Origin of the sequence: Actinomadura barringtoniae (assembly GCF_017573505.1) — a bacterium.
GTDB lineage: Bacteria > Actinomycetota > Actinomycetes > Streptosporangiales > Streptosporangiaceae > Spirillospora > Spirillospora barringtoniae.
This window is the reverse complement of record NZ_JAGEOJ010000010.1, coordinates 338263-437391: the sequence shown is the minus strand read 5'-3', so window position 1 is coordinate 437391 and position 99129 is coordinate 338263. Positions and strand designations below refer to the sequence as shown.

General features: G+C 71.4%; 85 protein-coding genes (1 of these 85 only partly in view). 37 read left to right on the top strand and 48 right to left on the bottom strand.

The features are described 5' to 3' along the window. Positions 1 to 66 precede the first annotated feature (66 nt). Genes J4573_RS26125 through J4573_RS26115 form a run of 3 tightly spaced genes read right to left on the bottom strand, consistent with a single transcriptional unit; the run spans position 67 to position 4105 of the window. Complete coding sequence (locus tag J4573_RS26125; RefSeq protein ID WP_208258454.1) at positions 67 to 2691, bottom strand: FtsX-like permease family protein; 2625 nt, start codon at positions 2689 to 2691, stop codon at positions 67 to 69. Then, entirely contained in the window at positions 2688 to 3404 is a 717-nt protein-coding gene (locus tag J4573_RS26120) for an ABC transporter ATP-binding protein (protein ID WP_208258453.1), read from the bottom strand. Before J4573_RS26120 ends, J4573_RS26125 begins: the two co-directional genes overlap by 4 nt. After that, positions 3401 to 4105 (bottom strand): PadR family transcriptional regulator, encoded by a 705-nt coding sequence (locus J4573_RS26115; RefSeq protein ID WP_208258452.1) that lies wholly within the window; start codon positions 4103 to 4105, stop codon positions 3401 to 3403. The genes J4573_RS26120 and J4573_RS26115 overlap by 4 nt, the downstream gene beginning before the upstream one ends. Positions 4106 to 4243: 138 nt before the next feature. On the opposite strand from J4573_RS26115, the gene J4573_RS26110 reads away from it, so the two are divergent. Beyond that, entirely contained in the window at positions 4244 to 5044 is an 801-nt protein-coding gene (locus J4573_RS26110) for a hypothetical protein (protein ID WP_307796890.1), read from the top strand. Between the two features lie 142 nt (positions 5045 to 5186). Here the strand turns inward: J4573_RS26110 and ilvC are convergent, their stop codons facing one another. From ilvC to J4573_RS26090, 4 genes are all read right to left on the bottom strand, one after another. Continuing rightward, positions 5187 to 6170, bottom strand: coding sequence for a ketol-acid reductoisomerase (ilvC, locus tag J4573_RS26105; RefSeq protein ID WP_208258451.1), 984 nt, complete (start codon positions 6168 to 6170; stop codon positions 5187 to 5189). Positions 6171 to 6213: 43 nt separating this feature from the next. Then, positions 6214 to 6738, bottom strand: coding sequence for an acetolactate synthase small subunit (gene ilvN / locus J4573_RS26100; protein ID WP_208258450.1), 525 nt, complete (start codon positions 6736 to 6738; stop codon positions 6214 to 6216). 5 nt (positions 6739 to 6743) lie between these two features. Then, positions 6744 to 8489: an acetolactate synthase large subunit gene (locus J4573_RS26095; protein WP_208258449.1), complete on the bottom strand. Its 1746-nt coding sequence runs from the start codon at positions 8487 to 8489 to the stop codon at positions 6744 to 6746. Between the two features lie 272 nt (positions 8490 to 8761). After that, the gene (locus J4573_RS26090) at positions 8762 to 11734 is read right to left on the bottom strand and encodes a putative bifunctional diguanylate cyclase/phosphodiesterase (protein WP_208258448.1); all 2973 of its coding nucleotides are present in this window, start codon (positions 11732 to 11734) and stop codon (positions 8762 to 8764) included. 392 nt (positions 11735 to 12126) lie between these two features. Between J4573_RS26090 and J4573_RS26085 the strand changes: the two genes are divergently transcribed. The 4 genes from J4573_RS26085 (at position 12127) to J4573_RS26070 (ending at position 18642) form a co-directional block, all read left to right on the top strand. Beyond that, on the top strand, positions 12127 to 13215 hold the full coding sequence (locus J4573_RS26085; RefSeq protein WP_208258447.1) for a PQQ-dependent sugar dehydrogenase: 1089 nt from the start codon (positions 12127 to 12129) through the stop codon (positions 13213 to 13215). A gap of 44 nt (positions 13216 to 13259) precedes the next feature. Further along, positions 13260 to 14378 carry a PQQ-dependent sugar dehydrogenase gene (locus J4573_RS26080; protein WP_208258446.1) on the top strand — a complete coding sequence of 373 codons (1119 nt, stop codon included), beginning with the start codon at positions 13260 to 13262 and terminating at the stop codon, positions 14376 to 14378. A gap of 323 nt (positions 14379 to 14701) precedes the next feature. Then, the gene (locus J4573_RS26075) at positions 14702 to 15271 is read left to right on the top strand and encodes a Uma2 family endonuclease (protein WP_208258445.1); all 570 of its coding nucleotides are present in this window, start codon (positions 14702 to 14704) and stop codon (positions 15269 to 15271) included. Positions 15272 to 15489: 218 nt separating this feature from the next. Further along, positions 15490 to 18642, top strand: coding sequence for an AfsR/SARP family transcriptional regulator (locus J4573_RS26070; RefSeq protein ID WP_307796888.1), 3153 nt, complete (start codon positions 15490 to 15492; stop codon positions 18640 to 18642). On the opposite strand, the gene J4573_RS26065 is transcribed toward J4573_RS26070, so the two are convergent. From J4573_RS26065 to gatC, 5 genes are all read right to left on the bottom strand, one after another. After that, a complete protein-coding gene (locus J4573_RS26065; RefSeq protein WP_208258444.1) occupies positions 18626 to 19387 on the bottom strand; it encodes an ABC transporter permease in 762 nt (253 codons plus the stop codon). The genes J4573_RS26070 and J4573_RS26065 overlap by 17 nt on opposite strands. After that, a complete protein-coding gene (locus tag J4573_RS26060; RefSeq protein WP_208258443.1) occupies positions 19387 to 20319 on the bottom strand; it encodes an ATP-binding cassette domain-containing protein in 933 nt (310 codons plus the stop codon). The genes J4573_RS26065 and J4573_RS26060 overlap by 1 nt, the downstream gene beginning before the upstream one ends. A gap of 165 nt (positions 20320 to 20484) precedes the next feature. Further along, complete coding sequence (gene gatB / locus J4573_RS26055; RefSeq protein WP_208258502.1) at positions 20485 to 21966, bottom strand: Asp-tRNA(Asn)/Glu-tRNA(Gln) amidotransferase subunit GatB; 1482 nt, start codon at positions 21964 to 21966, stop codon at positions 20485 to 20487. Positions 21967 to 21980: 14 nt separating this feature from the next. Continuing rightward, a complete protein-coding gene (gene gatA / locus J4573_RS26050; RefSeq protein ID WP_208258442.1) occupies positions 21981 to 23486 on the bottom strand; it encodes an Asp-tRNA(Asn)/Glu-tRNA(Gln) amidotransferase subunit GatA in 1506 nt (501 codons plus the stop codon). Beyond that, entirely contained in the window at positions 23486 to 23785 is a 300-nt protein-coding gene (gene gatC / locus J4573_RS26045; protein ID WP_208258441.1) for an Asp-tRNA(Asn)/Glu-tRNA(Gln) amidotransferase subunit GatC, read from the bottom strand. Before gatC ends, gatA begins: the two co-directional genes overlap by 1 nt. A 173-nt stretch (positions 23786 to 23958) precedes the next feature. Here gatC and J4573_RS26040 point away from each other — a divergent pair, with 173 nt between their 5' ends. Beyond that, positions 23959 to 24219 carry a DUF6458 family protein gene (locus tag J4573_RS26040; RefSeq protein ID WP_208258440.1) on the top strand — a complete coding sequence of 87 codons (261 nt, stop codon included), beginning with the start codon at positions 23959 to 23961 and terminating at the stop codon, positions 24217 to 24219. Between the two features lie 41 nt (positions 24220 to 24260). Here the strand turns inward: J4573_RS26040 and J4573_RS26035 are convergent, their stop codons facing one another. The 3 genes from J4573_RS26035 to ligA all read right to left on the bottom strand — a co-directional run bounded on the left by J4573_RS26035 (position 24261) and on the right by ligA (position 29338). After that, positions 24261 to 24647 carry a hypothetical protein gene (locus J4573_RS26035; protein ID WP_208258439.1) on the bottom strand — a complete coding sequence of 129 codons (387 nt, stop codon included), beginning with the start codon at positions 24645 to 24647 and terminating at the stop codon, positions 24261 to 24263. Between the two features lie 67 nt (positions 24648 to 24714). Further along, the gene (locus tag J4573_RS26030; protein ID WP_208258438.1) at positions 24715 to 26823 is read right to left on the bottom strand and encodes a putative bifunctional diguanylate cyclase/phosphodiesterase; all 2109 of its coding nucleotides are present in this window, start codon (positions 26821 to 26823) and stop codon (positions 24715 to 24717) included. A gap of 343 nt (positions 26824 to 27166) precedes the next feature. Then, the gene (ligA, locus tag J4573_RS26025) at positions 27167 to 29338 is read right to left on the bottom strand and encodes an NAD-dependent DNA ligase LigA (protein ID WP_208258437.1); all 2172 of its coding nucleotides are present in this window, start codon (positions 29336 to 29338) and stop codon (positions 27167 to 27169) included. A gap of 144 nt (positions 29339 to 29482) precedes the next feature. On the opposite strand from ligA, the gene J4573_RS26020 reads away from it, so the two are divergent. Beyond that, a complete protein-coding gene (locus tag J4573_RS26020) occupies positions 29483 to 30913 on the top strand; it encodes an RNA-guided endonuclease InsQ/TnpB family protein (RefSeq protein ID WP_307796887.1) in 1431 nt (476 codons plus the stop codon). Further along, positions 30820 to 31152: a serine hydrolase domain-containing protein gene (locus J4573_RS26015; protein ID WP_307796894.1), complete on the top strand. Its 333-nt coding sequence runs from the start codon at positions 30820 to 30822 to the stop codon at positions 31150 to 31152. Before J4573_RS26020 ends, J4573_RS26015 begins: the two co-directional genes overlap by 94 nt. 4 nt (positions 31153 to 31156) lie before the next feature. Here the strand turns inward: J4573_RS26015 and J4573_RS26010 are convergent, their stop codons facing one another. Beyond that, positions 31157 to 32158 (bottom strand): methionine synthase, encoded by a 1002-nt coding sequence (locus J4573_RS26010; RefSeq protein WP_208258435.1) that lies wholly within the window; start codon positions 32156 to 32158, stop codon positions 31157 to 31159. Positions 32159 to 32172: 14 nt separating this feature from the next. Beyond that, the gene (locus J4573_RS26005) at positions 32173 to 32994 is read right to left on the bottom strand and encodes an LLM class F420-dependent oxidoreductase (protein WP_208258434.1); all 822 of its coding nucleotides are present in this window, start codon (positions 32992 to 32994) and stop codon (positions 32173 to 32175) included. 138 nt (positions 32995 to 33132) lie between these two features. Here J4573_RS26005 and J4573_RS26000 point away from each other — a divergent pair, with 138 nt between their 5' ends. Together J4573_RS26000 and J4573_RS25995 are read left to right on the top strand one after the other, a co-directional pair. Further along, positions 33133 to 33597 carry a hypothetical protein gene (locus J4573_RS26000; RefSeq protein WP_208258433.1) on the top strand — a complete coding sequence of 155 codons (465 nt, stop codon included), beginning with the start codon at positions 33133 to 33135 and terminating at the stop codon, positions 33595 to 33597. Then, a complete protein-coding gene (locus J4573_RS25995) occupies positions 33597 to 33905 on the top strand; it encodes a winged helix-turn-helix domain-containing protein (RefSeq protein WP_208258432.1) in 309 nt (102 codons plus the stop codon). Before J4573_RS26000 ends, J4573_RS25995 begins: the two co-directional genes overlap by 1 nt. On the opposite strand, the gene mnmA is transcribed toward J4573_RS25995, so the two are convergent. After that, complete coding sequence (gene mnmA / locus J4573_RS25990) at positions 33902 to 34984, bottom strand: tRNA 2-thiouridine(34) synthase MnmA (protein WP_208258431.1); 1083 nt, start codon at positions 34982 to 34984, stop codon at positions 33902 to 33904. The two genes, J4573_RS25995 and mnmA, sit on opposite strands and share 4 nt — an antisense overlap. Before the next feature lie 72 nt (positions 34985 to 35056). On the opposite strand from mnmA, the gene J4573_RS25985 reads away from it, so the two are divergent. Continuing rightward, a complete protein-coding gene (locus tag J4573_RS25985; protein ID WP_208258430.1) occupies positions 35057 to 36097 on the top strand; it encodes a DUF695 domain-containing protein in 1041 nt (346 codons plus the stop codon). 13 nt (positions 36098 to 36110) lie between these two features. Here the strand turns inward: J4573_RS25985 and J4573_RS25980 are convergent, their stop codons facing one another. Together J4573_RS25980 and J4573_RS25975 are read right to left on the bottom strand one after the other, a co-directional pair. After that, positions 36111 to 36959 (bottom strand): DUF1206 domain-containing protein, encoded by an 849-nt coding sequence (locus J4573_RS25980; protein WP_208258429.1) that lies wholly within the window; start codon positions 36957 to 36959, stop codon positions 36111 to 36113. Between the two features lie 78 nt (positions 36960 to 37037). Beyond that, positions 37038 to 38204, bottom strand: coding sequence for a cysteine desulfurase family protein (locus tag J4573_RS25975; RefSeq protein WP_208258501.1), 1167 nt, complete (start codon positions 38202 to 38204; stop codon positions 37038 to 37040). A gap of 122 nt (positions 38205 to 38326) precedes the next feature. On the opposite strand from J4573_RS25975, the gene J4573_RS25970 reads away from it, so the two are divergent. The 3 genes from J4573_RS25970 (at position 38327) to J4573_RS25960 (ending at position 42119) form a co-directional block, all read left to right on the top strand. Then, positions 38327 to 38848: a TetR/AcrR family transcriptional regulator gene (locus J4573_RS25970; RefSeq protein WP_208258428.1), complete on the top strand. Its 522-nt coding sequence runs from the start codon at positions 38327 to 38329 to the stop codon at positions 38846 to 38848. Between the two features lie 222 nt (positions 38849 to 39070). Beyond that, positions 39071 to 40315, top strand: coding sequence for an MFS transporter (locus J4573_RS25965; RefSeq protein ID WP_208258427.1), 1245 nt, complete (start codon positions 39071 to 39073; stop codon positions 40313 to 40315). A 28-nt stretch (positions 40316 to 40343) separates the two neighbouring features. Beyond that, a complete protein-coding gene (locus tag J4573_RS25960) occupies positions 40344 to 42119 on the top strand; it encodes a serine/threonine-protein kinase (RefSeq protein WP_208258426.1) in 1776 nt (591 codons plus the stop codon). 14 nt (positions 42120 to 42133) lie between these two features. Here the strand turns inward: J4573_RS25960 and J4573_RS25955 are convergent, their stop codons facing one another. From J4573_RS25955 to J4573_RS25915, 9 genes are all read right to left on the bottom strand, one after another. Then, on the bottom strand, positions 42134 to 43798 hold the full coding sequence (locus J4573_RS25955) for a hypothetical protein (protein WP_208258425.1): 1665 nt from the start codon (positions 43796 to 43798) through the stop codon (positions 42134 to 42136). 144 nt (positions 43799 to 43942) lie between these two features. After that, entirely contained in the window at positions 43943 to 44893 is a 951-nt protein-coding gene (locus J4573_RS25950) for an electron transfer flavoprotein subunit alpha/FixB family protein (RefSeq protein ID WP_208258424.1), read from the bottom strand. Between the two features lie 22 nt (positions 44894 to 44915). After that, positions 44916 to 45695 (bottom strand): electron transfer flavoprotein subunit beta/FixA family protein, encoded by a 780-nt coding sequence (locus tag J4573_RS25945; RefSeq protein ID WP_208258423.1) that lies wholly within the window; start codon positions 45693 to 45695, stop codon positions 44916 to 44918. Positions 45696 to 45957: 262 nt separating this feature from the next. After that, positions 45958 to 47346: a protein kinase domain-containing protein gene (locus J4573_RS25940; RefSeq protein ID WP_208258422.1), complete on the bottom strand. Its 1389-nt coding sequence runs from the start codon at positions 47344 to 47346 to the stop codon at positions 45958 to 45960. 34 nt (positions 47347 to 47380) lie between these two features. Further along, on the bottom strand, positions 47381 to 49945 hold the full coding sequence (locus J4573_RS25935) for a protein kinase domain-containing protein (RefSeq protein ID WP_208258421.1): 2565 nt from the start codon (positions 49943 to 49945) through the stop codon (positions 47381 to 47383). Continuing rightward, entirely contained in the window at positions 49908 to 52088 is a 2181-nt protein-coding gene (locus tag J4573_RS25930; RefSeq protein WP_279575575.1) for a serine/threonine-protein kinase, read from the bottom strand. Before J4573_RS25930 ends, J4573_RS25935 begins: the two co-directional genes overlap by 38 nt. Positions 52089 to 52150: 62 nt before the next feature. Then, complete coding sequence (locus J4573_RS25925; protein ID WP_208258419.1) at positions 52151 to 53014, bottom strand: serine/threonine-protein kinase; 864 nt, start codon at positions 53012 to 53014, stop codon at positions 52151 to 52153. Positions 53015 to 53135: 121 nt separating this feature from the next. Next, complete coding sequence (locus J4573_RS25920) at positions 53136 to 54086, bottom strand: acyl-ACP desaturase (protein WP_208258418.1); 951 nt, start codon at positions 54084 to 54086, stop codon at positions 53136 to 53138. 167 nt (positions 54087 to 54253) lie between these two features. Next, positions 54254 to 55021, bottom strand: coding sequence for an SDR family NAD(P)-dependent oxidoreductase (locus J4573_RS25915; RefSeq protein ID WP_208258417.1), 768 nt, complete (start codon positions 55019 to 55021; stop codon positions 54254 to 54256). Positions 55022 to 55122: 101 nt separating this feature from the next. On the opposite strand from J4573_RS25915, the gene J4573_RS25910 reads away from it, so the two are divergent. Together J4573_RS25910 and J4573_RS25905 are read left to right on the top strand one after the other, a co-directional pair. Continuing rightward, on the top strand, positions 55123 to 56520 hold the full coding sequence (locus J4573_RS25910) for a sugar porter family MFS transporter (protein WP_208258416.1): 1398 nt from the start codon (positions 55123 to 55125) through the stop codon (positions 56518 to 56520). A gap of 132 nt (positions 56521 to 56652) precedes the next feature. Next, positions 56653 to 57564 (top strand): intradiol ring-cleavage dioxygenase, encoded by a 912-nt coding sequence (locus J4573_RS25905; RefSeq protein ID WP_208258415.1) that lies wholly within the window; start codon positions 56653 to 56655, stop codon positions 57562 to 57564. Between the two features lie 56 nt (positions 57565 to 57620). On the opposite strand, the gene J4573_RS25900 is transcribed toward J4573_RS25905, so the two are convergent. Next, on the bottom strand, positions 57621 to 58262 hold the full coding sequence (locus J4573_RS25900) for an NADPH-dependent F420 reductase (RefSeq protein WP_208258414.1): 642 nt from the start codon (positions 58260 to 58262) through the stop codon (positions 57621 to 57623). A gap of 84 nt (positions 58263 to 58346) precedes the next feature. Between J4573_RS25900 and J4573_RS25895 the strand changes: the two genes are divergently transcribed. Both J4573_RS25895 and J4573_RS25890 read left to right on the top strand, forming a co-directional pair. Next, a complete protein-coding gene (locus J4573_RS25895) occupies positions 58347 to 58715 on the top strand; it encodes a winged helix-turn-helix transcriptional regulator (RefSeq protein ID WP_243773536.1) in 369 nt (122 codons plus the stop codon). Positions 58716 to 58760: 45 nt separating this feature from the next. After that, the gene (locus J4573_RS25890; RefSeq protein ID WP_208258413.1) at positions 58761 to 60119 is read left to right on the top strand and encodes a serine/threonine-protein kinase; all 1359 of its coding nucleotides are present in this window, start codon (positions 58761 to 58763) and stop codon (positions 60117 to 60119) included. A gap of 14 nt (positions 60120 to 60133) precedes the next feature. Here J4573_RS25890 and J4573_RS25885 read toward each other — a convergent pair whose 3' ends face one another. After that, positions 60134 to 60916, bottom strand: coding sequence for an enoyl-CoA hydratase/isomerase family protein (locus J4573_RS25885; protein WP_208258499.1), 783 nt, complete (start codon positions 60914 to 60916; stop codon positions 60134 to 60136). Between the two features lie 99 nt (positions 60917 to 61015). On the opposite strand from J4573_RS25885, the gene J4573_RS25880 reads away from it, so the two are divergent. After that, on the top strand, positions 61016 to 61975 hold the full coding sequence (locus J4573_RS25880) for a LysR family transcriptional regulator (protein ID WP_208258412.1): 960 nt from the start codon (positions 61016 to 61018) through the stop codon (positions 61973 to 61975). Positions 61976 to 61999: 24 nt separating this feature from the next. Here the strand turns inward: J4573_RS25880 and J4573_RS25875 are convergent, their stop codons facing one another. From J4573_RS25875 to J4573_RS56195, 8 genes are read right to left on the bottom strand one after another with little or no spacing between them, the layout of a single operon-like run. Continuing rightward, positions 62000 to 63190: a vWA domain-containing protein gene (locus J4573_RS25875; RefSeq protein ID WP_208258411.1), complete on the bottom strand. Its 1191-nt coding sequence runs from the start codon at positions 63188 to 63190 to the stop codon at positions 62000 to 62002. Between the two features lies 1 nt (position 63191). Next, positions 63192 to 63929, bottom strand: a complete 738-nt coding sequence (locus J4573_RS25870; RefSeq protein WP_208258410.1) for an SRPBCC family protein — start codon at positions 63927 to 63929, stop codon at positions 63192 to 63194. Between the two features lie 7 nt (positions 63930 to 63936). After that, complete coding sequence (locus J4573_RS25865) at positions 63937 to 64812, bottom strand: AAA family ATPase (protein WP_208258409.1); 876 nt, start codon at positions 64810 to 64812, stop codon at positions 63937 to 63939. Beyond that, positions 64809 to 65393, bottom strand: coding sequence for a nucleotidyltransferase family protein (locus tag J4573_RS25860; protein ID WP_208258408.1), 585 nt, complete (start codon positions 65391 to 65393; stop codon positions 64809 to 64811). Before J4573_RS25860 ends, J4573_RS25865 begins: the two co-directional genes overlap by 4 nt. A 4-nt stretch (positions 65394 to 65397) precedes the next feature. After that, positions 65398 to 66327, bottom strand: a complete 930-nt coding sequence (locus J4573_RS25855; protein ID WP_307796885.1) for an XdhC family protein — start codon at positions 66325 to 66327, stop codon at positions 65398 to 65400. Next, entirely contained in the window at positions 66288 to 68663 is a 2376-nt protein-coding gene (locus J4573_RS25850) for an aerobic carbon-monoxide dehydrogenase large subunit (protein ID WP_208258407.1), read from the bottom strand. The genes J4573_RS25855 and J4573_RS25850 overlap by 40 nt, the downstream gene beginning before the upstream one ends. Beyond that, the gene (locus J4573_RS25845; protein ID WP_208258406.1) at positions 68660 to 69172 is read right to left on the bottom strand and encodes a (2Fe-2S)-binding protein; all 513 of its coding nucleotides are present in this window, start codon (positions 69170 to 69172) and stop codon (positions 68660 to 68662) included. Before J4573_RS25845 ends, J4573_RS25850 begins: the two co-directional genes overlap by 4 nt. 2 nt (positions 69173 to 69174) lie before the next feature. Further along, entirely contained in the window at positions 69175 to 70056 is an 882-nt protein-coding gene (locus J4573_RS56195) for an FAD binding domain-containing protein (RefSeq protein WP_208258405.1), read from the bottom strand. Positions 70057 to 70213: 157 nt separating this feature from the next. On the opposite strand from J4573_RS56195, the gene J4573_RS25835 reads away from it, so the two are divergent. The 7 genes from J4573_RS25835 (at position 70214) to J4573_RS25805 (ending at position 77810) form a co-directional block, all read left to right on the top strand. Continuing rightward, complete coding sequence (locus J4573_RS25835; protein ID WP_208258404.1) at positions 70214 to 73243, top strand: DEAD/DEAH box helicase; 3030 nt, start codon at positions 70214 to 70216, stop codon at positions 73241 to 73243. Continuing rightward, positions 73243 to 74049: an SWIM zinc finger family protein gene (locus J4573_RS25830; RefSeq protein ID WP_208258403.1), complete on the top strand. Its 807-nt coding sequence runs from the start codon at positions 73243 to 73245 to the stop codon at positions 74047 to 74049. The genes J4573_RS25835 and J4573_RS25830 overlap by 1 nt, the downstream gene beginning before the upstream one ends. 3 nt (positions 74050 to 74052) lie before the next feature. After that, the gene (locus tag J4573_RS25825; protein WP_208258402.1) at positions 74053 to 74592 is read left to right on the top strand and encodes a GNAT family N-acetyltransferase; all 540 of its coding nucleotides are present in this window, start codon (positions 74053 to 74055) and stop codon (positions 74590 to 74592) included. 13 nt (positions 74593 to 74605) lie between these two features. Next, complete coding sequence (locus tag J4573_RS25820; RefSeq protein WP_208258401.1) at positions 74606 to 75139, top strand: P-loop NTPase family protein; 534 nt, start codon at positions 74606 to 74608, stop codon at positions 75137 to 75139. Positions 75140 to 75217: 78 nt separating this feature from the next. Next, positions 75218 to 75715, top strand: coding sequence for a SigE family RNA polymerase sigma factor (locus J4573_RS25815; protein ID WP_208258400.1), 498 nt, complete (start codon positions 75218 to 75220; stop codon positions 75713 to 75715). 5 nt (positions 75716 to 75720) lie between these two features. Further along, entirely contained in the window at positions 75721 to 76608 is an 888-nt protein-coding gene (locus tag J4573_RS25810; protein ID WP_208258399.1) for a MarP family serine protease, read from the top strand. A gap of 62 nt (positions 76609 to 76670) precedes the next feature. Then, complete coding sequence (locus J4573_RS25805; RefSeq protein WP_307796882.1) at positions 76671 to 77810, top strand: alpha/beta hydrolase family protein; 1140 nt, start codon at positions 76671 to 76673, stop codon at positions 77808 to 77810. Positions 77811 to 77833: 23 nt separating this feature from the next. Here J4573_RS25805 and J4573_RS25800 read toward each other — a convergent pair whose 3' ends face one another. The 3 genes from J4573_RS25800 to J4573_RS25790 all read right to left on the bottom strand — a co-directional run bounded on the left by J4573_RS25800 (position 77834) and on the right by J4573_RS25790 (position 79979). Further along, a complete protein-coding gene (locus tag J4573_RS25800) occupies positions 77834 to 78037 on the bottom strand; it encodes a DUF5957 family protein (RefSeq protein ID WP_208258398.1) in 204 nt (67 codons plus the stop codon). A gap of 116 nt (positions 78038 to 78153) precedes the next feature. Continuing rightward, positions 78154 to 79095: an RNA polymerase subunit sigma-70 gene (locus J4573_RS25795; protein ID WP_208258397.1), complete on the bottom strand. Its 942-nt coding sequence runs from the start codon at positions 79093 to 79095 to the stop codon at positions 78154 to 78156. Next, positions 79095 to 79979: an alpha/beta hydrolase gene (locus tag J4573_RS25790; protein WP_208258396.1), complete on the bottom strand. Its 885-nt coding sequence runs from the start codon at positions 79977 to 79979 to the stop codon at positions 79095 to 79097. The genes J4573_RS25795 and J4573_RS25790 overlap by 1 nt, the downstream gene beginning before the upstream one ends. A gap of 200 nt (positions 79980 to 80179) precedes the next feature. On the opposite strand from J4573_RS25790, the gene J4573_RS25785 reads away from it, so the two are divergent. Then, complete coding sequence (locus tag J4573_RS25785) at positions 80180 to 80731, top strand: dihydrofolate reductase family protein (RefSeq protein ID WP_208258395.1); 552 nt, start codon at positions 80180 to 80182, stop codon at positions 80729 to 80731. A gap of 51 nt (positions 80732 to 80782) precedes the next feature. Here J4573_RS25785 and J4573_RS25780 read toward each other — a convergent pair whose 3' ends face one another. Beyond that, positions 80783 to 81943 carry a sensor histidine kinase gene (locus J4573_RS25780; protein ID WP_243773535.1) on the bottom strand — a complete coding sequence of 387 codons (1161 nt, stop codon included), beginning with the start codon at positions 81941 to 81943 and terminating at the stop codon, positions 80783 to 80785. A gap of 110 nt (positions 81944 to 82053) precedes the next feature. Here J4573_RS25780 and J4573_RS25775 point away from each other — a divergent pair, with 110 nt between their 5' ends. Together J4573_RS25775 and J4573_RS25770 are read left to right on the top strand one after the other, a co-directional pair. Then, positions 82054 to 82293: a helix-turn-helix transcriptional regulator gene (locus J4573_RS25775; RefSeq protein WP_208258394.1), complete on the top strand. Its 240-nt coding sequence runs from the start codon at positions 82054 to 82056 to the stop codon at positions 82291 to 82293. Beyond that, positions 82290 to 82838 (top strand): hypothetical protein, encoded by a 549-nt coding sequence (locus J4573_RS25770; protein ID WP_208258393.1) that lies wholly within the window; start codon positions 82290 to 82292, stop codon positions 82836 to 82838. Before J4573_RS25775 ends, J4573_RS25770 begins: the two co-directional genes overlap by 4 nt. Here the strand turns inward: J4573_RS25770 and J4573_RS25765 are convergent. The 4 genes from J4573_RS25765 to J4573_RS56190 all read right to left on the bottom strand — a co-directional run bounded on the left by J4573_RS25765 (position 82835) and on the right by J4573_RS56190 (position 87253). Then, a complete protein-coding gene (locus J4573_RS25765; RefSeq protein ID WP_208258392.1) occupies positions 82835 to 83401 on the bottom strand; it encodes a hypothetical protein in 567 nt (188 codons plus the stop codon). The genes J4573_RS25770 and J4573_RS25765 overlap by 4 nt on opposite strands. Positions 83402 to 83430: 29 nt before the next feature. Continuing rightward, complete coding sequence (locus J4573_RS25760; protein WP_208258391.1) at positions 83431 to 84039, bottom strand: hypothetical protein; 609 nt, start codon at positions 84037 to 84039, stop codon at positions 83431 to 83433. 122 nt (positions 84040 to 84161) lie between these two features. Continuing rightward, on the bottom strand, positions 84162 to 86762 hold the full coding sequence (glgP, locus tag J4573_RS25755; protein ID WP_208258390.1) for an alpha-glucan family phosphorylase: 2601 nt from the start codon (positions 86760 to 86762) through the stop codon (positions 84162 to 84164). A 59-nt stretch (positions 86763 to 86821) separates the two neighbouring features. After that, the gene (locus tag J4573_RS56190) at positions 86822 to 87253 is read right to left on the bottom strand and encodes a VanZ family protein (RefSeq protein WP_208258389.1); all 432 of its coding nucleotides are present in this window, start codon (positions 87251 to 87253) and stop codon (positions 86822 to 86824) included. A gap of 327 nt (positions 87254 to 87580) precedes the next feature. Here J4573_RS56190 and J4573_RS25745 point away from each other — a divergent pair, with 327 nt between their 5' ends. The 5 genes from J4573_RS25745 to J4573_RS25725 all read left to right on the top strand — a co-directional run bounded on the left by J4573_RS25745 (position 87581) and on the right by J4573_RS25725 (position 95206). Beyond that, a complete protein-coding gene (locus tag J4573_RS25745; RefSeq protein WP_243773533.1) occupies positions 87581 to 89695 on the top strand; it encodes an alpha-1,4-glucan--maltose-1-phosphate maltosyltransferase in 2115 nt (704 codons plus the stop codon). Positions 89696 to 90000: 305 nt separating this feature from the next. Then, on the top strand, positions 90001 to 91734 hold the full coding sequence (treS, locus tag J4573_RS25740; protein ID WP_307796893.1) for a maltose alpha-D-glucosyltransferase: 1734 nt from the start codon (positions 90001 to 90003) through the stop codon (positions 91732 to 91734). Between the two features lie 3 nt (positions 91735 to 91737). Then, complete coding sequence (locus J4573_RS25735) at positions 91738 to 93057, top strand: maltokinase N-terminal cap-like domain-containing protein (protein ID WP_307796881.1); 1320 nt, start codon at positions 91738 to 91740, stop codon at positions 93055 to 93057. 111 nt (positions 93058 to 93168) lie between these two features. Further along, the gene (locus J4573_RS25730) at positions 93169 to 93573 is read left to right on the top strand and encodes a hypothetical protein (RefSeq protein WP_208258388.1); all 405 of its coding nucleotides are present in this window, start codon (positions 93169 to 93171) and stop codon (positions 93571 to 93573) included. 22 nt (positions 93574 to 93595) lie between these two features. After that, positions 93596 to 95206 carry a multicopper oxidase family protein gene (locus J4573_RS25725; RefSeq protein WP_208258387.1) on the top strand — a complete coding sequence of 537 codons (1611 nt, stop codon included), beginning with the start codon at positions 93596 to 93598 and terminating at the stop codon, positions 95204 to 95206. A 16-nt stretch (positions 95207 to 95222) separates the two neighbouring features. On the opposite strand, the gene J4573_RS25720 is transcribed toward J4573_RS25725, so the two are convergent. Further along, the gene (locus J4573_RS25720) at positions 95223 to 96374 is read right to left on the bottom strand and encodes a DUF1444 domain-containing protein (protein ID WP_208258386.1); all 1152 of its coding nucleotides are present in this window, start codon (positions 96372 to 96374) and stop codon (positions 95223 to 95225) included. A 347-nt stretch (positions 96375 to 96721) separates the two neighbouring features. On the opposite strand from J4573_RS25720, the gene J4573_RS25715 reads away from it, so the two are divergent. The 3 genes in view from J4573_RS25715 to J4573_RS25705 are tightly spaced (each overlapping or abutting the next) and all read left to right on the top strand, a layout consistent with a single transcriptional unit that may run on beyond the window. Continuing rightward, positions 96722 to 97591: a glycosyltransferase family 2 protein gene (locus J4573_RS25715; RefSeq protein ID WP_208258385.1), complete on the top strand. Its 870-nt coding sequence runs from the start codon at positions 96722 to 96724 to the stop codon at positions 97589 to 97591. Beyond that, positions 97591 to 98661 (top strand): GNAT family N-acetyltransferase, encoded by a 1071-nt coding sequence (locus J4573_RS25710; RefSeq protein ID WP_208258384.1) that lies wholly within the window; start codon positions 97591 to 97593, stop codon positions 98659 to 98661. Before J4573_RS25715 ends, J4573_RS25710 begins: the two co-directional genes overlap by 1 nt. After that, positions 98658 to 99129, top strand: partial view of a glycosyltransferase family 2 protein gene (locus tag J4573_RS25705; protein WP_208258383.1) — the 5' portion only. 677 nt of this gene lie beyond the right edge of the window; 472 of the gene's 1149 nt are visible here — the first part of the coding sequence; the start codon lies at positions 98658 to 98660; the stop codon falls past the right edge of the window. The genes J4573_RS25710 and J4573_RS25705 overlap by 4 nt, the downstream gene beginning before the upstream one ends.

Genomic DNA, 99129 nt, shown 5'->3' with positions numbered 1-99129 from the left:
CCGCCGCGCGATGGTACGGGCGGGTCGGCAGACGGCGCGCCATCACGTGGTCGTGGTACCGCCGGGTCAGGTGGTCAGGCGGCGGATGGTGGGGAGGCGGGCTCGGGTGAAGAGGGCGGCGCCGATCATGGCGATCAGGGGGACGGCGAGGCCGATGGCGCCGATGAGCTGCCAGGGGATGTCGACGATCACGCCGTGGTGCGGGACGAGGGCGGGGTCGGCCGTGCCCTCGTAGTCGATGGTCAGCGGGCGGGCGACGGCGATGCCCGGGACCAGGCCGACCAGGATGCCGAGCCAGCTGCCCAGCACGGCGACGAAGCCCGCCTGGCTCATCATCAGCAGTCGTCGGGTCCGGGGGCGGGCCCCGACGGCGCTGAGGGTGGCGAGGTCGGGCAGGGCGTCGGCGGCGGCCAGGCCGGTGGCGATCAGCGAGCCGCCGACGACCAGCACGGCGCCCGCGACGGCGAGGATCAGGAGTGGGAGGGCGAACGACTCCTGGAAGCCGCGTTCCACGTACACCAGCTGCGGCTCGTCGGTGGTGCCGAGGCGCTTGGCCAGGCGGTGCTGCTCGTCGCGGGTCACCCGGTGGTCGGCGCGGTCGATGCCGATCGCCTCGGTGGTGATGGGCAGGCCGAACCGGGCGGCGACGTGCGGCGGGACGATCGCCGCGACCGAGGCGATCGTGGAGGTCCGGAGGGCGGGGAGGCCGCCGACCGTACGGAGGACCCGCGCCTGCGGCTGGTCGCCGTCCCAGATCTGCACCGAGCCGTTGATCGTGACGGCCCCGGGCTCCGGGTCGCTGAACAGAACGATCTTGTCGGCGGCCAGGGCGGCGGTGACGGCGGGGTCGTCGCGGCCGAGGAGCAGCCGTGCTTCGCGGGCGCCGCCCACCACGTTGTCGACGAACCGGTCGCCGGCCATCTCGGGGGACGCGAGCTCGAGGAACGGGCAGGTGTCCTTGGGGCAGGGAGAGCTCTGCCCAGGCAGCGCCTGGATCGGGATGTCCGGCACGCCGGGCAACTGGCGTTCGACGTCCGCGCGGAACGTCATCGACTTGCCGCCCGGCGGGGTGATCATCGTCGAGCCCATCGGCAGCTTCGGCACGTACTCGGTGCGGCTCTGGGCGAAGTCGCTGGCGCCCCCGATGGCGAGCGCGGTGAGCCCGGCGACGGCGGCCATGATGGCGGCCACGGCGGGCGCGGCGCGGCCCCGGTTGCGCGCCCCGTCGCGTACGGCCAGCCGGAGCGGGAGCGGCAGCCACCGGGCGGTGCGCGCGGCCGTGCCGACCACCCACGGTCCGATCATCACGCAGCCGACCACGATCGCGATCGCGCCGAACGCGGCCCCGATCTCGTGCCACAGCCGCGCGCCGGCCAGGCAGAGGCCCGCCCCGGCCACCATCAGCACGGCCCCGAGGACTGGCCAGCCGCGGCGCCCGCGGGCCTGGTCGCGCCGGCCGGTGAGCGCCGCCACGACGTTCATCCGGGCGGCCTGCAGCGCCGGCGCGTACGCGGCGAGCACCCCGCTGACCAGGCCGAGGACGACCGGCGCCGCGACCAGCGCCCACGGCACCTCGTACGGCCCGAACGCGACGCCCCAGATGTCCAGCACGGCGGGCTTGATGAGCGCGGCGGCGAACAGGCCCGCGGCCGCCCCGACCAGGGACGCGGCGCCGCCGAGCACCAGCCCGCCCGCCAGCACGACGGCCTTCAGGTGGTTCGGGCTGCCGCCGCTGGCCGCCAGCAGCGCGAGCTGGCGGCGCTGCCGCTTGATCCCGACGGCGAACGCGGGCCCGGCGAGCAGCACGACCTCCATCACGATCATCGCGACGGCCATGGCGACGACGACCGGCCCGCCCGCCTGGTCCATGGTGAACGCCGAACCCGTCGGGACGTCCGAGTGCGGCGGCGGGTGCTTCACGACCTGCCGCGACAGCACGCCGAGGCCGGTCTTGTTGAGCGCGAGGACGTCCTGCCAGGTGACCGGCCGCGGCGAGCCGACCAGGTACTCGTCGTCGCCCGCGGCGGCGGACTTGGGCAGTGAGCCGGGCAGCGCCACCGCCTTGTTGACGCGGGGCGCGCGCGGGTCCTCGACGAACCCGGACACGCGCTTGGTCATCCCCTGGTCGTCGATCCGAACGGTCGAGCCGATGCCGATCCCGCGCTTGCGCATGCTCGGCGCGACCGCGATCTCGTCCGGGCTCGCCGGGGCCCTCCCCTGGGTGATCCTCATCAGCCGCCCGGCGAGCGGGTCCCGCAGGTCGACCTCGACGGTCGCCAGCATCCGCGGGCCCTTGGCCGTCGCGAGCGTCACCACGGCGGTGTCGTTGATCGGGATGGCCCGCGTGCCGGGCCCGAGCCGGGCGGCCAGGCCGGCGGTGATCTCCTGGGTGGTCCAGGGGCGGCCGGAGTCGGGCGGGCTCTGGCCCGGCACGTCGACCATCGCGTTGTACTCCAGCGGGGAGGCCTGCGCGATGGCCTGGTGGGCCTGGCCGATGACGCGGGCGTCGGCGTGCCCGAGCGTGTACGGCAGCGCCTCGCGGTCGGACCACTGGGAGGTCTTCAGCAGCACCGCCATCGCCACGATCGTCATGACCGGCAGGCCGATCATGCACAGCACCAGCGCCGTCCTGCCCTTGGCGCGCAACGCGTCGCGCCGCGCGAGGCGCAGCGCGACGGCGAGACCTCTCACCGCGCTTCCTGGAGCAGGGACTCGGGTCCGGGCCGGGGGCCGGTGGCGTCCACGACGCTGCCGTCCCGCAGGAAGATCACCCGGTCCGCCCAGGCGGCGTGCCGCGACTCGTGCGTGACCATGAGGCAGGCGGCCCCGGCGTCGCAGCGCAGCCGCAGGATGCGCATGATGTCCTCGCCGGACTGGCTGTCCAGCGCGCCGGTCGGCTCGTCCGCCAGTACGAGGCGGCGGTCGCCGACGAGCGCGCGGGCGATCGCCACCCGCTGCTGCTGGCCGCCCGACATCTCGTCGGGGAACCGGTCGGCCACCTCGCTGATGCCGACCTCGCGCAGCGCGATCGCGGCCTCGCGGCGGGCCTGCCGGGCCCGCACGCCGTCGAGCTCGCGGGGCAGCATGACGTTCTCGGACGCGGTGAGGCTCGGGATGAGGTTGAGGTCCTGGAACACATAGCCGACGCTGCGCCGCCGCACGGCCGACAGCGCGGCCTTGTCGAGCGTGCTGAGGTCGGTCCCCTCGACCAGGACCTCGCCGCCGGTCGGGGCGTCCAGTCCCCCGGCGAGCGTCAGCAGGGTCGACTTGCCCGAGCCGGACGGGCCCATCACCGCGACGAACTCGCCGGCGTCGACGTTCAGCGTCACCTCGCGCAGCGCGTGCACCAGAACGGGCTCGGCGCCGTGGTCGCGCGACACGTTCCGCAGGGACAGGACGCTCATCTGCGCCCCTCCTTCACCGGATAGGAGGACGAGTCCGGCCGGGCGCCCGTCCCTCCGTCCGGCCGACCATCCGGCCGTGCCCCCGGCCCACCGCCCGGGCGACCGTCCGGCCGGGCGTCCGCGCGCGCGGCCGCCGCCTCGGCCGACGCGGCCACCTCGGCCGACGCGGCGGCCGCGTCGGCGCGGGCCACGAAGGCCTCGCAGTGGTCGAGCCAGCGCACCTCGGCCTCCGCCTGGAAGATCATCGATTCGAGCACCAGCCGCCACGCGCGGTCGCCCTGCTCGACCGGCACCGCGGGCGCGTCGGCCTTCAGCCGCGTCAGGTCCTGGAGCGAGCGGAGCGTCGCCGTCCGCTGCGTCTGAACGACCTGGCGCACGTCCACGCCGGGCATCGTGACCGCCATCGCGAGCTTGATGGCCAGCTCGTCGCGGGGCCGGTCGGCGCGCGCGAGCGGGGTGGCGAACCACTGCCGCACGTCGTCCTCCCCCGCCGGGGTGATCCGGTAGACGAAGCGGCCCTCGTCGTCGGCGCCCACCCGGGTGACCAGCTCGTCGCGCTCCAGGCGCGACAGCGTGGAGTAGACCTGCCCGATGTTGAGCGGCCACGTCGACCCGGTGGAGGACTCGAACTCGGCGCGGAGCTGGTAGCCGTAGCGGGGCCCCTGCGCCAGGAGTGCCAGAATGCCATGACGGATCGACATGCCTACCAAGTATGCATACCTGGTATTGGCACCGCAATACCGAGTATGCATCGGACGACACGCTGAACCGATTTCACTGTGGGTGATCTGTGCGGCCCGTAACGTGACCGATGTCCCCGGCCCACCCTGGAGTACCCCGTGACCTCGGATTCAGCGGATTCAGCGGATTCCGCCATCAGCGTCCTGCACGACATGCTGCGCGTGTACGACCACCGCTTCCTGGCGATGGACGGCGCGCAGCGCGGCCGCCTCATGAGCGGCACGCGCCAGGTGCTCGGCGAGGACGGGCTGAACGACGCCGCCAGAGCCGTCCTGCCGGTCCGGTACCGGCTCCGGGCGTTCTGCATCCAGCACGGCCTCCAGGACGAGCTGGAGCGCCTCATCCGCGAGGAGCTCGACGGCCATGAGGTCGGTGCGGTCGTGGTCGGAGGGCGCGTCTACGCCGTCTACCCGTACCTGCGCGGCGTCCCCCGCCAGGACGCCGACGTCACCTCCGAGGTGGGCCTGCGGCACCGCCTGGACGAGGCGAGCTGGCAGGGCAAGCGGGTGCGCGTGCGCGGCGTGGCGGCGATCGAACGGATCGAGGCGCGCGAGACCAAGGTCGAGCTGATCCTGCGCGAACGCCGCTCCCGCGTGGAGCACCGCTTCCCCGCCGACGCGAGCGCGAGCGGCGGCTTCGAGGTCGAGGCCGACATGGCGCTGCCCGGCCCCGGCCGCTGGGACGCCCGCGTCGCCGCCTCCGCGCTCGGCGTCACCCGCGAGGCCCGCTTCGGGACCGTACGCGCGGACAGGCTGGACACCGAGTCGCAGCGCCGGGCCCTCACCTCGAACCTGGCCTCGACCATCTACTTCACCAAGGGCGGCTACCTGGCCGTCGTCGTGCGCAACCAGAAGCCCGCGCCGCTGCGCGCCAAGCTCCGCCGCCGCCTCCTCCGCTGACGCACAGATACGCCGATCTTGCTCTCAGCGCCCTGAAAGGGCCTGCGAAAGGGCGCTGAGAGCAAGATCGGCGTGTTGACCTGGCGTGGGTGCTAGCGGGTGCTAGCGGGTGCTAGCTGGTGCTAGCGGGTGCTAGCGGGTGCTAGTCGTTCAGCCAGCTCATCATCGGGCGGAGCTTGCCGCCGGTCACCTCGATCGGGTGCTCGGCGTGCTCCTTGCGGTACTTGGCCATCTGCTCCTGGCCGCCCTCGAACTCGGCCACCAGCTCCTTGGCGAACTCGCCGGACTGGATCTCGCCGAGGATCTTCTTCATCTCGGCCTTGGTCTGGTCGTTCACCAGGCGCGGGCCGCGGCTGTAGCCGCCGTACTCGGCGGTGTCGGACACCGACCAGTACATCTTGGAGATGCCGCCCTCGTACATCAGGTCGACGATCAGCTTCACCTCGTGCAGGCACTCGAAGTAGGCGACCTCGGGCTGGTAGCCGGCCTCGATCAGGGTCTCGAAGCCCGCCTTGATGAGCTCGGAGAGCCCGCCGCACAGCACGGCCTGCTCGCCGAACAGGTCGGTCTCGGTCTCCTCGGTGAAGGTGGTCTTGATACCGCCCGCGCGCAGGCCGCCGATGGCCTTGGCGTACGAGAGGGCCAGCGGCCACGCGTTGCCGGACGGGTCCTGCTCGACGGCCACGATCACCGGGACGCCGCGGCCGGCGGTGTACTGGCGGCGGACCAGGTGGCCCGGGCCCTTCGGCGCGACCATGCAGACGTCCACGCCCGCCGGCGGCTCGATGAGGCCGTAGCGGATGTTCAGGCCGTGGCCGAAGAACAGCGCGTCGCCCTCGACCAGGTTGGGCTTGATGTCGGCCTCGTAGATGCCGCGCTGGAGGTGGTCCGGCGCGAGGATCATGATGAGGTCGGCCTCCTCGACCGCCTCGGCGACCGGCAGCACCCGCAGGCCCTCGGACTCGGCGAGCTCCTTGCTCTTGGAGTCGGGGCGCAGGCCGACGCGGACGTCCACGCCGGAGTCCCGCAGGGAGAGCGCGTGCGCGTGCCCCTGGCTGCCGTACCCGATCACGGCGACGTGCCGGCCCTGGATGATGCTCAGGTCGGCATCGTTGTCGTAGAACATCTCAGCCACTGTGCTGCTGCCTTTCCTAGTTTTCAGATGAGGGCTACGCGCTGCGCTCGATGGCGCGCAGCGAACGGTCGGTGATGGACCGGGCGCCGCGGCCGATGGCCACCATGCCCGACTGCACCAGTTCCTTGATGCCGAACGGCTCCAGCACGCGGATGAAGGCGTCCAGCTTGTCGCGGTTGCCGGTGGCCTCGATCGTGACGGCGTCCGGGGCGACGTCGACGACCTTCGCCCGGAAGAGGGTCACGGTCTCCAGCACCTGCGACCGGGTCTCGGCGTCGGCGCGCACCTTGACCAGCACGAGCTCGCGCTGGACCGACGCCGACTGGTCGAGCTCCACGATCTTCAGGACATTGATCAGCTTGTTGAGCTGCTTGGTGACCTGCTCGAGCGGCAGGCCCTCGACGTTCACCACGATCGTCATCCGGGAGATCTCCGGGTGCTCGGTGGTGCCGACCGCGAGCGACTCGATGTTGAACCCGCGCCGGGAGAACAGCGCCGCGACCCGGGCCAGGATGCCGGGCTTGTTCTCGACCAGAACCGAGAGCGTGTGCAGGCTCATCTCGGTCACTCTCCGTTCTCGAAGTCGGGGGCCAGGTCCCGCGCGATCTTGATGTCGTCGTTGGTGGTGCCGGCGGCGACCATCGGCCAGACCATCGCGTCCTGGTGGACCACGAAGTCGATCACGACCGGGGCGTCGTTGATCTCCATCGCCTTGGCGATGGTGGCGTCGACGTCCTCGGGCTTGTCGCAGCGCAGCCCGACGCAACCGTACGCCTCGGCGAGCTTCACGAAGTCGGGGATCCGCCGGGAGTGCAGGTTGGTGTTGGAGTAGCGCCCGTCGTAGAAGAGGGTCTGCCACTGCCGGACCATGCCGAGGTTGCCGTTGTTGATGACCGCGATCTTGACCGGGATGCCCTCGATCGCGCAGGTGGCGAGCTCCTGGTTGGTCATCTGGAAGCAGCCGTCACCGTCGATCGCCCACACCTGAGTGTCGGGCGCGCCGACCTTGGCGCCCATCGCGGCGGGAACGGCGTAACCCATCGTGCCGGCGCCGCCGGAGTTGAGGAACGCGCCGGGCCGCTCGTACTTGATGAACTGCGCGGCCCACATCTGGTGCTGGCCGACGCCCGCGACGTAGTAGGCGTCGGGCCCGACGAGCTGACCGATCCGCTCGATGACGAACTGCGGCGACAGCGACCCGTCCTCGGGCTGGTCGTAGCCGAGGGGGTAGGTGTCGCGCCAGGCGTTCAGCTGCCGCCACCAGTCCTCGTAGTCGCCCTTGTGCCCGGCGTCGTGCTCGGTCTGGACGGCGACGATCAGGTCCGCGATGACCTCGCGGGCGTCGCCGACGATCGGGACGTCGGCGTGCCGGTTCTTGGAGATCTCGGCGGGGTCGATGTCGGCGTGCACGACCTTGGCGTGCGGGGCGAAGCCGTCCAGCTTGCCGGTGACGCGGTCGTCGAACCGGGCGCCGAGCGCGACCAGCAGGTCGGCCTTCTGCAGCGCGCCGACCGCGCCGACGCCGCCGTGCATGCCGGGCATGCCCATGTGCAGCGGGTGGCTGTCGGGCAGCGCGCCCTTGGCCATCAGGGTGGTGACGACCGGGGCGCCGGTGAGCTCGGCGAGCACCTTCAGCTCGGCCGCCGCCTGGGCCTTGATGACGCCGCCGCCGACGTACAGCACGGGGCGCTCGGACTGGGTGATGAGCCGTGCCGCCTCGCGCACCTGCTTGGAGTGCGGCCGGGTGACGGGCCGGTAGCCCGGGAGCTGCATCTGGACGGGCCACTCGAAGCCGAACGTGGCCTGCAGCGCGTCCTTGGAGATGTCGACCAGGACCGGTCCGGGACGGCCGGTGCCCGCGATGTGGAACGCCTCGACGATCGTGCGGGCGATGTCCGCCGGGTCGGTGATCAGGAAGTTGTGCTTGGTGATCGGCATCGTGATGCCGGCGATGTCCGCCTCCTGGAAGGCGTCGGTCCCGATGGACGGGCCGGGGACCTGGCCGGTGATCGCGACCATCGGCACCGAGTCCATGTACGCGTCGGAGATCGGCGTGACGAGGTTGGTCGCGCCCGGCCCGCTGGTCGCCATGCAGACGCCCACCTTGCCGGTCACCATGGCGTACCCCTGCGCGGCGTGGCCCGCTCCCTGCTCATGCCGGACCAGGATGTGGCGCAGCTTCTGGGAGTCGAAGATCGGGTCGTACGCCGGGAGGATCGCCCCGCCCGGGATGCCGAACACCGTATCGACGCCGACGTTCTCCAGCGCGCGGACCAGCGCCTGGGCTCCCGTCATCTGTTCGGTCGTCATGTTCCTTGTTCCTTGGGGAGAGTCGAACGGAGAAGCTTTCGGCCAACAAAAAACCCCCGCCGCCGGTTGGCGGTCGAGGGGCGCGCGCAGGTCGAAGTGCTCGGTCAGCCTGCGCGCCGACCAAGTACTACGAGAATGATGGAAGTGCTCTGCACGATGCCCACTTTCGCCGACTTCCGGTCGCTGGTCAAATCCTTGGACATATTGTCTCACCAGGTGAGACGAGTGGGCGTCCGGCCGGACGCCCCGACGATCTTGCTTGATCCGGTCATTCAACCAGGTGAGAGGGCGGTTCCTTCGAGCGGAAGGCCGCTGGTGCCCGGCAGACCGCCGCCCTTGAGGTTGGTCCGCACCAGGGATTCCACCCGTCCGGCCGCCATCGGCCGCGCCACCAGGAAACCCTGCCCGCGCGGGCAGTCCATCTCGCGCAGCAGCTCCAGCTGCTCGGGCCGTTCGATGCCCTCGGCGACCACGGTCAACCCCAGGTCACGGCCGAGCCGCACGATCGTCCGGGTCAGCAAAGTGAGCGTCTCGTCCGAGCCGAGACCGGCCACGAACGACGGGTCGATCTTGATGATGTCGACCGGGAGCTGGCCCAGGTAGGCCAGCGAGGCGTAGCCGGTGCCGAAGTCGTCGATCGCCAGCCGTACGCCAAGATCGCGCAACGCCGACAGGCGTTCCACGCTCTGCCCGGCGTCCTCGACCAGCACCTCCTCCTTCACCTCGACGGTGAGCGCCTGCGGCGGCAGGCCGGTCTGCTCCAGCGCCGCCGCGACCGACTCGACGAAGCGCGGCGCGGCGATCTGGCGGGCGGTGAAGTTGACCGACAGGCCCACGTTCCACGACTCGCCGCGCCAGCGGGACACCTCGCGGCAGGCCTCGCGCAGCACCCAGTCGCCCAGCGGGATCATGAGGCCGGACTCCTCGGCGGGGCCGATGAAGTCCTCCGGCGGCACCGACTCGTTCCCGCGCCACCAGCGCACGAGGGCCTCGACGCCGGTCACCCGGGAGGTCGCCAGCTCCACGACCGGCTGGAACTCGACGGTGAACTCCTCCTCGGCGAGCGCCCGCTGCAGGTCGCTGCCGAGCTCCAGCCGCCGTACGACGTCGGCGTGCATGTGCGGGGCGAACACCTCGACCCGGCCGCCGCCGAGCTCCTTGGCCCGCGCCATCGCCAGGTCGCCGTTGCGGATCAGGTCGGCGGCGTCGCGGCGCAGCCGCCGGCCCGCCTCGGCACGGGCCACGGCGGGCGGCCGGGCCGCGTCGGAGGCCTGCGGCTCGGCGGTGTCGTCGACGAACGCGATCCCGACGCTCGCGGTGAGCACGATCGCCTTGCCGCCGATGGTGTACGGCTCGACCGACAGCACGCGCAGCAGCCGTTCGGCGAGCTCGACGGCCGTCTGCGTCTCGGCGGGGTTCTCCACCAGGACGGCGAACTCGTCGCCGCCCCAGCGCGCCACGGTGTCGTCGGCCTGGACGGTCGCGCGCAGCCGCCGCGCGGCCTGGGCCAGCACCTGGTCGCCCGCCGCGTGCCCGGCCGAGTCGTTCACCGCCGTGAAGCCGTCGAGGTCGGCGAAGACCACGGCGACCTTGCCGCCGCACTCCTGCCGCGACAGCACGTCGCGGGTGCGCTCCTCGAAGTAGGCGCGGTTCGGCAGGCCGGTCAGGCCGTCGTGGAAGGTCAGGTGGGCGACCTGCCGCTGCAGCGCCGCCTGCTCGCTGAGGTCGCGGGTGGTCACCAGGACGCGGGCGGGGGCATCGCCGATGCCGCTGTAGCGGGAGATCGTCGACTCGGTCGGCAGCCAGGTGCCGTCGGCGGCCCGTACGCGGCACGAGACCCGCAGCGTGTCGGCGGAGAGCCGCAGCGTGTCGGGGTGGTCGTCCTCGCCGGACCCGGATCCGTCGCCGCCCTCACCGCCGTCGCTGCCGCCGTCGCCGCCGCCGCCCTCGCCTCCGTCGGCGAGGAACTCGGCGAAGACCTCCTGGACGCGCGGCAGGTCCTCAGGGTGGATGATCTCGCCGAGCGGCCGGCCGAGCAGCTCGTCGGCGGTGTAGCGGTAGGTACGCAGCGCGCCCGCGCTCGCGTACTGGACGACGGCGTCCAGGTCGCAGATCAGCACGGCGTCGTTGATGCTCTCCGACAGCGCCCGGAAGTGCTCCTCGCCGGTGTCGACCGCGTGCCGGAGCCGGTCGTTCTCACGCAGCAGCGCGGCCAGCCGGATCAGCAGCACCATCGTGGCCGAGCCCGCGATCACGGACACGACCGGCTCGATGCCGTGCGTCCCGGTCAGCGAGTGGCCCGCGACGAAGAGGGTGGCGGCGGCCGCGACGGCGGCGGGTGCGAGGCCGGGGCCGATCATCCGGCCCTGCTCCTCGGGCTCGACCGTGCCGTCGTCGACAGCGAGGTCAGATGGCCCCTCAAGCGCCCTGGTCTCAGAACCCTGCCCGGTCCACGGCACCAGGAACAGCAGCAACAGCGCGCCCAGCCGGAAGATGTCGGAGGGGTCGTCGGAGGCGGGCCCGCCGCGCAGCCGTACGACCAGGCTGACGACGTCGGCCGCGGCGAACGCGACCAGTGCCACGTACCCCATCCAGGCCGACCGCCGGTGCCCGCGCGCCGCGCCCAGCACGAATGACAGCGCGCCGCACACCAGGATCGCGTCGATCAGCGGGTAGAGCAGTTCGAGCGTGAACTCCGAGGGCGTCTCACCGGACTGGTGGTAGAGCCCACCGAAGATCACCACCCAGCCCAGCACGAACAGCGCGCACACGCAGACATAGGTGTCCGCCGCGTACCGCAGCCAGGTACGGGCGTCCCGGGGCAGCCTGATCGGCACGATGAGGCCGGTGACCAGCGCCAGCGACGCCGCGAGGTAGAAGAGGTCGAAGACCGACAGCGACAGGGCGCTGCGCCCGGCCGACTCCGAGGTGGCCGCCGAGCCGACGGCGCCCACGAACCAGCAGGCCGCGGCTATCCCGTACCAGCGCCAGGACGCCCGCCACAGGTTGCGGTGCCCGCCCCGGCCGGGGCGGGAGGCCGACAGCAGGGAGCCCGCCGCCGCGGCGGCCGCGGCCACCTCCGCCCAGTCGGTGAAGGCCGAACCGCCCCATCCGAGCAGCGAGCCGGTGATGTAGGCCACGCCGAGCAGCGCGACCACACCGATCAGCAGTGCCGAGGGCGTTACTCGGCGAGCCGGCCGTCGGGCATCGCCCCCGCGGTCGTCCCCCCGAGGAGCGTCGCTCATCGCGCCGTGTCCCTTCCTGCCTTCTGGAGGCGCCGGCCTCCAGCAGCCCCTTCGCTGCGCCTGATGGAATGTTCGTCGGTATACCTCGCCCGGTCGCCTCGGTTAACGTCCCGTACGCGGTGGATCGTGCCCCGCGCAGGTGAGCACCGGGCGACGCGGCGAGCGCATCGGCCGCCACGCTCTCGGTCAGCGACGTTGCTGCAGTGCGGGATCACCGTGATGCTCAATGTACGTTCTGTAGGTCACGGAGCGATTGAGGCTCAGCGTCCACCCGGCGACAAACCCCCAAGTGGACCGGCCATCCATCCCGGGATCACCCATAAAACGGCAAGTTGTCCCACGTCACGCTCGGTGGCGTTGTGCCACGGCCCCCGCTGTGACTTCAATGGCCTATGCGCCGGATCGCCGTCCTCGCGACGACTGTGACCCTTCTGACATCGGCCGCCTTCGTGGCCGGCTGCACGTCGGAGCGTGCCGAGCCCGCCACGTCGGGTGAGCCCGCTCCCGCCTCGCCGCAGCCCGCCGTCACCGCCACGGCCGAGCCCGGCAAGCCGCGGGTCCTCGTCAAGGGCCGCAAGCTCACCTGGGGCCTGGCGTTCCTACCGGACGGCGCGGCGCTGATGACCGAACGTGAGAGCGCCAAGGTCCTGCGCGTCACGACAGAGGGCAAGGTCACCGAGATCGGCAAGGTCCCCGGCGTGAAGCCCTCCGGCGAGGGCGGCCTGCTCGGGATCGCCGTCTCCCCCGGCTTCCAGAACGACAAGTACGTCTACGTCTACTTCACCGCGTCCAAGGACAACCGGGTGGCGCGCTTCCGCTACGACGGGACGATCGGCAAGCCGCAGATCCTGGTCACCGGCATCCCCAAGGGCGGCAACCACAACGGCGGGCGGCTGGCGTTCGGCCCGGACGGGATGCTGTACGCCTCTACCGGCGAGACGGGCCACGGGGACCTCTCCCAGGACAAGAAGTCACTGGGAGGCAAAATCCTGCGGATGACGCCCGAGGGCAAGCCCGCCCCCGGAAACCCGTTCGACTCCCTGGTCTGGACCTACGGGCACCGCAACGTTCAGGGCCTGGCATGGGACCCCTCTGGGCGGATGTTCGCCACCGAGTTCGGCCAGGACCGCTTCGACGAGATCAACCAGATCGTCAAGGGGCGCAACTACGGGTGGCCCGACGTGGAGGGCGACGACGGCGACCCCACCAAGTACAAGCGCCCGCTGCTCACCTGGATGCCGTCCGAGGCGTCACCCTCCGGCCTGGCCTACGCCCAAGGCTCGCTATGGGCCGCCGCCCTGCGCGGCGAACGCCTCTGGCAGGTCCCGCTGACCAGAACGGGCGTGTCCCGGCCGATCGCCCATTTCAAGGGCGAGTACGGCCGGATTCGCTCGGTCACTCCTGCCCCTGACGGCAAGTCGCTCTGGCTCACCACCGATAACGACGACAACGATGGGATCATCGTCGTCCCGCTCAGCTAGGGAACGGTTCGGCGGTCGCGTCCGTACTACCAGCGGAGGCCCGCATGAAGCTGCGCCGAACAGTCCCCACCGTCCTCATACCTCTGCTGAGCCTGACGGCTTGCTCGTCCGGCAACGCCACCGGCACAGCGAGCACGCCACCTCCGCTCCCCTCCCCGAGCACCGGGAGCAGCACTCCGCCCGCCTCGTCCAACGCGGTCAGCCCAGGCCAGCCCCGCGTGCTCGCCACAGGCCTCTCCGTGCCATGGGCCATAGCGTTCCTCCCCCAGGGCGACGCCATGGTTACCGAACGCAACACAGCCCGCCTCCTGCGCGTAACTCCCCAGGGCCGGGTAACCGAGGTCGGCAAGATTCCAGACGTCGAGCCTGCAGGTGAGGGCGGACTCCTGGGTGTGACGGTCTCCCCCGACTACCCCAAGGACCACTTCATCTACGTGTACTACAGCGCGGCCAAGGACAACCGCGTGGTGCGCTTCACCTACGAAAACGGCCTCACCAACCCCCACCCCATAGTCACGGGCATCCCCGTGGGCTCGAACCACAACGGCGGCCGCCTCGCGTTCGGCCCGGACCGGATGCTCTACATCACCACCGGCGAGACGTACCGAACCCAGCTGGCCCAGGACAAGAACTCCCTGGGCGGCAAAATCCTCCGCGTCACCCCCGACGGCCGCCCCGCCCCCGGCAACCCGTTCGGCAACCGCGTCTGGACCTGGGGCCACCGCAACGTGCAGGGCCTGGCATGGGACGACCACGAGCGCCTCTACGCCACCGAGTTCGGCCAGGACACCTATGACGAGATCAACCTCATCCAGAAGGGCCACAACTACGGCTGGCCCAAGGTAGAAGGCGTAGGCAGCGACCCCAAGTACACCAACCCCCTCCTCACCTGGTCCACCGACGAGGCCTCCCCGTCCGGCCTGGCCTACGCCCGCGGCTCCCTATGGGCCGCCGCCCTGCGCGGCAAGCGCCTCTGGCAGATCCCCCTGTCCGACGACGGCAAGGTAGGCCGCCCCATCCCCCGCTTCGAGGGCCGCTACGGCCGCCTAAGAGCCGCCGTACGGGCCCCCGACGGCTCCCTCTGGATCACCACCAGCAACAAGGACGGCCGAGGCAACCCCCAGCCCGGCGACGACAAGATCCTCGTCATCCCGCTCTCCTAAAGCTGGCCGTCCTCAAGTCCGCGCTTCGCCGCCTGAGCGCCGGGAACGGTCGAGGGCCGAAGCACGCATGTGCCAGAAGGCGCCGGCTACCAGCGACTCCGAGGCTGATCATCGCTCACTCGCTAGGACGGGCAGCGGTTGGGAACACAGGCACGGTCCTGCGAGCCGCACACGAGCTCAGCCCGTGTGCGTGATCCTCCGCGGATGAACGGCCGGGCCATAAGCTGGGCTCGTCGGTCAGGGCGCGATCCCGAGGAGTAGGGCTAATGACGGCATTGCCGGAGGACAGTTGGCTGTTGAGCCTTCGTCCACAGCCTGCGCCGGTGACTGCGGAGGAGTACGAGGCTCTCCCAGAGGACATCTCGAAAACGATCGAGATCGTGGACGGCCAGGTCATCTATTGCGATTCGCCCACGCCGGAGCACCAGAGAGCGTGTCGTCGGCTCGCCAACCTTCTTGAGGGCCACGCGCGAGCCGCGATGCGAAGCGGTCATGACCGTCTCGCCGTCGACATCGATGTTGACCTGCGGCTTCGTGACCTTCCGCTGCTGAACCGGAGACCTGACGTCATCCTCTATCGGTGTCTTGATCGAGAGAACAAAGAACGTCTCACGGGCGAGCACGCGCTTCTCGTCGTCGAGGTCGTGTCTCCAGGCTCCGAGACCCAGGACACCAACGACAAGTTCACCGAATACGCCCGGGCAGGGATTCCGCACTACTGGATCGTGCGGCTCGACAGCGCTGGCGTGTCCGTCATCGAGAGGTACCAGCTCGACAAAGCGGCCATGCTCTTCAAGCACGTCAACACCCTGATGAAGGATGAGGCCGGGGCGCCGCCAGAGGTCGGCAATCCCATCCCGATCACGGTCACCTGGGACGACCTGGAGTTCTAGGCGGTTTGGCCAGGCGGTGCGATTCCTTGGGTTGGGGTGGCTCACGGAAGGGCCGCACCACTTCAAGGGGTGGGGGTCTGGGGGCTTGCCCCGAGCCTGGGGTCTGGGGCGGGAGCCCCGGTGAGGCTGTCCGAGCGGAGTGAGGGCCTTGCTCCTCGGCCCAGCCGACAAGATCCTCGGGATGCCGCTCTGCTGAGTGGGCGTGACAAAATCGGCGGGTGCGGATCGGGATGCTGGGCCCTTTTGAGGTCCGGACTGATGACGGCGGCCTGGCGGATGTGCCGGGCGCGCGGCTGCGCGGGCTGCTGGTCGCGCTCGCGCTTCGGCCGGGTCAGGTCGTCCCGAAGGCGTCGCTCGTCGACTGGATCTGGGGCGAGCAGACGCCTGCGGACGCGACGAACGCCCTGCAGCGGCTGGTCTCGCGGCTCCGGAAGGTGCTTCCGGACGGCGTGATCGAGGGTCATACGGACGGTTACCTGCTGAAGGTGGAGCCGGACGGCGTCGACGCGGTGCGGTTCGAACGGCTCGTCGCTGCGAGTCAGGTGCGTTCTGACGACAGCTCGCGGCGGGCGCGGCTGTTGCGTGAGGCGGTCGAGTTGTGGCGCGGTGCGCCCTTGCAGGATGTCGGCTTGCAGGAGAGCGCGGCGTTCGACGCCGTTGTGGTGCGGCTTGAGGGGTTGCGTCTGGCCGCTGTGGAGGAACGGGCGGACGCGGAGATCACCCTTGGGCGGGGTGCGGAGATGGTGACGGAGCTGTCTGATCTGGTCGCCGCGCATCCGTTGCGGGAACGGCTGGTGGCCGCGTTGATGCGCGCTCTGGTCGCCGGTGGGCGCGACAGCGAGGCGCTGCAGGTCTATCAGCGCGCGAGGGAGGGGCTGGCCGGGGCGCTGGGGGTTGATCCCTCGCCTGAGCTGGCCGCGTTGCACGTTTCGCTGTTGAGGGGAGAGCTGGGGCGGCGCGAGGAGACCCGTAAGACCAATCTGCGCGCGGAGCTGACCGCGTTCGTCGGCAAGGACGCCGATGTGGCGGCGGTGTGTGAGCTGCTCAGCGAGCATCGGTTGACGACGGTGATCGGGCCGGGCGGGGCGGGCAAGACCAGGCTGGCCACCGAGACGGCGCGGACGATGCTCGACGACCTGCCGGACGGGGCATGGCTGGTGGAGCTCGCCGCCATCGGCGCGGACGGCGACGTTGCCGACGTGGCGCAGGCGACGCTCGGGGGGCTCGGGCTGCGGGACGCCCTGCTCGGCGGGGCTCAGAACGCCGACCTGACGGAGCGGTTGATCGCTGCGATCCGCGAGCGCGAGATGCTGGTGGTCCTGGACAACTGCGAGCACGTGATCGAGGCGGTGGCGGTGTTCGCGCACCGGCTGCTCGGCGAGTGCCGGCGGTTGCGGATCCTGGCGACCAGCCGGGAGCCGCTCGGCATCACGGGCGAGGCGTTGTGGCCGGTCAAGCCGCTCGCGCTGCCGGAGGAGGACGCGGATCCGGGCGAGATCGAGGCCTCTCCCGCCGTTCGGCTGCTGCGGGACCGGGCCGGGGCGGTGCGCCGGGATCTGGGGGGCGACGCCGCGGCGCTGGCGACGATGGTGCGGGTCTGCCGGGCGCTGGACGGGATGCCGCTGGCGATCGAGCTGGCCGCGGCCCGGCTCCGGACCATGTCGCTTGATCAGTTGGCGAACGGGCTCGACGACCGGTTCCGCCTGCTGACCGGCGGCAGCCGGACCGCGCTGCCGCATCACAAGACGTTGCGGGCGGCGGTCGACTGGAGCTGGGAGCTGCTCAGCGCCGCCGAACGGACCGTCCTGCGCCGGCTCTCGGTCTTCTCCGGCGGGGCGAGCCTCAAGGCGGCCGAACGGGTCTGCGCGGAGGGCACGGATGATGTGCTGGAACTGCTCACCGCGCTGACCGAGAAGTCGCTGCTGGTCGCCGAGGGCGACGGCGTTCCGCGGTACCGCATGATCGGCACGATCAAGGAGTACGCCGCGCAGCGGCTCGCGGAGGCCGGGGAGTCGGAGACCACGCGCCGGGCGCACCGCGACTATTTCACCGAGCTCGCCGAGACCGCCGAGCCGCTCCTGCGCCGCTCCCAGCAGTTGACCTGGCTGGCAGTCCTGGAGGCCGAGCACGACAACATCGGCGCGGCGATGCGCGGGGCGCTGGCGGCGGGCGAGGCGCAGGCGGCGATGCGGCTCGCGGTGGGCGCGGGCTGGTACTGGTGGCTGGCCGGGCACAAGACCGAGGGCCTTGAGCTGATCATCGCGGCGAGCAAGACGCCCGGCGAGGTGACCGACGAGGTCCGGGCCGTGGTGTACGCGCTGATCTCGATGTTCGTGACCGCCGGTCCGGGCGACGAGCACACCGCCGAGGTGTGGATCCGCGAGGCGCACCGGTACAAGGAACGCGGGCCCGACAATCCGCACAGCCACCCGGCGCTGCGGCTCATCTCCCCGGTCGTGCACATGCTGCGGGACCCGAACGCGGTGCTGCACGCGTGGGAACCGCTGCTGGACGACGAGGATCCCTGGGTTCGCGCGCTGGCCAGGCTGCACCAGGGCAAGATGCGGATCGTGCTCGGTCATGGAGGACGGGACGCGGACGAGTACCTGGAGCAGGCGCTCACCCGGTTCCGTGCGCTGGGCGAACGGTTCGGGATCCAGTTCGCCCTGGCCGAGCTCGCGGACCGCATCGCCATGCGCGGCGAGTTCGCCGCCGCGTGCGACCTCTACGAGCAGGCGGTCGTGGCCGCCGCCCCGTTCGGCGCCACCGAGGACCTCATACGGATGCGGTCGCAGCAGGCGCAGCTGTACTGGCTGCTCGGCGATCCTGACGCCGGCGCGGCCGTCATGGCCGAGGCGGAGCAGTACGCGGAACGGGTCACCTGGCCGGGCGCGCTCGCCATGCTGGCCCTGAACAAGGCCGGCCTCGCCCGGTGGAGCGGCGACGCCGACGAGGCCCATGCACAGCTCGCCGTGGCGACGGCCCTCCTGGGCGAGGAGGCGGAACGGGCGCACATCCGCGCGTTCACCCGCAACCTGCTCGGCTACCTCGCCGACGACCTGGAGGAGGCCAGGGCGCACTGCGCGGCCGCCTGCGAGGCCGCGGCCGAGGCGACGTACGCGATGGCCATCGCGCCGGTGCTCGTCGGGGTCGCGAACCTGGCGCTGCGCGACGACGAGCCCGAGCAGGCCGCGCGGCTCCTCGGAGCGAGCGAGGATGTGCTCGGGCTGGCCGACCGCACCAACCCGGACCTGGCCCGGATCGAGCGGGCGGCACGAAGCCGCCTCGGCGACGCACGGTTCGCCGAGGCGGCTCAGGAGGGGGCGGACGCCGACTGGACGCGGCTGGTCGAGGTCACGCTCGCTTCTTGAACGTCGAGAGCGCCCACACGTAACCGACGAGCGCGAGCCCGGCGCACCACGCGACGGCCTGGAACGCGTCGCCGCCGTCCACGTGACCCGCGAGCAGCCCGCGCAGCGTCTCGATGATCGGGGTGAAGGGCTGGTACTCGACGAACTGCTTGACGCCGGTCTTCATCGTCTCGGCGGGCACGAACGCGCTGCTCAGGAACGGCAGCATGATCAGCGGCACGGTGGCGAACGCCGCCGACTCCGCGGACTTGGCGGCCAGGCCGAGGGCGACGACGAGCCAGCTGGTCCCGAAGGTGAGCAGCAGGAGCATCCCGAACACGCCGAGCCAGTCCAGGGCGCTCGCGTGCGGACGGAACCCGATCAGGAAGGCCACCGCGAGGATCGCCGCGTCGGCCACCAGGCAGCGCACCACGGTGACGACGACCTGCCCGGTCAGCACGGCGCCGCGGGAGACGTCCATGGTCTTGAACCGGCTGATCACGCCCTTGGCCATGTCGGAGTTCACCGCCGCCGAGGTGGCTCCGAGCCCGTAGGCGACGGCCATCACCAGCAGGCCCGGCGTCGCGTAGTCGACGTAGTCGCCCTGGACCTTGAACGCGTCACCGAAGACATAGACGAAGATCAGCATCATCACGATCGGGAACAGGATCGCGTTGAACATCGTGGTCGGGTTCCGCAGGCTGTGCTTCACGTTGCGGCGCAACATGATCATCGAGTCGCCCATCGACTTGGTGGCGGCGCTCATCACACGTTCTCCTTCTCGCTCGTACGCCCGGTGAGGGCGAGGAAGACGTCGTCGAGGTCCGGTGAGTGCACGGAGAACTCCTCGGCGTTGATCAGGTTCTGGTCCATCCGGTCCAGCAGGTCCCGCAGCGACCGCGAGCCGCCGTCGCTCGGCACCCGCAGCGCCAGCTCCTCGTCGTCCCGCGTGGACCCCTCCAGCAGCCGCGCCGCCGCGTCCAGCTCGTCGAGACTGGTGAAGCGGAGCCGCACGTGCGTGCCGGGGATCCGGCGCTTCAGCTCCTCGGGCGTGCCCTGCGCGACCAGGCGCCCGTGGTCGAGCACCGCGACCTGGTCGGCGAGCTGGTCGGCCTCGTCGAGGTACTGGGTGGTGAGGAAGATGCTGGTGCCGCCCGCGACCAGCTCGCGGACGATCTGCCACATCGTGCGCCGGCTCCGCGGGTCCAGGCCCGTCGTCGGCTCGTCCAGGAAGATGATCTGCGGGGCGGCGACCAGCGTCATCGCCAGGTCGAGCTTGCGCCGCATGCCGCCGGAGTAGGTGGAGGCCAGCTTGTCCGCCGAATCGGCCAGGTCGAACCGTTCCAGCAGCTCGGTGACGCGGTCACCGGCGCGCACCCGCTTCAGGTCCGCGATCAGCTGCAGGTTCTCCCGGCCCGACAGCAGCTCGTCCACGGCGGCGAACTGCCCGGTCACGCCGATGGCCGCCCGCACCTCCTTGGTGTTGGCCGCCACGTCGTATCCGGCGACGGTCACCGACCCGGCGTCCGCCTTCTGCAACGTCGTCAGGACGTTCACCGTCGTGGTCTTGCCCGCGCCGTTCGGCCCGAGCATGGAGAAGATCGATCCCGTGGGGACCTCGAAGTCGATGCCGTCGAGCACGACCTTGTCCCCGTACGCCTTGCGCAGTCCCGAGACTGCGATCGCTGAACTCGTCATGTCCCCAACAGTGCTCAGCGCCCCAGTCACGCCCCTGTCACGCCTCTGACACGGCCACTGTCACGGCGTTCTCCCAGGTAGAAAGCACAAAGCGAGGGCCGCGCCGGTCGGCGCGGCCCTCGCTCTCGCTCGGTCTTACGTACGGACCTCGGTCTTACGTACGGGCTAGGAGACGCCCAGCCTCTCCAGGATCAGCTCGCGGGCGCGGCCCGCGTCGGCCTGGCCCCGGCTGGCCTTCATGACGGCGCCCACCAGGGCTCCGGCGGCGGCCACCTTGCCGCCGCGGATCTTGTCGGCCACGTCGGCGTTGTCGGCGATCACCTGGTCGATGATCGCCACGAGGGCGCCGTCGTCGCTGACGACCTTGAGGCCGCGGGCGGCGACCACCTCGTCGGGGGTGCCCTCCCCCGCCAGGACGCCCTCGAAGACCTTGCGGGCCAGCTTGTCGTTCAGCTCACCGGCGCCGACCATCGCCTGGATGCGGGCCACCTGGTCGGGCGTGATGGGCAGCTCGGCGAGCTCGACACCCTGCTCGGTGGCGCGGCGGGACAGCTCGTTCATCCACCACTTGCGCGCGGACGCCGCGTCGGCGCCGGAGGAGATGGTGGACTCGATCAGGTCCAGGGCGCCGGCGTTGACGACGTCGCGCAGCTCCAGCTCGGAGATGCCCCACTCCTGCTGGACCCGCCTGCGGCGGGCGGCGGGAAGCTCGGGCAGCGTCGCGCGCAGCTCCTCGACCCAGTCGCGGGACGGGGCCATGGGGACCAGGTCGGGGTCGGGGAAGTAGCGGTAGTCCTGCGCCTCTTCCTTGCTCCGGCCGCTGGTGGTGGCGCCGGTCTCCTCGCTGAAGTGGCGGGTCTCCTGGGTGACCTTGCCACCGGAGTCCAGGACGGCGCCCTGGCGCTCGATCTCGGAGCGGACGGCCCGCTCGACCGAACGCAGCGAGTTGACGTTCTTGGTCTCGGTGCGCTTGCCCCACTCGGAGGCGCCGCGCGGCATGAGCGAGACGTTGACGTCGCAGCGCATGGAGCCCTCCTCCATGCGGACGTCCGAGACGCCGACGGAACGGACCAGCTCGCGGAGCTCGGTGGCGTACGCGCGGGCGACCAGGGGCGCCTTGTCGCCGGTGCCGGGGATCGGCTTGGTGACGATCTCGACCAGCGGGATGCCGGCACGGTTGTAGTCGACCAGCGAGTAGTCGGCGCCCTGGATCCGGCCGCTGCCGCCCACGTGGAGGGACTTGCCGGTGTCCTCCTCCATGTGGACGCGCTCGATCTCGATGCGGTACGTCTCGCCGTCCACCTCGACGTCCAGGTGACCGTCGATGCACAGCGGCTCGTCGTACTGCGAGATCTGGTAGTCCTTCGGCATGTCCGGATAGAAGTAGTTCTTCCGGGCGAACCGGCACCACTCGACGATGTCGCAGTTGAGCGCCAGGCCGATCTTGATGATGCCCTCGATGGCCGCGTGGTTGGTGACCGGCAGCGAGCCGGGCAGGCCGAGGCACACCGGGCAGACCTGCGTGTTCGGCTCGGCGCCGAACGTCGTCGGGCAGCCGCAGAACATCTTGGACGTCGTGCCGAGCTCGATGTGCGTCTCGAGGCCGAGGACCGGCTCGAACTTGGCCAAAGCCTCTTCGTACTTCATGACGGTCGGGGTGCTCACTTGCCCTCCCCCAGCTCAGGAGCCTTGGCCAGCAGCGGGCCGCCCCAGCGGTCCTCCAGGGCCTTCTCTACGGCGGCGCCGACCCGGTAGACGCGGTCGTCGGCGAGGACGGGGGCCATCACCTGGAGGCCGACCGGCAGGCCGTCCTCGTCGGCGAGGCCGCACGGGACCGAGATCGCCGGGTTGCCGGTGAGGTTGGCCGGGATCGTCCACAGGTCGGCCAGGTACATCGCCATCGGGTCGTCGGCGCGTTCGCCGATCGGGAAGGCGGTGGTCGGCGTGGTCGGCGAGACCAGCACGTCGACCTGCTCGAAGGCGCGGTCGAAGTCGCGCTTGATCAGCGTGCGGACCTGCTGCGCCTTGCCGTAGTAGGCGTCGTAGTAGCCCGAGGAGAGGGCGTAGGTGCCGAGCATGATGCGCCGCTTGACCTCGGGGCCGAAGCCCTCCGCCCTGGTCAGCGCCATGACCTCCTCGGCGCTGCGGGTGCCGTCGTCGCCGACGCGCAGCCCGTACCGCATGGCGTCGAAGCGGGCCAGGTTGGACGAGGCCTCCGACGGCGCGATCAGGTAGTAGGCGTGCAGCGCGTACTCGAAGTTGGGGCAGGAGACCTCGACGACCTTGGCGCCGAGCGACTCCAGCAGCTCGACGGTCTCGTTGAAGCGGGCGTGCACGCCCGCCTGGCCGCCCTCGCCCGCGAACTCCTTGACGACGCCGACGCGCAGGCCGTTGACGTCGGCGCGGCGGGCCGCCTCGACGACCGGCGGGACCGCCTCGGGAACCGAGGTGGAGTCCATCGGGTCGTGGCCGCTGAACGCCTCGTGCAGCAGGGCCGCGTCCAGCACGTTGCGCGCGAACGGGCCGGGCGTGTCCAGCGAGGACGCGAAGGCGATCACGCCGTAGCGGGACGAGCCGCCGTAGGTCGGCTTGGCGCCGACGATGCCGGTCACCGAGGCGGGCTGCCGGATGGAGCCGCCGGTGTCGGTGCCGGTGGACAGCGGCGCCTCGTAGCCCGCGACCGCGGCCGAGGAGCCGCCGGACGAGCCGCCGGGGATCCGGCCGAGGTCCCACGGGTTGTGGGACGGGCCGAACGCGCTGTTCTCGGTGGAGGAGCCCATCGCGAACTCGTCCATGTTGGTCTTGCCGAGGATGACCAGCCCGGCCTCGCGCAGCCGCCTGGTGATCGTGGCGTCGTACGGGGGCCGCCAGCCCTCCAGGATCTTCGATCCCGCGGTGGTCGGCATGTCCGTGGTGGTGAACACGTCCTTGTGCGCGACCGGCACGCCCGCCAGCGGCCCGAGCTTCTCGCCCGCCGCCCGGCGCTCGTCGATGGAGCGCGCCTGGGCCAGTACGGCGTCGCGGTCGATGTGCAGGAACGCCTTGAGCTGCCCGTCGACCGCGGCCACCCGGTCCAGGTGGGCCTCGGCGACCTCGGCCGCGGAGGTCTCGCCGGAGGCGATGAGCGCGCCGAGCTCGGCGGCGCCCTTCTTGATCAGGTCCGCCATCACGCCTCCTCGTCCAGGATCCGCGGTACCCGGAAGCGCTGCTCCTCCGCCGCCGGAGCGCCCGACAGGGCCTGCTCGGGCGTCAGGCAGGGCACGTTCTGGTCGGCCCGGTAGACGTTGGTCAGCGGCAGGGCGTGCGAGGTCGGCGGGATGTCCTCCGCGGTGACCTCCTGCACCCGCGCGACCGCGGAGATGATCTGGTCGAGCTGGGCCGCGAGATGATCGAGCTCATCGTCGCCGAGCGCCAGCCGGGACAGCCGGGCGAGATGCGCGACCTCGTCACGGGTGATGGCGGACATATGAAACCGTTCCTGAGATCGATTCGGGGTCGCCGCCATCCTATTGGCCCGGCGAGCCTCCGACCGACTGGTTTACGGCGCGTCCCTGGACGGCTGCGGAGCGGTTCGTTTCAGACCCGCAGGCGGGGAACTGTAACCACTCGTACGTCCAAGGACGACGAGAGGAGCCCACCGTGACGATCGGTGCGAGCATCGCCCTGATCATCATCGGCGCGATCTTGACCTATGCCGTCGACTTCACCCTGAGCGGCGTGGACATCCACGTGGTCGGCATCATCCTCATGGTCGGCGGCCTGGCCGGGCTGCTGATCGGCATCGCCAGGATCGCGGCCGCACGCCGGCGACCCGCGCCCGTGGTGCGCGAGGAGCGCTACTACGACGAGGCCCCGCCCGTCTACGACGAGCGCCCGCCCGCCCCGCGCCGCCGCTACTGATCACCGCGACATCACCGCGACATCACCGCGACGGCTGCTGATCACTGGGGCGGCTGCTGGCCCTGCTGCTGGCCGGGCTGGGGCTGCTGGCCCTGGTGAGGCTGCTGGTACTGGGCCTGAGGCTGGGGGTACGGGCCGCTCTGGCCGACCTGCTGCTGTTGCGGCGGGTACGGCTGGGCAGCGGCCTGGTACTGCGGCTGTGGCTGCGGCACCTGGAACTGGCCTTGGCGGTCAGGCTTGGAGCCTCCACCTGCGATGACGCCTGCTCCAAGGATGGCGCTGGCGATGCCGCCGTACTCCAGGACCTGGTTCGCACGCTGGGCCGAGGCCTTGTCCTTGTCCAGCCCGAAAAGGATGACGAAGAGGAAGAGCAGGACGGAAGCACCTGCGAAGACGAAGAAAAGGGCCATGCGGGCCTGATGAGTCATGCGCGGCATGGTAGCGGCCTGCTGATCCCCTATGACCCGAATCGGGCAACAAGGATTCGACAGCGAGTCAGGCGGCCGGTTCGGGGGCGCGTTCCATGCGCCGGCGCAGCCAGTCGGTGGCGGTGGCGGCGTCCATCGGGCGGCCGAAGTGCCAGCCCTGGGCGGCGTCGCAGCCCATCTCGCGCAGCATCCGGGCGGTCTTGGGGTCTTCGACGCCCTCGGCGACCGAACGCAGGCCGAGGTTGCGGACCAGGTCCACGATCGAGCGGACGATGACGGTGTCGTCGCCCGTGCTGGACAGCCGCTGGACGAACGAGGCGTCGATCTTGATCTCCTCGACCGGGAGGCGCTTCAGGCGCACCAGGGAGGAGTAGCCGGTCCCGAAGTCGTCCAGGCTGAGCGGGATGCCGAGCTCGGCGAGCGCCTTCACGGTGTCGGAGGCGTAGGCCGGCTCGTTCATCAGGATCCGCTCGGTGATCTCCAGCTGGAGCGCGGCGGCGGGCAGCCCGCGGGCCAGCAGGCCCTCCTCGATCGTCTCGGTCAGGCCGGTGTCGAGCAGGTCGCGCCCGGAGGCGTTCACCGACACCTGGACGGTGAGGTCGTCCTTCCACCAGGAGGCGGCCTGCGCGAGCGCGTCGTCGACGACCAGGCGGGTGATCGACCGCATCAGGTAGGTCTGCTCGGCGATCGGCAGGAAGTGCTGGGGCTCCAGCAGGCCCTGCTCGGGGTGGCGCCAGCGCAGCAGCGCCTCCATGCCGACCAGCTGGCCGTCCCGCAGCGCGACCTTGGGCTGGTAGAACAGCTCGAGCTCGTGCCGGTCGATGGCGCGCCGCAGGTCGCCGAGCATGCCGAGGCGGGCCGGCGAGTTGCGGTCCTTGCCGGGCGCGTAGACCTCGACGCCGGTGCGGTTCTCCTTGGCGGAGTACATCGCGACGTCGGCGCGCTGGAGCAGCAGCTCGAAGTCGGGCGCGTGGTCGGGGAACAGCGCGATGCCGACGCTGCCCTCCAGGTCGAACGACAGGCCGTCCAGCCGCACCGGCTCGCTCAGCGCAGCGCGCAGCCGGGCGGCGACCTCGCGGGCGGCCTGCGCGTCCCGGACGGTCGGCAGCAGCACGGCGAACTCGTCGCCGCCGAGCCGCGAGACCAGGTCGCCGGGGCGGACGCTGTGGGTGAGGCGGTGCGCGACCAGCTGGAGCAGCCGGTCACCGGTGGCGTGGCCGAGGGTGTCGTTCACCTCCTTGAACCGGTCGAGGTCCAGCAGGAACAGGCCGACGCGCTGGGCGGGGGCGCCCTCCACCTGGCGCCGGCGGGCCGCGCCGACCATGGTGGACAGGCGGCGAGCCTCGCTGCCGCGCATCTCAGCGAGCGCTTCCTCGGACCGGACGATCAGCATCTTGCGGTTCGGCAGGCCGGTCAGGCCGTCGTGCAGGGCCTGGTGCTCGCGGCGCACCGAGACCGAGGCGTTCAGGTAGACCGCGATGAACGGCAGCACGATCAGCGGCACGAACGCGGCCGAGCGGTCCATCGCCACCACCATCAGCGGTGCGAGGCCGAGCAGCGCCAGGTGGACCAGCACCTGGTAGCCGAGGTCCCAGCGCAGCGCCTTGATCAGCGACACTCGCTCGTGGAGGGCGATCGCGGCGGCGACGAGGGTGTCGTTGCAGATGAAGTAGACGGCGCCGGCGAACGCGATCGCGCCCAGGTCCGACCCCTCGGGCACCCACAGCGAGGTGGGGTTGGCGTTCACGCCGAAGGCCAGCAGGACCAGGTGGGCGGCGCCCAGGCTGAGCGTGTACTGGGCGGCGTTGAAGGCGATCCGGTGCGGGGTGCGGGAGCGGAAGACGCCGCAGGTGATCACTGCGACGGCCTGCAGCACGGCGGCGATCGGCAGCCCGGCGTACAGCAGCGAGGCGAACGCGAACGTGGTGGAGGTCGTGGCGCCGTTGTTCTCGGTGGAGCCGGGCGTGATGATCGGCCGGAGCTCGCCGAACACGATGAACGCGGCGAGGATCCAGAAGACGGGGTTGCGGACCAGCGCGTGCACGTCGGGTCCGGACAGGCGGGCGAGGGCGACGGCGAAGACGGCCACCCCGAGCGTGATCACGACGACGAAGAAGATCCACAGGGGGGAGCCCCGGCGCGGCATGGTGTTCCGCGTGTTGTTCGGGTCCTTCATCACTTCCTCGGGGGGTTAGGGGACCACCGTCTCCCGTCCAGCACCGCGGGGAGCCGGGCCGTCCACTTGCCGCTCCCCGCTGAGAACCGGCGGAGGGTTCCCGGAGATCTTCCGGGTCCCGGGAGGTCCTTCCGGAGGGCGCTCGCCGGGGGTTCGGGGAGTCGGACTCGGGCCTGAGGTTTGAAGTCGTGCTGAGTGGGAGAGTACGGCCTTTGCAGCACTTCGCGAAGCCGATTGCGTACGTTCCGTTATGCCCATTCCGTGCTGATACACCACCTCCGAGTAGCGATACCGTACCGTAGGGTAACAATCACCTGGTTAGCGGCGCAACGAATACGAGGCGTTATTCGTCCACGCTCTGGGTTACGGCCTTGGCCGCATCTGGCCCATCGGCGAGCAGGACGGCGAAGCCGGCCTCATCGAGGACCGGTACGCCCAGCTTGACAGCTTTGTCGTATTTGGAACCCGGACTGTCCCCGACGACCACGAAGCCCGTCTTCTTCGACACCGAGCTGGTGACCTTCCCCCCTCGACTCTGGATCGCCTCGGTGGCCGAGTCCCGGCTATACCCCTCCAGCGATCCGGTGACCACGACCGTCACACCTTCCAACGGCCGGGGGCCCTCGTCCGCTCCCTCGTCGGCCATCCGCACCCCGGCCGCGCGCCACTTCTCGACGATCTCGCGGTGCCAGTCGACCTCGAACCATGCCTTGATCGACGCCGCGATCGTCGGGCCCACGCCGTCGACGGCCGCGAGCTCCTCCTCGGTCGCCTCGGCGATCGCGTCCAGGGAACGCAGCTCGCGCGCGAGGTCCTGGGCGGCCGACGGCCCGACGTGCCGGATCGACAGCGCCACCAGCACCCGCCACAGCGGCTGCTGCTTGGCCTTCTCCAGTTCCTCGAAGAGCTTGTCGACCGTCTTCTTCGGCTCGCCCTCCTTGTTGGCGAAGAAGGTGACGACCTTGTCCTCGCCCGTCTTCGGGTCGATCTTGGCCGTGCCGGTCTGCTGGTCGAGCACCAGGCTCTTGATCGGCAGCAGCTGCTCGACGGTCAGGTGGAACAGGTCGCCCTCGTTCTTGACCGGCGGGTCCTTGGGCTCCAGCGGGTGGGTCAGCGCCGTCGCCGCCACGTAGCCGAGCGCCTCGATGTCGAGCGCGTTGCGGCTGGCCACGAAGAACAGGCGCTCGCGCAGCTGCGCGGGGCAGCGCGCCGCGTTCGGGCAGCGGATGTCGGCGTCGCCCTCCTTCTCGTACGCCAGCTTCGTGCCGCACTCGGGGCAGTGCTCGGGCATCTCGAACTCGCGCTCGGACCCGTCCCGCAGCCCGGTCACCGGCGCGACGATCTCGGGGATGACGTCACCGGCCTTGCGCAGCACGACCGTGTCGCCGATCAGCACGCCCTTGCGCTTGACCTCGCTCGCGTTGTGGAGCGTCGCCCGTTCGACCGTGGAGCCCGCCACCTTGACCGGCGCCATCACCCCGTACGGCGTGACCCGGCCGGTCCGGCCGACGCCGACCTTGATGTCCAGGAGCTTGGTGTTGACCTCCTCCGGCGGGTACTTCCAGGCGATCGCCCAGCGCGGCGCGCGCGAGGTCGAGCCGAGCCGCCGCTGCAGCGAGAACTGGTCGACCTTGACCACGACGCCGTCGATCTCGTACGCCGGGTCGTGCCGGTGCTCGCCGTAGTAGTCGATGTACTCGCGCACCGCGTCCAGCCCGCCGACCACCTTGAAGCGGTCGCTGACCGGCAGCCCCCAGCCGCCCATCAGCTCGTACGCCTCGGACTGGCTCTCGGGCCGCTTGCCGCCCTCCCACGCGCCGAAGCCGTGCACGAGGATGCCCAGCGGGCGCTTGGCGGTGACGCGCGGATCCTTCTGCCGCAGCGAACCGGCCGCCGCGTTGCGCGGGTTGGCGAACGGCTCCTTGCCCGCGTCCGCGAGCACCGCGTTGACCTGCTCGAACCCCTCGACCGGCAGGAAGACCTCGCCGCGGACCTCCAGCGTGTCCGGCCAGCCCTCGCCCGCCAGCTGCATCGGGATGTCGGCGATCGTGCGGACGTTGTTGGTGACGTCCTCGCCGGTACGGCCGTCGCCGCGGGTCACGCCCCGGATCAGGCGGCCCTTCTCGTAGACCAGCGCGATCGCCAGGCCGTCGATCTTGAGCTCGCACAGGTAGCCGGCGACCTCGCCGACCTCCTTGACGACCCGCTCGTCCCAGGCGAGCAGCTCGTCGGCGTTCATCGCGTTGTCGAGACTCTGCATCCGCTCCAGATGCTCGACGGTGGCGAAGTCGGTGATGATCGGCGCGCCGACCCGCTGCGACGGCGACTGCGGCGTGACCAGCGGCGGGTGCTCGGCCTCCAGCGCCTGCAGCTCGCGCATCGCCTTGTCGTACTGCGCGTCCGTCCACGTCGGGTTGTCGAGGACGTAGTAGCGGTAGTTGGCCTCGTCGATCTCCTGGCTCAGCTCCGCGTGCCGCCGCGCCGCCTCTGCCGGAACGCCTTCGCTCAAGGTCATGCGCCTATTCTCACCCCCACCACTGACACTTTGACCAGCGGCGCGGCCGTCTTTGCGAACGATCAGTCGGCGCCGGAGACGCGGCTGGCCCGCAGCTCCACCCGCGTCCCGGGGTTGTCACCCCCCGGGGACTACGGTGACCGCGTGCTGCTTCAATATCGCTACAGGCTGTACCCAACGCCGGGACACGAACAGGCTTTGGCCCGGGCGTTCGGATGCGCACGAGTCGTCTTCAATGACGCGTTGCGTGTCAGGGAAACGGCCTTCCGCGAAGGTCTGCCGTACCTCACGGATACTGAACTGTCCAAACTGGTGATCACACAGGCCAAGAAGAACTCCGAACGGGCGTGGCTGGGCGAGGTGTCCACGGCGATGCTCCAGCAGGCGCTGGGCGATCTCAACACGGCCTACCGCAACTTCTTTGCCTCGGCATGCGGTCAGCGCCGAGGAAGACGGATGGAAGCGCCGCGTCCCCGATCCAGAAAAGACGGCCGACAAGCGATTCGGTTTGCACGGAATGCCAAATTCAAGATCACCGAGGCCGGCCGTCTCCGATTGCCGAAGATCGGTGACGTGCCCGTTCGCTGGTCCCGGCCCCTCCCGGCGGAGCCCTCAAGCGTCTCAATCATCAAGGACGGGGCCGGGCGATACTTCGCCTCGTTCGTAGTGGAGGCGTCTCAACAGCCCCTACCGACTGTGGGCGCCGACGTCGGTATCGATCTCGGTCTCAATCATTTCGCCGTCCTGTCGGATGGGCGCAAGATCTCGAATCCACGATGGCTGCGTAAGGCCGAGCGCAAGCTGAGGCGGGCGCAGCAGGATCTTGCCCGGAAGCAGAAGGGCTCCAGCAACCACAACCAAGCCGTGCGGCGGGTCACACGGCTTCACGCCAAGGTCGCCGACGCGCGCCGCGAGTTCCATCACCAGCTGTCCACGTGGCTCATCCGCGAGAACCAAGCGGTGTACGTGGAGGACCTGGCCGTCGACCGGCTCAGCCGTACCTGGCTGGCCAAGAGCGTGCACGACGCCGGGTGGGCGTCCTTTGTGGCGATGCTCGAGTACAAGGCCCGTAAGAACGGGCGCACGTTCACCAAGGTCAGTCGTACGTTTCCGTCATCGCAGCTGTGTTCGATCTGCGGGCACCAGGACGGGCCCAAGCCACTGGCCGTGCGCAGCTGGGTCTGCGCCGCGTGCAATGCGCTACATGACCGCGACCACAATGCGGCCCTCAACGTGCGTAATGAGGGGCGTCGCATCGTCGCCGCCGGACGACAAGCCGCGCCTGAGATGGTGCGGGGGGCGGAGACGCTAAACGCCTGTGGAGACCGGGTAAGACCGCCGTTCGCGGTGGCACGGGTCGTCGAACCAGGAACCCACCAGAAGCCTGAGGGCGTGCGGTGCACGGCAACGGGCAGGCTGGAATCCCCACCTCAGGAGGGTGGGGAGGGCGTCAATGCTGCTACCACGTCACCAGCAGGGACCTGGCCCGCTTCGGCCTGCTCTACCTCAACCAGGGCAAGGCGAACGGCCGCCAGGTCGTTCCGGCGGGCTGGGTCCGGGACTCCACGCGCGTGACCACGCCCTACACGCGGCCGGAGGCGATCGACCAGGACGGCTGGGGCTACGGCCGCCAGTGGTGGACCGGGTTCGACGGCGACTACTCGGCGATCGGCGTCTTCGGGCAGTACGTGTACGTCAGCCCGCGCAACAAGGTCGTCATCGTCAAGACCTCGCAGGACATCAACAGCGAGGAGAACTTCGCCGAGGTGCCGTACGCCTTCCACGCCGTCGCCGACGCGGCGGGGAAGGGCTAGCCGGTCAGGGAGCCTCGTGCAGCGTGCGCGCCGTCTCGCGGCACCGCTTCAGGGCGGCGCGCACGTACGCCGGGGACGCCCCGGCCAGGCCGCAGGCGGGCGTGATCACGACCTGCTCGCCGATCGTGGACTCCGGGAAGCCGAGCCGCCGCCACAGGTCCCGTACGGGCCCGGCGGTGGCCTGCAGCGCGGGCAGCGGCTTGTCGTGGCCGGGGACGGCGCCGAGCAGCAGGCCGATCCCGGCGTCGATCGTCTCCCCCACCGCGTCGTCGGCGCGGCGCGGCACCAGGCTCAGGTCGACCGACAGCGCCTTGGCGCCGGCCTCGCGCAGCAGCCGGTACGGCACGTTCGGCGCGCAGCAGTGCACGATCGGGAACGCGCCGCTCGCCTCGATCACGGTCTTGAGCGCCTCCGCGACCACCGGTGGGTCCACGGGGCGCAGCCGGGAGAAGCCGCTGGCCGTCGGCACGGTCCCCGCGAGCACGGCGGGCAGCGCGGGCTCGTCGATCTGGATCAGCAGGTCAGCGTTCGGCAACCGCCGCCGCACGTCCGCCACGTGCAGCGCGACGCCCTCGGCGAGCGAGCCGGTGAGGTCGCGTACGGCGCCCGGGTCCTTCAGCATGCGGTCGCCGTACTTGAGCTCGATGGCGGCGGCGAGCGTCCACGGCCCGCACACCTGGAGCTTGAACGGCCCGTCGTGCTCGCCGGCAAGCTCCTCCAGCACGTCCAGGTCGCGGGCCAGGTGGTCCAGCGAACGCTGGGTGTCCAGGCCCGGCCGGTCGGAGATCCGCCAGCCGGACGGCTCGACGTGCACGGCGAGGTCGATCAGGAGCCCGGCACTGCGGCCGATCATGTCGGCGCCGGGCCCCCGGTCGGGCAGCTCGGGCAGGTGCGGCAGGTCGGGCAGCTCGCCGAGCACGATCCGCAACGCCTCGGCCGGGTCCGTGCCCGGATACGAGCCGACACCGGTCGCACTCGCCGTCCCCCAGGGAAACCTGTCGCCCACGCCCGCAACCCTAGCTATTTGATGAGGGTGGCGATGCCGTCCAGACGCGTGAGCGTCTCGGCCTCGGGCTCGGTCGGAAGGTTGAACAGGACGTGGTCCGCCCCGGCCGCCTCCAGGTCAGCGACGATCTCCGGCTTGGGCACGGCGCCGAACACCGTGACCGGCACCCGCCGCCCGGCCCGTTCGCGCAGCTCGGCGACCTGCTCGGGGAAGTTGTCGGTGCCGCGCCCGAGGATCGGCATCCAGCCGTCGCCGAACTCCACCACCCGGTCGAACGTGGTCGGACCCGATCCGCCGATGTAGACGGGCGGGTTCGGCTGCTGCACCGGCTTCGGATACGAGAAGACCGGGTCGAAGTCGACGAACTCGCCGTGGAACTCGGCCTCCTCCTCGGTCCACAGCTGCTTGATCGCCAGCACGCGCTCGCGCAGGAGCCGCATCCGGGTCTTCGGCTCGGTGCCGTGGTTGCGCATCTCCTCGCGGTTCCAGCCCGCGCCGACGCCCAGGATTGCCCGGCCGCCCGAGACCAGGTCGAGCGAGGCGACCTCCTTGGCCAGGTGGATCGGGTCGCGCTGGATGATCAGGGCGATGCCGGTGCCGACGAGCAGCCGCTCGGTGACGGTCGCGGCGGCCGCCAGGGCGACGAACGGGTCGAGCGTCCGGTAGTAGTGCCGCGGCAGCTCCGGGCCGCCGGGCCACGGGGACTCGCGGCTGACCGGGATGTGGGAGTGCTCGGCCAGGAAGAGCGAGTCGAACCCGCGCTCCTCCAGCGCCCTGCCAAGCGCCGCCGGCCCGATCCCGTCATCGGTCACGAACGTCGATACACCGAACTTCACTGGTAGTCCTCCTCGCCGGAACGCGTACGGAGGTTACCTGCGCCCGATCGGGCCGGATTATTCCCACCCCTACTTTCCCCACAGGAAAATAGCCGCTAGAACTAGTTTCCTGATAGGAAAGTAGTAGGAGGAGGATCCATGGACCCCGATCATGACGCGCGGGCCTCGCTGGAGGAGATCCGGCGCCGCCAGGGTCAGACCCGCGAGGCCGCCGCGCGGCGGCGGCTGTCCACGCCGTACGTCCTGGCGACGGGCGCCGCGCTGTTCGTCTTCGTCCTGGGCACGGACGCCGAAGGCGTGGCAGGGGTGGCGATCTGCGCGGTGGCGATGGCGGCGTTCGGATTGCTGATGTGGCGGGGTCTGGGTCGCGCACCGGTGCGGTTGCGCCGCCGGAACTGGTCGCGTCGTGAGTGGGTGTTCTTCGCGGCCGGGACCTTCGCGGTCTGGGCGCTGATCGCAGTGATCGGGCTCATCGTGGGGCTGGTCTACCTCCCCGCGCAGACCGCGACCCTCGCGGTGGTCGCCACGGGCGCGTACGTCGTCCTGACCTTGGTGGGGCAGCGGGTCTCGGCGTCGGCCGTGCGCTCGGGTGCGCGGGGCTGATGGACGCGGGATTCGACGAGTTCCTGCACGTTCCGGCGCGGCTGTCGATCGTGGCGCTGCTCGCGCCAGCGGCCACCGTGGAGTTCGGCTTCCTGCGCGACTCGCTCGGGACCAGCGACTCGGCGCTGTCCAAGCAGCTCTCGGCGCTGGCCAAGGCGGGCTACGTGACGGTCGACCGGCAGGCCAAGGGCGCCGCGCGCCGGACGTCGGTGGCGCTCACCCCCGAGGGGCGGCGGGCCTTCGAACGGCACGCGGCGGCGCTGGAGCAGATCGTCGCCGCCGCCCGTACGCCGCTCGAAGAGGCCTAGGCGGGGACGCGGGCGGTCTCGGCGATGGTGGCGGAGGCCAGGACGCGGTCGGCCTCGTAGAGGACGGCCGCCTGGCCGGACGCGACGCCTCGGGCGGGCGTGGCCAGGCGGATCACCAGGCGGTCTCTCGCGGTTTCGAGCTCGGCGGTGCAGTCGTAGACCTCGCCGTGCGCGCGGAGTTGGACCTGGCAGCCGAACGCCCCGGCGGGGACCTCGGAGAGCCAGACCGGACGTTCGGCGACGATCTCGGAGACGTCGAGGGCCTCGCGCGGGCCGACCGTGACGGTGTTGGTGACCGGCGAGATGTCCAGGACGTAGCGCGGCTTGCCGTCCGGCGCGGGCGTGCCGAGCCGCAGGCCCTTGCGCTGGCCGATCGTGTAGCCGTACGAGCCCTCGTGCTCGCCGACCTGGTTGCCGTCGGTGTCCATGATCGGGCCGGGCGCGGCGCCGAGGCGGTCGGCCAGGAACGCCTTGGTGTCGCCGTCGGCGATGAAGCAGATGTCGTGGCTGTCGGGCTTGTCGGCGACCTGGAGCCCGCGCCGCTCGGCCTCGGCGCGGATGTCGGCCTTGGTGGTGTCGCCCAGCGGGAACAGCGCGTGGGAGAGCTGCTCGGGCGTGCAGACGGCAAGGACGTAGGACTGGTCCTTGCCCTCGTCGACGCCGCGCCGCAGCACGCCGTCGTCCAGGCGCGCGTAGTGGCCCGTGCAGACGGCGTCGAAGCCGAGCGCGAGCGCCTTGTCCAGGAGGGCCTCGAACTTGATCTTCTCGTTGCAGCGCAGGCACGGGTTGGGCGTACGGCCCGCCGCGTACTCGGCCACGAAGTCCTCGACCACGTCGTGATGGAACCGCTCGGCCAGATCCCAGACGTAGAACGGGATGCCGATCACGTCGGCGGCGCGGCGGGCGTCCCGGGAGTCCTCCAGCGTGCAGCAACCGCGCGCCCCGGTGCGGTAGGACTGGGGGTTGCTGGACAGGGCCATGTGCACGCCGGTGACGTCGTGTCCGGCCTCGGCGGCGCGGGCCGCGGCCACCGCGGAGTCGACGCCGCCCGACATGGCGGCCAGTACGCGCAAAGTCATAGTCCCTCAAGGCTACGCGAGCCCCCGGGGCCCGGCGTAAACGCTTCGATTCCGCGTACGATGAGCCCCGCCATGGGTATTTTCCGCCGTCCTCGCGACACCTCATCCACGACCTCCATCCCGGCGATCATCGATTTCTGGGAGTGGTGGGCACAGGCCCGCGCCGAGCTCGACGCGGCCCTCGCGGCCGACGAGGGGCTGCCGGCCGAACTGGTCGAGGAGCTCTCCCGCCGCGTTCACAAGATCGATCCCGAGCTCCAGTGGGAGATCGGCGGCTCGGACGAGGAGGGCCCGTCGCTGACCGTGACCGGCGGCGGCGACCCGGAGCTGCGCGGCCTGTCCGAACGCTGGTACCGGACCGCGCCGACCGGCTCGATCTGGCGGTTCTTCCCGGCCCGCCAGCCCGACCACTCGCTGCTCGGCGAGCAGCTGGCGATCGGCGACCACGAGTTCGACCTCGACTACGTCAAGCTCGGCATGCGCGTCGACCAGCTGCGCGGGCGGGTCGGCATCACCGCCTACCACCCCGACTTCCTCTTCGTGTCCGAGGAGCACCAGGTGCAGGTGACCCTGCACATCCTGGTGTGGGCCCTCGGCGAGGACGACGTGGCGCGCTGGATCGGCGACGTCACGATCGCCACCGAGGAGCCGATGGACGCGCTGCCCCCGGCGATGCTGCCGTCGGTGGTCGAGCAGGTCACCGAGGACTTCCGCGCGCCGACCTGGCTGAGCGGCGAGGGCCGTACGCCGCGCGGGCACCCGTCCCAGATCAGCGCGCGCTTCCCGCTGCACCGCCAGGACTACCCGCTGTGCGACCTGCACGTGGCGATCTCGGTGCCGTACGCCAACTCCGGGCCGGACCGGCTGCCGGTCGAGCCGTCCTCGGGCGCGCTGCGCAAGTTCGAGAAGAAGCTCTCGGGCCTCGGCGACCGGGCGGTGCTGGCGGTCCGCGAGACCGGCGACGGGCTGCGCGTCTTCCACCTGTACGCCGACCCCGACTCGGGCGTGCTGGCCGAGCTCGACCAGCTCACCACGGGCTGGTCGGAGGGCAAGGCCAAGCTGTCGTCGACCACCGATCCCGGGTGGCGCGCGATGGCCCCGTTCCAGCCCTGAGCCTTACGGACGCCTAGGAACGGACGGGTTCGACCTTGCGCCAGCGGGCCTCGCAGAGCGAGTAGAGGCCGTAGACGACCAGACCGGCCGCGACGGCGATCAGCAGCCAGGGGCCCGCGGGCGTGTCGGCGAACTCGCGCAGCGTGCCGTCCAGGCCCTTGGCCTTGTTCGGGTCGAACGTGATGGCCGCGTGCGCCAGGAACGCGCCGACCGCGCCGAACACCAGCCCGCGGGCGATGTGCCCGACCACGCCGAGCGTCTTGACCACGGGCCGCACGCGCGGGCCCATCTTCTCGGTGTGCAGCTCCTTCTGGAACTTGCGCCGGACGGCCGTGACGAGGTTGGCGACGCCCACCGCGAGGAAGCCGATGCCGACCGCCAGCACCAGCCAGCGTCCCCCGGGCTCGGTCATGGCCCTGGCGGTGAAGGTCTTGGACTGGCTGTCGCTGGAACCGCCCCTGCTGCCCAGAGCGAAGGTCAGCGCGCCGGCGAAGCCGACGGTGTAGACGAGCCCGCGCCCCAGCGAGGCCAGGCGCTTGGTGGCCTTGCGCCCGTCCGGCACCGGCTGCCCGTAGACCGCCTCGTAGAACCACAGCAGCGCGAGGCCGGCGAATCCGACCGCCAGCGCCCAGACCAGGAACATCCCGCCCGGGCTCTCCGCGACGGTCCGCAGGGCGCCCTTGTTGTCGGCCTCTTTGCCGCCGCCGTTGCCGAACCCCACCTGCACGGCGAGCCAGCCGATGAGCAGGTAGATCACCCCGCGGGTCGCCAGGCCCGCACGGACCAGCCCCAGGAACACCGGGTTGTCCGCGGCCTTCCGGCCGGCCCGCCGCACGGCCCGCCCAGCCGTGTTCGCCGTCATCTGATCGTCCTCCCTGTTCAGGTCGGACGGCTTCTGCCCCACAGCAAAAGGGTCAAACGCGGCGAATGCCGACCAAGGTCAGGTCAGACCTGCTCGGCGGGCCCGTTCGACGGCCGGGCCGATGGCCTCGGCCAGGGCGGTGACATCGGCGTCGGTGGAGGTGTGGCCGAGCGTGAAGCGCAGTGAGCCGCGGGCCCGGTCGGGGTCGGCTCCCATGGCCAGCAGCACGTGGCTGGGCTGGGAGACTCCCGCGGAGCAGGCCGAGCCGGTCGAGCACTCTATGCCCCGGGCGTCCAGGAGCATGAGCAGCGCGTCGCCCTCGCAGCCGGGGAACGAGAAATGGGCGTTGCCCGGCAGGCGGTCGGCGGGGTCGCCGTTCAGCTGGGCGTCCGGGACGGCCGTGCGGACCGCGTGGATCAGGCTGTCGCGCAGGGTGGCCAGGCGGGCAGCATCCTGTTCCAGGTGGGCCTTGGCGGCCTGGACGGCGGCGGCGAACCCGGCGATGGCCGGGGTGTCGAGCGTTCCGGAGCGCACGTCGCGTTCCTGGCCCCCGCCGTGCAGCACCGGGACCGGGTCCAGGCCCTTGGCCAGCAGCAGCGCGCCGACGCCGATCGGGCCGCCGAGCTTGTGGCCGGTGATCGTCAGCGCGTGCGCGCCGCTCGCGGCGAACGCGACGGGCAGCTGGGCGGCGGCCTGGACGGCGTCGGTGTGGAACGGGATGCCCTGCGCGCGGGCGATCGCGGCGAGCTCGGCGACGGGCTGGACGGTGCCCACCTCGTTGTTGGCCCACATGACGGTGATCAGCGCGACGTCCGCGCCGCCGTCGGGGCCGAGCGCCTTCTCCAGGGTCTCGGGGCGGACCCGGCCGACCTCGTCGGCCTCCAGCCACTCGACCTTGGCGCCCTCGTGCTCGCCGAGCCACTCGACGGCGTCCAGGACGGCGTGGTGCTCGGTGGAGCCGGCCAGCACCCGCGTACGGGCTGGATCGGCGGCGCGGCGGGCCCAGAAGACGCCCTTGACCGCGAGGTTGTCGGCCTCGGTGCCGCCCGAGGTGAACACGACCTCGCTGGGGCGGGCGTCGAAGGCCTCCGCGATGATCTCGCGGGACTCCTCCACGACCCGGCGCGCGCGGCGGCCGACCGCGTGCAGTGAGGACGGGTTGCCGAGCTCGCCGAGCTCGGCCGTCATCGCCTCGATGGCCTCGGGGCGCATGGGGGTCGTCGCCGCATGGTCGAGGTAGGTCACCACGGCGTCAACATTATCCGGACGCCCCCGATTCCCCGGGCGGGGGAACGGTACGGCTGTGACGAACCGGACATGAGGGGAAGTTGCCGACTGTACCGTCCGGTCGGTACAGTAAAGAAGTCATGAAGAAAGACGCTCTCCTGGACGCCGCCGAGGCCGTGCTCTCCGAGCAGGGCACTCAGGCGCTCACGCTCAACGCGGTCGCGGACCGCGCCGGCGTGAGCAAGGGAGGGCTGCTCTACCACTTCCCCACCAAGGAAGCCCTGGTCCAGGCGCTGGTGGCACGGGTCATCGAGGAGTTCGACGACCTGATCGCCTCCTACGACGACGGCTCCCCCGGCTCCTACACGCGGGCCTACGTGGAGGCCACGTTCGCGGTCCTCACCGACGGCTCGCGCACCTACCGACGATGGTCGGCCATCACGGCCGCCGCGACGGATCCGGAGCTGGCCGAGCCCCTGAACGAGGCCATGAGGCGCTGGCACGGCAGGGACCCCGGCCAGGATTCCGACCCGGTGACCGCGATGGCCGTGCGGCTGGCAGCCGAGGGCCTGTGGGAAGTGGTGAGCCACGCGCCCGAGCTGTACGGGGACGCACAGCTCGCCGCGTTGCGCGAGAAGCTGCTCAGCCTTCTCCAACGGTAGGGGCCGGGCGCGCTTCGAGCCGTCCCGCCCGCGACGTCCACCCGACGTCCCGCCCCTTCGTGACGCCCTTTCTGGCCGTCCGCGCCAGAACGCAGTAACCACCACCGAAGTAACCCCAGACGACGCCGTTCGCGCGGTGGCGGCGGCAGCCGCGCGCGCTCACGGCTCGCTCCCCTGTGAACGGGGCCCGCGTGCCCCACCAAGTCTCGAAAGAGGTGAACCATGCTGTTCCGCGCTCGCCTTGGAACGTTCCTGACCTTTGCACTCGCAGGTCTGCTCTGTGGCGTGTGGGTGGCCCGTATGCCCGCCCTGGCAGCCAAGTTCGGCACCAGCGAGAGCGAGATCGGCATAGTCGTCCTCATCTGGGGGCTCGGCGCCATCGTGGCCATGCAGGGGCTGCGGGCGATCATCTCCCGGGCCGGCAGCCGCGCGGTCCTGCGGGTCGCGCTGCCGCTCACCGCCGTGTCGTACGTGCTGGTGGCGCTCGCGCCCACCTACGGGGTGCTGCTGGTCGCCGTCGCGCTGTTCGGCATGGCGTTCGGCATCACCGACATCGCGATGAACGCGCAGGGCACCGTCGTCGAGCAGGCGTACCGCCGCCCGATCATGAGCGGCATGCACGCCGGCTGGTGCGTCGGCGCGATGAGCGGCGGGCTGTTCGGCGTCGCCACCGCGGCGGCCGGGCTCGGCTTCACCGAGACCGTGCTCACCGCCGCCCTGCTGTCGCTCCCGGCAGGCCTGGCACTCGGCCGCACCTACCTGGCCGACCCGGCGGCGCCCGTCATCCGCGGCGCGAACGGGCGGCGCGCCCGGATGCCGCTGGCCGTCTACCTGATCGGCGCGCTGGCCTTCATCGCCTTCATGGCCGAGGGGTCGATCGCCGACTGGAGCGGGCTGCTGCTGCACGACGAGATGAACGCCACGCAGGCCGTGGCCGCGCTCGGCTACCCGATGTTCGAGCTCGCGATGCTGTTCGGGCGGCTGGCGGGCGACCGCGTGCGGACCCGGATCGGCACCCGGCGGCTGCTGTTCTCCGCCGGGATCGGCACCGCGCTGGCGATGACCGTCGTCGTCTTCGCGCCGTCGGCGCCGTTCGCGATCGCCGGGTTCTTCCTCACCGGCCTGGTGGTCTGCACGGTCGTCCCGACGACGATCTCGCTGGCGGGCTCGGCCGCGCCGGACCAGCCGGCCGCCGCGGTCGCGCAGGTCGGCGCGATGGGCTACGGCGGGCTGCTGCTCGGCCCGGTCGTGGTCGGCTTCCTGTCGGACGCGACCTCGCTGCGCGTCGGCGTCGGCATCACGGTCGTGCTCGCGCTGCTGATCGCGTTCGGCGCCCGGCGCGTGCCGCTCGGCTCGGGCGACATCGCGGGCGGCCTGGGCCACGCGGTCGACCCGGCGGACGCGGCCGGCGAGACCGCCGCCGCACCCGTGGCGGCGGACGCCGAACGGGAGCCCGTCGCCGCCTGAATTCGAGGCGATCCGATATAACGCCCACATGGGTCAGTGGCAGGTACCGGGCTATACGGAACTGCGCGTGCTGGGCGAAGGGGCGCAGGGACGCGTCGTGCTCGCGCGGCACGACGCGTCCGGCCGTCCGGCGGCGATCAAGTATCTGTCCGAGCGGTTGTGCGAGGACGAGACGTTCCGCGAACGCTTCCGGGACGAGGCCGACCTGCTGCGACGCGTCCAGAACCCCTACATCGCGCGGCTGTTCGGGCTGGTCGAGGTCCCCGAGGGCGCCGCGATCGTCATGGAGGCGGTCGACGGCGTCCCGCTGAAGGCCGTGCTGGCCGAGCAGGGCACGCTGGCCCCCGAGGCGTCGCTGGCGGTCCTGAAGGGCTCGCTGCTCGGCCTGGCCGCCGCGCACGGCGCCGGGGTCGTTCATCGCGATTACAAGCCCGCGAACGTGATCGTCCGGCCGGACGGGCTGAGCAAGCTGATCGACTTCGGCATCGCGGTGGACGCGGGCGAGGCCGGGCGGTCGGGCACGCCGGTCTACATGGCCCCCGAGCAGTGGCGGGACGAGCCCGCCTCCCCCGCCACCGACGTGTACGCGGCGACGTGCGTGTTCTACGAGTGCGTCACCGGCCGCCGCCCGTTCACCGCCGACGACCAGGTCGCGCTCATGGGCAAGCACCTCACCGGGCCCATCCCGGTGGAGGAGGTCCCCGCGGCACTGCGGCCGATCATCGAACGCGGGATGGCCAAGGACGCCTGGGGCAGGCCTCCGGGCGCTGCGGCGTTCGTGAACGAGCTGGAGCAGGCCGCGACCGCCGCGTACGGCTCGGACTGGGAGCAGAGCGGCGTGCGGGCGCTGGCGGGAGCGGCGGTCGCGCTCGCGGCGCTCTTCCCGCTGACCGCACTGGGCCTGGCCCCGGCGGGCGCGGGAGCCGCGGGAACCGCCGGAGCGGCGGGCGCAGCGGGCGCGAGCGGCGCGACGGGTGCTTCCAGCGCGACGAGCACCGGTGTGCTGGGCGCGCTCGGCGCCAAGGGCGCGGCCGGGATCGCCGCCGCCGTGGTGGTCGGGGCCGTCGGCGTCGGCGGCGCGGTCTACTACGCGAGCGCCGATGACAAGCCCAAGCCGAAACCCACACCCACGGCGGCCGCGCAGCCGATGTCGTTCGACCTCAAGCCGCTGGCGGCGCAGTCGCAGACGGTCACGGGCGGCGGCCGGTGGCAGGCGCGCGGGCAGGTCGTCACCGTGTCCGGGGGCCCGAACCCGGCGGTCGGGCAGAAGATCGACCAGGCCCTGCGGGCGCCGCTCGACGCCTACTTCGTCGCGGCCCGCAGGATCCTCGGCAGCCAGAGCTCGGGCACCTACACCACCACCGTGAAGCCCGTGATCCGCCTGCGCGGTCCGAAGCTGATCTCGGTGATGTACGACACCGACATGCTCGGGCAGGTCGGCACCGGCTGGGGCCAGTCGCGTGGCGTCACGGTGAACCTCACGACGGGCGCCGCGTACGGCGCCGCGGACCTGTTCCAGGCGCCGGTGACCGCGCGTCTGGCCGCGTTCAACAAGGCCGTGCTGAACCACCTGCCGGGCAAGAGGTGGTGCCGCGAGGAGCCCGACCACGGCGGGATCACGACCAAGGAGCTGAACAGCGGGGACGCCGCCATCGCGCTCGGCAGGACCGACCTCCAGTTGAAGATCGTGACGGCCGCGATGGGCTACCTGGGCGCGTGCGGCGGGGTCGCGGCGAAGGTCCCCTACAGCGAGATCAAGGATCTGCTGAAGCCCGAGATCCTCGCCGCGATCCCCTACCCGTAGGCGCCTGTGGGCGGCTACTTCTTGATCGCGTAGGCCCGGATGACGGTCTGGTCGACGCCCGGCGCCAAGGCCCGCAGCGAGACGAAGCCCTGCTGCGGGTTGGTGAGGGTCGCCGTCCACTTCTTGCCGCTGCCGGTCACCGCAAGGGGCTTCCAGGTCTTGCCGTCGTCGCTCGACACCCACAGCTTGGGCTTGGCGGCGGCGGTGATGGTGAGCCGCTGGGGCTTGCCGGCCTGCGCCCGCGAGCGTGCGTCCAGCGGGGTGCCCCAGACGATCGACGGCAACGGAATGACCTTGCCGTTCTTCACGGTGAAGCGCCAGACGGCGTGCTGCCGGATCGCCAGGGGCGCGGCGCGCTTCTCGTCGACCGTCAGCGTGTAGACGCCCGGCTTGGGGACGGGCCACTTCCACGCGGCGCCCGGCTGGTCGTAGCTGTAGACGACCTTCCCCTTCGCGTCACGCAGGATCGACTGGCCGGTCGCACCCGGATAGGGCGCCATCATGCTCGTGCCGGACCCGGTGGAGTGCATCGGGATGAACAGCGCCGGCTCACCGCCGTCGTGCTCGCCCCAGATGACGACGCCGCCGCGCGGGCCGAACGGCGCGGGCGTGAGAGAACGCCGGTAGGAGCCCGCCTTCGGGAAGCTCACCGTGCCGTTCCAGACCTCGGTCGTATCGAAGTCGAACTGGCAGTCGGGCTTGCCGTTCATCCAGTCGAGACTCCACTTGAAGCCGGGCGTGTAGTACTCGGTGCGGACGGCCGGGGCCGCGCCGATGCCGGTGAAGAAGCCGATCGCCCCGGCATTGTCGGCCCAGGCGACGCCCGAGTGGGCGCCCGCGCACGCCGCGCGGCCGTCGGTCCCGTACGTGGTCCGCACGGCGGCGAGGTTCTTGGTCTTGGCGTTCAGCGCGGGCCTGTGCGGGATGCCGCCCTTGAACTCGCGCGCCACGTTGTAGAGGTACGGGCTGCCCGACTCGGCGCCGTTCCGCGTGAAGAGCGCCTGGATGCCGAGGATCAGGCCGGGCGCGGCCCCGGTCGGTGTGATGTAGGCGTTCTTGAGGCCCATGAAGTACGAGGTGGCGACCCGCTTCCCGGCGATCAGCTGGGAGACGCGCAGCTCGCCCTCTCCGAGCTTGGCGTCCGCGCGGTCCACGCTGACGGCGACCGGCTCGGCCTTGCGCGCGTCGAGCATGATCTTCGTGCCCGCGGCCACCTTGACCTGCGGCAGGTAGACCAGGGCTGCGGAGGTCGTGCCGTTCGGCTCCTTGGTGTTGACGTGGGTCAGCACCGCGTAGCGCCCGGCGGGAAGGTCGCCCTGCACGTGACCGCCCTTGACCTCGGCGTAGAGCGAGTCGCCGCCGGCCAGCGGGTAGAGCTCCACCATCGCGTCCACGGCCTTGCCGGTACGGTCGAGCACGTCGAGCGTGACCTTGACCCCCGCCCGGGTGGCCGACAGCGCCTGCGCCTTCGCGGGCTTCTGCCGTACGCCCGTCACCGCTTCGCCGCGCAGCCCGTGCGGGTAACGGTCGCGGGCGGCGGACGGCGCCTGCTGGGCCTGCGCCGCGGCGACCCCACGGGCGTTCGCCTGGTCAGGCCCGTCCAGTGCCACCACGCACGCCGAACCGGCGGCCACCGCCGCCACCGCCGTCGCGGCGACGAAGCTCTTCTTCCCGGCCAAGGGATCTCCCTCCAAAGGAACAGGCCCGCACGAACGCACGGGCCTCGGGGAGAGTCATGTCCGGACGACGGAGATCATTTCAACGCGAACGCCCCGTTCCCAAAAAGCGGGAACGGGGCGTCGCCGAGCGGAACGACAGCGCGCTCACTTGCGCTTGTTGATCTCCTCGGTGAGCTGCGGGGCCACCTGGAACAGGTCGCCCACGATGCCGTAGTCCACGAGCTCGAAGATCGGAGCCTCGGGGTCCTTGTTGATCGCGATGATCGTCTTCGAGGTCTGCATGCCGGCCCGGTGCTGGATGGCGCCGGAGATGCCGACCGCGACGTACAGCTGCGGCGACACCGTCTTGCCGGTCTGGCCGACCTGGAAGGAGTGCGGGTACCAGCCGGCGTCGGTCGCGGCGCGGGAGGCGCCGACGGCCGCGCCGAGCGAGTCGGCCAGCGCCTCGATGATCGTGAAGTTCTCCGCGCCGCCGACGCCGCGGCCACCGGAGACGACGATCGCGGCCTCGGTGAGGTCGGGGCGCTCGCCCTTCTCCTGCACGACCTTCTCGACGATCTTGGCGCCCTTGTCGGCGTCCGACAGGGTCACCGAGACGGCCTCCTCCGCGCCGGCGGCCGGGGCGGCCTCGGGCGCGATGGAGTTCGGGCGGACGGCGATGATCGGCGTGCCGGCCTTCACCTTGGCGTGCGCGATGATGCCGCCGCCGAAGATGGAGTGCTCGGCGACGCCGGCGTCGGAGACGTCCACGACGTCGGTGAGGACACCGGAGCCGATCTTGATCGCCAGGCGGCCCGCCACCTCCTTGCCCTCGGCGGTCGCCGAGACCAGCACCGCGCCCGCGGACTTGTCGGCGACCAGCTGCGCCAGCACGGCGGCCTTGGGGGCGACGACGTAGGAGGTCAGCTCCTCGTCGGCGGCCACGTAGATCTTGGCGGCGCCGTACTCGGCCAGCTTGTCCTTGGCGCCTTCGGCGCCAGGACCGATCCAGACGGCCGCGAGCTCGCCCAGACGGCGGGCGGCCGTCAGGAGCTCCAGCGACACCTTCTTCACTTCACCGTCGACGTGGTCGACGAGGACGAGAATCTCAGCCATTGTTCCTAATCCCCTTCCTCGCTCAGACGAACTTCTTCGACGCGAGGAACTCGGCGATCTTCGCGCCGCCGTCGCCCTCGTCGGTGACGATCTGACCCTGAGCGCGCGGCGGGGCCTCGGCGAAGTCGACGACCTCGGTGGCCGCGTTCGCCAGGCCCACCTGGGACCCGTCGATGCCCGCGTCCGCGATGCCGATCGTGTCGACCGGCTTCTTCTTGGCCGCCATGATCCCCTTGAACGAGGGGTAGCGCGGCTCGTTGATCTTCTCGACGACGCTCACGACCGCGGGCAGGCTCGCCTCGACCTTGTCGAAGCCGTAGTCGGTCTGCCGCTGGATCTTGATGGACGTGCCGTCGATGTCGACCTTGTTGGCCAGCGACAGCTGCGGTACGCCGAGGCGCTCGGCGAGCATCGCGGCGAGCACGCCGGTCCGCGCGTCGGTGGACTCCGAGCCCAGCACCACCAGGTCGAAGCCGGTACGGCCGAGGGCCTGCTGGATGGCGTAGGAGGTCTGCAGCGCGTCCGACCCGGCGAGGCCGTCGTCGATCAGGTGCACGGCCTTGTCGGCGCCCATGGCGAGGGCCTTGCGGATCGAGTCGGTGGCCTTGTCCGGGCCCATGGACAGAACGGTCACCTCGCCGCCGTGGGCCTCCTTGATGCGCAGCCCCTCTTCGATGGCGTACTCATCGAGCTCGTTGATGACACCGTCCGCGGCCGCACGGTCGAGCGTGCTGTCATCGGACTTCAGCTTGCGCGGGCTCTCCGTATCGGGAACCTGCTTCACCAGGACGACGATGTTCATGGCCGGTGGCCGACCTCCCTGCACTCAGTTGGCCGCTGGGGAAAGCGGACAGTGGGCGCCGCCCAGGGCGGGTCGACGCGAGTCTGATCTGCACAGCCTGCCAAACACCCGAACGTGCTTCGGCTCCGGGTCCCCGCTTGGGCCGTACGGTATCAATATTACCGATGAGTAACCTGCTGGCAAATCCCAGCTCGTGAGACCTTACCCACGCTCGGCGGACACCGCCCGTCCCGTTCGCGCTCCGCGATGCCGGTGACGCAGATCACCCCAGAGTGCTCTGCCAGCGCGCGATCGCGCTCTCCACCGAGCTCTGCAGCCCGTACATCGGGGCGAAGCTCGGCGTCAGCGAGATCGCTCCGACGACCGCCATGAACGCCAGCAGCCCGAGCACGACTCCGGCCACCGCGATCCCGCGCGGCGCGACCGGCGCGAGAAGGCGCTGCATGCCGAGGCGCGGCCCGCGAACGCCGGGCGCGGCCCACAGGGCGGCGACGCCCGCCGCGGCCCCCAGGCCGGCAGCGGCCAGCGGGTCGACCTCGAAGCCGAAGAGCGACAGCGCGACCAGCCCCAGCGTCACGACCGCGCCGCACGCCGCCGCGTACGGAAGGGTGACCAGCGTCCGCCCGACCGACAGCGCGCGCTCGCGTCCCGTAGGGGCCACCAGCATCCGCAGCAGCACGACCGCGGCGACCGACAGCACGATCCCGAGCACGGGCATCATCATCGCCACGGCCGCCACGATCACCACGACCATGGCCGACAGCAGCCGGGCCCAGGCCTCGGCCACCAGCTGCACGCGCGACACGGCGGGCCGGGGGCTCGCCGCCACCGGCTCGTTCACCGGCTCGGCCACCGGCTCCTCACGGGCGGCGGGAACCTCGACGGCGGGCGCCCGGGGCACCGCGGCCGCCGCGACCACCACCGACGTGTCCCCCGCGCCCGAAGCCGCCCGGCGCGTGGACGTGCCGGGCTCGCTGGAAGCGGGCGCGGGCGCTGCCGCGGGCTTGGGCTTGGGTGGGGCGGGTGCCGTAGCGGGCTGGAGGTCCAGCGCGGCGACGGCGGTGATGAGGTCGGCGGGGCTGGGACGTGCGGCCGGGTCCTCGTCGGTGGCGGACCACAGCAACGGCTCGAGAACGGAGGGGATCGCGGCGTCCGGGCCGCCGGTCGCGGCGAACGCGACGACCTCGGCCCAGGCCCGGACGTCCTCGGACTCGTGGGCGGGCTCGGCGATGGCGAAGTCGATGACGACGGGCGAGCCGTCGACGACCAGGATGTCGCGGGGCCGGAGGGCACGGTGCGAGAGGCCGGTCTCGTGGATGGCGGCGAGGGCCTTGGCCAGCCCGACGGCGAGGCGCCCGAGGTCGGCGCCGGTGAGGGCGCCCTGCTCGGCGACGTGCTCGTCCAGCGGGCGGCCGGGCACGAACCGGGAGACGAGGTAGGGCCGGTCGGCGTCGGGATCGGCGTCCAGGACGTCGACCACGTACGGGCTTCGAACGTTCCGCATGGCCTTCAGGTCGGCGCGCAGGCGGTCGCGGGTCTCCGGCGGGAGCAGCCTGATCGCCACGTCGCGGCCGTCGGGGCCGGCGGCTCGGTGGACGCCGGCGCCCTGCTGTGCGAGCAGCCGGTAGGGGCCGATGTGTTCGTGGCTCATAGCGGGATCCACCCTAGGGGCGGTCGGGTATGGATCATGAATAGCCGAGACGGCGGAGTTCGGTCTCCAGCATGGCCAGGTGGCGGTCCACCTCGTCGCGGTCGTAGGTCTCGCGGAGGCGGCGCAGGGTGAACTCCTTGTCGCGGATCTCGTCGGCGCCGATCACCTGGGCCAGGTTGCGGCGGTCGCCGTCCAGCCAGACCCGGGCGGAGGCGAGGAAGGCGTCCACCTCGGCCGGGTCGTAGCCCTCCTTGAAGCGGGCCTTGGTGAAGCGGGCCGCCTGGACGATCGCCACGGCCTGGCGTACGTCCACGAACTGGCCGGGGAAGATCGAACGGTTCGCGAGCAGGGCCTGGGCATGCGCGGCGTAGGTCTTGGCGGCACGGACGATCTCGGCGAGGCGCGGGCCGTTGGCGGGCACGCCGGTGCCGGTCTCGGCGTCCCGTACGGCCTGGGCGGCGGCGGCAAGGGCGCGCCGGGCGTAACCGGCGGTGTGCTCGGCCCATGTGCCGCCGATCGCGCGGCAGCGTTCACCGGCGGCCAGCTCGCGCTTGCACTCGGTCAGCGACACCTCGATCACCGACAGGGTGAGCGCCAGCCCGGTGCGGGAGAACGTGGCGCGGCCGGTCACTGGCGGCTGCGGCTTGGGCCTGGCCGCCGGGCGCTGTGCGGCGGGCTGCCTGCGGGGCCGGAGGCGCGGCGCGATCGAGCCGGGGTTGACGAACCGTGCCGCCAGCTCGGACGCGGTCGGGCGCAGGTCCGGATCCTTGTCCAGCGCCTCGTCCAGGACCTCGCGCAGGTCGCCGGTGATGCCGTCCAGGTCCGGCGTGCCCGACAGGACGCGGCGGACGAACGCGGCGGGGCTGGTCGCCTCGTAGGCGCGGCGGCCGGTCGCCGCGTACGCCACCGTCGCCGCCCACGCGAAGACGTCGGCGGGCGGGCCGACCTGGCGGCCCTCCAGCACTTCGGGCGCGACGTAGCCGGGGGTGCCGATCGGGCCGCGGGTGAGCGGCGTCGCGTCGGCCAGGAACGCGATCCCGAAGTCGATGACGATCGGTTCGCCGCCGACCAGCATCACGTTGCCGGGGTTGATGTCGCGGTGCACGCTCTCGGCCTTGTGCACGGCGGCGAGCGCGTCGGCGACGCCGCCCGCCACCCGCAGCAGGCCGTTGCGTTCGAGGGGGCCGCGGCTGCGGACGGTGTCGAGCAGCGAGGTGCCCTCGACGTAGCGGGTGACGATGTAGGGCGGGTCGTGGTCGAGCCCCTGGTCCATCAGCTCCACGACGTGCGCGCTGCTGATCCGCCGCATCGCCTCGACCTCGCGCCGGAGCCGGTCCTTGGCCTTGAACTCCTCGGGCAGGAACGGGTGCAGCGTCTTGATCGCGACCATCAGGCCCTCGTCCGTACGGGCGAGGAACACGTCCCCCATCCCGCCGCGGCCGAGCTGCTGGAGCGGCTGGTACGGGCCGATCGGGTCGAGGGGCCGGGCGCGGCCCGCAGGCCGGGACCCGCCCGTGCCGGTACCGCCCGTGCCCCCGGTACCGCCCGTGCCGTAGGTGCCGCCGGTCCCGCCCGTTCCGCCGCCGGTGCCGCCCTTGGAGCGCAGAACGATCGACTCCGGCCGCAGTGCGCGCAGGCGCCCGATCAGGTCGGCGGCGGAGGGACGCGCCCTCGGGTCGTAGGCGAGCGCGTCCTCGAGCATCCCGCGCAGCTCTTCGGGGACGTCGCCCAGGTCATGGTCGCCCCGGATGATCCGCAGGCAGACGGCGGCGTCGTTGGGCGCGTCGTAGAGGTCGCGGCCGGTCGCCGCGTAGCCGACCATCGCGGCCCAGGCGAAGATGTCGGCCGCCTCGGCGGCGTCCTCGCCCTCCAGCAGCTCGGGCGCCAGGTAGCGCCAGGTGCCCGAGCGCCCGCCTGTCTTGGTCAGCCGGGTGTCCTCGATGCCGTGCGAGATGCCGAAGTCGATGACGACGGGCTCGCCGCCCTCCAGCAGCACGTTCCCCGGCTTGATGTCGCGGTGCACGATCCCGGCCTTGTGGATCGCGTCGAGGGCCTCGGCGGTCCCGAGCGCCACCCGCCACAGCGCCGTGCCCGACAGCGGCCCGGCCACCCTGACCTGGTCGATCAGCGCCGGGCCCGGCACGAACCGCGTCACGACGTACGGCACATGCGCCTCGACGTCGAAGCTCAGGACCTGGGCGACGCGCGGCGTGGCGACGCGGCGCATGGTCTCGACCTCGCGGCGCAGCCGGGTGCGGGCACCGCCCTCGCCGACCAGGTGCGGGTGCAGGGTCTTGACCGCGACCATCGCGCCGCGCGGGTCCTGGGCGCGGAAGACCTGGCCCATGCCGCCCGAGCCGATCAGCTCGACCGGACGGTACGGGCCGATCGAGGGCGGGAGCGTGCCGCCCGACGGCGGGCTCGCGGGAGGCGGGTTCGGTGGAGGCTGGCTCGCGGGAGGCGGGTTCGCGGGAGGCGGGTTCGCAGGGGGCGGGGAACTGGCGGCTGGGGGGCTCACCGCGGGCGGGAGGTCGCCGGTGACCGGTCCCGCCCAGGTGCCGTCACCGGCCCGGGATCCGGTCGACGAGGTCTCGGACATCGTTCCGGAGGCCGTCCAGGTTCTGGCTCATCCCGTTCACCGGGGTGGTGTCGGGCGGTTGCTTCTGCGACAGCACGACCAGCACGCCCGCGAAGACGCCCAGCACGATCGCACCGGCCAGGGCGACCTCGGCGCGGGGCAGTACGGCGCCCCACAGCCGCGCCAGCTGGCGGCGCGGCGCCCCGCTGCCCGGGGCCAGGCAGAGCAGGCCGATCACCACCATCGCGCTGTAGGAGATGGCGCGCGAGGCGTTCATGTCGGGGTAGGCGAACATCAGCACGCCGAGCACGATCAGGCCCGCGAACAGCGACAGGCCGCCGAGCAGCGCGGTGACGATGATCGCGCCGGGCAGGTGCAGCGGCGACTTCAGCGTCGCGGCGACGGCGTCGCCCGAACGCGGGCCGCGCCGCGTGCGCTTGCCCTCCATTCCCTTGGCCGCCTTGTCGCCCGCCCGCAGGATCAGCACGCCGACACCGGTCACGGCGACGGCGAGCAGCGGCGCGATGTTCGCGAACGCGAGCAGCGCGACGAGGACGATCAGGCTGAGCACGCGGTACCAGCCGTACGGCTTGGGCCGCTCGGCGTCGCCGGGCTTCCGGTCGGGCTTGGCGCGCCCGTCCTGGCGGGCCGGCGGCGGGCCGTCGGGGCGCTGCTGCCGCGACTCGGGGCGCTGCTGGGCGCCCGCGCCGTACGGGTCGTACGGTGCGCGCTGGTCGTAGGGGCCGGGCGCGGGCGGACCGGGCGGCGGCTGCTGCTGGGGCGGGAGCCCGCCACGGCGCGGCCGGGCGTTCGTCTGGCGCTGGTAGGGCTGCGCGTAGGCGTCCTGGTCGTAGGTGCCGGACTCGTACGCGCCGTGGCCGGGAGGCGGTCCGGGCGGAGGCGCGGCGGGCGGCAGCAGCCCCTTGAAGTCCTTCGGCTGCGACGGGACGGGAGCCGCCATCGGCGCGGGCGAGGCCGTCGACGAGGGCGGCGGGCCCGGCGCCGGAACGGAGTTGGAGGTGGACGACGGGCGCGAGCCCGACTCGGGCATGGTCACCTCGGGGTCGCCGGTCGTCCCGTCGGCGGCGGTGGCCTCGGCGTCGTAGTCCGAATAGTCGGCCGAGGTCTGCGGCGACGGCTGGGACGGCATGGCGAACTGCCGGGCGTGGTCGGTGGGCGCCTCCGAGCCCATGGAGGACGCGGCGGCCGCCCCGGCGGCTCCGGCGGCTCCGGCCGCACCCGCGGCACCGGCCGCACCGAAGACTCCGGCCGCTCCGGCGGCGCTGGTGGACGGCAGCGACGAGCCGCTGTCGGGCCGGGTGTAGTGCTCGTCGATCCGGGTCTGGTCGGTGATCGTCGCCTCGAGCTGCAGGCGCCGGGTCAGCTGGACCAGGCTCACCGCGGTGGGCCGTTCGGCCGGATGGCGAGCCATCGCCGACCGGATGACCGGCAGGATCGCCTCCGGCATCCCGCTCAGGTCGGGGGTGCCCTGCATGATCTTGTAGAAGATCGACTCGAACGTGCCGGAGCCGAACGGCGGCCGTCCGGTGGCGGCGTAGGCGACCGTGCCCGCCCAGGCGTGCACGTCGGAGGCGGGCCCCGCGTCCTCGCCCTCGATGATCTCGGGGGCCAGGTAGCCGGGCGTGCCGATGACCATGCCGGTCGCGGTCAGCCGGGTCGCGTCGGCGGCCTGCGCGATGCCGAAGTCGATGATGACCGGCTCGCTGTCGACCAGCATGACGTTGCCGGGCTTCAGGTCGCGGTGCACGATGCTGGCGCCGTGGATCGCCGACAGGCCCTTGGCGAGGCCGGTCGCGAGGCGCTGCAGCGCCTGGCCGTAGATCGGGCCGGACTCCTCGACGATCTCCTCGAGGGTGCGGCCCGGCACGTACTGGGTGACGATGTAGGGCTGATCGGCGGTGACGTCGGCGTCAAGGATCTCGGCCACGTGCGGGCTGTGCACCCGCCGGTTCGAGTCGACCTCGCGGGCCAGGCGGCGGCGCGCGGTCGCGTCACCGGCGACCTGCGGGCGCAGCACCTTGATGGCCACGTTGCGGCCTTCGGGGTCGGCGCCCAGATACACGACACCCATGCCGCCTTCCCCGAGAGTCTGGAGAACGCGGTAGTGGCCGATTCGGTCCCCGGACGTGACAACCCCCTTCATCGTTTCCGAAACCCTACCCTCGCCCAAGACGCAAAGAGGATCTAACCGGCGTCACGCGGCCCTCACGCGGCCACCTGCTGCCGCTGGGTGATCCCGCCGCTGCGCTGCGCGTCCGGAGTGCTCGTCCACTGCGCGTCGGCGGCCCACTCCGCGAGGCTCCCGGCGAACCAGCGCGCCGACGGGCGGGTGGCCGGGTCGCGGCGCAGGCCGAGCCGCAGCAGCGAGGCGAGCGGCTCCCCGACGCCCTCCAGGTCGACCTGGCCGCGCAGGATCCGGAAGCAGACCCCGTGCAGCGAGCCCCGCCCGAACGGGTGCCGTCCGGTGGCGGCGTAGGCCATCGTCGCGGCCCAGGCGTACACGTCGGAGGCGGTGGTCGCCCGCTCGCCCTCGATCAGCTCGGGCGCGAGGTAGGCGGGGGTGCCGATGACCATGCCGCGGCGGGTGAGCTGCTCCGCGCCGGTCTCCTGGGCGATGCCGAAGTCGATCAGCGTGGGCCGGTCGCCGAGCACCATCACGTTCCCCGGCGCCACGTCGCGGTGCAGGACGCCCGCGTCGTGCACCGCCGCCAGGCCGAGCGCCAGGCCGCGGGCCAGCCGCAGCAGCCGCGCGCCGCGCATCGCCCCGTAGGCCTCGATCAGGTCGGCCAGCGGAGTGCCCGGCACGTACTGCATGACCACGTACGGCTGCTCGCCGCCCACGCGCCCGCCGAGCAGCCGCGCCACGTACGGGCTGGCCACCCTGCTCTGCGCGGCGATCTCGCGCGCCAGCCGGCCGCGCCCCTCCGCGTCGCCCGCGAAGTCGGCGGTCAGCTCCTTGAGCGCCACCTCGCGGCCGAACGGGTCCACCGCGAGGTGGACGACCGCCGTGCTCCCCCGGCCGAGCTCCGCCAGCAACCGATGTCCGTCCAGCCGCCGATGCTTCCCCATACACCCTTTGACGCCAAGAACAGGGCATCCGTTCCTACCGAAACCGATTCGTGATCATGAACGTCGGGCGAACGGAAGGTGTGCGGGGCTCGCCGCCGGATTCCGTCCGACCTGGAGGGCGTCAGCCCTTGCGGGCGGCCTGCCGGGCGCGGCGCTCCTCGCGGCGGGTCTCGAACTTGGTCGCGGCCGCGTCGAGCTGGCCCATGAACTCGCCGAGCTCCTCGCGCGCCTTCTCGCCGTCGCCGGTGAGGCCCTCCAGGTCGAAGACGCCCCACTTGCGCAGGATCGGGCTGATCACGTCGTCGTGGTGCAGCCGCAGGTCGTAGATCCCCGCGTTGGCGATGATCACGGACTTGCGGAGGAACCCGTCGATGCTGTGGCCGGGCATCTGGAAGCCCTTGACCACGTCGGTGATCGCCCGCATCGTCTGGTCCGGCGCGACCTGCAGGCACGCCGAGAGCAGGTTGCGGTAGAAGATCATGTGGAGGTTCTCGTCGGCGGCCACGCGGGTGAGCATCTGCTCACAGATCGGGTCGTTGGAGACCTTGCCGGTGTTGCGGTGCGCCACGCGGGTCGCCAGCTCCTGGAACGAGACGTAGGCGGCGCCGTGCAGGAACGAGTCGCCGTGGTCGGCGTCGTAGCCCTCCTGCATGTGCTTCATCCGGGCGCGGTCCAGCGCGATCGGGTCCACCGCGCGCGTCACCGTGAGGTAGTCACGGATCACGATGCCGTGCCGGTTCTCCTCGGCGGTCCACCGGTTGACCCAGTAGCCCCACGCGCCCTCCTTGCCGAAGACGGTGGCGATGGCGTTGTGGTAGCCGGGCAGGTTGTCCTCGGTCAGGAGGTTGACGATCAGCGACTCGCGGGCCTCGACGCTCAGCGTGGAGTCCTCGGGCGTCCAGCCGTCGCCGCCCATCGGCCCGTCGAAGTCGCGGCCCTGGCTCCAGGGCACGTACTGGTGCGGGAACCATTCCTTGGCCATGGACAGGTGGCGGTCGACCTCCTTGGCCACCACGGGCTCCAGCTCGAGCATCAGGTCGGTCTGGGTCTTGGCTTCGGGCGACACGGACATGCGTGAGAATCCTTCGCTATACGCGTATACGCAACCTACTAAAGCGTAGGTTACGAGTCTTCGCGATCTGCGCGAGAGGCGTCAAGTCACCTCAGTCACAATCAACTCAGGCGATTTTTTGTCGAGCCCCTTGCAACCGACTCCCTGGTCACTCGCTTGGTGAGCACTTATTGGGAGTCGGCCGCCTGCTTCCACATGAGGGTAGCGGCAGCCCTGAGCAGGGGCCTCGGCACCAGCTTCAACGCGGGCATGGCGGCCTTGTACTGAAGGCCCGGCACGCAGAGTGCACGGCCCGTCGTGACGGCCGCGAGACCGGCCCTGGCCACGTCCTCGCGCCGCAGCCACAGCAGATTCGGCTCCGACTCCTCGTCCGTACGGGTGAATCCGGGACAGAGGGCGGTCACGTGGACGCCCTGCCCCGCCACCTCCGCGTGCAGGCTCTCGGAGAACGACGCGACGAAGGACTTGGTCGCCCCGTACACCGCGCTCCCCGGGGACGGCGCGAACCCGGCCATCGAGGCGACGTTCAGGATCCCGCCCCGGCCGCGTTCGATCATGCCGGGCAGGGCCGCGTGGGTGAGGCGCATCAGCGCCGCCACGTTGAGGTCGACCTCCTTGAGCTGATCATCGAGGTCCGACTCGGCGTACGGCCCGAACGCGCCGTACCCGGCGTTGTTGACCAGCAACTCGACCGGCTCCGAACGCAACCGCTGTTCCACCGCGCCGCGCTCGCCCGGATCGGTGAGGTCGGCCGCCATCACCTCGACGCCCACCCTGTAGCGCTCCACCAGGTCACGGGCCAGCTCGTCCAGCAGGTCCGCCCGCCGGGCGACGATCACAAGGTCGGTCCCGCGCATGGCGAGAAGCCGGGCGAAACTCTCACCGATCCCGCTGGAGGCGCCCGTCACGAGCGCGGTTCGGTAGGCCTGTCGCATGGCGGGCGATCGTATCGGTTGACGTGCTGTTTGACCGGCATCTTCCCGGGTAGCGGCCGACACGTCGCAGATTTGGCTCTGTAGTCACGAGTGAGGCCGACATGTCCGGCTACGTCAGGGAAGCCGCGCGCAACCCGTTCGTCCTGAAGATCTCGATGCTGGCGGCCCTCGGCGGCCTGCTGTTCGGGTACGACACGGGGGTCATCTCCGGCGCTCTGCTCTACATCAAGAAGGACCTGGACGCGGGCTCGCTCGCCCAGTCGTGGATCGTGGCGGGCCTGCTGGCGGGCGCGGTCGCTGGAGCCCTGGCCGGGGGCCGCCTCGCCGACTGGATCAGCCGCCGATGGACGCTGCTGATCTCCGGGGTCATCTACGTCGTCGCCGCGATCGCCTCCGGGCTCGCGCAGACGTCCGGCCAGCTGGTCGCCGCGCGGGTCGTCCTCGGGCTCGCGGTCGGCGCGGCCTCGGCGGTGGTGCCGCTCTACATCGCCGAGCACACCCCGCCGAAGATCCGCGGCGGCACGGTCTCCTACAACCAGCTGATGATCACCATCGGGATCCTGGTGGCGTACCTGGTCAACTTCGCCCTCCGGAACGTGGCGGACGGCTGGCGCTGGATGCTCGCGCTCGGCGCGGTCCCCGGGGTGGTCCTGGTGCTGAGCATGCTCGTCGTCCCGTACTCGCCCCGCTGGCTCATGCAGCGCGGCCGCCGCGAGGAGGCCCGCGGCGTCCTGGCGCGCACCCGGCGGGCGGACGAGGTGGACGCCGAGCTCGACGGCATCGAGACCGTCGTCCGGCAGGAGCGCCGCAGGGGCTTCCGCGAACTGTTCGGGACGCGGCTGCGGCCCCTCATGATCATCGGCATCGGGCTGGCGGTCGTCCAGCAGGCCGTCGGGGTCAACACCGTCGTCTACTTCTCGCCGACGATCCTCACCTACACCGGGCTCAAGGCCAACGACGCGATCGCGCAGGCGGTCACCGTGGGGATCACCAACGTGGTGTTCACCGTCGTCGCGATCGTGCTGCTCGACCGGATCGGGCGCCGCACGCTGCTGATCGTCGGAACCGTCGGCCTCACGATCGGGCTGGCTCTGCTGGCGACGTTCTTCGGCCTGGGCTGGCAGGGCGAGGCGCCGTGGGTGGCGCTGGTCGCCCTGCTTCTCTACATCGCCTCGTTCGCGGTCGGGCTCGGGCCGGTCTTCTGGCTGATGATCTCCGAGATCTTCCCGCAGACGCTGCGCGGCCGGGCCATGGCGGTCTGCACGCTCTTCAACTGGGCGGCCAACTTCGTGGTGTCGTACTACTTCTTGCAGCTCATCGACGCCATCGGCCGGGCCTGGACGTTCTGGCTGTACGCGGGGCTGGCGGTCGCGGGCATCGTCTTCTTCGTCGTCCGCGTCCCCGAGACGCGAGGCCGCAGTCTGGAGCAGATCGAGCACGAGCTCGGCGGCTCGGGCGCCTCCGGGCGGCCTGCAGGGGCCGTTCAATTCCACTCTTGATTTCTGCGCCGCCAGAAAGTCCCCTCGTCAGCCGGGGTCGTTCATGGATCTCTCATATTCGACCCAGCCGATTCTCAGAATCCGCCGTTTGGCTTCCGCATCACCACCCCCTCATGAAGGGACTCCAAGCCAATGACGGATCCAGAGTCACAGCGGACCGGCGCGGTCAGCAGGCGCGCCGCGCTGGCGGCGGCGGGCGGTACGGGCCTCGGCGCGCTCGGCATCGCCGCGGCGGGCTCGGCGCTCGCGAGCCCGGACACGCGCGCCGCCCCGGCCGTCCAGGCCGCCGCCACGGGCGGGCACGGCCATGCGCCCGCGTGCGTGCTGTCGCCGGAGGTCACCGAGGGCCCGTACTACCTGGACTACGAGATGGTCCGGCGCGACATCACCGAGGACCGCCCCGGCGTGCCGCTGCTCCTGCGCACCACCGTCGTCGACTCGCGCACCTGCCGTCCGCTCCCGCGCGCGGCGCTCGACATCTGGCACTGCGACGCGGTCGGCGTCTACTCCGGCTACAGCTCCGGTCCGCCCGGCGGCCCGGGCGGACCTGGCCCGGCTCCGACCGGCACTCCGACGGGGACCCCGACGGGCATGCCGACCGGCGGCCCGCCCCCGGGCGGCGGTCACCAGGATCCCGACAACGACCTGACCTACCTGCGCGGCGTGCAGCTCACGAACGGGCACGGGACCGCCGAGCTCCGCACGATCTTCCCCGGCTGGTATCAGGGGCGCGCGCTGCACATCCATCTGAAGGTGCACGTCGGCGGCAGGATCGACCGTAAGAAGAAGACCTATGAGGGCGGCCACGTCAGCCACACCGGCCAGTTCTTCTTCGCCGAGGACGTCGCCACGCAGATCGAGAAGCTCGACCCTTACAAGTCCAACACCGCAAAGCGCGTCCTGCTGAACGAGGACGGCATCTACAAGCAGGCGAACTCGGGCCTGCTCACGATCCGCCCCCTCTTCCGCGGGAATCCCGCCCGGGGCCTGCTCGCCACGATCACCGTCGGCGTCGACCCGGCCGCCACGCCCGCGGGAGTCTGAGCCCCTCCGACCGGCCGGCCGGCCGTCGCTCACCCGGCGGCCGGCCGGTCTCCCGTTCAGGCGGCGGGCCGGGGCTCGCCGCCCGCGTGCTCCAGGGGCGGGAACATCCCGGCCGGGTCGCCGCCCGTGACGTACAGGCCGACGATGAACGCGGCGGTCGCCTCCAGCTGGGCGGCGCGGTCGAGGCCGCCGCCGTACAGCGGCTCGCAGCCCAGATCGCGCACCAGCCGTTCGGCCCTCTCCAGGCCGCCGTCGGCGCAGATCGGCACGCCGAGCGGGCGGCCGTCGAACTCCACCGGCGTGCGCCGCCAGACGCTCTCGTGGCACAGGTTGAACGCCTTGACCACGTGCGCGCCGGGCGCGGCGTCGGCGATCGTTTGCGCCGCGCTGGGGACCGCCTGGGCGAACGCCGGCGGCTCGAAGGTGTTGGTGCAGTCGATCACCACCCGGCCCGCCAGCGCGCCAGCGACCTGATCAAGGACGTCGCGTACGGCGGGGAAGGCGACCGCCATCAGGACCGCCTCGCCGAACTCGGCCGCCTCGCGCAGTGTCCCGCCGCCCACCGCGCCGATCTTGTCGGCCAGCGCCGCCGCCTTGGCCTCCGTACGGGCGCCGACGAACACCTCGTGGCCCGCCCGCACCCACTGGCCGCCCAGCGCCTCGGCCATGTTCCCCGAGCCCAGAATCCCGATCCGCATGTTCGCCTCCCGGTCGATTACCGTGTCGATCAGGACGTTAGGCAGGCCGATAGGCACCATCTGGTGCGCAACGGAGGGGGCAGCATGGAGCGCGTGAAGTCGATGGAACTGCTCGCCGACTGCCAGACGCGCCTCGGCATCGACCTGCTGTCGGGCACGTGGACCGGCGTGGTGCTGTGGTCGCTGCGCGACGGGCCGCTGCGCCCCGGCGAGATGCGCGACAGCATCGGCGGCATCAGCCAGAAGGTGCTGACCGAGACGCTGCGCCGCCTGGAGTTCAACGGGCTGGTCGACAGGCGCCGCTACGCCGAGGCTCCCCCGCGCGTGGAGTACGAGCTGACCGAGGCCGGCCGGGGCCTTCTGGGGCCGCTGCGAGCCCTCGGCGAATGGTCCGCGCGCTACGCCGACGACGTCATGGAGGCACAGTCGTCGCGCCTCACCGATTTCGTCTGACGGAGCCTTTACGATCTCCGGGAACTTCCCCCCTGGAGTATCGCCGTGCGTACGGAAGAACGGATCGGCCCCTACCGCGTTCTCGAAGAGATCGGGGTCGGCGGCATGGGCGAGGTCAGCCTCGCGCGCGATGCCGAGGGCCGTGCCGTGGCGGTCAAGGTGCTCCATCCGGCGATCGCGCGCGACGAGATCTGCCGGCGGCGGATGGAACGCGAGGTCTCGACCATGCGGCGGGTGCGCAGCCCGTACATCGCCGAGGTCGTCGACGCCGACTTCAGCGGGCGCCGCCCCTACATCGTGACCCGCTACGTGCAGGGCCGGACGCTGGAGGAGGTCGTCCGTGACAACGGCCCGCTGCGCGGCGCGGCGCTGACCCGCGTGGTCACCGGGCTGGCGCGGGCGCTGGCGGCGGTCCACACCGCCGGGGTGGTGCACCGCGACGTCAAGCCGGCGAACGTGGTGCTCGCGGACGGCGACCCGGTGGTGATCGACTTCGGGCTGGCGCACGTGCTGGACGCGACCCGGCTGACCCTGACCGGCACGGCGATCGGCACGCCCGGCTACCTGGCCCCCGAGATCCTGGACGGCGAACGCGCCGAGCCCGCCGCCGACGTCTTCTCCTGGGCCGCGACCGTCGTCTTCGCGGCGACCGGCCGTTCGCCTTACGGGAGCGGGCCGCCGGAGGCCGTCTTCTCACGGGTGCTGCGCGGGCGCCACGATCTGAGCGGCCTTCCCCGCTCGCTCGTTCCGCACGTTCAGGCGGGGCTGGCGCTCAGCCCTGAGCGCCGTCCGTCGTCGCCGGAGCTGCTGGAACGCCTGGCCAGGAGCGCTACCTCCCTGGTCACGCCGCCCGCTCCGCCGAGCTCGCCCCGGGTTTCCGCCTCGCCGGAACGGGCCGCCCCTGCGGCGCCGCGTCGCGGGGCACATCCGCTGCGGGCCCCTGCGCTGGCCGTGCTGCCCGCGTTGAGCCAGGTCGCGCCCACGCTGGCCGCGGCCCTGGCGCTGGTCGGCTTCCTCTCGCTGTACGTGCGCGACGCGGGCAAGCGGATGCGGAATCGGATCACGGCGGCGGACGGCACCTGGTTCGGGCGCGTGCGGGCCCGGCTCGCCGCGCTGGTGGCGTTGCCGCTGGAGCTGTCGCTGCGTACGGCGATCCTGTCGGCGGCGGGCGCGCTCGCCTACCTGGCGATCTTCCTGCCGCTGCACGCGCTGTGGCCGGATCCGCGCGCGGTGACGCTGCCGTTCGGGGCACTGGCCGTGCTGCCGGTGCTGCTGCGCGGACGGCGTGGGCGGCGCGGACGGCACGCGATGTGGCTGGCGCTGGCGGCCGTGCTGCTGGCCAGCGCCGTGCTGGCGGCGCCGGCCCCGCTGTGGTGGCCGCTCCCCACGATCAGCGGCCCTTGATCAGCGGCCCGTGATCAGCGGCCCGTGAACTTGGCCTTGCCGGGGCCTTCCTCGACGAAGCTCTTCATGCCGTCGCGCTGGTCGTCGGTGGCCCACAGCGCCGAGAACTGCAGGCGCTCGATCTCCAGGCCGGCGTCCAGGTCGACCTCCAGGCCGCTGTCGATGGCGCGCTTGGCGGCGCGCAGGGCCAGGGCCGGTCCGCCGACGAACGTCGCGGCCCACTCGCGCGCGGCCGTGTAGACGTCCTCATCGGGGACTACGCGGTCGACCAGGCCCATCGCCAGCGCCTCGTCGGCCTTCACGTGCCGCCCGGAGAAGATCAGGTCCTTGGCCTTGGACGGCCCGACCAGGCGGCTGAGCCGCTGGGTGCCGCCCGCGCCCGGGATGATGCCGAGCTGGATCTCGGGCTGGCCGACCTTGGCGCCCGCGCCCGCCACCCGGAAGTCGGCGGTGAGGGCGACCTCCAGGCCGCCGCCGAGCGCGTAACCGGTGATCGCGGCGATGACCGGCTTGGTGATCGCCGCCAGCTCCCTGGTGAACTCCTGCAGCAGCCGCGAGGGCCGCCCCGACATCCCGGCGAACGTCAGCTCGGCCATCTCCTTGATGTCGGCGCCCGCCGCGAAGACCTTCTCGCCGCCGTAAATGATCACCGCGGCGACGGCGTCGTCCTCGGTGACCTGTCGCGCCGCCTCGATCAGCTCGCGCTGCATCCGCGCGTTGAGGGCGTTCATCTTCGGCCGGTCCAGCCGGATCGTCCCGATCCCGTCCTCGACCTCGACCCGTACGAACTCGCCCACACCGACCTCCGAATTGACGCTCGTCACGCTCACCTGCCTGGCCGCATCGAGCCTAACCCGCTCTTGGTTCCGGGCCTCCCGGTGGCTAGCGTTTCCGCCATGACCCCGGCCCAGCTGCGCGCGTACGCCGCGGTGGTGCGGCTGGGCTCGGTCAGGAAGGCGGCGGCCGAGCTGGAGGTGACCGAGGCGGCGGTGTCGCTGCACATCCGGCAGCTGCGGCGCGAGCTCGGCGACCGGCTGTTCACGCGGACCGCGTCCGGGCTGGCGTTCACGCCCGGCGGGCTGCGGCTGGCCAGCCGCGCCACCGAGCTGCTGAACCTCCAGGAACGCACGATCGTCGAGGTGAGCCAGGCCGGGTCGGGGCGGCGGCTGCTGCGGATCGCCGCCTCCAGCCTGTTCGCGGAGTACGCGGCGCCGGGCCTGATCGAGCTGTTCGCGGGGCGGGCCGCCGATCTCGACGTGGAGCTGAGCGTTCAGGATCCGCGACGGTTCGGCGCGCTGCTGCGCAACCGGGCCGTGGACGTGGCGATCGGGCCGCCGCCGCAGGGACCGGCGGACGAGGCGCTGGCGGTCAAGCAGTTCGTCGCCTACCAGGTGGTCCTGGTCGCCGGGCCGGAGCATCCGCTGGCCGGGCACCAGGGCGACGCGGCCCGGCTGCGCGAGCAGACCTGGCTGCTCGGCCCGTCGGCGGCGGGCGGGAACGGCGCGGTCCAGTCGTTCGTGCAGCGGATCCGGGTGCCGGAGGCCCGGCAGCGGATCTTCCAGAGCCACTCGGCGGCGCTGGAGGAGGCCATGCGCAACAACGGCGTCGCACCGGCCGTGCGTTTCGCGGTGAACGGCGACCTGTCCAAGGGGCGCCTGGTCCGGATCGCGGGGCCGGGTCTGCAGGCCGATGGCGCGTGGACCACGATGACGATGGCCGGCCAGGCCGCTCCGCCTGCGGCCTCGGAACTGGTCCGCTTCGCGACGACGCCCCGCGCCATCCAGGCGATGCTGCGAGGAACGGGCGTGGGCGCCGGCCGGTTCCGTCCCGCCATCCACGTCACCCTGTGGAGCTGACCCCCAACCACGCCGATCTTGCTCTCAGCGCCCTTCCACGCCCGATTTGGGGGCGCTGAGAGCAAGATCGGCGAACGTGAGCGCCTCGCGGAGGGCGGCGAAGGTGTGCGCGGGGAGCATGAGGTCGCAGTACGGCAGGGCCGCGGCCATCGTGGAGACACGGGGTTCGTAGCCGGGGGCGGCCGCCCTCGGGTTGAGCCAGACGATGGTGTGGGCGCGGCGCTGGAGCGCGGCCATCGCGGCGGCCAGGGCCTCGGGCGGGTCGCCGTCCCAGCCGTCGGAGGCGATGAGCACGATCGCGCCGCGCACCGTACCGCCGTGATGGGAGGCCAGCAGGGTCGTGACGGCGGTGGCGATGCGGGTGCCGCCGAACCGGTCGGTGACCTTCTCGGTGGCCTGCGCGACGGCGGTCTCGGCCGACTGCCGGGTCAGCACGGCGGTGAGCCTGGTCAGCGTGGTGGCGAACGCGAAGACCTCCGCGTCCGCGACCACCGCGAGGGCGCGCATGAGGTGCAGGTAGGCGGCGGCCTGCGCCTGCATCGAACGGCTGACGTCGCACAGCATCACCACGCGGCGCGGGCGGTCGCGCGGGCTCTCCCGGACGAGGTCGAGCGGCTCGAAGCCGGTGCGGCGGGCACGGCGGAGGGTGGCGCGCAGCGCGACGCGGCGGCCGTGCGGCTGAACGACGCGGCGGCGGCCCCGGCGGACCGGCCAGTCGGCGCGTACCTCGGCCAGCCACTGGCCGAGGCGGTCCAGCTCGGCCGGATCGAGCTCCTCGAACGGGGTGTCCGGGTCGCCGTGCCGCGCGGTCGGCAGGTGGAGGGGTGTCGTGCGTTCGGCGGCTGAGGCGGGCGCCTGTGTCGAGCCGGAGGGGACGGCGAGCGTCGCCCACGGCAGGCCGTTCACCTCGGCCGGGCCCTTCGCGGTCCCTGCTGAGCGGCCGGAACGGCGCGCCCGCAGGGCATGTTTGCGGTCGGGGTGGCGCGGGTCGGGTGCCAGGTCCCCGAAGACCTCCGCGAAGACCTGGTCAAAGGCGGCGAGCTCGCCGTGCCGCCTGACCAGGGTGATCCGCGCGGCCCAGTAGAGCCGCTGCCGCGTCTCGGGCGGGCAGGCGCGCAGCGCGCCCGTGAAGTCGGCCATCGCGGTCATGCCGACCGGGACCCCGCGTTCGCGGAGCCTGCGGACGAGCGCGGTGGCGAACTCGGCGCGGTCCATGTCACATGGCGACGAAGATCACGATCAGCACGATGACCACCACCAGCACGATCGCCGGCGGGATCAGCCGCTTGACGATCGGCCAGCGCGCCACGCCGAGGAGGTTCACCGGCTCCTGCTCCGGTTCGGGCTCGGCCTCGGGCAGGGCGTGCGTGGGCTTGTAGGCCGGCGCGGCCGCGCCGGCGTCCGCCGAGGCGTGCGCGGGGGTGTACGCGGGCTCTTCGGGCGAGGGAGCCGGAGCCGGGACCTGGGCTTGGGCGGGCTCGGATTCGGGCTGGGGCCCGGGTTCGGGCTCGGCGGCCAGCCGCTTCTCCAGGCAGTCGACGAACTGGCCGAGGAGCTTGGCCGAGACCTCCTTCATCATCCCGCTGCCGAACTGGGCGACCTTGCCGGAGATCTTCAGCTCGGTCTCGACGGTGACCACCGTACGGTCGCCGTCCTCGCGCATGGACGCGGTGATGAGGGCGCTCGCCGCGCCCGCCCCGCGCGAGTCGCGGCCGCCCGCGTCGATCACCGCGCGGTGCGCCTTCTCATCCTTCTCGGCGAAGCGGGCGGTGCCGCGGTAGACCGCGACGATGGGGCCGATCTTGACCTTGATGGTGCCGGAGTGCACGCCCTCCCCGTCCACGCCGGTCAGCTGCGCGCCGGGCATGCAGGGCGCGATGGCCTCGAGGTCGGTCAGCTCCGCCCAGGCTCGTTCCAGCGGGACGGTGACGGCGAACTCCTGGTCGATGCGCATGGTCACATCACCTCCGTGGCAGGTCGGCCAGGGCTCGGCCGATCAGGTCGCGGTCGTCGGGGGTCTTGGCGATGGCGCCGATCGTGGTGGCGGCGCCGGGGTGGGTCAGGTCGGCCGCGCCGAGGGCCGACAGCGCCGCCACCCAGTCGATGGCCTCGGCGAGGCCCGGCGCCTTGTCGAGGTCGAGTCCGCGCACGCGGCCGACGAAGCCGGTCGCGGCCTCGATCAGCGGCTCGTGCGCGGCCGGAACGAGCCGCCGCAGGATCTCGGCGGCGCGGGCGGCGTGCGGGAAGTCGATCCAGTGGTAGAGGCAGCGGCGGCGCAGCGCGTCGTGCAGGTCGCGGCTGCGGTTGGAGGTCAGGACGACGTACGGGGGCCGGGACGCGGTGAACGTGCCGATCTCGGGAACGGTCACCGCCGCCTCCCCGAGGAACTCCAGCAGCAGCGCCTCGAACTCGTCGTCGGCCCGGTCGATCTCGTCGATCAGCAGTACGGGCGGGCGTGGTCCGTCGTGCCGCACGGCGGCGAGGATCGGCCGTTCCTGGAGGAACTCTGCGGTGAAGAGGTCGGCGTCGGTGAGCGAGACGTGGCGGGACTCGGCGAGCCGGATGGCGAGCAGCTGCCGCTGGTAGTTCCACTCGTACAGGGCCTCGCTCGCCGTCAGGCCCTCGTAGCACTGCAGGCGGATCAGGGGCGTGCCGAGCGCGGCGGCCAGTGCCTTGGCCGCCGTCGTCTTGCCGACGCCGGGCTCGCCCTCCAGCAGCAGCGGCCGTCCGAGCGCGAGCGCGAAGTACAGCGCCGCCGCCATCCCCTCGTCGACGAGGTAGTCGCACGCGTCGAGGCGTTCGCGCACGTCGTCCGGATCGGTGAACGGCGGCTTCATCGCGGCCGGCCGGACAGCAGGGCCTGGTAGTCCTGGTCGGTGTCGACGTCACGCGGCACCGGCCCGTCGACCGGCGTCTCGTTCACCGCGTACCGCCCCGAATGCAGCAGCTTCCAGACGGCCTTGTCGCCGTGCAGCACGCGCAGGTCGCCGAAGATCTCCCGGTCGAAGCGGAACGGATGGCCCAGCTCATCGCCCGAGTAGCGGCAGACACCGATCGGGCCGCGCAGCCGCCGCACGTCCTCCGGATCGATCCCGGGCTGGTCTCCGAGCAGCAGCACGACCGCGTCGGCTCGCGGATCGACGGCGTCCATCGCGTGGGCGATCGACGATCCACAGCCCGTTCCGTAGTCGGGGACGTCCACCGGCTCGCAGCCGGAGAGGTCGACCACTTCCCTGACCTGCGTCGCCGCCCCGCCGAGCGTCACCAGCAGCTGGTCGAAGCCGCAGGACCGCGCCATCGTCAGCGTCGCGTCCAGGAGCGTGCGTCCGCCGTACGGCAGCAGTTGCTTGGGCCGCCCGAGCCGCCGGGACGCGCCCGCCGCGAGGACCAGGCCGGTGACGAACACGCCCTCACTCATGCCCTCACCGCCGCCCGGCATGTGCGCGCAGGCAGCCCGGTCCGCAGAACCAGACGTCCCGCCCGCCCTCGGCCGTCAGATGCGGGGTGCCGGGCCCGATCGTGACCGTCATCCCGCACACCGGATCGACCGCCGTGCGCGGCTCGGCCACCGGCTCGGCCTCCGGCTCCGTCACGGGCTCGGAGACGAGTTCGCCGGAACGGAGCGCGGCGACGATCTCGGCGAGGATCGACAGCGCGATCTCCGGGGCCGTACGGGCGCCGATCGCGAGCCCCGCCGGAGTGTGGATGCGGCGGCGTTCCTCCTCGGTCAGGTCCAGCTCCGCGAGCACGGCCGCGCCGCGCCGACGGCTCGCGACCAGGCCGATGTAGCGGGCCCCGGCGTCGAGCGCGGCCCGTACGGCCTCCGGCTCGTCGCCGCGCCCGTGCGAGGCGATCACCACGGCGGCGGCCCCGGCCGGTCCGTCCGTACGCGCCGTGAAGTCGATCGACCCGGCCAGCTCGGCGACCGCGACGGCGATCGGCGAGTCGCCCGCCACGTACAGCACGGGCGGCGGCAGCAGCGGCTTCAGGAAGATCTCCAGCGCGCCGCCGGACAGACAGGGGTTGACCACGACCTGCGCGCCCGGCGAGTCCGGGAACGCCATCGCGTCCTCGGGCAGCACGCGCAGCAGCACGGCCTCGCCGTTCCGCAGCGCGCCGAGCGCGGCCGTCCGCACCGAGCTCTCCGCGCAACGCCCGCCGACGAACCCCTCGATCGACCCGTCCGGCAGCACGATCGCGTCGTCGCCCGGGCACACGGACGCGGGAACCTGCGTGCGGACGACGACCGCGTGCACGAACGGCACCCGTTCACCGGTCAGCTCCCGCATCCGCGCGGTGAGGTCGGCGGGCATCAGATCGGCGGGGTGGGACGGCCCTGCATGGCGTCCCACACGCGTGACGGGGTGAGCGGCATGTCGGCGTGCCGGATGCCGAACGGCTTGAGCGCGTCCACGACGGCGTTCACGATCGCGGGCGGCGAGCCGACCGTCGCCGACTCCCCCACGCCCTTGGCGCCGATCGGATGGTGCGGCGACGGCGTGACGGTGAAGCCGGTCTCCCAGTCCGGCACCTCCAGCGCGGTCGGGATCAGGTAGTCCATCAGCGAGCCGCCGAGGCAGTTGCCCTCCTCGTCGAACGCGATGATCTCCATCAGCGCCATCCCGACGCCGTCGGTGAGCCCGCCGTGCACCTGCCCCTCGATGATCATCGGGTTGATGCGGGTGCCGCAGTCGTCCACCGCGACGAACCGCCGCACCTTCACCTGCGCGGTGCCCGGGTCGATGTCGACGACGCAGATGTAGGCGCCGTGCGGGTAGGTCAGGTTGGACGGGTTGTAGCAGATCTGCGCCTCAAGGCCGCCCTCGATGCCCTCCGGCAGATCGCCCGCGCCGTGCGCGCGCATCGCGATCTCCTGGATCGTGACCGCCTTCTCCGGGTCGCCCGCCACGTGGAAGGAGCCCTTCTCCCACTCCAGGTCGGCGACCGACACCTCCAGCATCCCGGACGCGATGATCCGCGCCTTGTCCCGTACCTTCCGGGTGACCAGCGCGACCGCCGCGCCCGACACCGGCGTCGAACGGCTGCCATAGGTGCCGAGGCCGAACGGCGTCTGGTCGGTGTCGCCGTGCACCACCTCGATGTCGGCGGGCGGGATCCCGATCTCCTCGGCGACGATCTGCGCGAACGTCGTCTCGTGGCCCTGCCCCTGGGACTGGACCGACAGCCGGACGACGGCCTTGCCGGTCGGATGGACGCGCAGTTCGGCGCCGTCGGCCATGCCGAGCCCGAGGATGTCCATGTCCTTGCGCGGACCGGCGCCGACCGCCTCGGTGAAGAACGAGACGCCGATGCCCATCAGCTCGCCGTTCTCGCGCTTCTGCTTCTGCTCGCGGCGCAGCTCGTCGTAGCCAGCGATGCGCATGGCCTCGCGCAGCGTCGGCTCGTAGTCGCCCGAGTCGTAGACCCAGCCGGTCTTGGTCGTGTACGGGAACTGCTCGGGCCTGATGAGGTTGCGCAGCCGCAGCTCGACCGGGTCCATGCCGAGCGCGTCGGCGAGGCAGTCCACGATCCGTTCGACCAGGTAGACGGCCTCGGTGATGCGGAACGAGCAGGCGTAGGCGACGCCGCCGGGCGCCTTGTTGGTGTAGACGGCGGTCATCTTGCAGTACGCCGCCTCCAGGTCGTAGCTGCCGGTGAAGACGCCGAAGAAGCCCGCCGGGTACTTGACCGGCGCGGCCGTTCCGTTGAACGCGCCGTGGTCGGCCAGCACGTTCGTGCGGATCGCCAGGATCCGGCCGTCCTGGGTGGCGGCGATCTCGCCGCGCATCACGTAGTCGCGGGCGAAGCCGGTGCTGATGAGGTTCTCCGAACGGTCCTCCATCCACTTCACCGGCTTGCCGGTGACCAGCGACGCGACGATCGAGCAGACGTATCCCGGGTAGATCGGCACCTTGTTGCCGAAGCCGCCGCCGATGTCGGGCGACACGACGCGGATCTTGTGCTCGGGCAGGCCGGAGACCAGGGCGTAGACGGTGCGGTGCGCGTGCGGGGCCTGGCTGGTGGACCAGAGCGTGAGCTTGCCGTCGATGCGGTCGTAGTCGGCGACGCAGCCGCAGGTCTCCATCGGCGCCGGGTGCACGCGCGGGTAGACGATGTCCTGGCTGACCACGACGTCGGCCTCGTCGAAGACCCGGTCGGTCTCGGCCTCGTCGCCGGTCTCCCAGTCGAAGCAGTGGTTGTCGGCCTTGCCGTCCAGGTCGTCGCGGATCACCGGCGCGTTCGGGTCCAGCGCCTTGCGCACGTCGATCACCGGGTCGAGCGGCTCGTACTCGACGTCGATCAGCTCCAGCGCGTCGCGCGCCGCGTAGCGGTCCTCGGCCACCACGAAGGCGACCTCCTGGCCCTGGAAGCGGACCTTGTCGGTCGCCAGCACGGCCTGCACGTCGTTCGACAGCGTCGGCATCCAGGCCAGGTTCTGTTCGGCCAGCATCGCGCCCGTGACGACCGCCTTCACCTTCGGGTACGCCTCGGCGGCGGTGGTGTCGACGCTCAGGATGCGGGCGTGCGCGAACGGCGAGCGCAGGATCGCCAGGTGCAGCATGCCGGGCAGCTGCAGGTCGTCCACGAAACGTCCGCGGCCCCGGATGAAGCGGGGGTCCTCCTTGCGGAGCATGCGGCCGTGGCCGACCGGCTTCTGGTCGTTGTTCTCGGGGAGGGTCGCGGTCATGACACGGCCTCCTGCTGCTCCTGCTGGGCTTGCTGCTCTTGCTGGGCTTGCTGCTCTTGCTGCGCGGCCCGGCGTACGGAGCGGACGATCGTGGCGTAGCCCGTGCAGCGGCAGATCTGCCCCGAGATCGCCTCGCGGATCTCGCCGTCGGACGGGTCGGGATTGCGGTCCAGCAGGGCCCGGGTGGTCATCATCATCCCCGGCGTGCAGAAGCCGCACTGGAGCCCGTGGCAGGCCATGAAGCCCTCCTGGATCGGATCCAGGACCCCGTCGCGTTCCAGGTCCTCCACGGTGCGGACGTCGTGCCCGCCCGCCATCGCGGCCAGCACGGTGCACGACTTGACCGGCTCGCCGTCCATCCACACCACGCACGTGCCGCAGTTGCTGGTGTCGCAGCCCCAGTGGGTGCCGGTCAGCGCCAGATGGTCGCGCAGGAAGTGCACCAGCAGCAGCCGGGCCTCGATCTCCCTGGTGACCGATTCGCCGTTGACGGTCATCGTGACCTGCATCGTCAGCGCCCTTCCGCTCGTACGGCCCGTTCGACGGCCCGGCGCAGTGCCCGCCGGGTGAGCTCCTTGGCCAGGTGCAGCTTGTAGTCGCGGCTGCCGCGCATGTCGGTGACCGGGTCGCAGCCCCGCGCCGCCAGGTCCCCGGCCCGTTCGAACAGCTCGTCCGAGGGCGCCTGGCCGCGCAGCTCGGCGGAGATCGCCGGGATGCCGGTCGCGTTCGGGCCCGCGGCGGCCAGCCCGACCCGCGCGTCCTCGATCAGGCCGCCGTTCAGCCAGACCGCCGCGCCGGCCGACAGGATCGCCCAGTCCCCCGCGCGGCGCTCGACCTTCTCGTACGCGCTGGACCCGCCCGGCCGCACCGGGATCCTGACCTCGACCAGCATCTCCCCCTCGCCGACGGCCGTCTCGTACGGGCCGCGGTAGAACTCGGCCATCGTCACGACCCGCTCGCCGCCGCTGCCCCGGATCACGCACGAGGCGTCCACCGCGCTGCAGACGGCCGACAGGTCCTCCGACGGGTCGGCCTGGCAGAGCGAACCGCCCAGCGTGCCGCGGTTGCGCACCACCGGGTCGGCGATCACCCGCTCGGCGTCCCTGAAGATCGGGAAGAGCTCGTTCAGCGGATCGGACTCCAGCAGCTCCCGGTGCCGCGTGAGCGCCCCGATCCGCACCTCCGACGCGCCGGTACGGACGTAGCCGAGCACGCCGTACAGGTCGTTGATGTCGATCAGGTACTCGGGGTTGGCCAGGCGGAGCTTCATCATCGGCAGCAGGCTGTGACCGCCCGCGAGCAGCCGGGCTTCACCGCCCAGCCGTTCCAGAAGGCCGATCGCGTGCTCGACGCTGGTGGCGCGCTCGTACTCGAACGGGGCTGGTACCTGCACGTGAGACCCCTTTCCGGCCGGCGGAGGGTACCTCGCAGTGCACGCCCGGTCCGGCGGGGTGTCAACGGCAACCTAAGCAAACGCTTAACCCCGGGTTGTCCGACCGCGCTGGTAACTTCGGTGGCCGGTTCATCGCAGCACTCCGGGGATCTCGTTCATGCTCGTCTCGCACGCCACCTGGCACGGCGGTGCCCTCTGCCTCTGGGCCGAGCGCACCGGCCGCTACGAGCCCGACCCGGACGTCCATCCGTACGCGACCCGCGACTTCACCGGGACCTCCTACGAGCCGCTGACCAGGGGCGCGTTCCGCATCGAGCTCACGATGGCGCTGCCCACCCACGACGACCACCCGGCCCCGTCCGCCGAGCTGGGACCCGAGCCGTACGAGGGCGACCCGGAGCTCCGCGAGTGGCGCATCCCCGCCCTGGTCCTGGAGCCGCTCGCCGCCATGGCCCTGCTCCAGGCCGCCGAGGACAGCGGCGACGTCATCCCCGGCACCGACCTGCGCTACCTGTGCCTGCTCGCCGACGAGGCCGCCCACCTCACCGCCCGCGGCCTGGTCCTGCCCTCCCTCCTGCGCGAGGACGGCGACCTGATGGCCCGCTGGCGCCCGGTCATCGACGACACCGCCCGCTTCCGCGCCCTGGTCGAGGCCATGCCCGCCGCCTGCCGCGCCGCGGACGGCGGACGCCCCGCCGCCGAGGTCCTGCGCGAGGCGCTGTCCGGTCTGGTCGACACCATCGTCCGAGGCACCGTTCCGCACCCTCTCCTGCCGCCCCGCCGCGGCAAGGTCCCCGACCGCGTCCCCCTGTCCGAACGCTGGTTCGAGGCGCTGACGGGCCCCAACCCCGCCATCGCCCGCGAGCCCCACGACAACCCCGACGAGCTGATCGCCGAGCTGGACGCCTGGGCCGCCGCGGCCCGCCGCCCCTCCGGCCCGCTCCGCGTCTGCTTCCGCCTGGCCGAGCCCGGCGCCGAAGAGTTCACGACCGAGGAACAAGAGCTCTTCCCCGACGAGAAACCTGAGCCGGCAGAGCCCGACGGCTGGCGAGTCGAGTTCGCCCTCCAAGGCACTGAGGACCCGAGCCTCTACGTCCCCGCCGCCATGGTCTGGTCGGGCGACGCCACCTCCGTCGCCGGCGCCGAGGAGACCCTCCTCGCGGGCCTGGGCCGCGCCCTGCGCCTCTTCCCCGACATGGCCCCCGCCCTCGACTCCCCCATCCCGGCCGAGGTCACCCTCGACACCGCCGGGGCGTTCCGCTTCCTCCGCCAGGCCGCCCCCATGCTCGCCGCCGCGGGCTTCGGCGTCCTGCTCCCCCAATGGGCGGGCAAGGCCAAGCTCGGCATGAAGCTCACCACCCGTACCGACGAGCCGGCCGAGGGCTCGGGCGCCGCCGCCTCCTCCGGCTTCGACCTGCGCGGCCTGGTCGGCTTCCGCTGGGACCTGGCGATCGGCGAGGAGACCATCGACGAGGCCGAGCTCGAGGAGCTGGCCCGCCTCAAGACCCCCCTCGTCCGCCTGCGCGGCCAATGGGTCGAGCTCGACGAGGAGCAGCTCGAGGCCGCCCTCGACTTCCTGCGCCACCCCCGTACCGGCAAGATGACCGCCGCCCAGGCCATGCAGGCCGTCATCCACGCCGGCGAGGAGCACCTCCCCCTCACGCAGGTCGACGCCGACGGCACCTTCGGCGACCTCCTCTCCGGCGAGGCCGACCGCCGCCTCCAGCCGATGCCCTCTCCCGAGGACCTCAACGCGACGCTCCGCCCCTACCAGGAACGCGGCCTGTCCTGGCTCACGTTCATGAACGACCTTGGCCTCGGCGCCCTCCTCGCCGACGATATGGGGCTCGGTAAGACCGCCCAGACCCTCGCGTTGCTGGCGCACGAGCGCGAGAACGGCAAGCAGCCCGCGCCGACGTTGCTCGTCGGGCCGATGTCGCTGGTGGGGAACTGGCAGCGGGAGGCGGCCAAGTTCACGCCGAAGCTGCGGGTGTACGTGCATCACGGGACGGGGCGGCATCGGGGCGAGGACCTCGTCGAGGCGGTGCGGCGGGTGGATCTGGTGCTGACGACGTACGGGACGGCGGCGCGGGACGCGGAGATGCTCGCCGAGATCGAGTGGGAGCGGGTCGTCTGCGACGAGGCGCAGGCGCTGAAGAACAGCGGGACGCGGCAGGCCAAGGCGGTGCGGTCGATTCCGGCGCGGAGCCGGATCGCGCTGACGGGCACGCCGGTCGAGAATCACCTGACCGAGCTGTGGTCGATCATGGAGTTCGCCAACCCGGGGCTGCTCGGGCCCCGGGCCGTGTTCCGGGAGCGGTTCGCGGTGCCGGTGGAACGGGACGGGGACGAGCGGGCGGCCCTCGCCTTGAAGCGGGCGACGCAGCCGTTCATCCTGCGGAGACTGAAGACCGACAAGTCGATCATCTCGGACCTGCCGGAGAAGCAGGAGATCAAGGTCTACTGCAACCTGACGACCGAGCAGGCCTCGCTCTACCAGGCGACCGTGGACGACATGCTCGCGCAGATCGCCGAGGCGGACGAGAAGCAGCGGCGCGGGCTGGTGCTGGCGACGATGGCCAAGCTCAAGCAGGTCTGCAACCATCCGGCGCATCTGCTGAAGGACGGCTCGCGGTTGCAGGGGCGGTCGGGGAAGCTGGAACGGCTGGAGGAGATCTGCGAGGAGGTCACCGAGCAGGGCGAGAAGGCTCTGGTGTTCACGCAGTACGCCGAGTTCGGGTCGATGCTCCAGCCCTATCTCGCGTCGCGGCTGGACCGGCCGGTGCGGTGGCTGCACGGCGGGACGTCCAAGCAGCAGCGGGACGAGCTCGTTCAGCACTTCCAGGAGGACCCCGAGCCGGGGATCTTCCTGTTGTCGCTCAAGGCGGCCGGGACCGGGCTGACGCTGACGGCGGCCAACCATGTGGTGCACGTGGACCGGTGGTGGAATCCGGCCGTCGAGGATCAGGCGACCGACCGGGCGTTCCGCATCGGGCAGACCAAGAACGTGCAGGTCCGCAAGTTCATCTGCGTCGGCACGATGGAGGAGCGGATCGACGAGATGATCGAGCGCAAGAAGGCGCTCGCCGAGTCGATCGTGGGCACCGGTGAGGACTGGCTGACCGAGCTGTCGGTCGCCGAGCTGCGCGACGTGCTGCGGCTGTCGCCCGAGGCGGTGAGCGACTGATGGCCGACTTCTCCGAATACGGCCCGCCGCGGCCGGTCGAGGACGGGCTCAAGGCGATGTCGCGGCGCGGGTCGATCGGCGCCGAGTGGTGGTCGCGGCGGTTCATCGACCTCGTCGAGTCGTTCGCCGACACCGGGCGGCTGCAGCGGGGCCGGGCGTACGCGCGCAAGGGCCAGGTGATCAACCTGCGCGTGCATCCGTACGAGGTGACCGCGCGGGTGCAGGGGTCGCGGGAGGAGCCGTACGAGGTCGCGCTCGGCATCGACGCGATCGAGGAGCGGGACTGGCGCGACATCGAGGCGGCGCTGGCCTCGCGCGCGGTGTTCCGGGCGCGGCTGCTGGCGGGCGAGATGCCGCCGGAGATCGAGGAGGTCTTCGCCGAGTTCGGCCTGTCGCTGTTCCCCGAGGCGGCCGCCGACCTGCACCTGATGTGCAGCTGCCCGGACTGGGGCGACCCGTGCAAGCACTCGGCCGCCGTCCTTTACCTGCTGGCCGAGCAGTTCGACCGCGACCCGTTCCTGATCATGGAGTGGAACGGGCGCACCAAGGAGCAGCTGCTGACCGCGCTGCGGCGGCGCCCGGCGGGCGAGCCCGACCCGTTCGAGATGGACGAGGCGCCGCTCACCGCCGAGGGCTTCTGGACACCGCCGTCGGGACTCGCGCGGCTGCGGGAGAGGCCGCCCGCACCTCCCGTTCCACCTGGATTTATCCTTCAGGTGGCAACACCGCCGCCGATCCGGATCCGCCGCCGCGATCTCACCGATGTGCTCGCTCCCGCCTACGAGGCGCTCGCTCCCGAGGAATAGCCCTTGCCTCAGCTCGTCCCGCCGACCCCTGACGTGCACGCCTCGTTCATCGCCGCGATGGACGAGTTCGCCGAAGAGGGGCGCGGCGATCCCGCCGACGCCAGCGTCCTGGGCCGCGAACTGCGCCTGAACGGGCCGACCTGGCGCGAGCCCGGCGCGTTCGAGCAGTTCGTCGAGGGCCTGATCGCGCAGGAACGGGAGGAGACGCCCCGCCCCGACGGCTTCGTGCCGAGCACGACGCTGTGGTGGGTGGAGGGCGACGCCTTCATCGGCCGCATCGTGGTGCGCCACCGCCTGACCCAATGGCTGCTCGACGTCGGCGGCCACATCGGCTACGACGTGCGCCCGTCCGCACGTGGCCAGGGCCACGCCACCCGCATCCTGAACGCCGCGCTCCCCACCGCCCGCCGCCTGGGCGTCGACCCGGCCCTGCTGACCTGCGACGATGACAACATCGCGTCCCGGAAGGTGATCGAGGCCAACGGCGGCGTCTTCGAGGACCAGCGCGGTGTCAAGCTGCGCTACTGGGTCCCGACGTCCTGATAGACCGGTCCTGATGGACAGAATCCTCATCGCGGGGATCTCTGGCGCCGGGAAGACGACGTTCGCGCGCACCCTCTCGGCCCGGCTCGATCTCCCGCGCTACGAACTGGACGCCCTGCACCACGGCCCCGGCTGGGTGAAGCGCCCCGAGTTCGAGGCCGACGTCGAGGCGTTCAGCTCCGGCCCGCGCTGGGTGACCGAGGACCAGTACAGCCGCTTCCTGGGCGACCTGCTGTGGGACCGCGCCGACACGGTCGTCTGGCTGGATCTGCCGCGCCGCACGGTGATGTGGCGCGTCATCCGCCGTTCCGTCGTACGCGCCGTGACGCGGAGCGAGCTGTGGAACGGCAACCGCGAGAACTGGCGCGACTGGCTGGACCCCGAGCACCCCATCCGCTGGGCCTGGTCCGGCCACGCCGCCAAGCGCGAGGCCGTCGCCGCCCGCATCGCCCGCCACCCGAACATCAAGGTCATCCGCCTCCGTACGCCCCACCAGGCCCGCCGCGCCCGCCGCCACCTCCCCGCCCAGGCCGCGACTCGGCGTTGAATCAATCTCCGTCCCCCGCGCAACATTGCGGTGCGCCTCGGCAGTAGTACGGGCGAGGACGAGGGCCGAGGAGAGCGGATGGAGTTCCGGGAGTACGTGGCGCAGCGGTCGTCGCGGTTGCGGCGCACCGCCTACCTGCTGTGCAGGGACTGGGCGACCGCCGAGGACCTGGTGCAGAGCGCCCTGACCAAGGCATGGCTGGCGTGGGGCAGGGTCGGCGACGATCCGGATCCGTACGTGTACCGGATCCTGGTGAACACCCACGCCTCCTGGTGGCGGCGCAGGTGGCGCGGCGAGGTCCCGACGGCGCGGATGCCCGACCAGGTCGATCCGCACGCGCCGAACGTGGAGGACCGCGCGGCGCTGTGGGCGGCGCTCGGCAGGCTCGGCAGACGCGAACGGGCGGCCGTCGTGCTGCGCTACTTCGACGACCTGGACCACGCCACGATCGCGCGGATCCTCGGCTGCGAGCCGGTGACCGTGCGCAGCCAGATCAGCAGGGCGCTGGCCAAGCTGCGCGTCGATCCGGAGATCGCCGGGATCACTGAGAGCGCGCCCGTACGAGAGGAGGCCTGACCGCCATGCCGTTCACCGAACAGGACCTGCGCGAGCTGCTCGTCGACCATGGCGGCACGGAGCCCGCACCCGCGTTCCTGCTGGCCGAGACCGTCGAACGCCGAGGTCGCCGTGTGCGGCGCCGGCTCCGTGTCACCGCCGTCACCGCGGGGGCGGCAGCGGTGGCCTGCGCGGCGACCGCCGTCCTCGTGCTGCCGGGGCTCGGCGACCATGAGGTGCCGGGTCCGCTGACGACGTCAGAAGTGGCGCCGCCGAACGACGACGTCCTGAAGTCCGGCCCGGTGCAGCGGGCCATCAAGAGCGTCGTGAAGCTGACCGCGACCGCGCCGCAGTGTCAGCGGCGGATCGACGGCACGGGGTTCGTGTACGCCCCACGGCACGTCATGACGAACGCGCACGTGGTCGCGGGCTCCCAGGGCACGGTCAAGGTACGGTCCGTGGCCGGGAAGCAGCAGGAAGCCCGTGTGGTCCTGTACGACCCGGTGAAGGACATCGCCGTCCTCTATGTCCCGGGGTTGACGGCGGCCCCGCTCGCGTTCACCCCCAGAGCGAGTGTGGGCGACGACGCGGCGGTGGTGGGCTTCCCCAAGGGAGGGCCGCTGACCGCGTCCGCCGCCAGGATCCGCGCCCGCCAGACCGCCACGGGCCTGGACATCTATCACCGGAGCAGGGTCAGCCGCGAGATCTACACGATTCGCGGGCACATGGAACCCGGCGACGCGGGCGGCCCGCTCCTCACTCCGCAGGGAACTGTCCTCGGCATGAACTTCGCCGCCGCCCTCGATACGGAAACACCGACCGCCTACGCGTTGACCGCCGGGCAGGTCGCATCGGCCGCCCAGCAGGCCAGGAACGCCACCGCGCCGGTCTCGACGGAGGGCTGCTCAGACTGAAAAGGCCTCTTATCAGCAGGGCGCCGAGCGCGCTACGGTGGCGCAGATCTTGGAGGTCCCCCGTGCGCCGTATCGCCCTGACCGTCGGTTCCGCCCTGCTCGCCACCTCGCTGGCGCCCGCCGCGCACGCGTCCACCGGCGCGTTTACCGCCGCGTCCACCGCCGCGCCCGGCACCGTCGTGTCGGTGTCGCCGCTGCCCGCTCCCCTGTGGCTGCCCGGCACGGGCTCGGCGCACCGCGTGACGTACGTGTCGACCGACTCGTCCGGCAAACGGGCGCTGAGCAGCGGCGCGATGTTCACGCCCAAGGGCAAGGCGCCCCGCGGCGGCTGGCCGGTGGTGTCCTGGACGCACGGAACGGTCGGGATCGGCGACTCCTGCGCCCCCTCGACCGCGGGCCGTTCCGAACGCGACATCACCTACCTGACCACGTGGATGGCGCGCGGCTACGCGATCGTCTCCAGCGACTACATCGGCCTCGGCACGCCGGGCGTCCACCCGTACCTGGACGGCCGTACCGCCGCGCACTCGGCCGCCGACATGGTCCGCGCCGCGCGACATGTCGACAAGTCGCTGGCCCGCAAGTGGGTGGCGATCGGCCAGTCCCAGGGCGGCCACGCGGCCCTGTTCACCGCCGCGACCGCCCCCAAGTACGCCCCCGACCTGGACTTCCGTGGCGCCGTGGCGACCGGTCCGCCCTCCAACCTCGAGAGCATCGTCTCCCTCGCGGGTCCCTACATCCCGAACATCCCGCTGCCCGACCTGACCGCGTACACCGCGTACATCCTGGCCGGCCTGCGCGCGGCCCGCCCGGGCCTCAACCTGGACCGTTACCTCACCCCGCTGGGCAAGCAGGTCGTCAAGGACGCCGAGAACCTCTGCTACGACCCCATGGTCAAGCGCACCGAGGGCATCGGCATCGGGCAGCTCCTCAACCGTTCCCTCTTCGACGCCACGTTCTTCACCAACCTCCGCGGCATCATGGAGGTCCCTCTCACCGGCTACACCCGCCCGTTCTACATCGGGCAGGGCATGGTCGACACCACGGTCCCGATCCCGCTCACCCTCAAGCTGGTGGCCGCCCTCAAGGCCCGCAGCGTCAACTTCACCTTCAAGGCCTACCCCGGCGCCGACCACAGCGGCACCATGGCGGCCTCCCTCCCCGACACCACCAAGTTCGTGGCCGCCCTCTTCGCCCACTAGGCAAGGCGGAAGGGCAGGGGGCGTCAGCCGTTGTTCGCTCGCTTCACTACGTAGGGTCCCGCGATGGCACCGGCTATCGCCAGGAGGGGCGGGAAGAGCGCCACCAGCCTGAGCATGTTCGTGCCGCCCAGCAGGAAATGGCCTACCGCCCCGCCGACGACCTCCAGGAAGAAGCCCCCGAGCAGGCCGGCGATGAAACCCAGCAGGATGGATCCGATCGTCTTCATGATGGCTCGCCTCTCGACTCGTCCGGCGTATGAGTCGATGGTGCGCGGGCGGCGGCCGCACGGGGATCCGGCGCGGGAGGGCACCTGCCCTACGCGTCTGGCGTAGGGCAGGTGGCCTAGATACGCCCAGGGATGTAGACGGGTGGAAGGCCGAACTTGGCGAGCAGGTCGGCCCCTCCGGCGAAGACGATGATCCGCTCGATGCCCGTTGATGTGGCGTCCAGAACGCCCAGGCCGAACGCCTCGTAGGCGTCGCCGACCCGGCGGTAGGCGCCAGCGGCGGGCTGTCCGTTGGCCTGGACCGGGATCATCTTCCAGTCCCCCGGCTCACCGATCACGCGCATGAGGTAGCGCAGGCAGGTGACGCGGCCGGAGAACCAGGTGCGCGTTCCCACCATCTCGATCGACGCGTCCGACCGCAGTGCTCGTTCCAGCGCTTTGACGTCGGCGTTCTCGAAACCGGTGATGTAGAGCTCGAGGAGCTCTTGGGACTGCGGGTCCGTCGGCTCGGTCAGCTCGGAAGGGGTGGCTTGATCGAGAGCGGTCCGGGCTCGTTGCAAGGAGCTCTTGACCGCCGTGACCGTTGTTTCGAGCATCTCGGCGACCTCGGCCGCGGGGAAGCCGAGCACCTCGCGCAGCAGGAAGGCCGCGCGCTGCCGCGCGGGCAGGTACTGCAGGCTCGCGATCAGCGCCAGCCGCAGTCCCTCGCGGGCGGCGATGATCGCCGCGGGGTCGGCGATCGGCTCCAGCCAGGGCACGCCGTCCTCAGGGAGAACGGGACCATCGGGATCGTCGCTCGGCCCGCCCAGGCCGGACGGCAGCGCACGCCGTCCGGCCCGCTTCAACGCGGTCAGGCACGCGTTGGTGGCGATCCGGTAGAGCCAGACCCGTACCGACGACCGGCCCTCGAACTCCCCGAACGAGCGCCATGCCCGCAGGTAGGTCTCCTGCACGAGGTCCTCGGCCTCGTCGGCCGCCCCGAGCATCCGGTAGCAGTGCGCCAGCAGCTCACGCCGGTACGGCTCCGTGCACTCGACGAACTCTTCGGAAACAGCCATCACAGTCCCAGCCGGGGACGACCCCAGTCGCCCATCCTGCGGATCGCGTCGTCGGCCTCGGGCGCCCGGCCCGCGGCCATCTGGAACGTGTGCTGCATCTCCGGGAAGACGTCCAGCCGCACCTCGACTCCCGCCTTCGCCGCACGCGCCTCAAGGGCGTGGCCGTCGGCCAGCAGCACCTCGTCCCCGCCCATCTGAATGTAGATCGGCCCCAGCCCGGCCAGGTCCCCGTACAGCGCATTGGCCAGCGGGTGCCGCGGATCGTCGGTGAACAGGTCCACCAGCGCCTTCACCACGTCCGTGGTGAAGAACGCGTCCGAGTCCCGGTTGGTCTCGTAGGTCTCCCCCGCCACCTCCATGTCCACCCACGGCGAGATCAGCATCGCCGCCCCGGGCAGCGGCAGCCCGAGCTCCCGCGCCCGCAGTTGAACGGTAATGGCCATGCCGCCTCCTGCGGAGTCCCCGACGAACGCGACGTGCTCCGCACTCACCCCCTGCTCGAGAAGCCATCCGTACACCGCCGCCGCCTCGTTCACCTGCGTGGGATGCCGGTGCTCCGGGGCCAGGTGGTAATCGAACACCAGCGCCCGCGCGCCGATGGCCTTCGCCAGGTGACCGAGCATCTTGCGATGCGAGTACATGGACCCGCTGATGAATCCTCCCCCGTGCATGAACAACAGCACCCGATCCTGCGCGGCCCCCTTCGGCGTCACCCACATGGCCGGAAGCCCGGCCGCCTCCGTCTCCACGTAGTCGACGCCTCTGGGCTCGGCGGTCAGGTTGCCCCAGGATTCGGTGTCCGGCTTCTCGTCCTCGGGCCACGAGGCCGCCTGCCGGGTCGTCGCCCAGTGCTTCTTGACCGCTTCCGACTGCTTGCTCGCCATCGTCCATCTCCCAACACCAGCGGCGCGCCGTCCGCGCCGATGACATAGAGACACCCGCCGTCTCCGAAAGGAATCGGTCCCGCCAGAACGCATCTGAAGCCAGAGGGCGGGCGATGAGAACGAGGGGGCGGGGCGGTCTGTATCGGGGAAGGCCGGTTGCCATCCGGCAAGCGGCCGTGGGCTAGGCCTGGGAGGGCGCAATGTCCAAGTCAGTGCTCGACATGTCGGTGTCGCTCGACGGTTACATCTCCGATCCGGACGACTTTCTGGGTGGGGAGGACGGCGAGCGGCTGCATAGATGGGCCGCGGAGGAGTCCGCGGTGGTCAAGCGGTTCGAGGACGAGTGGAAGGGCGCGGGGGCGGTGCTGTCGGGGCGGCGGACGGCGGAGCTCATGGATCACTGGGGCGGGGATCACGGCGGGCTGCCGATCTTCGTGCCCAGCCACCGGCCGCCGGGGCCCGCCGCCCGGTGGGGGTATCCGCTGGTGACGTACGTGAACGACGGGATCGAGAGCGCGATGGCGCAGGCCAAGGCCGCCGCCGGGGAACGGGACGTGCAGGTGCGCGGCGCGTACACCGGGCAGCGGGCGATCGAGGCCGGGGTACTGGACGAGGTGCAGGTCCATGTGGTGCCGGTGCTGCTGGGCAAGGGCCACCGGTTGTTCGACATCCTGCCCGCCGAGGTCGAGCTGGAGATCGTCGAGGTGATCGATACGCCGGGCGCCACGCATGTGCGTTACCGCGTTCGCTAGCCGGAACGCCCGAGGTGGTCCCGGACCTTCTTCAGGCGGCTTCAGGCGGCTTCAGGCGGGGATATGGGCCTGGACTCTGAAGCCGCCGTCTGGGTTGGGGGCGGCGGTCAGCGTGCCGCCCAGGGCCTGGGCCCGTTCCTGCATGCCGCGGATGCCGTTGCCCGGGGTCGGGACCGAGGAGGATTCGCCGTCGTCGTCGATGTGGAGCTGCACGGTCTTGGGCGTGTAGACGACGCGGATCACGACGGCGGTGGCTCCCGCGTGCTTGGTCACGTTGGTCAGGGCCTCTTGGACGATCCGGTACGCGGCGAGATCGGCTTCGGGCGGGAGCGGACGGGGGTCTCCCTGGATCTCGGTGCTGACCGTGGGGCCGCCGGCGGCCCGGGTACGTTCGGTGAGTTCGGGCAGGCCCTTGAGACCGGGCGCGGGGGCCACGGGGGCCCGTTCGTCCACCTGCCTGAGGACGCCCAGGGTCGCGCGCAGCTCGCGAAGGGTTTCCTTGGAGGTGTCCTTGATGGCCACCAGCGCGGTCTCGGCCTGAGAGGGCTCCTTGTGGAGGCCGTGGAGGGCCGCGTTCGCCTGAACGTTGATGAGCGAGATGTTGTGCCCTAGAACATCGTGCAACTCGCGGGCGATGCGCAGGCGTTCCTCGGTGGCGCGGCGGCGGGCCTCTTCTTCGCGGGTTCGTTCGGCGGCGAGGGCCCTTTGCTCCATGGCGCCCAGGTAGGCGCGTCTGTTGTTGACGACAGCGCCGATCGCCACGACCGCCACGAACCAGCCGATGATCAGGTAGAGGCCGGCGTCCCGCAGGTGGTCGACGCCGCTGGTCACCTCGCCGTACAGCATGATCATCAGGGCGACGACGCTGAGGCCGGCGGCCACCCAGAGGCGGCCCTCGGCGGCGGCGGTGTAGAGCGAGACGACGAACGTGAGCAGCAAGGGCCCGTCGGGCTCGGCGAGCGGGTAGTAGACGCAGCACGCCGCGACGGTGATGAGCGCCACCAGGGCGGGATGCCTGCGCCGCCAGTAGAGCGCCCCGCAGGCGATCACGATGAGCACCCAGCCGAGACCGGGGACGGCGCCGCGGGACTTGACCTCTTCGCCGGCGAGCGTGAACAGGGAGATCACGACGAAGAGACCCGCCGCCAGGGCGGCGTCGGCGGCCTGACCACGGAGCGGCCAGGGCAGCCACTCACTCCACGTCGACCGCATCCCCTCATCCTGCCAGATCTTGCGATCCTGCAATGAAATGTAGTACATCTACTATCAATGGAAGTAGAGGTAGGAGAGAGTGTTGTGACCTTCATACGGGACGTCCGCTGATGTCCACCGACAAGGAGAACGTCTACAACCGGATCCCGATGCTCCGCGCGGAACGGGGGGTCTCGCGGCGTGACCTTGCGACGGCACTCGGCGTTCACTACCAGACCATCGGCTACCTGGAGCGCGGTGAATACAGCCCGAGCCTGCACCTGGCGCTTCGCATCGCGGAGTACTTCGAAGTGCCGGTCGAGGTCGTCTTCTCCCTGAATCCCTTCCCCCGCCTAGGGAGCACCTCGTGACTGTGATGAGAGAGAGCACCATGTCCAAGCGCAGCAAGAAGGACGAGCGTCTGCGGAAGCTGATGGAGCAGGACGTGCCCGCCCGCTACGACTCACGCACGGGGCGGCGGCGCCTGGTGGCGCTGGGCGTGGGATGCCTGGGCCTGTTCTGGGCGGCCGCGGTCGTCTGCTGGCTGCTCGCCCCCAGCAACACGGCGATGATCTCCACGTTCGTGCTGTGCGGCATCGGGCTCGCCCTCGGGGCCTGGGTCTTCGGAACGCTGATCCTGGTGAGCGGGGTGTCCGGGCGGATCCCGGAGCACCTCCTGGACGAGCGGCAGTTGCAGCAGCGCTACCGGGCGCACGCCGATGCCCACCGCGCGTCGTTGCTGCTGGTCTTCGCCACCTGCTTCGTGGTCCTGGCCCTGATGGGAGACGACGACCACGTCTCCGCGGCGGCCGTCGTGGTGACCTTCTTCTCCCTGCTGGCCAGCATCGCCGCCCTGCCGTACCTCATCGCCACCTGGAAGATGGCCGACCCGCCTGCCGTCGACGAGGAGGGCTAAGGCGAGGCGGCCACCCGGCGGGCCGCCGTGAGGGCGACCTGCTGGGCGTCGGCCACGGTCCTTGCCTGAGTGACGTAGCGAACGGTGATCTGGATGTTGTCCTGGCGGGCGAGGACGGTGGCTATGCGCAGGCGGCCGTCCTCGGAGGCCACGCAGGCTTCGTCGCCGATGCCGGTCGGACGGCTCACCGGGCCGAGGCCGGCGAGCGCGGTGCAGCCCCGGCGCATGCCGTCGATGGCGTGTTCCTCAGGGCCGAACCGCTCCAGGTGGATGTTCATCTCCGCGAAGCCCGCGCCGCGCGAACCGTTGGTGCTGCACCGGGCGCTGGTGGCGCCGCCGCTGCCGATGGCGTTCGAGGCGTCGGTCACCAGCGCCGCGATGTCGGCCGTACGGCACGGATCGTGCAGCTCGGTGCGGCCGAACGGCAGGAGCCCGGTCACGAACCCCAGGATGATCGTCACCGTGCCCACGACCACGCCGCCGAAGAGGCCGTAGACGCCGGGCTTGAGCGCCTCTTGCAGGTCGATCGGGTCGGCTTGCGGCCAACCGGGTCGCGTAGGCAAGGGCGAAGGCTTGTCGTCCTCGGGCACGGTCATGCGGCGGCCGCCAAAGCCTGGGCCAGGCGCTGAAGTTGCGGTTCACGGCCCGTCGTCGGGCGAACGGCGATGACCGTCACCACCGTCTTGTCGTGGAGGGCCTTGACCACGTACGCCGGGTCCCGCAGGTAGTTGCCCGCGCAGGCGGCCACGCCGGGGACGATGACCGTCGTGAGCGTGCAGCCGTACTCGGGCGACTTCACGTCCAGGTCGTAGGCCTTGCGGGCGTTCTCCACGGCGGGATGGGTGACCTTGGGGCCGCGGTTCTTTCCCTGCCTCTTGTAACCGGTGGTCTCGCCGTGCCGGACGACGGTCAGCGACAGGCGGTACTGGTAGTCGTTCCCCATCTCGAACGTGCAGTCGCTGCGGGACTCGCCCTCGGCGCCCGGTTCGGTCAGTCCCAGGGACTCCGACTCCACGGTGGCATGCGGCAGCACCTGGTCGAGCCGAGCCTGGTCGACCAGGTCGCACGCGGACCGTACGACCGGGACGGGCTCGTCGTCATCGTCGGCCTGCGAGAAGCCCGACCAGACGACGCCACCGCCGAGCAGGGCCCCGATGACGGCCATGCCCAGCGCGATGTAGACCTTCGTCCGCCGCCGCATGATCGACGCATTATGCCCGAGTCCGGCAGGCGCGGATCGGGTCCAGCCCGCCGTTGGCCTGCCCTGGCCGCGCCCCTCTGAGCAGCGGCCAGGCAGCGGTCTGGCGGCGGTCTGGCGGCGGGTTAGCGGAGGTCGCCGTTGGTCATGCCGTGCGGGGCGGGCGGGAGGGCGATGAGGCCCATCTCGGCCTGGCTGGCGAGCATCCGGTTGCGGGGCACGACGCGCACGTTGTAGCCGAACGAGCCGCTGCGGCCGAGCGGCACGTCGCCCACGTAGCGCAGGCGGCCGTCCTCGAAGCGTTCGGCGCCGTCCAGGTCGACGTACGACGGCTCGATCAGCACGTCGCTGTCGTCCACGCGCCCGTACGCCACCTCCACGGCGACGTCGTCGGGGTCCAGTCCGCCCAGGTCGACCACCACGCGGACGGTCAGGCGGGCTCCCACGTGCGGGCTCTCCTCGCCGGACGACTCGACATGCTCGACGGCCACCGACGGCCACGCCTTCAGGACGCGCTGCTTCCACGCGGCCAGAGACCGTGCGCCCGCATGCCCGTCCCCGCTCATCGCACGCGCGGACGCAGCGGCCGGGGCGTAGTACCCCTGCACGTAGTCGTGCAGCATGCGAGGCGCCAGAACCTTCGGCCCGAGCGTGGCGATGGTGTGCTTCACCATCTCCAGCCAGTGGCGCGGCAGGTCCGATCCGTTCCGGTCATAGAACGTCACCGACACATGGTCCTCGATCAGTTCGTACAAGGCCGCGGCTTCCAGGGCATCGCGCCGCTCAGGGGCGGAAAGGCCGTCCGCCGAGGGGATGGCCCATCCGTTCTGGCCGTCGTACCACTCGTCCCACCAGCCGTCGCGGATCGAGAGGTTGAGCCCGCCGTTCAGGGCCGACTTCATGCCGGAGGTGCCGCACGCCTCCAGCGGCCTGAGCGGGTTGTTCATCCAGACGTCGCAGCCCTGCACGAGCGACTGCCCGAGCGCCATGTCGTAGTCGGGCAGGAACACGATCCGGTGCCGTACGTCCTCCGCGTCGGCGAACCGCACGATCTCCTGGATGAGCCGCTTTCCACCTTCGTCGGCAGGGTGCGCCTTGCCCGCGATGACGATCTGCACGGGACGCGTGGGGTGCAGCAGCAGTTCCTTGAGCCGGTCCGGGTCCTGCATCATCAGCGTCAGCCGCTTGTAGGACGGAACGCGGCGCGCGAACCCGATCGTCAGGACCTCCGGGTCCAGCGCGTCGTCGATCCACGAGATCTCGGCGGCGCTCGCGCCGCGCTGCCGCCACGACTCGCGCAGCCGGCGCCGGGCCTCGCGCACGAGCCGGCCGCGCAGCACGCCCCGTACGCGCCACATCTCGCCCTCGGGGACCTTGCGCACGTCGGCCCAGCCCTGCCCGGTCTCGACGAGCGCGGGGACCTCGCGTTCGGCCAGCTCGAGCACCTCGCGCGCCACCCACGTGCCGGGGTGGACGCCGTTGGTGACGAAGCCGATCGGGACGTCGCCGGTGTCGAAGCCGCCCCACAGCCCGCCGAACATCTCCCGGCTGACCTCGCCGTGCAGCTCGCTGACGCCGTTCACGCGCTGGGCGAGCCGCATGCCCATCACGGCCATGTTGAACACGGTCCGGTCGCCGTCGGGGTAGTCCTCGGCGCCGAGCGCCAGGACGCGGTCCACCGGGACGTCGCGCTCCTCGTTCACCCCGCCGAAGTACTTGGAGATCAGCTCGCGCGGGAAGCGGTCGATGCCCGCCGGAACGGGCGTGTGCGTGGTGAAGACCGTCCCGGCCCGCACCGACTCCAGCGACTCGTCGAACGACAGGCCCTGCTCGGAGACCAGCTCGCGGATGCGTTCCAGTCCGAGGAAGCCCGCGTGGCCCTCGTTGGTGTGGAACACCTCGGGTGCCGGGTGGCCGCTGATCCTGCAGTACGCGCGGATCGCCCGCACACCGCCGATGCCGAGCAGCATCTCCTGGAGCAGCCGGTGGTCGCCGCCGCCCCCGTACAGGCGGTCGGTGATGTCGCGGGCGGCCGGGTCGTTGTCCTCGACGTCGGAGTCGAGCAGCAGCTGCGGCACCCGCCCCACCTGCGCCAGCCACACCTGGGCGTGCAGGTCGCGGCCCTGCGGCAGCCCGATCGTGACGCGCACGGGGGTACCGTCCGGCTCGCGCAGCAGCGTCAGCGGCAGCCCGTTGGGGTCGAACGTGGGGTAGCGCTCAAGCTGCCAGCCGTCGGGCGACAGCGACTGGGAAAAGTAGCCGTGCCGGTAGAGAAGCCCGACGCCGATGATGGGGACGCCCAGGTCACTGGCGGTCTTCAGATGGTCGCCGGCCAGGATGCCGAGGCCGCCTGAGTACTGCGGCAGCGCGGCGGTGATCCCGTACTCGGGCGAGAAGTAGGCGATCGACGCGGGGCGGGCGGCGGCGTCCAGGCCCTGGTACCAGCGCGGCGAGCCGAGATATTCGTGCAGGTCCTCGATGGCGTCCTGGAGGCGTCGCAGGAACCGCCGGTCCTGGGAGAGTTGCGCGAGTCGTTCGGGCGAGACCTCGCCGAGCAGCCGGACCGGGTCGTGCCGGACCAGGTCCCAGAGCTCGGGGTCGACGGAGCGGAACACGTCGAGGGTCTCGTGGTGCCACGACCAGCGCAGGTTGAGGACGAGCTCCTCAAGCCCGCGCAGCGGGGCCGGAAGGACGGTGCGTACGGTGAATCGCCTGATTGCCTTCACGTACGGCCACGGTAGGCGCATCCCTTCCGCGACGCGACCGACGCCACAAGATCGTCACTCTAGGGATCGGTGCGGAGCGATGCGCGCAACGCGGTGAGGGCCGCCGCGGCCAGGGCCCCCGCGGCGACGCCGAACGAGTTGTACACCCAGTCGCCGGGGTCGCACTCGCGCCCCGGATCCAGGGTCTGCAGGAACTCCACGACCACGAACCCCGCCGCGATCACCACCGGCGCCGCGACCGCCCGCCGCGTCGCCAGCACCCCGAAGAACCCGCAGGGAATCCACAGCGCGACGTTCATCACGTCCTCAAGCCCGCGCTCCCCGAACGTCCGCACCGACCAGTCCATGCGCCCGATCGGGTCGGCGAGGCACTGGTCCAGCCGCGCCCCCACACCCGGCTCCACCGTCATGGGCAACGTCATCGACAGCACCAGCGCGCCCCACACCAGCAACGCCAAGGTCGGCAGCGCCGCCCACCCCGTACGCCGCACCAAGGGCCGCCACGCGAGCACTCCTATCCCAGCCAAGACGACCCATAGCGTCAGCGCGCGTATCGCCTCGAACGGCACGTGTTGCGGCACCCCGCGTACCTCCCCCGTCCCCTAGAACGACGAACCGCCGGACCGCGGAGTTCGGCGGCCCGGCGGCCGAAGCCGGACGCGGGAGAGGCGCAGGAGGGACAGAAGACCATAGCGCCCAAATGGCGCGACGGACAGCATCTGCGGAGTAGCACAAAGTTAGCCATGGCTACATGACGATAAGCGGCCGAACGCGGGCATGGACGAATTTGTACATCGCTAGCGGGTAGGGGATGGCGCATGCGAGTCGAGTCCGCAATGTCCGGCACGACCCAGATGACCGACCCGGAGGCCGGATCGAAGCCCGGAACGGAGCCCGATCCGGCGGACCGGGAGGCCGACCGGGAGGCGACCGGGCCGAAGCCGGAGCCGGGCCCCGAGCCCAGGATCGGCCGCATCCCCATCCTGGACGTTCAGCCGCAGGTCGGAGGCGGAAACTGGCCCGCCAAGGCGGTGATCGGCGAGACGTTCACCGTGAGCGCCACGGTCATCCGCGAGGGGCACGAGATGCTCGGCTGCGCGGCGGTTCTGCGGACTCCGGACGGTGAGCTGTTCCCGCTCGCGCACATGACCGAGATCAACCCGCCCAGCGACCGTTACGCGACCGAGGTCACGCCGACGTCCGAGGGCATGTGGCACTACCGCGTCGAGGCGTGGGGCGACCCGATCGCGCATTGGCGGCACGACGCCGAGATCAAGGTTCCGCGCGGCCAGGACGTCGAGCTGATGCTCACCGAGGGCTCGCTCCTGTTCGCCCGCGCCGCCGAGTCGGTGCCCGCCAAGGACCGGCCCCGGCTCGTACGGCTCGCCAGGACGCTCGCCGACGCGACGCTCTCCCCGATCGAACGGCTCGAAGCCGCCGGCCACCCCGACGTGATCGAGCTGCTGCACCGCCACCCGCTCCGCGAGCTGATCACCGACTCCGAGTGGCTGCCGCTGGCGGTGCACCGCGAGCGCGCGCTGGTCGGGTCGTGGTACGAGTTCTTCCCGCGTTCCGAGGGCGCCTCGTACGACCCGATGGGCCGCCGCGGACCGCAGAGCGGCACGTTCCGCACCGCGATCAACAGGCTCCCGGCCGTCGCCGACATGGGCTTCGACGTCGTCTATCTCCCGCCGATCCACCCGATCGGCACCACGTTCCGCAAGGGCGCCAACAACACCCTCGACGCGGGCCCGTACGACCCCGGCTCGCCGTGGGCGATCGGCTCGCCGGACGGCGGCCACGACGCGATCCACCCCGACCTCGGCTCGCTGGAGGACTTCAAGGCGTTCGTCTCGGCCGCCGGCGACCTCGGCATGGAGGTCGCGCTCGACCTGGCGCTCCAGTGCTCGCCCGACCACCCGTGGGTCACCGAGCATCCCGAGTGGTTCACCGAACGGGCCGACGGCACGATCGCCTACGCCGAGAACCCGCCGAAGAAGTACCAGGACATCTACCCGCTGAACTTCGACAACGACCCCGAGGGCATCTACCGCGAGGTGCTGCGGATCGTCCGGCACTGGATGGACCACGGCGTACGGATCTTCCGCGTCGACAACCCGCACACCAAGCCCGTGCGGTTCTGGGAACGGCTCCTCGCCGAGGTCGCGAGCACCGACCCCGACGTGCTGTTCCTGGCCGAGGCGTTCACCCGGCCCGCGATGATGCACACGCTCGGCAAGATCGGGTTCCACCAGTCCTACACGTACTTCACCTGGAAGAACGCCCAGTGGGAGCTGGAGGAGTACTTCGAGGAGCTCGCCGGGGACGCGGCGGCCTACATGCGGCCGAACGCCTTCGTGAACACCCCCGACATCCTGAACGAGTACCTCGTGCACGGCGGCCGCCACGCGTTCGAGATCCGCGCGATCCTGGCCGCGCTGCTGTCGCCCACCTGGGGGGTCTACTCCGGGTACGAGCTGATCGAGAACGTCCCCGTACGCCCCGGCAGTGAGGAGTACCGCGACTCAGAGAAGTACCAGTACCGTCCGCGCGACTGGGAGGGGGCCGAACGGGAGGGCGCGACGATCGCCCCGCTCATCACCCGCCTGAACCACTACCGGCGGGCCCATCCCGCCCTGCGCAGGCTGCGCAACCTGAAGTTCCACCCCGTCGACCAGCCCGAGTTCATCTGCTTCTCCAAGCGGCTGCTGGACGACGTGGTCATCGCTGTGGTCAATCTCAACCCTCATCAGACTCGTGAGGCGACCGTTCATCTGGACCTGTCCGCGCTCGGGCTCGAGCCCGGCGCCGAGTTCGCCGTGACCGACGAGCTGTCGGGCGACACCTTTCACTGGCGGCAGGAGAACTACGTGCGCCTCGACCCTCACGACCAGCCGGCACACATACTCACGCTCCGGAGAAACGAGAGTTGAACCCACGCACCTCACCTTCCCCCGTATCCGGGACACCCGCCTCGACCGAAGCCCATCCCCCAGCCCAAGCCCCCACCCCCGAAGCCCCGGCTTCCGAAGCCCCCGCTCACGAAGCCCCCACACCTGAAGCCCCCACACCTGAAGCCCCCAACCCCGGAGTCCACATCCCGCCTCAAGCCGATCTCCCGCCCCAAGCCCCCACACCTGAAGCCTCCAGCCCGGACGGTCGCCCGCCCGAGAACGCGGCCCCGCCCGGGGCGCTGCCCGACGCGGAGCCGATCCCCGAGATCCCGCCGGAGGGCAACATCGGCGCGGCCGAGCCCGTCCCCGACGCGTTCGCGCCCGAGACGCCGCGCGATCCGCACTGGTACAAGACCGCGGTCTTCTACGAGGTGGCGGTCCGCGGGTTCCACGACTCCGACGGCGACGGCACGGGTGACCTGCGCGGCCTCATCCAGCGGCTGGACCACCTCCAGTGGCTCGGCATCGACTGCCTGTGGCTGCTGCCGCTCTACCAGTCGCCCCTGCGCGACGGCGGGTACGACATCGCCGACTACACCAAGATCCTTCCGGAGTTCGGCGAGCTCGGCGACTTCGTCGAGCTGATCGAGGAGGCGCACGCGCGCGGCATCCGGGTGATCGCGGACCTGGTCATGAACCACACCTCGGACCAGCACGCCTGGTTCCAGGCCTCGCGCTCGGATCCGGACGGCCCGTTCGGGGACTTCTACGTTTGGAACGAGACAGACGACAAGTACTCGGGCGCCCGCATCATCTTCGTCGACACCGAGACCTCCAACTGGACCTACGACCCGGTGCGCGGGCAGTACTACTGGCACCGGTTCTTCTCGCACCAGCCGGACCTGAACTACGACAACCCGAACGTCCAGGACGCGATGCTGGAGGTGCTCCGCTTCTGGCTGGACCTCGGCATCGACGGTTTCCGGCTGGACGCGGTCCCCTATCTCTACGAGCGCGAGGGGACCAACTGCGAGAACCTCCCGGAGACGCACGCCTACCTGAAGCGCGTCCGCGCCGAGATCGACCGGCTCTACCCCGACCGGGTCATGCTGGCCGAGGCCAACCAGTGGCCGGCCGACGTGGTCGAGTACTTCGGCGACCCGGGCGTGGGCGGCGACGAGTGCCACATGGCGTTCCACTTCCCGGTGATGCCGCGCATCTTCATGGCCGTACGCCGCGAGCAGCGCTACCCGATCTCGGAGATCATGGCGCAGACGCCGAAGATCCCCGAGAACTGCCAGTGGGGCATCTTCCTGCGCAACCACGACGAGCTCACGCTCGAGATGGTCGAGGACGAAGAGCGCGACTACATGTACGCCGAGTACGCCAAGGATCCCCGGATGAAGGCCAACATCGGGATCCGCCGCCGCCTCGCGCCGCTGCTGGACAACGACCGCAACCAGCTGGAGCTGTTCACCGCGCTGCTGATGTCCCTGCCCGGCTCGCCCGTCCTCTACTACGGCGACGAGATCGGGATGGGCGACAACATCTGGCTGGGCGACCGCGACGCCGTCCGCACGCCCATGCAGTGGACGCCGGACCGCAACGCCGGCTTCTCCAAGTGCGACCCGGCGCGCCTCTACCTGCCGGTCATCCAGGACGCCATCTACGGCTACCAGGCGGTGAACGTCGAGGCGCAGCAGAACAACCCCGGCTCGCTGCTGCACTGGACCCGCAAGATGATCGAGATCCGCCAGCGCCACCCGGTGTTCGGCGTCGGCGCGTACGTGGAGCTGTCGGCGTCCAACCCGAGCGTCCTGGCGTTCGTACGGGAGATCAACGGCGGCGAGGCCAACCAGTGGGGCGGCATGGACACCGTCCTGTGCGTCAACAACCTGTCCCGCTTCCCCCAGCCCGTGGAGCTGGACCTGCGGCGTTTCCAGGGATCCACCCCGATCGAGTGCATGGGCGGCGTGCGCTTCCCTGCGATCGGTGAGCTTCCCTATCTGCTGACGCTGCCCGGCCACGGCTTCTACTGGTTCCTGCTCCCTCCTGCCAATGGAGATGAGGTGACCTAGCCCGTGCTGCCCCCAGAGCCCGTACTGACCGGGCTGCTGGCCGGCTGGCTGCCCCGGCAACGGTGGTTCGCAGGTAAGGACCGTGAGATCTCGGGGGTCTCCGTCGTTACCGCGACCGAGTTGCGGCCTGCCCTCCATCATCTGGTCCTGGCCGTCGAACAGGGGCCCGTCGTCGACCACTATCAGCTCGTCATCGGTTCCAGCCGGGACATCCCCGAACGGCTGCGGCCGGGAGAGATAGGCCTCGTCCCCGGCAGCGTCCTCTACGACGCGGCGCACGACCCCGAGGCGAACGCCCTTCTGCTGTCCCGCATGGCGGATGAGACCCACATAGGTTCTCTGCGCTTCCGGCACACGCCCGGTGTGGCCATAGACACCGGGCTCGACAGTGCCCTGATCGCCGGCGAGCAGAGCAACACCTCTGTCATCTTCGCCGACTCCTACATCTGCAAGCTGTTCCGCCGCCTGTCCCCCGGAGTCAATCCCGACCTAGAGGTCAACCTGGCCTTGAGCGGCTCCGAGCACACTCCGGCCGTCATCGGCTGGATGGAGACCGACTCCGGCGACACCCTGGCCCTTCTCTCCGAATACCTCCGGACGGGCACCGACGGCTGGAAACTGGCCGTCACCAGTGCCCGCGACTGGCTCTGCGACGTCGGTTCCGATCCCGCCACCGCCGGTGGCGACTTCGCGGCCGAGTCCGAACGCCTGGGGGCCGCGACCGCCGCCGTCCACCGCGATCTGGCGGAGGCGTTCGGCGTCACCACCCAGCCGAGGGCCGACCTTCTGACGATGGTCGAACGCATGCGCGCGCAGCTGTCGGAGGTCTGCAACGAGGTCCCCGACCTGCGCCCGCAGGCCGAGGCCATCGCGTCGGCCTTCGACGACCTGGCGGCGATGCCGTCTCCCCTGACCGTTCAACGTGTCCATGGCGACTATCACCTGGGCCAGGTCATGCGGACCGACACGGGCTGGGTGCTGCTGGACTTCGAAGGGGAACCGGCCCGTACCCCCACCGAACGCAAGGACCTGGCCCACCCGCTGCGCGACGTGGCGGGCATGCTCCGTTCCTTCGAGTACGCGGCCCGCTTCATGGAGGCCGAGAACGGCCTGGAGTCTCGCGCGTACGCGTGGGCCGCCCGCAACCGGGACGCGTTCTGCAAGGGCTACGCATCGGCGGGAGGCCCGGACCCTGCCGAGCACGCCTCACTCATCCGCGCCTTCGAGTTCGACAAGGCCGTCTACGAGGTCCGCTACGAAGCCCGCAACCGTCCCTCCTGGTTGCACGTTCCCCTGCGTTCCCTCTCCCACCTGGCCGCCTAGGGGCCATGCCCTCGACTACATAACAGAATAGCAATATTGATCTTAGACAAGATAACTCGTCAGCCATGAGGATCTGGAGGTGAATCGAGAACGGATTGAGGAGGACGCCTCATGGTCACCGGATGGGTGATGCGGGCCCTCGTCAGCGCGCACGCGGTCGCGATCTTCGGGCAGCCCGTGTTCGCCGGGGTCTATCTGAGCGGTGACTACGACGCCCTGCGCTGGCACGCGGCCGGCGCCAACGTGGTCACCTCGATCGGCTACGTGCAGCTGATCGCGGCGATCGTGGTCTGGGTCCGGCTGCGTCAGGCCTGGCCGTTCGCCGCCACGTTCGCGCTGGTGGTGGCCGAGACGGTGCAGTACTTCGCCGGGATGGACGGGGCGCTCTGGCTGCACCTGCCCCTGGGCGTGCTGACGATCGTCGCGCTCGCCGTGCTGTTCATCGCCGTGTGGCGCCGGCCGATCCGGCGGGCGCCGGTCCGGCGGGCCTCCCGGCGGGAGAACGCCCATGTCTGAGACGCGTGTATCTGAGACGCGTGTGTCTGAGACGCGTGGCATCGGGCGACGGCAGGTCCTGGGCATCGGCGGAGCGCTCGGGCTGCTGGGCACCACCGGGCTGATCACCGCGGCGGGCCTGGCACGCCGACCGGCCTCCACCGGCGACCAGTTGCGCAGCGGCGTCCCGCTGCCGCCCGCCTTCCAGGTGCCGTTGCCGCTCCCCTCCGTACTGAAGCCGGTCAGCACCAAGGGCGGCGTCGACCGCTACGAGATCACCCAGCGCGAGGCGAGCCTGGAGATCCTGCCGGGAGTCTCGACGCCGATGTGGACCTACGGTGGAACGTTCCCGGGCCCGACGATCGAGGCGCGCCGCGGCCGTCCGGTCGTCGTGACGCACCACAACGAGCTGCCCGTGCCGACGGTCGTCCACCTGCACGGCGGCCGGACCCCGGCCGCCTCCGACGGCTACCCGACCGACCTCGTCCTGCCGAAGGACTGGCAGGACCCCGCCGCCCAGCCGTCGCACGGGATGAGCGGCATGCACGGGATGGGCGGGATGCAGGACCCTAAGGCCGTGGTGACGCGGCTGACCAGGGAGTACACGTTCCCGATGGATCAGCGGCCGACGCTGCTCTGGTACCACGACCACCGGATGGACTTCACCGCCCCGGCGATCTGGCGCGGCCTCGCCGGGCTGCACATCGTCCGCGACGACGCCGAGGATTCGCTGGGCCTGCCCTCCGGTCCCCGCGAACTGCCGCTGATGATCGCGGACCGCGCGTTCGACGACCACGGCGGCCTGCGCTACCCCTCGCTCGACCCGGGCCTGCGCGAGCAGCCGGGCGTCCGCGAGGCTTATCTCGCGGGGGTCTTCGGCGACGTGATCCTGGTGAACGGCGCGCCCTGGCCCGTGCACGAGGTCGACGCGGCCCGCCACCGGCTGCGCGTCCTGAACGCCTCGAACGCCCGCCACTACGACCTCGAAGCGGTCACCGACGACGGCCGCCGCCTCCCGCTCGTCCAGGTCGGCGCCGACCAAGGCCTCCTCGCGTCGCCCGTCACGCTCCGGTCCCTGCCGATCGGCCCGGCCGAACGCTACGACGTGGTCGTCGACTTCACCGGCGTCCCGATCGGCGGCCGCGTCAGGATCCTCAACCGGCTGGGCGAAGGGCGCACCCGCGACGTGATGGCCTTCCGGGTCGCGCGCAAGGCCGCCGACCCCAGCCGCGTCCCGCGCGTCCTCGCCCATGACCTGCCTGCCTGGCGCCGGTCCGACGCCGTCCGGACGCGCGACTTCTCGTTCCGCGCCGGGCGGATGAACGGCGGCCACGGCTGGCTGATCAACGGGCTGCCCTTCGACCCGGCCCGCTCCGACGTCACGACCCGGCTCGGCGACGTCGAGGTGTGGCGGCTGATCGCGGACGTCCATCACCCCGTCCACCTGCACATGGTCGGGTTCAACGTCCTGTCGCGCGGCGGCGCGAAGCCGCTCGCCCACGACGCGGGCCTCAAGGACACCGTCTCGCTCCGCCCGGGCGAGTCAGCGGAGATCATCACCCGCTTCGACGGCTACCGCGGCCGCTACCTCTTCCACTGCCACAACGCCGAGCACGAGGACATGGGAATGATGGCCAACCTCGACGTCATCTGACCCCGGGATCGGGCGTTCAGCGACGCCGGAACAGCCCGCGCCGCTTGCCCGGCGCCGAGTCCTGAGCGACCTCCGGCTCCGCTACGGGCTCGGGGTCCGCCTCGGCGTCCTCAGGCGCACCCGAGCCCAGCAGGTTGGCGATCGCCTGCAGGAAGTCCTCCGGCTCCGTCGTCATGCCCGTCAGGTGGAGGCGGTGCCCCTCCTCCACCCACTCGCCGAGGATCGCGCCCGGCTCGTTGGTGATCGGGTCGGTCGCGTACTCCAGCGTGAAGAAGCGGCAGGCGTCCGCGCCCGAAGGCTGGATCATCGCGGCGAAGTACGCCTCGGCCGCGGCGGTCGGCTCGGGGAGGCTGACCAGCATGAGGCGGTCGTCGTTCAGTTCGAGCAGGTTGCCGAGCAGCCCGTCCGCGGGCAGGCGTTCATCGGCCGGAAGGTCCTCGCCGACGTCGCGCCAGGTCTTCTCCAGCATCCCGGTGAGGTCGCCCGCCGGGGTGCTCGCCAGCAGCGTCGGCCCGTAGTCCTGCGACACCTGGCGCAGCACGGTGTGAACGAAGTGGTAGTGGTGGCGGCGCCGCTTGACCGGATCGTGCACCGGCTCGGGGATCTCGCCGATCATCTCGTGGAACGACTCGGGGAAGTCGAAGGTGAGCGACTGCCCGTCCAGCGCGGTGAGCCGCTCCATCGCGCCGTCCCGCCACCAGTACACGTGCGGCGACAGCCGGGCCTCGTTGGCGCTGAACAGCCCGACGGTGTCCTCGGCCATCGCGGCGAGCGCGTTCAGCACGGTCCCACCGGTGATCGGGTGCAGCAGCACGTGGAACTTGGTCGGCAGCGTGACCAGCAGCCCGTCGCCGGGGATCGGTCCACCGGTCAGCCGGGGCGCCAGGTCGTCCAGCACCAGCACGCGCCCCGCGGTGAACGCGGTCTCCCCGGACAGCACGTGGTAGCTGCCGCCCTCGTCGGCGTGCACGACCTCGTGCCGTTCGATCGGCAGGGCGCGCAGGTTGCGGTGCGCGAGCTCGCGCTGTTCCTCGGGCGTGCCGAGGGACTCCAGCGCCTCCTCGTCCAGTCCGGCGTCGCCGCTCACCGCGATCACCTCGTGCAGGCCGGGCGCGATCTCCGGAACGGTCTCCGGCGGGTCGTGCAGCTCCTCCGCCGAAAGCACCATTCCGAACAATCTTCCGCGCAGCCCCTCTTCCGCCATGCGGGGATTCTCGCAGAAATACCACCGTTCACCGTACGTAACGACCTATCGGGACGTTTCAGGCGTTTCATGCCATGACGGGCCGTGGTGGGGGGTGTCCACATGCGGCCATGATCAACGGCCTGTTTGTGCCGTTTGTGGGCCTATGACCGGCACATCGGCGCGTGACGGACCCCTTACCAGCCGGAGCGGTACGAGGTGCGTAGGCGACTCTGCGCAACTTACGGGAGTCCTACGCAGAGTCCTCCAAACATGATGGGCGGACCCGCCATCTAACGGGTCAGGACAACGACGAGCCACGGGGATTTCCGATGCAGACTCCAGACTCAGTGCGCGCCACGGGGGGCGGGCCTGGTCGCGGCCACCGGGTGGCCTCACGCCACCACTCGCGACTGCTCTCCCCCTCTCCTCACGCGCGGCGGTGGCCGACCGTCACCGCGGTCGTCCCGACGCTGAACGAGGCCGACAACCTCCGATGGCTCATGCCGCGGCTGGCGGCGGTGGACGAGATCGTGATCGTCGATGGCGAGTCCACCGACGGGACGGTCGAGTACGTGCTCTCGGTGCGCCCGGACGCTCGGATCATCATCGAGCCGCCGACGGGCAAGGGCAGCGCCATGCGGACGGGGATGGCCGCGGCGACGTCCGAGATGATCGTCATGCTGGACGCCGACGGGAGCATGGACCCGGCCGAGTTCGACTCGTTCCTCGCGCTGCTGTGCCGCGGCTTCGACTTCGTCAAGGGGACTCGTTACGGCTGCGGGGGCGGCTCGGACGACCTCACGGGCCTGCGGCGCCTGGGCAACTCGGCGCTCACCGGCCTCGCCAACAAGCTCTACCGGCAGAACTGGTCCGACCTCTGCTACGGCTACGTGGCGATGCGCCGCGACGCGGTCGAGCGGCTCCGGCTGGAGTCGACCGGCTTCGAGATCGAGACCGAGATGTGCGTGAACGCCGTCCGGGCGGGCCTGCGCATCGCCGAGGTCGCCAGCCACGAGACCGAGCGCCGCCACGGCGAGTCCAACCTCAACACCTGGCGGGACGGCTTCCGCGTCCTGCGCACCATGGTGCGCCTCCGCTTCAAGGGGCGGCTCACGCCCCCGGCCGACCAGCCGATGTGCGAGACCACCGTTCCGCTGAGCTGGCAGGCCGCCGCGTTCAGCCGCACCGGGACCGAGTAATGAAGACGACCGTCGTCCGGCCTCTCGATCTTGGAGAGGCCGAGGTCAAGCGATGGCGTGACCTCCAGCTCAGCGACCGGGATCTGATGAACCCGTTCCTCGCGCCGGAGTTCACGCTCGGGGTCGGGACGTTCCGGGACGACGTCCGGGTGGCCGTCATCGAGGACGGGCCGGACGTCGTCGCGTTCTTCCCCTACGAACGGGCCGCGCTCGGCGTGGCCCACCCGGTCGGCTTCGGCCTGACCGACCTGCAGGGCATCGTGGCACCGCCGGACCTGGCGCTGGACGCCAAGCTGCTGCTGCGCTCGTGCAAGCTGAACGTCTGGGACTTCGACCACCTGATCGCCGCGCAGCGCACGTTCGAACCGTTCCACAAGGTGCGCCGCGTCGAGCCGGTCATGGACCTCAGCGAGGGGTTCGCGGCGTTCGAGGCGGAGATGAAGAAAGCCGCGCCGAAGAGCCACAAGACCATCCGCTACAAGGAGCGCAAGCTCGGGCGGGACGTCGGCGAGCTGCGCTACGTCTTCTCCTGCGACGACCCCGCCGAGCTGCGCCGGCTGATGGACCTCAAGTCCGAGCAGTACACCCGCACCGGCCGCACCGACCGGTTCGCCAAGCCGTGGATCGTCGAGCTGCTCAAGCACTTCCACGAGACCGGCTTCGGCGTCCTGAGCGTGCTGTACGCGGGGGACGAAATGGTGTCCGCGCACTTCGGGCTGCGTAACGCCAACGTGATGGCGGGCTGGTTCCCGGCGTACGACACGCGTTTCGGCAAGTACTCCACCGGCATGATCGGCCACCTCAGGCTGGCCGAGGGATGCGCGGACAACGGCATCACCGAGATAGCGATGGGCCGTGGCGGCAAGGAGTTCAAGGAGGGCTTCAAGGGCCGCGAGATCGCCATCGCCGAAGGCCGGGTCTCCCGGCCCACCCTCGGCGCCGGGCTGCACTGGGCGCGGACGACGCCGCTCAACAAGGCCCGCGGCGCCGTCCTGGACAACCCCGCGCTCTACAAACGCGCGGACCGGGTGCTCAAGACGTACGCCCGGCTGAGGGGACGTACGAAGTGACCAGCGACAGCACGACCACCGACCCGACCTTTTCCGTCGTCATCTGCGCCTACACCGACCAGCGCTGGGACGACGTGCACGCGGCGGTCGAGTCCGTGCGCGCCCAGACCCATCCGGCCGCCGAGATCATCCTGGTCGTCGACCACAACCCGGCGCTGCACGCGCGCCTCGCCCAGTCCCTCGCCGGGATCACCGGCCTGAACGTCGTGGAGAACCAGGAGGACCGCGGGCTGTCGGGCGGCAAGAACACCGGCGTCTCGATCGCCACCGGCGACGTCGTCGCGTTCCTGGACGACGACGCGGTGGCGGCGCCCGGCTGGCTGGAGGCGATGGCGGGCCACTACGACGACCCGAAGGTCGCCGGGGTGGGCGGCCTGACGCTGCCGATGTGGCCCGGCTCGACGCCGTCCGCCGCGCTGATCCACGCGCCCGTTCCGGAGACGACCGGGACGCGGCCGGGCTGGTTCC

Excerpts from the sequence above, each read along its gene's own strand:
- J4573_RS26120 (WP_208258453.1), bottom strand. The coding sequence starts at position 3,404 with ATGAGCGTCCTGTCCCTGCGGAACGTGTCGCGCGACCACGGCGCCGAG.
- J4573_RS26115 (WP_208258452.1), bottom strand. The coding sequence starts at position 4,105 with ATGTCGATCCGTCATGGCATTCTGGCACTCCTGGCGCAGGGGCCCCGC.
- ilvC (WP_208258451.1), bottom strand. The coding sequence starts at position 6,170 with ATGTTCTACGACAACGATGCCGACCTGAGCATCATCCAGGGCCGGCAC.
- ilvN (WP_208258450.1), bottom strand. The coding sequence starts at position 6,738 with ATGAGCCTGCACACGCTCTCGGTTCTGGTCGAGAACAAGCCCGGCATC.
- J4573_RS26095 (WP_208258449.1), bottom strand. The coding sequence starts at position 8,489 with ATGACGACCGAACAGATGACGGGAGCCCAGGCGCTGGTCCGCGCGCTG.
- J4573_RS26090 (WP_208258448.1), bottom strand. The coding sequence starts at position 11,734 with ATGAGCGACGCTCCTCGGGGGGACGACCGCGGGGGCGATGCCCGACGG.
- J4573_RS26085 (WP_208258447.1), top strand. The coding sequence starts at position 12,127 with ATGCGCCGGATCGCCGTCCTCGCGACGACTGTGACCCTTCTGACATCG.
- J4573_RS26080 (WP_208258446.1), top strand. The coding sequence starts at position 13,260 with ATGAAGCTGCGCCGAACAGTCCCCACCGTCCTCATACCTCTGCTGAGC.
- J4573_RS26065 (WP_208258444.1), bottom strand. The coding sequence starts at position 19,387 with ATGAGCGCCGCCACCAAGTCGATGGGCGACTCGATGATCATGTTGCGC.
- J4573_RS26060 (WP_208258443.1), bottom strand. The coding sequence starts at position 20,319 with ATGACGAGTTCAGCGATCGCAGTCTCGGGACTGCGCAAGGCGTACGGG.
- gatB (WP_208258502.1), bottom strand. The coding sequence starts at position 21,966 with ATGAAGTACGAAGAGGCTTTGGCCAAGTTCGAGCCGGTCCTCGGCCTC.
- gatA (WP_208258442.1), bottom strand. The coding sequence starts at position 23,486 with ATGGCGGACCTGATCAAGAAGGGCGCCGCCGAGCTCGGCGCGCTCATC.
- gatC (WP_208258441.1), bottom strand. The coding sequence starts at position 23,785 with ATGTCCGCCATCACCCGTGACGAGGTCGCGCATCTCGCCCGGCTGTCC.
- J4573_RS26035 (WP_208258439.1), bottom strand. The coding sequence starts at position 24,647 with ATGACTCATCAGGCCCGCATGGCCCTTTTCTTCGTCTTCGCAGGTGCT.
- J4573_RS26030 (WP_208258438.1), bottom strand. The coding sequence starts at position 26,823 with ATGAAGGACCCGAACAACACGCGGAACACCATGCCGCGCCGGGGCTCC.
- ligA (WP_208258437.1), bottom strand. The coding sequence starts at position 29,338 with ATGACCTTGAGCGAAGGCGTTCCGGCAGAGGCGGCGCGGCGGCACGCG.
- J4573_RS26000 (WP_208258433.1), top strand. The coding sequence starts at position 33,133 with ATGGACCCCGATCATGACGCGCGGGCCTCGCTGGAGGAGATCCGGCGC.
- J4573_RS25995 (WP_208258432.1), top strand. The coding sequence starts at position 33,597 with ATGGACGCGGGATTCGACGAGTTCCTGCACGTTCCGGCGCGGCTGTCG.
- mnmA (WP_208258431.1), bottom strand. The coding sequence starts at position 34,984 with ATGACTTTGCGCGTACTGGCCGCCATGTCGGGCGGCGTCGACTCCGCG.
- J4573_RS25985 (WP_208258430.1), top strand. The coding sequence starts at position 35,057 with ATGGGTATTTTCCGCCGTCCTCGCGACACCTCATCCACGACCTCCATC.
- J4573_RS25980 (WP_208258429.1), bottom strand. The coding sequence starts at position 36,959 with ATGACGGCGAACACGGCTGGGCGGGCCGTGCGGCGGGCCGGCCGGAAG.
- J4573_RS25970 (WP_208258428.1), top strand. The coding sequence starts at position 38,327 with ATGAAGAAAGACGCTCTCCTGGACGCCGCCGAGGCCGTGCTCTCCGAG.
- J4573_RS25965 (WP_208258427.1), top strand. The coding sequence starts at position 39,071 with ATGCTGTTCCGCGCTCGCCTTGGAACGTTCCTGACCTTTGCACTCGCA.
- J4573_RS25960 (WP_208258426.1), top strand. The coding sequence starts at position 40,344 with ATGGGTCAGTGGCAGGTACCGGGCTATACGGAACTGCGCGTGCTGGGC.
- J4573_RS25950 (WP_208258424.1), bottom strand. The coding sequence starts at position 44,893 with ATGGCTGAGATTCTCGTCCTCGTCGACCACGTCGACGGTGAAGTGAAG.
- J4573_RS25945 (WP_208258423.1), bottom strand. The coding sequence starts at position 45,695 with ATGAACATCGTCGTCCTGGTGAAGCAGGTTCCCGATACGGAGAGCCCG.
- J4573_RS25940 (WP_208258422.1), bottom strand. The coding sequence starts at position 47,346 with ATGAGCCACGAACACATCGGCCCCTACCGGCTGCTCGCACAGCAGGGC.
- J4573_RS25935 (WP_208258421.1), bottom strand. The coding sequence starts at position 49,945 with ATGTCCGAGACCTCGTCGACCGGATCCCGGGCCGGTGACGGCACCTGG.
- J4573_RS25930 (WP_279575575.1), bottom strand. The coding sequence starts at position 52,088 with ATGAAGGGGGTTGTCACGTCCGGGGACCGAATCGGCCACTACCGCGTT.
- J4573_RS25925 (WP_208258419.1), bottom strand. The coding sequence starts at position 53,014 with ATGGGGAAGCATCGGCGGCTGGACGGACATCGGTTGCTGGCGGAGCTC.
- J4573_RS25920 (WP_208258418.1), bottom strand. The coding sequence starts at position 54,086 with ATGTCCGTGTCGCCCGAAGCCAAGACCCAGACCGACCTGATGCTCGAG.
- J4573_RS25915 (WP_208258417.1), bottom strand. The coding sequence starts at position 55,021 with ATGCGACAGGCCTACCGAACCGCGCTCGTGACGGGCGCCTCCAGCGGG.
- J4573_RS25910 (WP_208258416.1), top strand. The coding sequence starts at position 55,123 with ATGTCCGGCTACGTCAGGGAAGCCGCGCGCAACCCGTTCGTCCTGAAG.
- J4573_RS25905 (WP_208258415.1), top strand. The coding sequence starts at position 56,653 with ATGACGGATCCAGAGTCACAGCGGACCGGCGCGGTCAGCAGGCGCGCC.
- J4573_RS25900 (WP_208258414.1), bottom strand. The coding sequence starts at position 58,262 with ATGCGGATCGGGATTCTGGGCTCGGGGAACATGGCCGAGGCGCTGGGC.
- J4573_RS25895 (WP_243773536.1), top strand. The coding sequence starts at position 58,347 with ATGGAGCGCGTGAAGTCGATGGAACTGCTCGCCGACTGCCAGACGCGC.
- J4573_RS25880 (WP_208258412.1), top strand. The coding sequence starts at position 61,016 with ATGACCCCGGCCCAGCTGCGCGCGTACGCCGCGGTGGTGCGGCTGGGC.
- J4573_RS25875 (WP_208258411.1), bottom strand. The coding sequence starts at position 63,190 with ATGGACCGCGCCGAGTTCGCCACCGCGCTCGTCCGCAGGCTCCGCGAA.
- J4573_RS25870 (WP_208258410.1), bottom strand. The coding sequence starts at position 63,929 with ATGCGCATCGACCAGGAGTTCGCCGTCACCGTCCCGCTGGAACGAGCC.
- J4573_RS25865 (WP_208258409.1), bottom strand. The coding sequence starts at position 64,812 with ATGAAGCCGCCGTTCACCGATCCGGACGACGTGCGCGAACGCCTCGAC.
- J4573_RS25860 (WP_208258408.1), bottom strand. The coding sequence starts at position 65,393 with ATGAGTGAGGGCGTGTTCGTCACCGGCCTGGTCCTCGCGGCGGGCGCG.
- J4573_RS25850 (WP_208258407.1), bottom strand. The coding sequence starts at position 68,663 with ATGACCGCGACCCTCCCCGAGAACAACGACCAGAAGCCGGTCGGCCAC.
- J4573_RS25845 (WP_208258406.1), bottom strand. The coding sequence starts at position 69,172 with ATGCAGGTCACGATGACCGTCAACGGCGAATCGGTCACCAGGGAGATC.
- J4573_RS25835 (WP_208258404.1), top strand. The coding sequence starts at position 70,214 with ATGCTCGTCTCGCACGCCACCTGGCACGGCGGTGCCCTCTGCCTCTGG.
- J4573_RS25830 (WP_208258403.1), top strand. The coding sequence starts at position 73,243 with ATGGCCGACTTCTCCGAATACGGCCCGCCGCGGCCGGTCGAGGACGGG.
- J4573_RS25820 (WP_208258401.1), top strand. The coding sequence starts at position 74,606 with ATGGACAGAATCCTCATCGCGGGGATCTCTGGCGCCGGGAAGACGACG.
- J4573_RS25815 (WP_208258400.1), top strand. The coding sequence starts at position 75,218 with ATGGAGTTCCGGGAGTACGTGGCGCAGCGGTCGTCGCGGTTGCGGCGC.
- J4573_RS25810 (WP_208258399.1), top strand. The coding sequence starts at position 75,721 with ATGCCGTTCACCGAACAGGACCTGCGCGAGCTGCTCGTCGACCATGGC.
- J4573_RS25800 (WP_208258398.1), bottom strand. The coding sequence starts at position 78,037 with ATGAAGACGATCGGATCCATCCTGCTGGGTTTCATCGCCGGCCTGCTC.
- J4573_RS25795 (WP_208258397.1), bottom strand. The coding sequence starts at position 79,095 with ATGGCTGTTTCCGAAGAGTTCGTCGAGTGCACGGAGCCGTACCGGCGT.
- J4573_RS25790 (WP_208258396.1), bottom strand. The coding sequence starts at position 79,979 with ATGGCGAGCAAGCAGTCGGAAGCGGTCAAGAAGCACTGGGCGACGACC.
- J4573_RS25785 (WP_208258395.1), top strand. The coding sequence starts at position 80,180 with ATGTCCAAGTCAGTGCTCGACATGTCGGTGTCGCTCGACGGTTACATC.
- J4573_RS25780 (WP_243773535.1), bottom strand. The coding sequence starts at position 81,943 with ATGCGGTCGACGTGGAGTGAGTGGCTGCCCTGGCCGCTCCGTGGTCAG.
- J4573_RS25775 (WP_208258394.1), top strand. The coding sequence starts at position 82,054 with ATGTCCACCGACAAGGAGAACGTCTACAACCGGATCCCGATGCTCCGC.
- J4573_RS25760 (WP_208258391.1), bottom strand. The coding sequence starts at position 84,039 with ATGCGGCGGCGGACGAAGGTCTACATCGCGCTGGGCATGGCCGTCATC.
- J4573_RS25745 (WP_243773533.1), top strand. The coding sequence starts at position 87,581 with ATGCGAGTCGAGTCCGCAATGTCCGGCACGACCCAGATGACCGACCCG.
- J4573_RS25730 (WP_208258388.1), top strand. The coding sequence starts at position 93,169 with ATGGTCACCGGATGGGTGATGCGGGCCCTCGTCAGCGCGCACGCGGTC.
- J4573_RS25720 (WP_208258386.1), bottom strand. The coding sequence starts at position 96,374 with ATGGTGCTTTCGGCGGAGGAGCTGCACGACCCGCCGGAGACCGTTCCG.
- J4573_RS25715 (WP_208258385.1), top strand. The coding sequence starts at position 96,722 with ATGCAGACTCCAGACTCAGTGCGCGCCACGGGGGGCGGGCCTGGTCGC.
- J4573_RS25710 (WP_208258384.1), top strand. The coding sequence starts at position 97,591 with ATGAAGACGACCGTCGTCCGGCCTCTCGATCTTGGAGAGGCCGAGGTC.